Below are 91,957 nucleotides of genomic sequence, written 5' to 3'. Positions count from 1 at the left end.
CGCCATTTGCGATCGACCGGTTTCTCCGCAATGCGGTCCGTGAACGGCAGCGGATACACCCGCCCGCTGCTCCCCTGATACACCCGCTTCTCCAAAAACATCGGGTTCTTGTCCGGCGCAGCGGGGAGATATGTGGGAAGCTCAAGAGCTTCCACTCGCACGCACACCGCGCCCTCGGTGGGAGCAGCGGTCTTGGCGGGCGGAACGTTGCAAACGGCCGGTGACGAACCCTTGGGCACAAATGAATCGGTTACTGCTTCAGTTATTCGCTGATCTCGCATTAGTTCAAGGAGCAATTGCACGATAAAAACGGCCGGCGCCCGACGCCGCGTTCGCATCGATAAATTGGAACGAACCGTCCGCCCTCGCGTTGACGGTTCCCAATTCCATCCAATTTGTCGTAATCAAATCATTGGCGGTCAAAATATGGTGAACGCCTTCCGGAATCCCCTCACCGGCGAGCAAAACACCAGCGGAGCGCGAAGCCGTAATGGAGGCAATTTTAATCTGACTGTTGGACCCGCGCGGCGTTGGCGTGACGGTGACCAAGATCGGCCCGGTTCCATCCACACGGCTGCCGCAACTCAGCCCAGGCGCTTGCGGTGCAAGGTCCACAAGGTCCATCTGCTCGCCAGCGGGCGTGTAAAGGCCGAGGACTGAAGCGTTGGCCAGATCGAAATTCACATGCAGGTCACCGTTGAACGGAAGGTTCTGCGCAGGCTCGTTGTCGGCCCACGCGAGCAGATATCCATGCGACGGGAGCACGTAGCCGGATGGAATTTGAAATTGGAAATGGTTCAACGGATTCCCGCTCAGATACCAGCCCGTCAGGTCCACAGCCTGGGTGCCCGCGTTGAACAATTCAAACCACGACTCGTAATCGCCATCCTTCGGGTCCGCGACGACCGTATTCAGCGTCATCCATTCATTGATGAACACTGACCGCGCAAGCGATGGATCAAGGAAAACCTGGAACTCGTAAATTGAAGGAATGTTTGTCGCGCCGGTGACGTAGAATCGCACCTTGCTGGCGGTCACCGGCGCAAACACGTCTGTGCGCTCGCTGCCGAGCTGCCCGCCGGCGAAGGCGGTCGCCCACGTGCCACCCGTCCAGTATTGGATTTCATAGCTGGTTACGCGGTCGTCAAACTGGTGCAGCGACGTTTTATTAAAGGTTGCCGGCGAACCGAAGTCCAGTTGCAGCCAGCAATTCACGCCATTGGTCGCATGCGCGTTCCAGCGGGTCGCAAGATTATTGTCATTGGCCTGATTGGCGGCATAAGCAGGATCGTTGTTCCAGACACTCGACGCAGAGGCGGTGGCCGCAAGTGCGAGATTCGCCGTCGGCGGCTCATACCAGACGCCGAATTCGTAAATGGACGGAATGTTCGTAGCGGAGGTGATGAGCAACCGCGCCTTGCTTGAAGTCACCGGCGGGAAGAAATCCACGCGTGCTGGCCCCAGGTTGCTGGACGAAACCACAAGATCCTCCCAGCCCGAATCTGTCAGCGATTGAATTTTGAACGCAGCAATGCGGTCACCGAACTGCGAGAGGTAAGTGCGGTTGAACAGCGTCGGCCCGCCAAAGTCCAACTGCAACCATGCGCCGTCCTGATCACCCGCTGCGGCATTCCAGCGGGTTGTCTCGTCGCCGTCGTTGACTTTGTTCGCGGCGTAAGTGCTGTCGTTCTGCCAGACACTGGAGGCTGTGGCAGTGGCGGCAGGAGCCAGGTTTTCCGCCCCACGATGACGTGGTGCCACAAAGAAGTTGTCAAACTTTGCGCCATGTCGGCCACAACCAAGGCCCACCAGCCCGCTTGCGAAGGAGCCGTCCTCAACGTCGGCGACAATGATGCCGTTCAGAGAGGCCTTGATATTGTTGCCTGTGAACGAGAGTTTCAAGCGATGCCAGACGTTGGTGGGGAAGCCAGCGCTGCCTGACGCCAGCGTATTGGTAAAGCTGTGCAACTCCCATGAACCCGAAGAATTCACCTTGAGCCAATAGGCTCGCGGGGTGGGATCGGAGAATCCGGGAATGCCCACAATACGGCCGTAGAGATACGCTGCTCCGTTGGTCTCCAGCAGGACGTCCGTGCTGACTTCGTAGTCGCGCCAGTTGGAGTCACCGAGGATCGTATAGGGCGAAGACTGCGCGGCCCATTCAATGCCGGTTTGGGTGGTGACCTGTCGCAGGCATTGCCCGCCGTTCCCGCCGGGCGCAATCTCAAAGATGCCGGACTGGTCCGAAAAGTAACGCGGCGTCGCGCCTGAGGCGTAGCCATCGAAGTCTTCGCTGTAGGGAAGCGGAAAGGGTTTTGCAGCAGGCGCAACAACCGCCCCCTTCCCCTGCCCGCTCGTTGTGGTCAGTGTGTAGAGGCAGCCCGCGTCGAGCGAAATGGTGAGCGAACCACCCGCCACCGACAGGTTCCCAACGTGAACGAACGGCTGTGACGATGTGGTTTTCCAAATGTGCACCGTGCCGGCCGACAGGCCGTTCGTGAGGTGGAATGTAATGCTCTGGGCCACGGTGGCATCGGCAGTTTCGATGATGATGCTGAAGTCGGAGCCGTTCGTGGACTTGAGCGTGACGTAGCTGCCGCCGCCCGGGAGCAGGCCATTGCCGCCGCCTTCGAGATACTTCCAACCGGGAGCCGCGAACTGGGTTGTGTGCGCCGTGGCCCAGATGGCGGGGGAGACGGTGTAATTCCCCGACCACGGCGAATTGGCGCGCATCAACCCCGAACCCGGCGCAGCCAGCAGGTCGTAATAGGCCGTGACCGGACTCCAAATCTCGCTTTTTGTCATTTTACCGACGATGTAGTTACGATTGTAAAGTTTTGCAAGCGAGAGCGCCTTCGCCCAGGTCGCCCCCCCGATGCCCTCCTCGCTCGCCCAGAGCGGCTGGCTGAACGTCTGCGCGACGGGCGGACTCGTGTAACCGTTGTGGCTGGGGTAATGCGCACCAATGGCGTAAATGGCGTTCGACACCGCAGGGTTGGCGAGCACATCGTTCACGATTTTCCAGGTGCCGCCCCACTCATCGCCCGCGACGATTTTCACATTCGTCAAACCGGCGGCATCAAGCGTGTTGCGCAACGTCACGATCCAGTTCGTGTTGTTGACCACCTCGTTCCGCACGCCGGTGAACTCCATGTCCAGGCCATGCGCCTGCCTGGCGCCCTTGATGAAGTTCACCACGTAATCCGCCATGTCCTGCGACCAGTAATTGCCGTCGCCAATCCAGCCCGGAGCACCCCACGCAAGACAGTCGAGTTGGATGGCTGGGTTGCGCGCCTTGGCCTCCTGCATCAACCACCATTCGTAGCCACGGTTGTAATTCGTATCGTTGCGGCTGTGCTGATGGCTCGGCTCGCAGCCGTCGGTGGAATTCACGTCGCCGCCGATTTCAACTTTGAGATGCTGCAATGCGGCTCCATAGTCCGGCTTGAACAGGTAATCTAAAATCTCGCTGCGTTGCGGCTCGGGATAATCCATCAGCAATCGCGATGACGCACCGGCACTTACCGCCCCCAGTCCGTCGAAGGTGCGTCCGACGTTCGCGCCATCCAATGTCACATCGAGTGCCGACGCACGTTGAAGCGGCAGCAGCAGCGCCGCAAGGAGCATAACAGTCAACAACACAACGTGGCCAGGTCGCGCCCCACGGAGCGCGCCTGATGACTCCTGCAGCACGTGTCCGGATGTGCGGCGGCCGGTCCCGCGGAAACAGCGAGACTCCGGGAAGTCGCACCCGAACGCGCGGATCGGAAAAGACCGCGACGCGCAGGACAAACGGTTTCGATGGCACAGGAACTCCACGATGGGGTCAGCAAGGTTTGTTTACCAATAGTTGCGCTTGGTCAGGTCGGGCGGGCTGTTGTAACTGAGGTCGGATTTTGGCCCCAGCCGTTCATATTCTTTGAAGAGGTATCCTTCGACGTGGTTGTCGCCGTAAAGAATGTTGAACAGGCCCCGGCCCCGGTCGGAATGCCAGGCGGTGCTCACCTGCTCGATGGTCCGGTCCGGCGCGCCCGCCCAATCCATCGTCAATATCTTCCGGGTGGCGTTCCGCGAGATTTCGGAAACCTTCATCGCAGGTTTTTCCTTACCTGGAAAATTGTAACCACCGATGCATTCAATGCCGAGCCATGGGTAGTCCGACGGCACGGCCCAACTGAGGCCCCGCCACGGCATCACGTAGCTGTTGCCCCACGCATCAAAGCATTGCTGCCCGGCCGGCATCGTTCCGGCCAGGACTTTCAGCGAGTCGCCCTTGTCACCGGGACAATGGAAGGTTTCCACGTTCTTGACGTAGGCATGCAGCGGCCGCATCTCCTCCGGAATATTGCCACCTTCCAAGGACGTGCTGCCTTTCTTCCCGCCCCAGGCAGCCCATTGGAGATAAGTCGGAAAATAGTCCGAGTTATCGTCGGCATACATGGTCAACGCGATGCCGATTTGATGCTGGTTGTTGACACACTGGATGCGCTGGGCCTTGACCTTGGCCTTCGACAAGGCCGGCAACAACATCGCCGCGAGAATGGCAATGATGGCGATCACCACGAGCAATTCGATCAAGGTGAACGCGCGGCGACGGGCCCCGGGCGGCTTCCACCGCCCGGGTGCCGGCAACTTCATGGCATTTGAATCATTCATGTGATGTTCTCTTCGCCGTCAGATTTCACGGCTGTAATTGCACGCGATAGAATTTCCGGCTGCCCGTGCGCGAAACCAGGTAGGGCGAGGTCGCGGCACTGTTCGTCGTCCACGGCCCGGTGGCTTCGTCCGCCTCCAGTAACTTTCCGCCCGGCCAGGTCAGCACCAGGTTATTGCCCGACGGTGTAAGTTTGAGCGTTGCGCTGCCCGGCACACCGAGATAGAGCGCGTTCACCTCGCTGGATGAAAGGGCGCGATCAAAGATCATCAACTCGTCAATCATGCCATTCCAGCGGCGCCCGATGTCGCCGCCCGCCGTGTCCCAGCCGACATAATTCGTGGCGGAGAAGGTTTGAGGCGGATGCGACGCGGGATTGTTTGTGCTCTGCAGGCCGGAGCCGTCCTGGAGATACAGGCTCGCGTTGGTTGGTGTGACGGTAAGCGCCACGAGCGCCCATTGATTCGTCGGCAGGATCAGCCCGCTGTCAAAATTGTAATATGTGCCATTCCACGTGTAACGGAGCGCATCGGCCCCCGTCGCCGCATTCGTATTGACGATGAGACCGAAGACATTGCCGCCCCGGTGATAATAGATCGCCGAATTTGGGTCCTGGCTTGTGCTCTTGTAAACCCAGGCCGCGATGGTCGCACTGCTCACCGAAACGCCCAACGGCGGCACCTGCACATCGCCGAACGGCCAGGTTGGCGCCACGGCCAGATTGCCCACTTCGAAGTTGGACATGCTCAATGGTCCGTCGGAGCCAACGCAGTTCTCATACACGCCGTTGTCCGCCATTCCAAGGCTACCCTGGTTGGTCGCGATGCCGAACCCGCTGTTGACATCGCTGAAGCGATAATACAGCAACAGCTTCGTGCCCATCACGGCCGACGGATAGCTGCCCCATGTCGGAACGATCACACTTAAACCAGCCACCGCACTGTTGGTGGAACCGAAGTCGTTGGTAACGACAAGCTGATAGTTTCCCGCGTAGGCCGTGGAAACATCCGTCAATGTCAGCACGGGATTCGTCGCACCGGCAATCGGCGAACCATTGAACGTCCATTGAAAACCGAGAGTGGGCGTGCCTTCGGCCGCCGCAACAAATCGCACAGTTTGATGCTCATACGCCGTGACGGACTCGATGTCCTGCGTGAGGCTCGGCCCTACGTCCGGAATGATCGTCAAACTCGATGGGGCACTTTGCGCGGAGGCACCGGTCACGGTGTTGGTCGCGATCACGTAGTAATCGCCCGAATCATCGAGGCTCACGCCATTCAATGTCAGTGTCGCATTGGTCTGCCCGGTCAACACCGTGCCGGCATCCTTGAACCACTGCAACGTCAATGGCGCCTGTCCTGCGACGGCGGCAGTCAACGACACGTTGAAGCCGACGTATTGCGTGACCGTGGTGGGGCCGACGAATGCCGAGGGCGTGGACAGGGCCAAAACCGCCAGGTTGGGCGCGCTATACATCTGGCCCGCGTAGAACCCGGCCGCGCCCGCGTTCGGCCAGGCCGCTCCCCAGTAAGTTGCGGCGCAACTGGTGGCAAAACTTGGGTTCAGGTCCGATACCGCATAAGTGTCACCCCACGGATCGGTGCCCGCAAAGGTCTCTGCAACCAGCAGGTAGGTGGTGTTGTTGGACAACACCAAAGGCGGATCGAGCGGCGCCCACATGTAGCCGTTAATCACCTCATGCGTGCCGCTGGATACCACAACCGAACCGTGGAGCACGCTGCCGTTCGCACTGAAAATGCCCACGTGATGGTCCATTGTCAGCGTCGCATTGGTCTTGCCGGCATCCGTGAACTGGCCGGCGTAATAACCCAGGTGCGTCACCAGCGTCGGTGTGTTCCCCACTGCGATGGTCCCGCCGACCAGCCCACCAAAGTTGTTCGTTGCCGTGTTGGGCCTCGCTCCGTGCAGGAACTTTTGCGGTGGTGCCAGGTTCGGGATGACCGTCAGCGTGGCGTTGCTGCTGACCTCAGTGTAGGCCGTGCCGCTGGTGTTGTTGGAAGCGACACAGAAATATACGTCCCCGTCGTTCGTAATGCCCGCCATCGAGATGGAATAGTTGGTTTGTGTCGCGCCGGCAATCGGATCACCGTTACGGAACCACTGATACGAAATCGGCGGTGAACCGGTGGCGGAAAGTGAAAACGTGGCGGGATAATCGGCAAACACCGTCAGGCTCGTCGGCTGCTGCGTAATCCCGACCGGAAAGCTGGTTACCGACACGGCAATATTCGCGCTCTGAGCGCCCCCGAGGGCATTGCTGGCGGTGAGGAAGTAGATCCCGCTGTCGTTGGTGGACGTGTTGAGAATCGTCAACGTGGCATTCGTCTGGTCCGTCAACGGCGTGTTCGGCGCCTTGAACCACTGGTAGCTGATGGGCGCCTCGCCACTGGCAAAACCGAGGACGGAAAGCGTTTGCCCCGCGCTGAGCGCAATGTTCGTCTGCTGCACGCCCACCCGGGCCTGATCAATCTCGATATACGCCAGGGAGACATTGCCGTAGGTGTTGTTGTTGCCGTTTTGACTGAACGACGCCGGCGGCCAGGCCGTGGTGCCGCCCGGCCCATACATCGCATGCCGGGTCGTTGTCGCATTGGTGCCAACGAAGAAAGGATTCCATGTCGGCGAAAACGCATCCTGCCAAGTGTCGCCGCTGCTCGTGACCACACTGCCCGCGATGATGTAGGTGGTGTTGCTGACCAGCAGCAGCGGCGGATCCAGCGGCACCCAGCGGAATCCGTTCGTCAGATAAGCGCCGGTGCCGGCGGGCACCACGACGGTTCCCAGCATGGTCGAGCCGCTGGAAGTGAACAGGCCAGCATTATGCGCCAGGTTCAACCCGTCATCATTGACATCAAACACACCGAGGTGCGAAACAACCACGTTGGCGGGGCCGACCCGAAACTGGCAGCCCAGGCCACCGGTGTAGTTGTCCCGTGTCGGGTTGGCCGGAGTCGAATAAAGGATCTGCGCCGTTTGTGCCTGGCCAAAACAGGTGAAGGTGACGGCGCAGACGCCAAGCACGAGTAGTTTTATTTTCATGGTGTGGATCTGAATGAGGTATGGGGTTTGGAGCAAAAGAGCACTGGTGTCACAGCAACCGCCGGCAGTCCCCCGAAACGAACGACGCCCAAGGCGTGCAACTTCCCGCTGTCATGGTTCGCCTCCGCACCAGCAGACGACGCGCTTGGAAACAGCCTTTCATGGGTCACATTAGGAAGATGACCGGTGGCTGGAAATGAAGCAATTGGCAGGCTTGCCAATCCTATTGTCTGATTTTACAAGCGAGACGGTATTGGGTTGGCGTCTGGTGAAATTGACGCCGAAAGAGCCGGCACAGGTGGGCGGCAGTGGCAAAGCCCGCCCCCTCGGCAACGCGGTCCAGGCCAAGATCGGTCTGTTGCAACAACTGAGATGCGCGGTCCATGCGGCGCCGCTGGATTTCACCGCGCACGCTGGTCTTGAGCCACTGGCGAAAGCGAACCTCCAAATCAGTCCGGGAACGCTGAACGTGCCGCAGCACATCCTTGACCGCGATCCCGTCACTAAAATGGTCGCGAATGAAGCGCACGGCCCTGACAGTAACTTCGTCCTCGATGGGCACCACATCGGTGGAGGTGCGTTCAACGATGCGGGCGGGCGGAACCTGCGTAACGCCGGGTTTTGGACGAAAGCCCTTGATCATGCGGTCAAGCAGGGCCGCAGCTTCGTAACCAATGCGTTCGGCGTCTGGCTCGATGCTGGTCAGCGGCGGGTCGCACAGATTGCAGAGCACGTCGTCGTTGTCCAAGCCGATGACGGCAACTTCCTCCGGCACCTTGATGCCGTCTTCGCGACACGCGTTGAGCACTTGCTGGGCACGAATGTCGTTGCAGGCAAACAACGCCAGCGGCCACTTCTGCTTGCGCAGCCACCCTGCAAGCGCTTTTTCCATTTCCAGCCCGCGTTGCTCGACGGCTTGAATGTGCGAATCGGGCGCGCCCGCGGGCAGGCGCGAAAACACCCGGACGCTCTGGCCGCGTCGGGCAAGTTGTGCGGCAAACGCCGCCTCGCGACGATCTGAAAAAGGAATTCCCCGGTAGCCGCAATACCCGAAATGTCGGAAGCCGGCCTGAATGAGGAAGTCCACCGCCATGCGGGCCACCGCCTCGGCATCGGTGTCGAATCCGGGGATCCCCTCGCAGCGCACGCTGCCGAGCACATCCACCACCGGGCAGCCGACCTTCAACAGGGACCGGCCAATCCGCCGGTCCTCAATGCGCGCAATGATGCCGTTGCCTTTCCAATTTCGCAGCCACGCCGGAATCCCGCTGTGCAGTTCGCGTTCCTGTGCGTAAAACGACCAGGGCCCATGCACGTGAGCGTATTGCGCAATGCCGCGCAAAATTCCGCGTCCGTAGTTTCGCGAACTCTCGATCAACAAGGCGACTCTGGGGATACTCACGTTCGGCACAGTTTTAACGGGGTTGTGGCGCGAGGGTAATCGCAACTATCACGCGGGGAAGCAAGCCACTTCTGCGCCGGCTGAGACAGATTCCGGGCCTGGCTCGTTTCCTGGCGTGACAGCCGGTGAATTTCGATGGCATGCTTTCGTCAACTTGCCATCGGCGCAGCAGTGATCCTTTCATGAAACAAGCCCTTCTTCCAGCGCTGACCATCGTCGCGGCCGTCGCCTTGATGCTGGTGAAGCCCGGTGCCGCCCACGCGCAATCTGACCCATCACAGGATGCCAGCATGCGTCCACTCGAAGTTTTGGTGGACCACTTCGTGCGTTCCGTGCTGCCTACGGCGATGCCGGACATCGCACAGGTCCGCACCATCGCGGCGCAATACGAGCAGACCATGAACGGCGACGGCCGCTGGCCGGATCTCGATTATCAGGATCAAAACCGCTCGACCTGGATGGGCGGCACGCATCTCGGACGCGTGTTGACAATGGCGAAAGCCGCCCGGCTCAAGCAGGATGCCGGTCAGCCCGACCCGCATCTGACCGCCCGAACCGTGGCCGCCCTGAAGGCATGGACAGACACGGACGCGCAAAACCCCAACTGGTGGTGGAACCAGATCGGCATCCCCGAGTTGACGGGGGAGATTGCCTGCTTGATGCGCGATCATCTGCCGCCCGCAGAACTGGCGGCTGCCATCAAAGTATTGAAACGCTCCCGCATGGAAGGTGCAACCGGAGCCAATCTGACGTGGGCCGCCCTCAATCAGGTGATCCTGGGCGCCCTGGAAAAGTCACCGCCAACCACACAAGCAGCCTTTGACCGGCTTTATGAGGAAGTGCGTTTTGCCGACGCCGCCAGCCAGCACGAGGGCATCCAGCCTGATTTCAGCTTCCATCAACACGGCCCGCAACTTTACAGCGGCGGCTACGGACTGTTTTACGCCAATGATGTTGGCCGGCTTCTCTACATTTCGTGGGGCACGCCGTTCCACATCTCGGACGCGCGACGCAGGCTGTTCGATCGTTACATGCTTGACGGCCTGCGTTGGATCACCTGGGCGGACATGCTCGATTACAGCAGCATTAGTCGCATCATCACCCGCCCGGGCATCACGGCCGCGCCTCGGGAATGGTCCCGCGGGCCCATCTCCCCGGCCGGCGCCGCCTACAGCCTGGGCAATGTGACCCGCCTGCTCGCAACGCTGCCCGGCCGGCGCCAGCAGGAATACGCTCGCTGGGCCGCCCGCCTCGCCCAGGATCCGACGGCGGAACCATTGACTGGCAACAAACATTTCTGGTGCTCGGACTATATGGTGCATCGCCGGAAGACGTTCATGACCTCGGTAAAAATGTTTTCGGAGCGCACGCTAAACGCCGAGATCGTCAACGGCGAGGGCCGTCTTTCGCATCACCTTTCCGACGGCGCCAATTTCCTTTATCTGACCGGCCATGAGTATCAGGATATTTTTCCGTGCTGGGACTGGCAGAAAATTCCGGGGACCACTGCGGAACAAGCCGCCAACATGAACACAATTGGACCGCGCCCGGTCGGCACGCGGGGCGAGGGTCGGTTTGTGGGTGGCGTCAGCGACGGAACCTACGGGTTGTGCGCAATGGACTTGAGGCGCGGCGCGTTGCAGGCAAGGAAGGCGTGGTTCTTTTTTGACAACGCCTACGTTTGCCTCGGAACGGGCATCACCATCACCAACGGTCACCCGGTTATTACCAGTGTAAACCAAGCCCGCCTCACAGGCCCCGTGTTCGACAATGAATCGGCCGGACCGTTGCCCGCCGGACGTCATGTCGCAGATTCATTAAAGTGGGTTTATCACAACCGCACGGGCTACCTCTTTCCGAAGGGCGAGGCGGTCGTGCTGTCCAACACGAACCAGAGCGGCCGTTGGTCGGACTGCGGAACGGGAGGGGACGGACTGGTGACAGAACCGGTCTTCAATTTGTGGATCGATCACGGTGCCGGCTGCCGCGACGCCAGCTATGAATATCTCGTCCTGCCGGACGTGACCTTGGAGCAAATGCGGGAGTTCGCCGGCCAATTCAGACTCAGCATCCTGTCCAACCGTAAGAATGTTCAAGCTGTCTATTCCCCTTCAAACAAACTGGTCGCCGTCGCCTTCTGGTCGGCCGGTGGCATCGAAACTCCCCTCGGCCCCATCAAGGTGAATCAGCCATGCTTGCTTCTGGCGCAACATCTTAAAAATAATCGCATTCAAATCACCGTCGCCAACCCGCAAAAAACGCCTTTGACGGTCGAGGTGCAGATGGCCGGCAAATCCACCTATCTTGATTTACCGGTTGGCCAGGATGCCGGTTCCAGTGCCTCGCAAGAATTGGACGACTGAAACGCGTCCCGTCAGATCCTTTGACATGGTTTCATGCCACACCGGCGGCCAGCATCATGCTGACCGGTGCCGGCGCGCGAATTGAATTTTAGTTCGCATCATCGGTTGTGAAGGGCGAGGCCGGCAGTCCGGCTCCGTTGTAAAGGTTGCAGTCCGGATTGTCCGCCCACGCATAACGCACCGCCACGGGAACTTTCACGTCCGGGTGCGACACGATCACGCGGTCGCCCGCAATGCGCGCCTGGGCCCAGTGCCATTGCTGATCCGCACCGGCGATGGCGAATCCTTTCAGATCGCCACCCCTGGCCAGCAAGCCGCCATCCGTGTGGGTGAAGGCGAGCATGACTTCATTGCCGCGCATCTCATGACCGGCCAGCAGCGGACCGGCATAGGGAATGTTCTCGCCATAAACCTCTGCCCGCGCCCAAAGCGACAGCCGTTGGCCGACGATTTGTTTGTCCTTGGGATGGATGTTTTTCGGCTCGCCCGCGTCAATGATGACCGCCATGCCGGTATTGGGCAGCGCCAGGGTTTTGCGCATGGCTTCACGCACCACCGCCCAATTGCTCGGAGCGCCAGGGTCTTCGGTGCGCGGTTTGTAGTTCGGCAGTTGCACCCACGCAAACGGAAAATCCCCTTCGCCCCAGCGCGCGCGCCAGTCCCGAATCAGGAGCGGCAACTGCAGGGCATAGAGGCTGCCAAAATCATGATTCGCGTTGTTTTCCCCCTGATACCAAATCGCCCCGCGAATGGCATAGGGAATCAATGGCGCGATCATGCCGTTGAACAAATTGGCCGGATGATTTTTGTCCAGGCGCGGATTCACGGCCATGACCGGCGCCGGCGGCGGTTGATGCCCCGCCGACCGGGCTTTTTGCGCCTGCGCTTTCCAGGCGGCCATCTGGCGTTCGTGCTGCGCCTGGGCGGCCGCCGCGTCGAACGGCACGCGCATTTTCTCCCGCCAGAACGCGAATATCGGATCCAGTTCCGGGTGTTGCTGCTGCACTTTCAGGCTGGTCCATGTTTCAATCGGCGTGGCGCCCCAGGATGCATTGATCAGGCCCACCGGCGTTTTCAAATCCCGTTGCAGGTCGCGCCCAAAGAAATACGCGGTGGCGGAAAAATTGCCCACCGTCTCCGGGCTGCACACCACCCATTGCCCCTGACAATCTTCCTGCGGCTGCGCGGCGGGGTGCCGGGCCACGGTGAACATGCGCAGCCGCGGATAATTGGCTGCGGCCTTTTCCGCGGGCGCATTCGACACGGCATTGACCGGCAGTTGCATGTTCGATTGCCCGGACGCCAGCCAGACTTCGCCCACCAGCACATCATTCACGGTGAGCGTGTTGTCGCCCTTGACCGTCAGCGTGACCGGCCCCGCGGCGTTGAGCGCATCGAGCGTGACGCGCCACCTGCCCTCGGCATTCGCCGGGGCGGTTTGGGTCTGGCCCGCGATGGCCACGGTGACGGATTCGCCCGGCCTGGCCCAGCCCCAGACGGGAACCGCGACGCCGCGCTGCAACACCATGTGATCCGAGAAAAGCGCGGGCAACTTCACCTCAGCCCGCGCGGAACCGGCCACCAGCATCAACGCCAGCAACACAACGGCCCAGCGATTCGTTCCGCGACGGGACGCGGCCTCGTTCCGTTGAGTGAAAGCGTCTGGCCGAAATGTGCCGGTGAGGACCAGGGTGAATCGCCGCTTTCCGGCGCCGATGGATTTGAGGACACAGTATTGCATATCCGTTAAAGTTCATTGCGGTTCGCTCGCACCAAGTTGTCTGCGGCTTGGCGGACGCATGGAACGAGTTCGCCCGTTCGGAGAATTTGCATATCATCATTCCGCTTTGCCGCCGCTCACGCGCTGGATTGTCTGCCGAAACAGTTCAATTTCCTGCGGATCATAAGGTGAATAATCCGGGCGAAACAAATCGTGCTGCCACGGCCCGTCATACGCGGGTCCAGGGCGATGCCCCCACGGCAAATTTGTCTGCGTCTTGCCATTGACCAGTCCCCAACCCAGCGCGCCGACGCCTTCGCGCACGAACACGGGCAAACAGGTCTGCACTGTCGAATGCCTCGGGCGATTCATCCATTCCGTGCAGATGATTGGCCGACCCAGCTTCTTGAGGCGCTCAATTTCCTGCGCCAGATTCTCCGCCGGAGAATAATTGTGAAACGTGATGAGGTCGGATTGTTCCCGGATGAATTGAATGATCGCCGTCGGCGGGCCCCAAATGCCCGACGTGATGGGCTGCGCGGGATTAATCTCGCGCGCCCAGCGAAACACTTCCCGCACCAACGGCAGCGACGCCTCGCCCATGCCGGAATTGCCGGGTTCATTGTAAAGGTCCCAACAAAGAATGCGCCGATCGTCCCGATGCGCGCTCAAAACATCCTTCACGAAGCGCTCCAGCGACGGACGCAGCTTCGGGTCCCGCACGCGTTCGTGACCCGGGCTGGGCGTCCAGCCGTTGGCATACCAGCCCGGCACCACGGCAGGCTGCGGGCCAAAGACCGGATCCTTGATGGGGCCGAAGGCGCAGTCATCGAAAAAAATCGGCATCACTTTGATGCCCCGCCGGGCGCAGATGGAGACAAACCGTTCGAACCGCTGCCGAAATGCCTCCGGCTCGGCTTCCCACACCACATACGACAGCACGACGCGCAGACAGTTGAAACCGACCTTTTGCGCCAGCGCCAGCTCGCGATCAATCCGCGCCGGGTCGAATCCGTAATCCATCCACATTTCCGTGTAACTGATGTCATTGGCGGGAACGTAATTGAAGCCGATCGGCAGCGGCTGGTTGGTGAACCAGTTCCACGCTCGCTCAGCCGACCAGCGGACCGCAATGGCCGCCGTGGGCGCCGCCGAATCTGAATCAGTTGGACGCCCGGACACGAGGTCGGACGAAACAGACGATGGCGAAGCGGTCGCGCTGCCCCCCAGCGCGAGCAGGAGCCCCAATGCCGATGCGGCGAAATTGTGATTCATCATTTTTGTCCTCATTTCAAGTATTCTGGTGCCGCCCTCTTTGCCGAGACAGACAGTCACCGGCTGCCGGCGTGCGCGGAGTTCACGGCCCGGCCGTGACAACAAAAATCTGATTGTCGGACCGCCCCGCCGTGACCAAACGGCGCACAAAGGCAATCTCCTTCGCATCCGGCGAAAAAACACAGGCCTCCGGACGAGGCGCCGTTGCCGCGTCGCTGCGCGGCGTCAAACGCCGGGTTTGTCCCGTTGCCGCATCGGTGACGCAGACACTGTTGTCCATGACGTGCGCAATGGCGCTGCCGTCCGGGCTCCAGGTAAACGCACTCGCGACCGGCCACGCGTTGTGCGTGAGCTGTCGCGCCGCACCGCCATTCGGCGATACCGTCCACAACTGCACCACCCCCGCATCGTCCTTCATGAGAAACGCGATGCGCGTGCCATCGGGTGAACTCCGCAGCCAGTGACGCGGACCTTCAATCCCCGGAAAACGGCGCGCGGTGGTAAACGTCAGCCGCCGTTGAACAACGCCCCGCGGCGGAAACGGCGCGCGGGATTCAGTCCCGGCGAGCGGCCCGGCGCCCGCGTGTGTCAAGTCGTCCGGCAAATCCGCAACAAATACTTCCGGCACGGCGCGGCCGGCCGCCGTCACCACGGTGCCTTGAAAGGCGAGCGCATGCCGCTGCCGGCGCCCGTCGGCGCGCACGTAGCCGTTCGTCCCCACCCAGCCTTCTTCACAGGCGCGCTGGATTTCATCCGAACCGGGCCGCGGCCGGGCGGAGGTCTGCGTAACGAGCACGGTGAAATATTCGCCGTCGTGATTGCGCGGGTGGTCCGGTGCCACCCGCACCGGCCGGCCGGGAACGCTGACGCCCACGTTGCGTTGATTGATGTCGTTGGTGGAACCGGCCGCGCGAAACCGCGCCAGCAACGCATCTTCGTAAGTGAAGCTGACCCACGCACCCGCCGCATCCCAGATATGCACGTGCGTGCCGCCACGCAGGGCGCCGGGCGTGAAGGGCGGTGTCAAGTCCCGGGCATCCAGCCGGCGCACAACGCCCGGCGACGCGACGTTCACGATCACCCCCTGCCGGTGCCACGCGGCATATTGCCAGTCCGGGGTCGGGTTCTCCGGACCAAGGATGAACGCCACTTCGTTGGCGCGCGGGTTGAACGTCCCCACGCCACAGCATGCGCCGTGTTGCGCCCGATACAACTCGCGCACCTCGCCGGTCCGGACGTTGACCCTCTCGATCGTCCGGCCGTCGAAGACATCGCCCGCCGCATCGCTGCGCGTGTCGTAAACGATCCAGGCGCCATCCGGCGACCAGACGCCGGTGTTCGTCAAAATGCGACCGCCGGGTCCGTGCGTGATTTGGCGCTCCGTGCCGAGGCCGGCCTGGTTCACATCGGGCATCACCGGCGAAAGTCTGGCGCAACCCGCCCCGAGGCACAGCAACAAAGCCATCAGGCCACGCGTCTTCATGAGGCCACCACGGCCGGCGGTTCGGCTGTTTCACGGCGTGCCGCGGGCAGTTCCGCCCCGGACAGCAGGCCGAGTTCAACGAGCACCTCGCGAATGACGGCCCGCTCCGGCCCGCCAAAACGCGTCATGGGCTCGGCCATTTCATCGCTGCAAATGCCCAGCAACGACAAGGCGCACTTCATGCCCTTGATGACCGTCGAGGCGTGCTGTCCCACCGTGTAGATTCTTCCGAGCCGCAACAGCCGTTGCTGCAAAGCGGCCACGCGTGCTTCGTCCCCGTTGCGCACGGCATCGAGCAATTCGACCAGCAGGCGCGGCTCAATTTGAGCGCCGCCATTGACGCCGCCATGGCCGCCGGCTCGCAGGCTGTCCACGAGCAGATGCTCCGGGCCCATGAACAGCCGCCAATCCGGCCGCTCCCGCGCGACCTCGACCAACTGACGGAAATAATTCAAATCGCCCGAACTGTCCTTCAATCCGATAATGCCACCCAGTTCCGCAAGCTGGCGGATGGTCTCGGGATGAAACTGGACCTTTGTCATCTGCGGCATGTTGTAGAGATACAGCGGCAGCGGCAGCTCCGGCACCAGCCGGCGCACGAACTCCACCAGTTCCGGCTGTCCGGCGGGAAAGTAATACGGCGCCGAAGTCACCAACGCATCGGCTCCCGCGTCCGCGGCCTGACGGGCCACCCCGACGGCTTCCACGAGACATGTGTCCGTGATGCCGACAAGCACGGGCACCCGCCCGCCCACCTGCCGGCACACCCGCGTAATCACCTCGCGCCGCAACCGGTAACTCAGACTCGGTGCCTCACCGCTGGTTCCCAGAATGAACAGGCCATGCACGCCACCCGCGATGACGTGCTCCACGAGGCGTTCCAAACCGGCAACGTCCAACTGGTCGCGCCCGAGCAAAGGCGTTACGAGTGGTGGAACGATGCCTGCCAGAATATTGCGGGATGGTGTGTTCATGGTTTCTCAAGCGTGGCGGTCTTCAACCCCGGTGCCGCGGCGGCCGCCGTGGTGTCCCGGGGCGAACGAAAATCCTTAAAACGGTGAAATGTCAGGAAATTGGCGTCATGAAAATTGTGCGCCCCACCCTCCCCGTCGTCGAACGCCGTGCGGCACACGGCCACCAGATCATCGCCGTCAAACTGCCAGTCGGCGTATTGGAAACCGTGGCGGCTGCGGTCGGGATGATGCAGGAGCACACGGCGCACCTCCCATTGGTGCAAATCCGCGCTGTGCAGGAGCGCCAACGTGTTGCGGATGCTGCCCGGGACCGCGCGCCGGAGCACCTCGTCGGGCAAGTCGTGCAAGATGGACGCGACCGCCCAGTAACCATCGCCGCGTGGATCGGCGCGAATGGTGAACTTCTTCGCGCCGCCCGGGAAGTTCACAAACCCCGTGTCGGCGGCAAATGACGCCGTGCGCCCATCGGCGCTGAGATTCACCAACGCGGCCCGCTCGGGCGGATGTGGCGTGTCCACCCGCAGGACATCCACAATGTGTCCGGCCGGGGCGACCACGGCGTTGCCCTCCAGCCAGGCATTGAACTGCCCGCCCAACCACGCCGGATCCCGCGGGAGGAAATTGCTGAACGTCCAGTTCGTCGCGTTGAGCAGGTCCGCATCCACCGGCACGGACAACATCCCGGCGCTAAAGCGTTTGCCCCATTCGGTGCCGTTGCTGGCGTCCTCGAAGGCGCGCCACAATCGTCCCGCATGCACCACCACCGGTGTCGGCGCGGTGTGGTATTGTCCCGTCGCCGTCAGCAGGCCCGTCGCGGCCCCGCGTGGTTCTGTCCAGGTAACCCCGCCGTCACGCGACCGCCGAATCACGATGCGCCCGTATTCCCGGTCGGTGCCCAGCAGATACAGGGCGCCACGATGCGCGAACAGGCTGGCCCAAAACAGGCCGTCCAACCGGGCCGTGCGCTGCCAGGAAGCGCCCCGGTCCGTTGAACGAAACACCACGACCTGCGGGCGCTCCCGGTCGCGCCCCTTCGGTCCAAAAAAATCGTGCGACGCCACATAGCTTCCATCCGGCAACAGCACGAGACTCGGCGAACCGATGTAAAGCCCGGACGTCGCCGGCTGATGATCAATCACCACGCCCGGCACCGTTCGTGTTGGCGCGTCACCCTTGGGTGTGGGTGGGAACGACGCCGCAGGGGCATTTTGATTTGTGTCAACCACGCGTGGACTGACGTGGGCGGCCAGCCATTGCTCGCCACGTTTGACCTCTGCGGCAAAGACCGGATCGTCGGCGCGGTTCACCGTTTCGCCGGGATCGTTGACCTGATCATAAAGTTCCCGTGCCACCACGTTGCCCGTCTCCCAGTCGCGCCACTCGGTGTAGCGAAAGCGGTCGGTGCGCTGCGAATAGCCCATCGTCTCAAAGCGCCCCTCGGTGACCGGACGCGGATGCTGGGTCAACGCACCGTCAGTCACCGTCTTGGTCGGGTCATCGAGCACCGGGCGCAGGCTCACGCCATCCGACGGCTGCGGCGGCGTCAAACCGCACAAGTCCGCCAGCGTCGGGTAAAGATCCACCAGCTCGACCAGCGACCGGCTGGTCACGCCCGGCCTGGCCTGGGCGGGCACCGCCATGATCAATGGCACATGCGCGTCGAGTTCAAAGTTCGACAGCTTGCCAAACAGCGTGTGCTCGCCGAGTTCGTAACCGTTGTCGCCCCACAGCACGACGATGGTTTTGTCGGCGAGCCCCAGCCGGTCGAGTTCATCCACCACTTTGCCCACCTGCGCATCGAGAAAGCTGATGGCGGCCAGGTAACCGTGGCGCAGATGCGTGAATTGCGCGGCGGAAAGCGGTCCTTGTTTGGGGACGCCGAAATAGCCCCGCACCTCGGGTGAGTTGTGCTTCGCCACATCGGGCGCGCCGAGCGGCCAGTCGCCGGGCGTGGGTGGCGGCAAATCCGCCGGCTGATAAAGATCCCAATACTTCTTCGGCGCGTTGTAAGGCAGATGCGGCTTCCAGAAACCCACGCCAAGGAAGAACGGTTTGTCCTTCAGCTCGCGCAGGGTCTGCACCGCCGCCGCCGCAATGCGTCCGTCGAGATACGCCTCGTCGGGCACATCATAACACTGGGCCGGCGGCAGCTCGGCAAAGGGCACATTCGTATAGCCGGGTGCCTGCGGCTGGTCCACGCGATGGTTGCCCCAATACATGACTTGCGGCCGGCTCCAGGACAACGGGTCACCGGCGGGCCGGGTGTTGAGATTGTGATACATCTTGCCAATGCCCACGGCCTCATACCCGTTTTCCTTGAACAGCTGCGGCAGCGTGACGATGTCCGGATGCGCCCGCCGAAAGTGGGTGGTCAGGTTGTAAACCCCGGTGTGATCGGGGCGCAGTCCCGTCATGAGCGAAGCGCGGGACGGATTGCACAACGCCTGCTGGCAATAGGCCCGCGCAAACAAACGGCCGCGCGCCGCAAGGCGGTCCAAATTGGGCGTCTTCACCCACGGATTGCCGTAGCAACCGAGATCGCAGCGCAAATCATCGGCGGCAATGAACAGCACGTTCCACTTCGGCGACGCCGGTTCCGCCGCCCGCGACGCCAGCGCGAAAACCAAAAGCAAACCGGTCAGCAGCCAGCGGCGGCAACCAAACTCCACCCCAACCACTCGAAATCGAAACATGAATCTCATAAATTCTTAAAGCTTCGGCGGGTTTACCACGCACGCGGCGACGGCGTCACGACTCGCTGAACCCGTTGCCCAAAATGCGTCCTCAGCGCACTCACCCAAACTGGCCCGGTGAAACATTCACCGCTTCTCCCCCGGATTGGGCTCCGGCAGGCGCGCCTGCACCGAGCGCAAATAATTCATCAACCGCGTGCGCAGCGTCTGCGCTTCTTCCGGATGCACGGCGGCCACGTCGTGTTGCTCGCCCGGGTCCGCAGTCAGATCATAAAGCTCGTCCCGATCGGTTTCGTAATCATGCACGAGCACCCAGCCGCCGTGCCGGATCGCGGAGGCGGGCTTGAACAACGTATCGGGCGGCGGATTGATTCCCACCGGCCGTCGCACGCCGCGCTTCGGCGGTTCGGGCGTGTAATACGGAAAATGCCAGAACATGTCCCGATCCGCGAAATGACCGGCCGGTTCGCCGCGCAGCAATGGCAACAGGCTTTGGCCGTCGAGCGCGATGCCCGGGTCCAGGCTCGCCTGCTCGATCTCGGCGAAGGTCGGGAACAGGTCGGTGCCGATCACCGGCGTGTCGCACCGGCTGCCTGCCCGCACCACGCCCGGCCAGCGCACCATCAGCGGCACGCGCACGCCCGCCTCGTAAAGCGACCACTTGCAGCCGCGCAACGGCGCGAGCGCAGCGTAGCCCGGGGCGCCGCCGTTGTCGGACGTAAACACCACCACGGTGTTGCGGCTCAAATTCAACCGATCGAGCGCGGCCAGCACACGGCCGATGTGGTGATCCAGCGTTTCGACGAACGCGCCGTAAGCCGCATGCTTCGGGTTACCGTCGCCGTATCTTCGCTGATACTTTTCAAACAGCCACCGCGCCGGCGCTTTCACCGGCTCATGCACAAAGAAGTGCGAAATCGTCAGGCAAAACGGCCGCGCGCGATTGGCTTCCAGAAAAGCGATGGCCTTGTCCGTCATGGAATCATCGGGGAACTCGCCCGGCGGCACGTTCGTCGGTCCCTCGACCGGCGCATCGGCCAGCGCGCCATAAGTGTGTCCGCCAAAATCTTCAATCGCTTCTTCAAAACCGAATTGTCGCGGACCGCGCGTGGGACTCCAGCCGAGGTAACGCTGGTAATGTTGCGCCACGTGCCATTTGCCGAAGAACCCGGTGTGAATGCCCGCCCGATCGAGCACCGTGGCGTAAGTGGTTTCGCCGAGCGACAATTCCGTGAACGGCGGCGGCCGCAGCGGCAGTCCGGCCGCCTTCACCGTCACGCCCTTCCCCTTTGTCACAAACTCCAGGTGCAATCGCGCGGGCGACCGGCCCGTGAGCAGCGCCGCGCGGGACGCGGAGCAAATCGGCGCGGGTGCGTAAGCCTCCGTGAAGCGCAGGCTCTGCGCGGCCAGCCGGTCCAAATTGGGCGTGTCCCAAAGCCGGCCGCCCGTGCAGCCGAGATCGTTCCACGCCAGATCGTCGGCGAGAATGAACACGATGTTCGGACGCTCGTTGGTCGCCGCCGACGCGGCCATCCGCGACCCGCCCGCCAGACAGACCAAGCCCAGGGCCAATAGCTTTCTGAAATATGCAGCGTGCAAAATCACTTTCAACGGTTGGTTGATTTCATGGTTGGGCCGGCAAAAAACCGCGTTCGCGCAGCCAGGATTCAGCCAGCGGCGGCCAACTGACCCCGGCGCGGTTGTTCGCGCGCAGGCCAAAGCCGTGTCCGCCCTTTTCAAGGAGGTGCAATTCGGCCGGCACCTGCGCCGCCCGGGCCGCGTTGTAAAAACGCAGGCTGTTGTCCACCTTCACCACCGCGTCGTCCGTGGCGCAAAAGAGGAACACCGGCGGCGTGTTGGTCGTGACCTGCAATTCGTTGGAAAAGCGCTGCACGAGCTCGCTGGGCGGATTCGTCCCGAGCAATTCATGACGCGAACCCGCGTGTGTGATTCCGGCCTCCATGGAAATCACCGGGTAGCCCAGCATCAGAAAATCCGGCCGGCAACTGACGCGCTCCACCGGGTCTGCCGCAGTCGAATCGCCGGCGTCAAAGTGCGTGCCAAGCGTGGACGCCAGATGTCCGCCCGCGCTAAAACCAATCGTGCCAATGCGATCGGGCAGCACCTCCCATTCACGGGCATGACGGCGCACCAAACGCAAGGCGCGCTGGGCGTCGCGCAGCGGAATTTCCGCTCCAAACCGGTGCGCGGTGGTGTTCGGCAGCCGATACTTCAGGACGAAAGCCGTCACGCCAATCGAATTGAACCAGCGCGCGACATCGCGGCCTTCCTTGTCCATGACCACGTAATAATAGCCGCCGCCGGGCATGATCAGCACGCCGGTGCCGTTCGGGTGCGCCGCGTGAAAAATTTCGACGTCCGGCTGCGTGATGTTGCGATACCGGCGGTCGTGGGATTCCGCATTGCCGCGATCATCCATCAGCTCCGCTTCGTGCCAGTCCCGGCCTTCCGCCGGTCCATCCGGCCAAAGCGGAACCACCGTTGGGTTTGCCGTCTGGGCGTGCGCAAGGCCGCCGGCCAGCAGCACGCAGCCGCCGCACAAAATTTGCGCCATGAATATACCGAGCTTTGAAATTCGCATGTTGGAAATCACTTCAAGCCATCACGGTGTTGCCAGCCGGTAAAACCGCTGCGCGGCGCCGGCGGTGTCTGGGTCGGTGAACCGGACTTCGCCCTGCCCATCCGCCGTCAGATTCGTGACGGTGCTCCACGTCACGGGCGGAACGAAGTTGGTGGCCATTTGCAGAAAATAGCTTTTGCCCGGCACACCTTGCGCCTGCAATTCAAACGCGCCGCTCGCCGCCGCGCCACTGGTGAATTTCGGCGCGCCGGTGTTCGGATGAAATTTGAGCACGACCGCGCTGCCCGCGGTTTCCACGGTGAACGCCCCGCCGCCCAAATCGTTGCTGAAGGCACTCGGGTCAACGGTGAACGCGCTCGGATCAAACCCGGTCACGCCGCCGATGACGTTCGCCAGCGTCCACGTGTAGGCCGTTTGATTGTCAAATCCCGCCGCCGGTCCGGGCACGCTGCCGGCGAGTGAAATGACTTTGATGACAAACCGGCTGGCCGGCGTGGCGGTGACATTCAACGAACCGTTCACGGTCAACGTATCGCCGTCGCGACTGGCGTCATTCAGTTCCCAGGCGTAGCGCCCGCCGCCACTCCACGTTTCCGCACCGGTGGTCGAGGCGCCCACCCCATCGCCTGGCGCCAGCGTGCCGTAGACCGTGACCGCGCCACTGGCGCTGCCATTGCCGGCGAACGTTCCTCCGGCTTGAACAAGCACCGCACCCGAGCCGGTGGCGCTGCCCGAGGCATTCGCCAGTTTTAAAGTTCCGCCGGCCACCGTGATGCCACCCGTAAACGTGTTGTTGCCGGTCAGCGTCCAGGTGCCCTCGCCGAGTTTGGTGACGGCGCCGCTGCCACTGAGCGTTCCCGCGTAAGTGGTGCTTTGGCCATTGTTGCCGACGGTCACGACGCCACTGCCGAGCGCCAGGTCGCGCGAGCCTTTCAAACCGCCGAGCACGGCGTTCAAATTATTCAAATCCAGCGCGCCCGCATCGGCGGCATTCAAATCCACGGTCGAATTTTGCAACGCATTCGCATCAGCAAGACTCAGCGTGCCGCCGGCAATTCGCATGTCGCCGGCAAACGTATTGGCCGCGTCCAAACGCAAAATGCCCGCGCCCGTCTTGAACAAACCGCCGGAGCCGGCGAGGCCGCCACCCGAGCTGCTCGTGCCGCCGTCGAGCGCGATGGTCAGCGTGGAATTGCCCAGATTGACCGGACCGGCGAGATTCAACGATGGCGCGCTGCCGTCCACCTTTATGGTTGAATTGCCAGTGAGCGTCACCGCCCCGGACAACCTCACGCTGCCGCCCGCGCTGCCGACCGCGTGCAGTCCGTTCGCGGCGCCGACCAGGGTGAACGGCTCGGACACGTTCAGGCCGGGCGTAGCAAAGCGCACTTCGGCTCCGTTCGCCACAATCGTCGGTTGCGGTGCCGAACCGAGCGCGCTGTCATTGCCCACCACGAGGAAGCCCTGGCTGACGAGCAGGGGTCCGGTGAACGTGTTGGCGCCGGTCAACGTCAATGCGCCGGTGCCCACCTTGGTCAATGGTCCGCCGCCGCTCAACGCCCCGGAAAAGGCGGTATTCGCGTTGTTGTTGCCGATGCTCACCGCGCCCGCCGCCAGCGAGAGATCACGTCCGCCGGTGAGTCCGCCAAGCACGGCATTCTGGTTGTTCAAATTCAGCGTGCCGGTGTCGTTGGTGTTCAGGTCCACGGTGGAATTTTGCAGGGCGTTGGGGTGCTGCAAAATCAGCGTGCCGTCGTTCACGCGCGTGTCGCCGGTGAACGTGTTGGCCGCGCCGAGCGCCAGCGTGCCGGCGCTGCCTTTGGTCAGCGCGCCGGAACCGGCGATGGGCGTGTTGATCGCCAGCGACGTGTTGAAGAACGTCAGCACGGTGCCACCGTTGACGCCCAGCGTGAGTCCGCGATTGGCGGCGTCGAGGACCACGCTGGCCGCGCTGCCGGATTCGCCGCTGCGCAACGCGCCGCCGTTGAGTGTCAGTTTGTCCGCCGTAAAAACACCCGGATTCGGCCCGAGCTCATTTTGGTTGGTGATGACGAGCGTGCCGCCATTGACGAAAATTTTACCGGTGAGCGCATTGGGCGCGGTCAGGCGCACGTTGCCGTAGCCATCCAGCGTGAGGTTGGCCGAACCGCTGACCGCGCCGTTGACAATCAGCGTGCGACCAGAACGCGTCTTCCAGGTTTGCGCGGCGCCGAGGACGAGCGGCAGGTTGAGCGCTGGATCGTTGACGGCGGACACCACGTCAATGCCGCCGCTCCCGACGGTAAGCGGACTGCCCGCGAGCGTCACGCTGCCGGGCGTCTCGAGAAACGCCAGGCTGCCGACGGTGCAACTCTGCGCCAGCGTGGCGGCCCGGTTGTTGGTGGCGAGATAGGAAAACACCACGTCGTCGTCCGGCTGCGGGGCACGGCCCGCCACCCAGTTGGCCGCGTTGGTCCAATCGCCGGAAACCGCGCCCGCCCAATAAACCGTGGTGGTGGGCGCATAAAACCGGACGTAGTCCACGGTCATTTTGGTGGTGCTGGTGGCAAGGTCGCCGTAACCGCCCGCTGGCACATCGCCCGCCCACGAACCATTCTGCACTTCGGAACTCAGGATGACGTATTCGGACCGGTCGGAGTGTCCCTGCGTGGTGCTGTAAAGCTGGGCACCATCAATCAAAACGCGATATTGGGACGCATCCCAGCGCAGGCCATAGGTGTGAAAGCCGCTGCCCAAGCCGCTGCCAATGTTGCCGCTGCCCGCGCTTTTGGCGTCGGCCCCGTAGCCGTCCCAATGAATGTTCGCCTGCACCTGATTGTTGATATTTGCGCCGCCGTTGTCCTGGCGCCGATGTTCGCACACGTCCATCTCCGCGCCGTTGACGGACACGTCGCCGACGGTGGTCATGGTGCCAACCCACATCCAATACGCCGACCACATGCCGGGAGCATCGCTCCACTTGATGCTCGCCTCGGTGTAGCCGTAACGCGGGTTGAACTTGCCGGAAGTTTGAATCAATCCCGTGTAATGTTTGCCGCTGCTGGTGAACGTGGTGATGACAAGATTGCTGCCGTTCATTGAAACGGCGGCCGCCGAGTTGACCGCCTGCCGGCGCGCGCCGGTTTCGATGTTCCACTTGGCGGCGTCCAGCGCCGGACCGTTGAACTCATCGGACCAGACGAGGTAATAGCCTGCCGGCGGCGCGGCCAAGGTCATCAACGGGAGCAAGCCGGCCAGCAGCAAGGCCACGCGCCGCGGCAGCCCGGGCCAAACGGCGTTTGAACTTCCGGCGGCCCGTGGGGCGGTGGTGATTAAACCTCGTTTCACGAGCAGGATGGAACGTCGTTCTGGCGCGGCGGCTGATTCATGAATCGCGAAGTCACTGGTTAGCGCGGACGAGCCGCGGGCGTCTGCCAGTCAACATGCCAGTAGAGCGTCCACAGGTTTTCGAGCTTCACGGATTCGGCGTGCCCATCGAAGAACGAGAAGTTCAGCGCCCCCGGCAGCGGGCTGGCCGTGTTCGCGCCGGTCGGCACGGGACTGGGGCGCTGGTGGCGCGCGATCATGAGACGCCACATGCCGGCCGAGACATTGGCGCCGTTGGGTCCGGCCTGCTGGCCGGTCGCCAGGTTCGGCCACGGACGGTCCGTTTCCATCGGCCACGAGTCCGGCCAGATGCCGTCCCCGAAGAGGGGCGCGAGCGAAGGCTGTTTCACCTGGGACTCCTTCATGAAGACCTTGACGTCCCGGGTCGGATCGCCGGTGGACGACGCATAAAACCAGCCATTGAGCAGATAACTGCCCCAGTGATTGGTGTTGCCGGACTGGCCGCCCCAATACCAGGTCCGGTCCACCGCGCCCGCCGTGGTCAGGGGCGAGGGAATGCGCGTGCTCGGGCAGAGCCGCACCTCGTCCACCTTGCCGTAGCTGTCGGCCAGCACATCCAGCCAGACCTTGCTCGCGCCCGGATAGGCAAAGGGCGCCTGGTTGTCCGTGATGTAGATGGATTCCGCGAGGGCCAGTTGTTTGACGTTGCTGAGGCAGTTGATCGTTTTGGCCTTCTCCTTCGCCTTGGACAACGCGGGCAGCAGCATCGCCGCCAGAATGGCGATGATGGCGATGACGACCAGCAGTTCGATGAGGGTGAATCCCTGAACGGTGTGATTGGTTCGCCTGGTTCGATTTCGGTTCATGAGCCTGTTCATTTCATTCACTTGCAGTGACAAAGGGGCGCCCGCTGCGGCACACAACGTCCGGCAGCGGGCACCGTGAAGACTAATTGCTCAAACGGAAGAACCTCGTGTTGCCGGTCAGCGGAAGCGTGACCTGAATGCTGTTGCCCACCTGCGTGGGCGTGGCCGCGACGTTCTGCCAGTCGGCCAGACCAAGGTCCGCGCAGGACTGAAGCATGTAGGTGCCCGTGCTGTAGGGCCACGATACCACCACGTTGCCGCCACCCACGGTGAGCGAGAGATTCGGCGGGAAGGCGAACTCAATCGCCTGGTGCACGTGGGTGATCCCGCCCGCAACGAGCACCGCGCTCGACGGACCGGTGATGGCATAAATGCCGGACGCCGAATAATCGGCGTAATACACGAAGGGACCGGAACTCAGTGTGCCCACGGCATCCGCGGCGACACCGCCCGCAAGCGTCGTCACCACTCCGTTGGTGCTGATGGCCGCGATGCTCGTCGCCCCGTTCGAAAACAGGAATCGCTGATTGACCTTGTCCCAGCTCAATCCCTGCGGACCGACCAGCCCTGTTGTCAGGTTGCCGAGGTAGAATCCGTTGGTGTCAAACTCGTGCACCGGCCGGTTCGCCGCGTTGAAGCCGCCCCGGTTGGCGACGTAGAGATTGCCATCCGGCCCGAAGGCAATTCCCGTCGGATTCACCAGCGTGTAATTGAAGCCGTCCGTCGTGGGCACAAACTCCGACCACGTGCCCGCGATGGTGTCATACTTCATCACGTTGTTCGTCCCAAACGGCGTGGCCATGTAGATGCTGCCGGCCGCGTCCACCGTCAGCGCGTTGGCCGGACTGGCGAAGTAATCCACGCCGTTGGTGCCCAGCGAACCGAGGTAGTCACCGCTCGCCGCGAACTTCAAAACCCGCCCGCCATTGGCACCATCGGAGACATACACATTGCCCGCCGGATCCTGCACGACGCCGATGGGTTCCGTCATGGGCAGGCCGTCATAGGTGCCGGCGGCGAACACCTTGGTCAGCATCCAGTTCGTGCCCACGCCGCTGTATTGCAGCACGCGATTGCCCGCGCCATCCGTGACCAGGTAGCTCGTTTGCGGCAGCGGCTCGCTGGTGACAGCGTAGGAGGCCGATTGGTCGCCGTAGCTGACCGTGATCGTGGCCGTGCCATAGCCCACCGCCCGCACCACGCCGGAGGCGCTCACCGTAAACACGTTGGTGTCGCTGGAAGTGAAGCTCACGCCGCTGAAGTTGTTCAACGGCACGCCGGACACGTTGGCAAACGTGCCGTAGGCGAGCACCGTCTGCTGGCCTTGTTGCAGCATGTTGGTGTTCAGCGCCAGCGATACGGACTGCAACGCACCGGGATCGCTCACCACGTTGTCCGGCCCGGCCGCGTAGTGGAACGCCACATTGGTTGCGTCCAGCACGCCCGAGTAAACGCGGAACTCATCAATCGACTCGGTGGCCGCAGGGTCCACGTAGAACTGGGAACGGCCGAGGTAGTTGTAGTTGTCCACAATGCCGGCGAGATCCTGGCCGGTGATGTTCGTCTTTTGCGCCGCGAGCACGCCGTTCAAATACAGTTTGATGGTGCCGCCCAGCGGATGCACCACCGCCACAATGTGCACGTTGGTCTTGTTGTCCAGGGTGCCGGGGGCATCGACAGCCACTTCGCCGCCCGCGCCGGTCTTCAGCGCCACGCGCGTGGTGCCCGACGCGCTGTGCGGCGTGAGCGCGACGTAGGCGGTGCCGTTGATGCCGTCGTTGTCACCGAAGTCAAAGAGCCGGGCCCAATTGTAGTTGGTGCCAAAGCTGGCCCACGCCTCGAACGTCAGGGCGTCGTTGCCGCTGATGAGGCTCGGGCCGAAATCGACGTAGGTGTAGTCGTATTGGCTCGTCGGCGCCAGGGCGAGCTGGCCGTTGGCATAGCTGTAGCTGAAGCCGGACACCGTGCCGTTGGCCGTGCCGACCGAATCATTGGCGTCGCTGGTGAAGCTGTAGCGGTGAATCAAGGTCGTCGTCAACGGAACGACGGTGATGTTGGTGGCGGCGTTAAACGCGCCATTCGTGACCGAGAGCGTCGCCGAACCCAGACCGACCGCCGTCAACAATCCCTGCGGGGAGACGGTCAGCACTCCGGGATCGCTCGAACTCCACACCGTGTTCGGGTCGGTGCTCAAGTCCACGCCGGACTGGGCGACGTAATCGCCCGTGAAATGCGCCTGTTGCACGGTCCCGGCCAGCATGTTCGTGCGGGTCACGCTCAACGTCACGCTTTGCAGGCTTCCCAAGCCGAAGCCGACGGCGTAGTTCATGTAAAGCGAACTGCTCAGCGTGGGCGTGGTGCCCGCATCCACTGGCGTCACGGATGTGGTGCTCGTGTTGTTGCACAAATAGATGTGTCCCGGCGAAGAGAAACTGCCGTAGAAGACGTTGGTGCCATCCGCCAGCACCCCGAGAATGTTCTTCTTGGTGGAATCGCCGCTGGGCTGTTGCGCGGTGATCAGGCTCAGCACGCCGTTGGTCGTGCAGGCGCAGACCACCGAGCCGCCGTTGCCCGAGGTGCAGATGAACCGGCTGCCAACCGGATCCCAGCGCAAGCCCATGGGCGTGGTTAGGTAGGTGCCGGAGAAGACCGCGTTGGTGCGCAGGAAAGTGCCGTTCGTATCAAAGACCAGCATGTTGCCATATTGCCGGTTGCAGACGTAAAGATTGTTGTCCGGGCCGAAGTCCAGGCCGCGCGGCGCGTTCAGCCGGACCGCGGCGTTGCTGACCACCAGCTGCGTCCACTGGTTGCTGGCAACAACGTATTTCCAAATCTGGCCCGGCGCCCCGAAGGCGACCGTGCCATAAAGGTTCCCGTCCGGACCGCAAATCATGTCGTCCAGGCCGCTGCCCGGCACATTGAATCCGTTCAGCCCGGTGGTTGCGTCACCCACCAGGTCGAGGAACACGCCGTTGGTGTCGAAACGCAAAACGCGGTTCTGGCCAGCGGTTGTGGTCTGGTCGCTCACGTAGATGCGGCCTTGCGGATCCTGCGCAACCGCCGTGGGCTTCGTGAACGGCGCCGCGTCACCCGTGGGCGTGGAAGTGTCGGCGAAGTTTTTCACGTAAGTCCACGTCTGCCCGTTGACATAGAACAAAACCACCCGCGCGTTGTTCTGGTCGGCCACCAATGCGAACCGGCCGGCGTGCGCCGTCACCGTCGTCAACAGCGCGCCCAAACCGAGCATGGCGAGGAGGATTTTTACGGGTTTCATGAGCAAATTGCCGTTGGATGCAGCTCCGAAACCGGCGATCGGGCCGGCCGCCGGGCCGCCGTTCACCACCGGGGCGGCGTGACTGTTGATGCTAGGGATGGTTCTTTTCATGGTTTGTTACTGGTTGTTGATCGTTGACAGAAATGCAGGAACATTGGCCGGCTTCAGGGCGTCTCGACCACGCGATAGTAACGAACGTTCGCCAACTGGCCGGTGACGGCAAACGTGGCTTCCTCCCCCGTGCCCTCCCACGACTGTCCCGCGTCCTGCCACGTGTGCAGGTCATCGGACCATTCCACGTGATACAGCCGCGCCGGCCGCGTGCCGCAGGCAATCAGGCTCGTGCCCGTGGCCGGCGCGTGGTCAAGCGCCCGAATGCGCACCGCGCCCGGGCCGGCGTTCACGCGAAAATTTTCCACGCGGCGAAACAGGTAATAGTTCGCGTTGTGCCCGATGGCCGGATCGCCGTAATCGTCGCAAAACGCCGTGCGCACCGTGGCCACGAGATCCGCCCCGTCGAACTGCCAGTCCGCGTATTGAAAACCGAACCGCGTTTGATTTCCGTTGAAGGCGGAAGCCACCACCGTGGCGTCGTCGCTGTAAAGCCGCCCGTCCGCCATGACGATGCGTTCGACGGTCCAGTCATTCAGGTTGGGCGAGCTGGCCAGCGCCAGGATGCCGCGGAACCGCTCGGCGTTGTAGGCGGCGTTGCGGAACTTGCGCGGAATGTAATTGCACAGCGTCCAATACCGTTGCGAAACGGGATCAAACCGGATGGTGAAGCGCGTGGTGCCACCGGGAAAATCAATGAATCCGCTGCTGCTCGGATCAGTCGGATCAAAATCACCGCCGCTGAAGGCGGTCGTCGCGGCGCCCGTGCCGGCGTTGTATTGCACCCGGATGACCGCCGCCTTGCCGCCAATCGCGGCGCCGTTCGGGTAACGGTTGTCCACGCGCATCACCAGCACCAACCCGCCGAGCGGATCTTCCACCGTGTTGCCTTCGAGCCAGCCGCGGAACGTGCCGCCCAGCCAGTTGGTGTCCCGCACGACCGTTGAGGACAATGCCCAGTTGGTCGGCGCCAGCAAATCGGAATTCGTCGGCGCAGAAATGGCCGCAATGAAATTGTCGCCAAACGCGCTGCCGTGACTGCGCTCCGCTGCCAGCCAAACCCGGCCATGTTTGAGGACGTAATCATGTCCCGGCCCCCACATTTGGCCGGCGAACAGGCGTCCCGTGTTGTCAGGCCCGTCGCTGACGGACGTCCACGTCGCGCCGTTGTCGGTCGAGCGGCGGATGACCATGTAACCAGTGGCGCTGCTGTTGGCGTTGCCGAGGGAGTAAAGCGCGCCGTTGATTTGCAGGAAATGATTCCAAAACGTGCCGTCGTCGTCCGCGGCGCCGGCAACCATTTCGTTGATCTGGCCCAGCCGCGACCAGTTGGTGCCCCGGTCCGGGGACCGATACAGGAAGGTCTGGCCCAGCGTGGTCTGCGAGGAGCCGCCGCCAAAGTAATCGTGCGAAGCGAGGTAATCTCCGTTCGGCAAAATGACCAGCGCGGGCGAACCCAGGTAGCGGCCCGTGTTGTTGGGGCTGTAATAAATCGGCACGCCCGGCAAATCAGGGCAGCCGTTGGCCTTCACCGGCGAGCGCGGCCCCAGCGTGGCGGCGAGCAAATACGATGGCCCGTTGAGAAACTTCACCACCGGCGTGACCGCGTTGGTGTTCGCCACCAAATCCACCCGTCCCGAACCGTAGCGGGTAAACGCGATGCGTCCCTCCACGCGATTCACGCCCAGAAAACTGTCGGAGCCGGACTGCGTGTAAACCGGCGCCACCACTCCGCCCGGGGTGATGCTCTCCAGCACGCCGGTAAACGTGCGGCTCATTAAAAACCGGTTGCTGACGGCATCCCAGAACAGCGCCTGCGGGCTCGTGGCGGTGACGAGATTGCCGAGAAACGCGCCGGTGGCGCCGCTGAATTTGCGAATCGCGTTGTTCTGCCGGTCCGCCAGGTAAAGATTCCCATCATCGGCAAACGCCAGACCGCGCGGCGTGTTCAACGAATAACCAGCGCCGCTGTTGGGCACGAACACGCTCCACGCGCGGGTGTGAAGATCGCAGCGATACACGCAGTTGCCCGTAGCCGTGCCAAACGCAAGTGACAAATACAGATTGCCGTCCGGCCCGAGGACGAGCGCCTGCGCGTTGCCACCCGCAAACTGCACTCCGTTGGTCCCAAGAGCGCCGAGATAAACGCCATTGGTGTCAAAACACAGCACGCGGCCGTTCGTCACCGCCTCGGCCACATAGAGGTTGCCCGCCGCGTCCTGCGCCAGGCCGGCGGGCGTGGTCAGCGGCGCACCGGCATAATCGCCCGCCGCGAACACACCCGTATAAACCCAGTTCGTATCGGTGACGTGATAGGCGCGCACGGCGTTGTTCAAACCGTCGGAGACCAGCACATCCGTGGTTGCGCGAGCCGCGCCCAGACCAGCCATCAGCACGCCGATGGCGAGGCCGACGAAACAAAGTTGCGGTTGGGAAGAAGTCATCATCAATCAGGCAATGCGGTCCCGGGCGCTGCGAGCAGCCGTGCCCGGCCGGCGGCCGTTTTTGGATGCTGCATCGTTGCACGCATGAACGCAGTTGTCGTTTGAGATCGTCCACCGGACTATTTTGCACACGCCAGCCTTGCCAACCACAGCCGGACCGGCCGGGCGCAATTGCATGACGGGCGAGGTGAACATGATTCCACTTTAACCAGCCTTCGCGCCGGCTTCACCCCCCCAAAGTGATGGTTTCCGCGGCCGCCGGGCCGATGGATGGCGAGCACGTCGCGGGAGAGTTGGGAACGCCGCCAGCCCGGCGGATCGGTGTCGGCATGCAGGATAGGTCGGCGGGACGAAGCCGCTGGTGAAGCAGCGGACGGAAGAAGGGCGCAGCCCCGGCGTTGAACAGCGCGTCAAACCTTTGACTGCGCCCCGACGAATTTCATGGCTGCTTCCGTGCGGCTGCGCACATGAAGCTTTTCATAGATTTGTTTCAGGTGCCACCGCGTCGTGGCAACGCTGATGTTGAGTTGATCGGCGATTTCCTTGTTCGCCAGCCCGCGCGTCAGGCAATCGAGAATCTCGGTTTCGCGCCGCGACAAATGCGGCATCGCCGCCGCCGCGGGTTTGCTGCGGAAGGAGGCGACGACCTTGCGGGCAATGGCGCTGGTCATGGGCGCCCCGCCCTGCCGCAGTTCCTCGAGCGCCTCGATGATTTCATCCGTTCCATTCCGCTTGAGAATGTATCCGGACGCGCCGGCCTGCAGGGCACGGAAGATTTTGTCCTCGTCCTCATACACCGTGAGCATGAGAATTTGGAATTCGGGGAACCGCTGCTTCAAGCTGGCCGCGCATTGGATGCCCGACATGTTCGGCAGATGGATGTCCATCATCACAATGTCCGGGGTGTGCCGGGGAATCTCCCGCAAGGCGTCCTCGGCGCTGTCGCAGGCGCACACGCAGCGGTAGCCGGGCAGTTCATTGACGAGCTTTTCCAGGCTCTCGCGAATGACGCGATTGTCTTCCACGATGGCGATTCGGGGCATGCGCAATTCACCATACACAACTCCGCCCGGACGGGCAGGCGAAAATCCCGATCCCCCGGCCACCGCGTCGTCACTCGAGTTCACGCGGCCAGTGTCCCGCCCGCGCGCCGAAGCGACAGCCCCCCAAGCGGATGGTTTCGCGACATTGCCCGTGCCGGATGCCGGACCCGCCGGCCTCAGTCGGGCAACGGCATGCGGAAGCTCACGCTCGTGCCATGTCCCAGCGTGCTTTGCACCGCGCAGTCTCCGCCAATCTCCCGCAACCGGCGGCGCATGTTCCCGAGGCCATTGCCCGCGTCGGCCACCGCCGCGACCACGAACCCACGGCCGTTGTCCTCCACCACGACTTCCAGGCGGCCTTCGCGCACGTGCACGCGCAGCCAGATTTCGGTGGCGCCGGCGTATTTCATCGCGTTGTTGATGGCCTCGTTCGCGGCGAGCAGCAGATTGTTCCGCACCTCGGCCCGCAGGTTGACTTCGGGCAGGTTGTCCGCCACGTCGAGCCGGCAACGAACCGCCGCCGCCCGCAGGCTTTCCTGAACGCGCGAGCAGAGATAATTGACCGTGGCCGACAACGTGTCGTTGGCCGGATTCACCGCCCAGACAATTTGGTCGAGCGCCTTGGTCAGCCGCGCCGAACGTTGCACAATTGCCCCCAGCCGCTCCCGCAAAGCCTCGGATGACAATGCCTCCGTGCGCGGCAGCGCTCCGAGAAAGCTGATCTCGGTCAGGCTGCTGCCCAGATCATCATGCAAATCCTGGGCGATGCGTGCCCGTTCCTGATGCACGCGCCGTTCCTGTTCCGCCCGCGCCAGGCGCAATTGCAGCCGGCGCAGGGAGACCCGGCGCACACCGGCGGCCACTCCCGCCGCGGCCAGCAGGAACATCGCGATGCGGAACCACCACGTTTGCCAGAAATGCGGCAACACCCGCAACGCGACGGCCACGCCCGGCTCGGTCCACACGCCTTCTCCGTTGCGCGCCCGGAGGCGGAAGTGATAGCTCCCCGGCGGCACGAACCGGTAATTGGCCACGCGTTGCGCGCCGGCGAGCTGCCAGTCTGCGTCCAGCCCCTCGAGCTTGTGCATGAAGCGGAGCTTGCCGGGATTGGCCAGATCCAGCGCCGTGTAATGAAATTCCAGGTTGTTCAACCCGGCGGGAACGGCAAGCGGCGCCACGGACTGTGGAACGGCATCGCTGCGCACCGGTGCGGGCAGCAGGGACTGGTCCCCGGCCTGCACCTCTTCGATGACCAGACACGGAGCGTTGGTCTGGGTCGCGACCTTCGCCGGATCCACCCGCACCACGCCGCTCGCCAGGGAAAACCACAGCGCCCCATCGGCGGCGCGGAGCGACAACGGGGCGTGCTCGGACACGAATTGCGTCGTCGGCAACCCGTCGCTCCGGTCGTAAAGCACGGCGGTGATGCGCGGGCTGCGACCCGCGCAAAAGGCGTCCAAGGACGCCCGGCTGACGCGCGTCAAACCGAGATTGCCGCCCAGCCACAGGTTGCCGGCCGCATCGCTTTGAATTTGGAGAACGGCGTCATCCGGCAGGCCATCGCGACGGGTGATCCGGCCAAAACGCCCGTTGGCCAGCCAGCCCAGACCGGCGGCGCCGCTGCCGATCCAGAGCGTTCCGGCCGCATCCTCGTGCAGCGCCGCGACGTTGTTGCCGGGCGTTCCGTTGGTCGCCCGCAACCAGGTCAGTTGTCCGCCGGCCCAGCACATCAAACCGTCGCCGCCGGTGCCGATCCAGATCGTTCCGTCATGCGTTTCGGCGAAAGCCGTGATGGCCGCATGCCGGCCGGTGTCCACCCGGCGAACGCCCGCAAAGTTGGTGCCATCAAAACGAAACACACCGCCCGGATGGGTGCCCACCCACACGCCCCCAGCCCGGTCCTCAAACAGCGCCGTCAGCCACGTGCTCTCCAGGCCGTGCGAGTTCAAGTATTGTTGCACGCCGGTGGCATCGCGCCGGAACAAGCCCTGATTGAACGTGCCCAGCCACAATGCGCCATCGTGCGTGGCGCACAACGACCAGACAAACGCATCCGGCACGAAACCGGGTTCGCTGTGGAACGGCTCCACTGCACCGGCGGCATAGCGCCAGACGCCGCCCCCGTCAGTGCCGATCCACACTGTGCCATCGGGGCTTTGCGTGAGGGCTGAAGTCACGTGATGCCCGAGTCCGCTTTCGCGGGAGAGGACTTCAAGATGCCGTGGCTTGAGCCGGTTCAGGCCGCCGCCGTTCGAGCCGATCCAGATGTCGCCCTGCGCGTCTTCGCACAAGGCGCGCACGTCATCGTGCGCCAGGCCGTTTTCCGTGGAGAGATGCAACCAGTGCCCGGCGCGCCAGCGGTGCACTCCGCGATTGCGCGTGGCCACCCAGATGTCGCCATTGCGGGCCGCGAGGAAAGCCACGTGATGACCGTCGAGCGAGGCGTCTCCGGCGTCCATGGGCGTCCAGTGGTCGCCCTCGCGCCGCAGCAGCACGTTGTTGCCTCCCACCCACACGGCGCCGTGCTGATCGCGGCCGAGCGTCCAAAGCTCCCGGCCGCCTGTCGCGGTGGCAATCCCGTCGAACCCGCGAAACGTGCCGTCGCGAAATTCATAAAGACTCGCCACCGTCAGCACGAGCAGGGTGCCATCCGGTTGCAGCAGGAGCGAACGAACCGCTTCCGCCGGGCCGCGCGGCGGCGTGAAATGCTCGCGCACCCCGTCGCGCCAGCGGTCAAGGCCCGTGTTCGATCCAAACCAAAAATCACCGGCCGCATCCTCGGCAAACGCGCGCACGTCACCTGGCACCCCGTCCGCCGCCAGCGCGATGCCACGCCAGCCCCCATTTGTCCACCGGGCACAACCGCCGACGACACCGGCCCAAAGTTGCTGCTGGTGATCCACGAACAAGGCGAGCGCGCGGCTGTCCGGCAAACCGGTTTCGCCCGCACGATAGGCCGTGAACTGCACCCCATCAAACCGGGCCACCCCGCCCGCGGTGGCCACCCACAGGTAGCCGTCCGGCCCCACGGCCAGCCCGTTCACTGAATTGTGCGGCAGCCCGTCACTCGTCTGCCAGGTGTCGATCAGGTATTCCGCCAGACCGGGGCGCACGGGTGCCGCCCCGGCGGCGACCGCGCCGGTCAGCAACACGCCGCAGCCGGCCGCACACACGCGGCGCAGCGCGACCGCAAATCCTGAACGCAACGGTGGAAGCACAACGCAATTCAATGAGCACCAAAGCCCGCACCAAAACCAGTGGAAAAGCAACCTGATGCCCCCTCCGTTTGAGGGGGTGCCGCCGGGTGCCCGCGCAGGCCAGCATGGTCTCATGCCTCACCCGGAAAAGCTGCTCGGAAAATCAATCAACCTTGATCTCCTGCAACAGATGGGCGTGATGCAGCGCGACAACGCCAGCCGCGTCCTGTGGCACAAACATGCCGGCTTCGAGATCCTGTTTCTCCTGGAGGGGGCCACCACTTATGAATTCCGTGCGCATGGCGCGGTGGAATTGCGCGGCGGTGAGTTCCTGATTGTGCCGCCGCGCGCCGTGCACCGGGGCCGCCACAACGTGCGTTCGCCCTGCCGGATCTGCGGGCTGGTGCTCAGTTCGCAGCCCGTCCTGCCATGGAGAAATTCACCCTTCACGCGTGCCGACGCGGTTCGTCTGGGCCAGTCGCTCCGCCAGTCGGTGATGACGGTCCATTCATTCAATTCCAGCCTGCGCTGGACGCTCCGTCAGCTGATGGATGAAACCGCGGGTTACTGGCGGCGTCCCCAGGACACCGTGACGCAGGCCAAGCTGCGCAACCTCATCTGTGGTGCCCTGCTGGAAACGGTGCGTCAGATCCTGTCGCCAGCCCGCATGCCCCGGGAGATTGCGGCGGCCGCCGTGAACTTTCTCCGGCAGCATCACGCGGAACCCGTTTCCATGGCGACGCTGGCACGGCACCTCGGCTACAGCCGCTCCCGAACCTTCGAACTCTTCAAGGCCGAAATGGGACTCACACCGAATGATTACCTGCAACGCGTCCGCATGGAAAACGCCTGCCATCTGCTGCGCCGGACGACGTTGTCCGTGACGGACATCGCCCTCTCCGTCGGCTTCAACTCGAGCCAGTATTTCAGCACCGTCTTCCGCCGCTACACCGGGCGCACGCCCGGCGCATTCCGCCAAACCTCCCCCCGGCGCGAATCTAATGGCGTTTCCAACCCGTAGATCGTCGTGCGCCGAATGCCCCCACGGCCAACGCGGACCGGCGGAGTTCGGCATGACACCATGCGATGCGGAGCCGCACGGCTTACCACATTCCCATCGGAATGCCCGCCGGACAAAATTTACAGGCCGAGCACACCACGCATCCGCGCGGGCTGTTTCACAACATCCGCCAGCGTGTAATTGTCCAGAACCTCGAAAAAGGCGGCGGCCGCTTCGTCCAGAACCCCCTTGAGGCGGCAGGCCGGCGACAGCCGGCACGAGCGTCTCGAACCGTCCTTGCAATCAATGACGGTTTCCTGCTCCTCGCCCAGACGGACGACATCGCCCAGGCGAATGTCCGCGGGCGGACGGGCGAGCGTGAAGCCGCCACCGATGCCGCGAAACGTCTGGAGATAATGATGCTGCCCGAGATCATGCACCACCTTGACCAGATGATGGCGTGAAATGCCGAAGGTTTCCGCCACTTGATCAACGGTGACGCGTTCCGGACTGCGCAGGGCGGCCTGCATGAGCACCCGCATGGAATAATCGGAATAAGCGCTGAGTTGCATGATTTGCCGGTGGTCAAAATGAAGCTTGCCATCCAAAGATGGACTTGTAATACATCTTTTGCCAAGGGCATTTTTACGCCCGGGCGTGCCGACCACGGCGACCAAAACGGAAATGCAGATTTGAATTGGCCGACGTCAACCGCCGCAGACCGGACAGCCCCGCTGAAACTGCCGGAGCCCATGTGCCCGCACGCCCACCAGCAGGACAATGTCCCCTGTCGCAGGGTGCCTGGGCGCGCGGTTCGAGCGCATCGGCGGCGGGCACCGTTCTCAATCTCATGAACACCCATCCTCATCGCGGCGGCTTCTCCACCCGGTGCATCCACGCGGGCACGCACCGGGACACTGTCACGGGAGGCGCGTGCAGTCCGGTCTTCACCTCGACGGCCTATGCGTTTCCCAATCCGGCCAATGAAAACATTTATCCGCGTTACTTCAACACGCCCAATCAGGAGGTCATAAACCGCAAGCTGGCCGCCTTGGAGGGCGGCGAGGCGGCGGTGGTGTTCGGCTCGGGCATGGCGGCCATCGCCACGTTGCTGCTGGCCCATCTTCAGCCGGGCGACCACGCAATTTTCCAGAGCGATCTCTACGGCGGCACCATGCAATTCGTCACGCGGGAGTTGCAACGGCTGGGCGTCCAACTTTCCTGGGGTGCGAACGCCGCCGAGTTCGCCGCTTCCGTGCGGCCCGAAACCCGGCTGGTTTATGTCGAATCGCCCTCCAACCCGCTGCTGCATTGCGTGGACCTCGAGGCGATCGGCCGGTTGGGCAGGAGCCGGGGCATTCTGACGGTGGTTGACAACACCTTCGCCACGCCGATCAACCAGAATCCACTCGCCCTCGGCATTGACGTGGTGGTCCACAGCGCCACGAAGTATTTGAACGGGCACAGCGATTTGAACGCCGGCGTGGTGGTGGCCTCGGCTGGAATCGTCCAACGGGTCAAGGCGAGCGCGGTAAACTTCGGCGGGATGCTTGATGCCTTTGCCTGCGCGCAGCTGGAACGCGGCCTGAAAACGCTGGCCGTGCGCGTGCAACGGCACAACGAAAACGCCCTCGCGCTGGCACGTTTTCTCGAAGCCCACCCGGCTGTGGCGCGGGTCAACTATCCCGGCCTGCCCGCGCACCCCGACCACACGCTGGCAGCGCGTCAGATGCGCGGGTTCGGCGGGATGCTGTCCTTTGAATTGCACGATGCCGGTCGGGTGGATGCCCTGCTCGAACGGCTGAAGCTGTTCCTGCCGGCGTTGAGCCTCGGCGGCGTGGAAAGCCTGATCTGCGTTCCTTCGCGCACGTCGCACCGCACCCTTTCCCCGGCCGAACGGAGTCGGGCCGGCATCAGCGACGGGCTGGTGCGGGCTTCCGTCGGAATCGAAGACACCGCCGACCTGATTGCGGATTTTGCCCAAGCGCTGGGAAAAGCATGACGCGCCTTGAAAGCGTCGGCCCCGCAGGCTCCGCGATGATGGCCCGTTCGATTGTGTTTCTCGTGAACCGGAGCCGCGCAACGCCCGACAAGAATGTGGCTGCAAGATCATCGGCCGCCGTTGCCGGAGAAATTACGGCCTCTGGGAATGTGAAGATGCGGAAATGTCACGCAACGACGACAACCCAGCCCTATTGAATCGAAAAGTTTTCATCTTTGCTCGACGCACTTGGCGCAATGACGTAAGACAAACATTAGAACGCCCATGAAAAACGAGGACAAGCAGTCGTTTGCAGGCCACGTGGCGTTGGGGACCGTTTCGTTCACGCTTTGCTTCGCGGTCTGGGGTTTGATCAGCGCTTTCGCGCCCGAGTTTCGGCGCATTTTTAATCTGACTCCGACGCAGAGCGCGGCGCTCGTGGCGGCGCCCGTCATTTTGGGTGCGCTGGCGCGAATTCCCATGGGCATGTTGACGGACCGCTGGGGCGGCCGGGGCGTGTTCTCCGTGCTGATGGTGGTGAGCGCGATTCCAGCCTTCATCGTGCCGTGGGCGGCAAGTTATTCTCAACTTCTGACGGTCGGTTTCTTTCTGGGCCTTGCTGGATCATCGTTCGCGGTCGGCATCGGATACGTTTCGCCTTGGACGCCCGCGGCGAAACAAGGCGGCGCGCTCGGCGTTTATGGCCTGGGCAACATCGGGCAATCGGCGGCGGTATTCCTGGGCCCGGTGATCGCCGCGGCGGTGGGTTGGCAATCGGTGTATCGGGGAACAGCGGTATTGCTGATCGTGTGGGCGATTGTTTTCGCTTTGCTCGCTCGAAACGCACCGGCGACGCGACGCCCGGCCACAGTCCGTGAAATGGTCGGCGTTCTCGTCCGGGAGAAACTTTCCTGGGCGCTGGCAGCGTTTTATTTCCTGACCTTCGGTGGATTCGTTGCCTTCTCGATCTATCTGCCACTGTTGCTGCGCGATGATTTCGGGTTGAGCATCATGGACGCGGGTTTTCGCGCGGCGGGCTTTGTGGTCGTCGCCACCCTGTTGCGACCGGTTGGTGGATGGCTTTCGGACCGCATCGGTGGGGCTCGTGTTCTGGCCGGTGTGTTTCTGGGCATCGCATTGTTTGCGCTGCTGCTTGCCTGGCCCGCAATCGTCCCGTTCACGGTCGGCGCGCTGGGATGCGCCGCGCTGCTGGGGCTCGGGAACGGCGCCGTGTTCAAGCTTGTGCCACAGTTTTTCCCGAAGGAAACCGGAACGGTCGGCGGCTTGGTCGGCGCGCTGGGCGGAATTGGAGGTTTTTTCCCGCCGTTGCTGCTCGGGTTCTTTCGCCAGCAGTTCAACATCATCTGGCCGGGTTTCCTGCTGTTTTCAGCGACCGCAGTTGTCCTGTGGTTGATCAACCGGAAAGTCTTCCTGTCGCGCCAGGAGCAGGTCGAATTGCGTTTGCCGGCGGAGTTCACGCGAACCGCCGACCGCCTGCGCGCCGCCGCCTGGGCCACGATGTGGACCGGCATTCTCGTGGCGGCGATTGTGGTTGGCTCGCGAAATCTCGAAACGTTTGATGCCGCCCTGGTCGTCTATACGTTCGCGTGCATTTTTTCCTGGTGGGGCGTGACCTATCACTATTACGTCTGGTTGCAAAAGCCGCCCACAAAACTCTTCTGGCGGCGTGGCTGGGAGATGTTCCGGAAGGAAGGGATTTTCCGGGCGCTCACACGAACCTCCGTGCTGGCGACGCGGAACATTGCCTGGCAGACATTCATTTACCGCCGTTCGCGGCTGCGCTGGTGGATGCATCAGTTCTTGTTTTGGGGCTGCGTGCTCGCCGCAGCCATCACCTTCCCGCTCGTGTTTGGATGGATTTATTTTGAATCCGCGCCCAACGACCAGATGACCTACATCGGCTATCTTTTTGGCTTTCCGGCGATGTGGTTCAAAATCCGCACCATCGTCTCGTGGGTAATCTTTCACGGACTGGATTTCGCCGCGCTTCTGGTGATCACGGGCATCGCGCTGTCGCTGTGGCGCCGCATGCTGGATCGCGGCGCGCAGGCGGTGCAATCCTTCGCGATGGATTTTCTGCCGATCATTCTCCTGTTCGCGATTTCGATTACCGGTCTGGCATTGACGGTTTCGACGCTTTGGCTGCGCGGCAATTATTACGGCTTCCTTTCAATTCTCCACGCGATCACGGTCATAGCCGCGCTGTTGTTCCTGCCGTTCGGCAAGTTCTTTCACATTTTCCAGCGGCCCGCCCAATTGGGCGTGAAGTTTTACCACGCAGCCGGCGACAAGGATGAAGGAACCCACTGCGCACGCTGTGGTGAGCGCTTTGCCTCGCGAATGCACGTGGATGATTTGCGCATCGTGTTGGGGCAACTCGGTTTCGACTATTCCATGCCCGGACCAGCCGGACACTGGCAGGGACTTTGCCCGGCGTGCAAACGCAAAGCCATCGCATCGGCACAATTGAGAATGAAGGAGCAACACCATGGCTAAACCGCCGCTGCCAGTTGCAGAATTGACGGAGCGCTTCGGCCCGCACCTGAACTACGTGCCGCCCGGTGGCTGGCGCGACGAGTCCCGCAATCCGGCCGAACGTCTCGTGAAAACGCATTGCTGCTTCTGCGGCCAGCAATGCGGCATCCAGCTCAAGATTCGCGGCAATCAGGTCATCGGCTTTGAACCGTGGGAAGAGTTCCCCTTCAACCGCGGCATGCTTTGTCCCAAGGGCGTGAAACGCTACTTGCAGAGCAATCATCCCGATCGACTGCTCGATCCGCTGCTGCGGACCGATAAAGGTTTTCGAACCGCCACGTGGGACGAGGCTCTGGATTTCACCACGCGCCGGATGCGGGAGATTCAGGAGCGTTACGGCAAGGACGCGGTGGCGATTTACGGCGGCGCTTCGTTGACGACCGAGAAGTCCTATCTGCTGGGCAAATTTGCACGCGTCGCGCTGGGCACTCGGCATATTGATTACAACGGCCGGCTCTGCATGGTTTCGGCCGGCGTCGCCTACAAACTCGCGTTCGGTGTGGATCGCGCGCCCAACCCATGGAGTGACATTCCCAAAGCGCAGGTGCTGCTCATCGCCGGTTCCAACGTTGCCGAATGCTCGCCCATCACAACCGACTACGTGTGGCGCTGCCGCGATAACGGTGGAAAACTCATCGTCATTGACCCGCGCATGACGCCGATCACGCGCAATGCGGATTTGTATCTGCCGGTGCGCCCGGGCATGGACGTCATCTTGTTGATGAGCCTGCTGCACGTCATTTTGCGCGACGGGCTGGAGGATCGCGAATTCATTGAACAATACACTTCGGGCTTCGACGCGGTGGCGGACATGGTCAGGCAATACGATCCGAAAAAAGCCGCCGACCTGACCGGAGTGCCGCCGGATGCGATTGAAAAAGCGGCGCACTGGTTTGGCGAGGCCGAACGTGCGATCGCGTTGCACGCGCGCGGCATCGAGCATCAATCGAAGGGCGTGGAAAACTGTTCGGCCATCATCAACCTGTGTCTGGCCACCGGAAATCTGGGCCGCGAAGGCGCCGGCTGCATGATGATCACCGGCCAGGGCAACGGCCAGGGCGGGCGCGAGCACGGACAAAAATGCGACCAACTTCCCGGCCAGCGGATGATCAACGATCCCGAAGGCCGGGCGCACGTGGCGAAAGTCTGGGGCATTTCGCCTGACGAGATTCCGCAGGCAGGTTATTCCGCCCAAGAAATCATGGAAGCCATTCATCGCGGTGAAATCAAAGGGCTGCTTTCGATGTGCTTCAACCCGCTGGTTTCGTTGCCCAATGCCGATTTCACCCGGGAAGCGCTGGAGAAGCTGGAGTTTTTCGGCGTCGTGGACTTCTTTTTGTCAGAAACCGCGCATCATGCCGACGTCGTGCTGGCGGGCAGTTTGCAGGAAGAAGACGAAGGCGTGACGGCAAACGTGGAAGGCCGGGTGATTCACATTCAGCGCGCCGTGGATCCGCCAGGCAACGCGCGGGTGGACTGGGAAATTTACTGCGATCTCGCGCGGCGGCTCGGGAAGGAAAAGTTTTTCCCGTATCAATCGTCGCGGCAGATTTTTGATGAACTGCGCGAAGCCTCCCGCGGCGGCCATGCGGATTATTACGGCATCACCTACGAAAAAATTGACCGGCAGATGGGCGTCTTCTGGCCGTGCCCGACGCTCGACCATCCCGGCACGCCGCGGTTGTTCGAGGACCGGAAATCATTCCACGAAGACGGAAAACTGCGGTTCATGCCGACGCCCTATCGGGAGAGCGGCGATCCAGTGAACGAAGAATTCCCCGTTTACCTCACCACCGGCCGGGTCGTGAGCCAATACCTTTCCGGAACCCAAACCCGCCGGATTGGCGCGCTGGTGGACCAGTATCCCGAACCGCGATTGGAGATTCATCCGCGCCTCGCGGAGCAGCAAGGAATCAAAGACGGCGACTGGGTGGCGATCACCACGCGGCGCGCGGAAATCATCCTGCGCGCGATGGTGGTGCGCACAATTCGGCCGGACACGGTTTTTATTCCTTACCATTGGGCTGGGAAAAAGAGCGCAAACAAATTGACCCATCGCACATTGGATCCGCGCAGCAAAATTCCTGAGTTCAAGGTTTCAGCCTGCCGGATTCGCAAAGCGGAGACTCCTCCGGAATGGGCGGGCAAGCAATCCGACTGAGGAAACTGAGATGTTCGGCTACGAGTTTTACGTTGACCCCTCACGCTGCATCGGCTGTCAGTCGTGCGTGAACGCGTGTGCCGAATGCGAAACGCATCGCGGCACGCCCATGATTCATGTGGATTATCTGGATCGGGCGAACACCATCGCGACCGTCCCGTTTGTCTGCATGCACTGTGACGACCCGACGTGCGCCAAGGTTTGTCCGGCGGACGCAATCAAGAAGACCGAGGACGGCGTGGTGCAGTCCTCGCTCAAGCCGCGGTGCATCGCGTGTTCGAATTGCGTGCTGGCATGCCCCTTCGGCATCCCGAAGATGATGACCGAGCTGGAGCAGATGATGAAATGCGACATGTGCTACGACCGGACCTCGGCCGGCAAGCGCCCCATGTGCGCCACCGTTTGTCCGAGTCAGGCGCTGGCTTTCGTGCCGCGCGAGCAGATCGAACGAAGCCGTCGCGAAAAGCCGACAAACGTTTTTCAATTCGGCAGGCAGCGGGTGACCACCAAGGTCCACATGATGGTGCCGCCGGACGAAAACGCCGTTTCGGTGGACGTCGCCGATTACATCTGGGAGGCAAAACCATGAAACTGTTTCGACAAACGAGCAAAGAACCGCTGTGGCAGGATGAGTTTTCCATTCGCGCTGCGGACGAACGCTATGTCAGCCGTCGCCAGTTCACCAAGTTCCTTGTCCTGACGAGCCTCGGAATGTTCGTGGGCAACGTGTGGATCACCGTCCGCGCCTGGTTATACAAGCAGCCGGTTTATCCTCAAAAAACCGTGGCAGACGTGAATGAAATCCCGGTCGGAGGCGTTCGCCTGTTTCGTTATCCCACGGAAAAAGATCCGTGCATCCTGATTCGTCCCGACGCAGAAACCTTCGTGGCTTACAGCCAGAAATGCACGCACCTGTCGTGCGCAGTCTATTACGCCCCGGAAAGGAAACGCATCGAGTGTCCGTGTCACGAAGGCTACTTTGCGGTCAAAACCGGGAATGTCCTCCAAGGACCGCCGACCCGCCCGCTGCCTCGCGTGGTGTTGAAGCGGGAAGGCGACCACCTGGTCGCCGTCGCGATGGAAACGACAACTGAAAGTTAGGTCATGTCCGAGCGAACCCCGCCGACCCGCAAGCAAGGGTTGACCGCCATTGACGGCGCGCTGGCGCTGATTGCGCTGCTGCTGATCGTCCAGATGTGGCTGCTCACCGCGACGCTCGAAGCGTATCTCGCCGGCCACCGCTCCGTGGCGCTGCCCGCGGCAATCGTCTCCGGCCTGCTTCTGCTGACTTGCACCGGTCTCTACTTGTTCGTCAACCGGGTGGACTCGGAGGCGCGGAACTCGAATGAGGGCCGCCCGCCGGACGAAACGAAACCAATTGCCAATACGCGTCATGATTCGAACCAAGCGAGCCTATGAGCCCCCTGCGAAGGCGGACGGGCGCCGCTTCCTGGTGGACCGTCTTTGGCCGCGTGGCGTCAAAAAAGAGGCGCTCCGCCTGACCGCCTGGATCAAAGACGCAGCGCCCAGCAAGGAATTGCGCCAGTGGTTCAATCACGATCCGGCGAAGTGGAAGGAATTTCAGCGCCGCTACCGCATCGAACTCGACGGGCAGCCTGCCGCGTGGCGGCCGTTGCTGGACGCTGCCAAATCCGGCGACGTGACGCTGTTGTTCGGTGCGCACGACCTCGAACACAACAACGCCGCGGTGTTGAAGATTTACCTGGAAGGGAAATTGAAAACGAGGTTCGGGGAATGACGGTCGCGTCACGGCCAGATTTCCTTGCGATTGTCGTGCCGCTGGTGTTGTTCGGGGCAACGCTGGTCCGTTCCACGTTCGGCTTCGGCGAAGCGCTCGTCAGCGTGCCGGTGCTGGCCTTGATGGTCCCCGTCAAAATTGCCGTCCCCTTGGCGGTTCTCGCGTCCATTACCATCGCGGCGATGGTTGTGGCGCAGGATTGGAAGCACGTGCATGTGTTCAGCGCCGGCAAATTGATCATCTCCAGCCTGCTCGGCATTCCGGTCGGATTGTGGCTGCTCCAAGTGACGCCCGAAGCCGCGGTCAAAGCGCTGCTCGCACTGATGATTCTGGCGTTCTCAATTTACTCGCTGCACGGCGGAACGGCGGGCGAACTGAGCGACGACCGGTTCGCGTGGCTGTTTGGTTTCACGTCGGGAATCCTCGGCGGCGCCTACGGAATGAATGGTCCGCCGCTGGTCGTTTATGGCGCCTTGTGCAAGTGGTCGCCGGTGCGATTTCGCGCGACCCTGCAGGGTTATTTTCTCGTGGCCAGCGCCGTGGTGATGTTCGGCCTCTGGAACGCGGGCCTCTGGACGCGCGACGTAAGCCGGTTTTATGTGTGGTCACTTCCCGGCCTGGTGGTGGCAGTGCTGTTGGGACGCATCGCCAATCAGCGCATGGAAGGCCGGCGATTTTATCGGGTTATTTTTGCCGGGCTGCTCGTGGTTGGCTCGACCCTGCTGATCGAAATTTTCCGGCAGTGACGCCAATGCAGGCAAACGCCCGGGCAATTCACCAGAAGAATGGTGAATCTCACAATTGCCTTCGTGGCCAACAACAAACGGAATCGTCTGACAATTTCGTCCCGAACCCTTCCCGGTTTCTGACACCCTTGATGTGTGGTCACGGCGCATTCACCCGGCGCGGAAAGGCAAACTCGATGCGGAGAAGAAGACTTCGAGCCACGGATCGCACCGATTCAAAGCCAGCGCCTTCGTCGGGTCCGATTCAACTCACCGGGATCAACCGTCCGAAGCGGTTTTCCCCCGCGTTCGTTTGTTGGTCTCCGGCGGCTTCCCACGATACGCCGTCCAAGCTGCTGAACCGCAGGAAGAGCAACCCGGTCAGAAAGTCCAACGAAATGGCCAGCACGTCCAATGCGGAAACGGTTCGCGGCGGGGTAAAATTACCCGATGACTATGAACCATCGAACCACCAGGGGCGGAAACACGGCCCCACCTGTTGGTCGCCTCGCTCGGGCGAAAACCTCCCAACGGCGCCAGAGTTTGGCATCGGCGACCGTGCGGCGACCAGTCGCGGAAGGAGCGCGATGGAGCGTTTCCCAGCAGGATTTGCCGCCTCTCCGCGTTGGTCTGTTTGGCATCGGGCTCGAAGCGTATTGGTCCCAATTCAAGGGCCTGAAACGGCGGCTCGAAGGGTATCTGCGGGTGACGCATGGCCGGTTGGAACGCGACGGAGTGGAAGTGGTCAATCTCGGTCTCATTGACAGCCCACCCAAGGCGCTGGCCGCCGGGCACCGCTTCCGCCAGGAGGACGTGGACCTGATTTTTCTCCAAGCCACGACCTATGCGCTGTCTTCGACCGTGCTGCCCGTTGTGCAACGGGCGAAAGTTCCGGTCATCGTGCTCAATCTTCAGCCGGCGGCTGCGATTGATTATGACCGTTTCAATCGGATGGGAGATCGGACCGCCATGACGGGCGAATGGCTGGCGCATTGCGGAGCCTGTCCAGTGCCGGAGCTGGCCAATGTGTTTCATCGCGCAAGAATCGGTTTTCACCAAATCACCGGCACACTTCTCGATAATGAATCCGCCTGGGAGGAAATCGATGCGTGGATTGACGCGGCGCGCGTGGCCCAGATCATGTTCCACAACCGGCTCGGCCTGATGGGGCATTACTACGGCGGCATGCTCGACATTTACTCGGATGTCACGCTGCAATGCGCCGTTTTTGGCGGCCATGCGGAAATCATCGAAGTGGATGAACTGGCCGCGTTGCGCCGGGAAGTCCGCGCCGACGCCATCAAACGCAAACTGGCGGAGTTTCGGGCGGCCTTCGAGATCCAGCCCGATTGCGCCCCGACGGAACTCGAACGGGCAGCCCGCACTTCGGTCGCGCTGGACCGCCTGGTGGCGTCGCACAAACTGGGTTCCCTGGCGTATTACTACCAGGGCACCGGCCAGCCAGACAACGCCGACACCATCAGCTCCATCATTCTCGGCACCTCGCTGCTCACCGCACGGGGCATCCCCGTGGCCGGCGAATACGAGGTCAAGAACGCCCAAGCGATGAAGATCATGGACAGCTTCGGAGCCGGCGGTTCATTCACCGAATACTACACGATGGACTTCAACCACGATGTCGTGCTGATGGGGCACGACGGGCCGGGCCACATGGCCATTGCCGAAGGCAGGACCAAGGTGCGGCCGTTGCGCGTTTATCATGGCAAGGTCGGCCGCGGCTTGTCCGTGGAAATGTCCGTCAAGCATGGGCCGGTGACCCTGCTCGCCGTGGTGCAAACGGCTGAAGGACGGCTCAAACTGCTCACCGCCGAAGCCGAGTCCGTGCCCGGACCGATTCTCGAAATTGGCAACACCAACAGCCGTTACCGGTTTCCAATTGGAGCCCGACGCTTCGTCACTGAGTGGAATGCCCATGGCCCCGCGCATCACTGTGCGGTGGGCGTCGGCCACATCGCCCACAAGCTGCATAAACTGGCGGCGCTCCTGGGCATCGAGTGCACCCAAGTATGCTGACAACCTTGCTGCACTGAAACCGCAAAAAGCCATTGCGCGTCCGGAAGGGCGTCGTTATAGGTTTTCCACCCCGCACTGGTGATGACTTCGGTTGAATGGCCAGTGCGCGTTCCGGCGCAACGCAGGAGATGGCCCCGCGGCATCCGGCCTTGCAGTTGCGGGGGCAACTATGCCTGTGGACAGCAGCCGAACTTTCTATCGCTATTTCCCCGTTGCGGAGCGCGACCGGGATTGGGGCCTCTTCGTCACCACGGTGGGCGAATCCCACCTTGGTCCCGGCACCGCCTACCCTCCAGCCACCCATCCGAAAAAATATCGCTTTCAAATGCCCGGAGGCCGCGTGCTGCAGGAACACCAGATTGTTTACATCTCCGCCGGCCGGGGCTGGTTCAAGTCTGGCTCCTCCCGGCGTTCAACCATCGAGGCAGGCACCGTTTTCCTGCTCTTCCCCGGCGTATGGCACAGCTACGCCCCCGACCCCGCCACGGGCTGGACGGAGCATTGGATCGGGTTCAACGGCAACCTGGCCCGGCATCTGGTGCGAAACGGATTTTTCACCACCGGCCGACCCGTGCTGCGCTCGGGCACCGAAGCCAAAATGCTGAGCCTGTTCAGCGACATCATGGCGTCCGTCCGCGCCAATGCTCCGGCGCTCCAACAACAGCTCGCCGGCACGACCTTGCAGATCCTGGCACGGCTGTATTCCGTGCAGCAATCCAAGTTCACCGGCGAGGATCCCGGGCAACGAATCATCCATCGCGCGATGGAGCGGCTGCGCGCGTCCTTGGAGCAACCAATTGACATGACCGAACTCGCAGCCGAACTCAACGTCAGCTATCGCTGGTTCCGCCGAGCCTTCACTCACCACACCGGTTTGAGTCCGCATCACTACCTGTTGGACATACGCCTGGCGTGCGCCCGTGACTTGCTGAGTCAAAGCAGCCTCTCCCTGAAGGAAATCGCGCTGCGCATCGGCTTCGAAGATCCCCAATACTTTTCCCGGATTTTCCACAAGAAAGTCGGCCTGACACCCGGCACCTGGCGCGAACGTGCGCAAAGCAAGGCCCGCGCCGGAAGCGTCGAATAGATGCTTACGGAGGGAAGCACCTCGTGGGCGATTTGTGCAAGAGAGGAAAACATCCAAAATCGAAATGTCCAATTGTCAGCCTGGCAAACTCCCTTATATGCCCCCCCCCCGCTGCCGTCGCAACCCAGCCTCCCGAAGTCAAAAGCAACCCGGAACATCTCGCCGCAGGCGACGGCATCACTGCAAGTTTGAATCGTCCTTTTATCCGTCGATGAATGACAGGCGACAGCCGTTGGTGAAAATCTCTGGCACCCGGGCATCAAGAACTGGAGCCAGCTGTCGGATTTGAACCGACGACCGACGGTTTACAAAACCGTTGCTCTACCACTGAGCTAAGCTGGCGTCCGAAGACCCGGCGGAGAAACTAAATTGCCGGAGGACTGAAGTCCGCCCTAAAGCGAACGGCGCCCAGCAAAGCGGCCTATCTGCGGTTCGTCAAGTGAACATTCCCAAGCTTGAAGACAAACAGGCGCATTGCTCGCGGCAAACCCCAACTTGAGCGCAGCGATTGCAAAGCAGAACTTCAATCCTCGAAGCATGAACGCGAGGAATCGCACGTGGCCTTGTGAACGGGCCGGTCATCCACACCCACGACGGTCTGGGTCCGGTTGCACCAAAAATGGCATGGTGACGCGCGTTCCCCTTCCTTGTCCGCAAAGGCGTCCTGCGGCGCAACGCCAACGTAAAGGGATTTGGTGCGGAGATGTTTGCAAAGTGGGCGGTTCATGGCTTCAGCCTTTCAACTTTAGGAGGGTGCGGCGGATGAGCGCATGCGCCAGCGGCACTTTGTAACCATTGAACGCCAGCGGCTGCGCGTCCTTCAGAATCAAATCGGCCGCGTGCGTGACGGTGTCCTCATCCAGGACCTTGCCTTCCAGAAACACATTTGCGGCCTGAACTTGATGCGGAACCGGGGCTATGCAACCCAGTGCCACGCGGGCCTGACTGAGTTTGCCCTGGCTGACCTTCGCCGCGGCGGCGCAACTGACCAGCGCCCAGTCAAACTCGTGCTTGTCGCTCACCTGCAGGTAGGCGCTCTGCGGCCGGGCGGTCGGAATTTCCACCTGCAAAATCAGGTCGCCATGCTGCAACGAGTTGTGGGCGGTGGGATTCTCCCATGCGCGCTCGTAAAGCTCGGCAATGCTCAGGCGCACGGGCTTGCCTTCCCGCTGCACCAGCACCGTTGCGTCGAGCGCGGCCAGCATGGTGGCAAGATTGGAAACGACCGGGCTGATGCAGGTGTTGCCGGAAAACAGACTGTGGTAGCGATTGTCGCCGTGACGGGCGTAACAGAGGTCGCCGTGCTTCTTGAGGCAGACCGTGTCGCGCTGACGATAATACCAGCAGCGTGAATGTTGCGCGAGGTTTCCGCCGACCGTGGCCACGTTGCGAATTTGCTGTGAGGCGATTTCAGCCGCCGCATGTTGCAGGCCCGGAAACGTCCGGCCGAGCTCCGGGTCGTCCTCGAGTTGGGCGATGGTCACGAGCGCGCCAAGAGTCCAATGCGTGCCGCCCTTTTCGATGCGGTTCAGTCCAGGCAGCGACTTGATGTTGACGAGCCGGCCGGCGTCGGTGAGGTAATCCTTCAGCCGCCCCAGCAAATCGTTGCCGCCGGCAAGGTATTCGCCGTGCCCGTCCACCATTTGCTGGGCGGAGTCCGTGGACAGGGCGGTGGCATATTCAAAGGCTTTCATGTTCAGGAACTGGCTTTGGGGACTTTGCCCAGTGCGGCCAGCACCTTGGCGGTCGTGATGGGCAGACTGGGCACGCGCGTGCCGATGGCGTTGGCCACCGCATTCGCAATGGCGCCGGCGGTGGGAATCGTCACGGGCTCACCCAAGCCAATGACACCCCGTTCAGGCATGTTCAAAAGCACCACGTCAATCTCCGGCACATCCGCAATGCCCGGCAACTTGTAGGTTTCGAAGTTGGGATTCAGGAGCACCCCCGAAAGCGCATCCAGCACACGCTCTTCGTAAAGCGCGTATCCCATGCCCATGATAATGCCGCCGTTCACCTGGCTTTCGGCGGTCAGCTTGTCGATGATCAACCCGCAATCCTGCACACACGTGATTTTCTTGACGGTGATCAGGCCGGTTTCCGTATCCACCGCAACTTCGGCAAACTGCACCCCGCCCACGCCACTGGAGGAAAGGCCCTGCTGCCAGCCGCCGTGAACAATCATGGGTTCGACGCCGAGCTTCTTGCAGGTGGCGAACCAGTTGGCGCCGCGCGCATCCGCGACGCCCGTCTGCGTCTGCAACTGTTCCAGCGCCTTCGTGCAGATGTCATGCACCGTGGGCGAAACCGATGCACACGTGGTGCTGCCCCCGCTGCCCGGACCGGGAGGGTAATTGGTGTCGCCGATTTTGACGGTTATCTGGTCGGGCCGCAGGCCCAGCAGCTCGGCGGCAATCACGGCAATCACCGTGCGGGTTCCGGTGCCAATGTCCTGCACCCCCAGGCGCACCTCAATGCTGCCGTCAGGATTGACCTGGGCTTCACCCCGCGTGCTCCGGCTGCCGCCCCCGCCCCACGTGGCCGCGCCACAACCAACGCCGGTTTTGATTGGCCCAGGCGACGTGCCGGGTGGACGGTATTTTTGTTTCCAGCCAAAGCGCTCCGCCCCGAGCTTGTATTCGCGCTGGCGAATTTCGCTGGAGTCATTTTTGATGCGCAGGGCCAGCGGATCGATGCCCAGTTTCACCGCCAGGTCGTCCATCGCGCACTCCATTCCGTAGGATGCCGGCGGGTGGCCCGGCGCGCGGAACGCCCGCGCAGAACCGGCGTTCACCGCGACCACGGTGTGATTCACGCGGGTGTTCGGAATCCGGTAAATGTAGGGCGCCGGAAAATCCACCCCCGAACCACCGCCTTCGGAGGCGCCGCCGCTGCCGATGCCTGCTGTGCCGTAATTGTCGAGTTCGTAGGCGTGCAACGTGCCGTCCGCCTTCGCACCCAGTTTGATCTTCTGAAAGCTCGACGGACGGTTGCCCACGGACAGCCCCTGATCAAAGCGGGTCAGCATCAAACGAACCGGCGCCTTGGCCTCCCGGGACAGGCGCGCCGCAAGCAGCATCTCGACGCCGGCCCCGAACTTCGCGCCAAACCCGCCGCCCATGTGATCGGTGATGACGCGAACACGGCTGTGGTCCAGTTGCAAGCCACCGGCCAGACCGTCGCGCACACTGCTGATGCCCTGGGTGGAAGCCCACGCGGTAACACCTTCATCCGTCCACGAAACGGTGGCGCCGTGCGTTTCCATCGGATGATGAATCTGCACGGGCGTCGTATAAAAACCTTCAATGACGGCCGCGCACTCAGAGAACGCCTTGTCCACTTCCCCCTGTTCGCGAACGCGCGGTTTCGAGGCGTTGGCCGAACCTTCCCAAACGCCCGGTGCATCGGGTTTCATCGCGTCCGGCTCATGCACTACGAACGGCAGCTCCTTCGCCTCGACTTCGATGGCGTGCAACGCATCGAGGCAGGCTTGCTTGGAGGTGCCGGCCACGGCCGCCAGTTCCTCGCCGTAGTAGCGAACGATGCGCTCGCCGTCCTTGACGGTGACTGCGGCCTTGATGCCCGGAACCTTCAACGCCGGGGCCAGATTGAGACTCGTGATTTTTGCCGCCGGCCACTTTGATCGCAGGATCATGCCGTAGAGCCAGCCCTCGGCCTGGATGTCGGACGAGTAACGGGCTTTGCCGGTCAGTTTGACGGGCGCATCGATGCGATGCGTCTCGTGGCCGATGTATTTCGTTTCCTTAGGCCAGCTGGGCATAGTCGATGACCTCCGTTTGGGTGGTGCGAACCGGATTGACGCCCGCCGCCTGCAACGCGGCCTCGATGATGCGCGGCTGAGTGCCGCACCGGCAGAGATTCCCCGCGCAGACGTGCCGCACCTGCTCCGCCGTGGGCCGCGGATGCTTCTTCAACAACGCCGTCACGCTCATGACAAATCCCGGCGTGCAATAACCGCACATGAGCGCGTCCTTCTCCAAAAAGGCCCGCTGCACCGGCGTCAATTCACCATTCTTGGCCAGTCCTTCCACCGTGGTGATGGGCTGGCCCTGCGCTTCGATGGCCAGTTTTTGGCAGGCGTAAACCGGCACCTCGCCCAGCATCACCGTGCACGCGCCGCAGCCCGCGCGATCACAACCTTCCTTGGCGCCGGTCAGGCTCGAATAATTCCGCAAGGCATCCAGCAGCGTGACGCGCGGCTCCAGTTGCAACCGCAGGGTTTCGCCGTTGACCTGCAACGCCACGGGCACCGGTTCGGGCCCCACGATTTTTTCGCCATTGACCTTTTCCAGTTCGGCGGCGACCGCCTGCGCCCGGGCGGCGGCGGTGGCGACGGCCGTGGTGCCGAGGCTTTTGATGAAATTACGGCGGGAGAACGAACCCGGTTGGGCGGAGTCAAAATCGCTCATGAGGTGCGGGAGTAGAGGTTCAATGCCTTCTCGTAATCTTCGGGCCGGTCCAAGTCAAGTCTGAGACCGGCGTCGTCAACGACGCATTCAATCTTTTCACCGATAGTTTCGCTTAAAAAGTCCTTCAGCGTCGCTGTCGCCGTGGTTCGCAAGCCGGCAAAAGCGGTCCGCGGAAGAATCACCGGATGACCCACCCGCTCTCCGAAACGTGGCTGACCAATGGCGGCGGGATGCTTTTCATGCAACGCAACAAGCTGCCGGAGCGTGCCCGTTTGAAGATGGGGCTGGTCACCCAAAACAACGGCCCATCCCGTCAGGGCATCCCGCCAGCCGGGCCAGCGGGCGGCACATTGAACCGAACTGAACATCCCCTGCCCGGCGTTCGGATTGTGAATTCGGTCCGCCCGTGGAAAAGCCAGCCGATCCAGTTCGGCTTGCATCGCTGCATCGCCTGGCCGGCAAACGACAGCAATTTGAGCCGCGCCCGGTTCGTGCCATTGGGCAATCAGGTGACCGATGATGGACGTGCCGCGCCACGGCAGCAGCAACTTGGGGCGGCCCATGCGCACGGAAGCGCCGGCGGCAAGAATCACCACCCCCAGCGCGGGTCCGCTTGCGGGGAGTGATTCCGATGCCATGGGACTCGTGCTCCGGTCGGGTCGCATCTAAAAAAGAACGCCCGACGCACCGCACCAGTCGGAAGACTGAACGAAGTGGCTGCTGGCCGTTTCCGTGACGCCGAAGCGGGCCACGAACACGCTGCGTTTCCCAAAGTCCTCCCAAGTCAGCTTCATCAGCGGCTCCTGAATCGTCGAGCTCTCGTTCAGCGCCACGGTGAAAACGGAAGTCGGCGTGCTGGGCTGATACCAGAGCGATTCGCCGCAAACCCGGTTCTCACAGTTGCCCAACGCAGCCGTTCTGAGCGCGACAAAGGCACCGGCCTGGAACGCGGCGCCGTTGGTAGAACTCGTCAACGAGATGGGCACCACGCGCGTCTGCAGATGCGCGGCCGCAAGTTGTGGATTGCGCGTCTTGACCCAGTCCACGAGCGCCCGTTGCTGGACGTGGCTGGCCTGGTCCGGCAGATAAACAACCGCCTGATCGGCATGCGAGTTTTCCGCCGCCAGATTTTCCCGGCCCGCCGCCAATACCGCAAATCGCAGGCCGGCAAGGTTGACGCCCTGCCAGTCCCCGGCCGTCACATCCCAAATTTGCAGCACGTGGCGACCGCTCAAGGTGACCTGCCCGGACACGGTGCATGCACCCGCGTAAACTTCGCAGGAATGCAGTTCGATGAGTTTTCCCTGCGGTTGTCCCGCGAGCGTGCTAGACGCCGCGAGCCAGCTGAGGCTTAGACACAGGCTGATGAAGAGGTTCTTTGTCGCTGACATGTTCGGCTCGCTTTTGGATGAATTGCGCCAGGATGCTGACCGCGATTTCCGGCGTGCTTCGCGCCCGGATGTCGAGGCCGACCGGACAGGATACTTTATCCAGCTGCTCCACGGTTGCAACCGACTGCCGGAGGAATTGTTCACGAATCAACCGGGCCTTGCGGCGGCTGCCGATCATGCCCAGAAAAACGAACGGCCGGTGAATCCATTCCGACAGGACCAGGGCATCGTGTTGATGGCCGCGGGTGACGATCAAACCATACGTCGGCTGCGCCGGCAACGGCACCTTCAAGAGTTCATGCCAGCCGCCCACCCGGAGTTCGGTCGCCGGCGGAAACCACTGGTGATTCGCCAGCTCAGGCCGGTCATCGAACACCGTCACGGCAAACTCCAGTTGCAGCGCCAACGGAACCACCGCCTGCGCGACGTGCCCCGAGCCGGCAATCCACAAGCGGGGCGGCGCGGCCACGGTTTCCCGATACAACCAGTCGACGCCCGCCTCGTTGCCAACCCAGTCGATGGAATAATCCTTGGTTACGCCCCATTCACGCGGCTCGACGGCTGCCGCCGCCATTCGCCAGATTTCCACGGCGCCCGCCGCCTGGGGAAGGATCAGACCATGCACGCTGCCGCCGCAAATCAATCCATCGTCCCAACCGAAGATGTGATCCAAAACCATTTCAAAGCGCGCTGGCTGCCCGGTCTGCAATGCCTTGCGGGCCCGGGCATGCACTTCCGCTTCGAGACATCCCCCGCCCAGCGTGCCCACCACGCGACCATCAGCGAAGAACAGCGCCTTCGCCCCCTGCCGTTGCGGACTGGAACCTTTGACGCCCGCTATCAACGCCAGCACAAAGGGCGTGCCGGCCGTCGCCGCCCGGACGAGTTCCTCGTAGAAGCGATTCATGGTGGCTGATGTCTGGCGGGCAATTTAGGTGACCGCCGACAATTGGCAATGCGCGAGGCACACGCAACCGCGCACCGCCCCCGGACAAAGTTGAATGGCACAAAGGAGATTGCTTCCCTCCCCCACCGGGGCTATCACTCTCACGAATCCCAGTCGTCCGTCGCACCGGCTCGTCCAACGACGGCTTTGCGCCGGCAACCTTGAGCCATGACAGCCGTGCCCCGAGACACGCTGATTTATCTGGCCATCCGCCAGTCCGAAGACCGTTCCCACATTGAAGACACGCTCGTGCTGGACGGTTTCCGCGTCCGCTCCTTCCCCAGCGCGGAATCACTCTGGCCGGTTTTTCAGCAACACCCCGCCCGCATCGTCATCACCGACCGCCGGTTTCGCGACTCGATGTCGGGTTTGGAACTGGCCCAGAACATCCGTCGGGATTACCTGATGCCGTATTGTTACATCGTGCTGCGCAGCGCGATGAATCACCTTCCCGAAATCGAGGAAGGCCTCGCCAGCGGCGCCGATGACTACCTCATCAAGCCGCACAACCCCGTCGAACTGCGGGCGCGCATCCTCGTGGGACTGCGCTGGCTCACTTACATCGACCAACTGGTGCAGGAGCAAAGCGCGCCGGGTTGAATCCTGACAGACTATTCGCATCATTTTCCCTGCCGGGTTTCGAACGTGGCCTAAGCGATTGGCGCAGACGTCTCCGCGAAGCGCCCACGCGCTATCAGGAGACAACCGATTGTTTCGCGCCGCCCAAAGGGCGAAGGTGCCCCGGGCACGGGAGCAGTCACGGTGACTCTCAAACCTGGAGGTCGGGCGGCACGATCCCGCGATGGCAGTGACAACCTGACCTCACAATCGGAGGCCCATGGACATAATGGAAAGATGAGACAACCGCCGCGGCTCCGCCGGCCATCACGGCCACCGTGGGAACCGCAGGCAAAAACCATCTGAATGGAAAGGACAAACATGACCACACAGGAAGCAAATCAGAGACTCAGCAGTGATCTCAAGGTCGTGATGCGGGACGCGGAAGATCTTCTAAAGGCCACCGCCGGTCAGGCCAGCGATAAGGTGGCCGAAGTGCGCAGCCGTCTGGCCAGCGCGCTGGAATCGGCCAAAAGCACGTGCCTGACGTTGCAGGATAAAACGGTGGAAGCCGCCAAGGCAACGGACAAGGTCATTCGCGCCCATCCGTATGAATCGATCGGGATTTCCTTTGGTGTTGGACTGCTGATTGGCGTGCTGGTTGCGCGCCGCTAAACGATGGCCAACACTCCAGACGATTCTCCGCCAGGAGTAATCGCCTCCGCAGCGAAGTTGCTCCGCACGGTGGCGGCGATTGTGCAAAATCGCGCCGAGTTGCTTGCCCTTGAGCTACAGGAAGAGGGCATGAAGCTGGCGGGGCTGCTTTTGCTGGTCGGTTTGGTGATCGGCTTCGGATTGTTGTCGCTCATCATGCTGACCTTCACGATTCTCTTCGCCGTAGGAGAAGAGCACCGGCTGGCGGCCGCCATCATCATGACGTTGCTGTATTTAGGCGTCACGGGCGCCGCCGTCTGGTATTTGCAGGCCAGGCTGAAAAACTGGACCGCATTTCCAGCCACCCGGGCTGAGCTTCGAAAGGATCGCGAATGGTTGGAGGAAAAGCATTCCGAGAGTTGAGCGAACAGAAAAAGGCGCTCGTTCTTGAAAGCGGGCTGAACCGGATGGTGCTCCGCGCCGAGGCGGAGAACATCCGGAAAGCAACCGTGCAGTTTGACCAGGCCTTGAAAAGCGCACGGCAATTCAGTTCGTGGCTCGTGCCCGCCCTTTCGGTCGCAGGCCTGTTGGCCGGGCGCTCGCTCGGCGGCGAGCGCCGTGGGGCGTTGCGCCTGTTGCGTCCCGTGTTAAGCCTGGCCACAACCGCCTGGATGCTTTGGCGACGGAAAAAGCCCGCTACTGCCGGACCGGACCCGGACGGGATCTGACCCGGCAGCCCGTCCCAAAATTACCGCCTGACGCCGCCTTTAATCTTGCCTAAGCGCGGCGCTTCCCACCATAGTCTGGCCGTTCGCCGCACCTTGTGCGGGTGGTTTTTGTGGGGTCGTAGCTCAGTTGGTAGAGCGTCTCGTTCGCAATGAGAAGGTCGCAGGTTCGATTCCTGTCGGCTCCACCAAACCGCCCGTTGCGTTGCTCAAACTCCTTCTTTCGTCCCAAGCGTTTATCCATGAACCGAGACCGGCTGTCACGACACCTGCTCATCGCCTTCCTCGCCGCCCTGACTTTGTATGTCGTCGGTTACTGGTTCATTGAAAGCCGCCGCACCGTTGACGCGCCGTGGCAGACCGCGTTCACCGTCGATGCCGACCACCGGTTGACGCTGGAAATCAGCGAGCCAAGCCTGAAGCTTGGCCCCGTCGTCATTCAGTTCGCGGCGCCTGTGACCAACGCCCCCCTGTCGCGCACGGAAATGGCCTTTAATCAGCCGCGGCCCGTGCCCTTTGATGTTCCCGTCGGGCAATGCATCTTCCAGGACACAACCTTTCTGCCCGGCACCGTGGTGTTGCACGTGGGCGGCGTGGACATTCAAATGCTGCCGCGCGCGCTGACCATTGTGAGCAACGAATTTCCCTGGCACGGCACGCAGGCAATCGAAGTCCAGGCGGACGGTTCAAGCCGGCGCCTCCGGTAGCATCCCGCCGGCGGGCGCGAATGAAACTTCCCAAATCGAAACCCCGTGCGTTACGCTGCGGGCGGAAAATCGACATCTTCGCATGAGCACCAACTTGCATGGCAAATGGGTTTTGATCACCGGCGCCTCCAGCGGTTTCGGCGCGGCGGCGGCCAAGGTTTTCGCACACGCCGGCGCCCACCTGTTGCTCGGCGCACGCCGGACCGACCGTTTGGAAACAGTCACCCGCATCGCGCGCGAGGCCGGAGCGGCAAGCGCATCGTGCCATCCGCTCGATGTGACAAACACGGCCAGCGTTCAGGAATTCGTGCGTTGGGTGAAGTCCATCACTCCTCAACTGGACGTGTTGATCAACAACGCCGGCGGCGCGCTGGGACTGGATCCGGTTGCCGACGGCAAGGATGAAGACTGGGAAGCCATGCTCCAGACCAACGTGCTGGGCGTGTTGCGCATGACCCGCGCCGCGCTGCCGCTGCTCCGGCACGCGGCAGGCGGTTCCATCATCAACATCGGCTCGACGGCCGGACACGTGGCTTACGAAGGCGGCGCCGTCTATTGCGCCGCAAAAGCCGGCGAACTGCAAATCACGCGCGTGCTGCGGCTGGAACTGAACGGCACCGGCATCCGCGTCACCACCATCGATCCCGGCGCCGCGCACACCGAGTTCGCGAACGTGCGTTTCAAAGGGGACCAGGCCCGCGCCACGAAGATTTATGAAGGCATGAACCCGCTGACGGCCGAAGATGTTGCCGAAGCCATGCTGTGGGTCGCCAGCCGGCCGGCGCATGTGAACATTGACGAAATGATCATCAAGCCGACGGACCAGGCGGCGATGCACAAAATCCACCGCCGGACGGCGGGCTGATTCACCGGCACGCGGCTTCAGGGTTCCTTGAGCAGCTTTTCAATCACCGCTTCGACCTGATCGTTCCGGCAGTCGGCGAGCCGCAAATTTCCTTGGCGGTCGATGATGTAGTAATCCGGAAAACTGTCCACGTGGTAGGCCTTGATGGTGGTCCCGTCCGCGTCGCACGCGGTGGGGTATTTCAAATCCTTCGTCTTCACCGTCTCGGCCATCTTGTCACCACCCCGCGGGTGGCAGACGCCGATGAAGACCACCCCCCGGTCCTTGAACTTGGCGGCCAGCGCGTTGTTGTGCGGAATGCTGGCAATGCAGGGGCCGCACCACGTGGCCCAAAAATCCAACACCACGATTTTCCCACGCAAATCCGCCAGCTTGGTCGCGCTGCCGTTGACCCAGTTGGTGACCTGCAGTGCCGGTGCCACATGCCCCTCCAACGGCGCCAGTTCCGCGCGCCGCGCGGCATCGCCTTCACCGGCGGATGCCAGTTCATCCGCGTGGACATTGCCCGCGCGCAGCAACACCACGAGAACCGCAAGACAGCAGAGAGTTTTCATGTGCTTGGAATGATTTGAGGTTGCTTGAATACAACGCCTCCCGCCCGCGCGGTCAATGCGGAAAAGTTCAGATCCCGCGGTTGGCCCGCCAGAGCAGCACGGCGCCGATGGCCTGGAAAAGAAAGTTTGGCACCCACACGATGATTTGCGGCGCAAACTCCGGGCGGGTGTCCAGCCCGGCGCCGACCAGCAGCAGGCCGTAGTAAACCATGACCAAAATCAGCGCGATGAAGAAGCCCACGTTGGTTTCACGGCGGTGCACGCGAATGCCGAGCGGAATCCCGAGCAACGTAAAACCAAAACAGGCAAAGGACGACGCCAGTTGCCGGTGCAACTGCACGCGAATCGGCGTCGTGAAATCGTCACGGGCCTTCTGGATTTGCGCCTTGAGTTCGCGCAGCTTCTCCCGGGACAGCGACGCGTCCGGCGCCAGATTGAAATGCTGCTCCACATCACGCAACTCGGCCCGCAATTGTTCGAAGGTCATGTTGCTGATGCTGGGCTTTTCCGTCTGTTTGGCCTTGGGCTGAAGATCGATGGGGCCGATCTCCACGTCACCCTGCCCCAAAAGCATGCTCTGAACGTTGCCCCCGTTTAACATGACCGACTGTGCGTCGAACAACTTGATGCGCAGTTGCTGGTTGGTTCCATCGATCAAGACCTGTCCACGGGGGGCATTAATGGTAGTGGTGACATTGGTCTTGTCGGGCAGCAACAGCACTGTGACGTCTTGCAACTGGCCGTTGCGGTTCTTGCCGACATAAAATATGTAGCCGTTTTTCTCAAAGTCCTTGATTGGACGTCCCTCCGGCAGAACCACCGACGACAAATCCACCTTCAGTTGAAGCAGGAGATTCTTGTAAGCGACGCGGCTGCGCGGCGCGATCTCCATGTTGACCAGCGTGCTGACGCCGCACATGGCGAGGCTCAGTAGCAACACCGGCGTCACGAGCGAAATCAAGCTGATGCCGCTGGCGCGGACCGCAGTGAGTTCCTGGTCCGCGCTGAAACGCCCAAAGACCAGCAGCGTGGACGTGAGCATGCCCATGGGCAACGCGAACGCCCAAATCCACGGCACCAGCAGGCCCACGGCCTGGGTAAACACTCCCACCGTCACCTGCCCCGCGATGATGAGATCCAGGATTTGCTTCAGCGCGTTGCCCAACAGCAGCACGAAGGTGAACACCACCACCGTCATAAGCAACGTGGCGATCACCTGCCGGAGAATGTAGAGATGAAGCGTTTTCACACCGGACTTCGGTCTGGCGCCGGGATTAAAGCAAATGTCCGGCGGGAGAGAATAAAAATCATGGCCCCCTCCCGGCCGAAGCGCTACGGCACATCGCCCAGTTGTTGCAACAAGGCGCGCGCCGCGCTGTCGTTGGGAGCCAGTTCCAACGCGCGTTGCGCCGCGCGCCGCGCCTCGGCCAGCCGGCCCAACCGCGCCAGCACCGTGGCCCGGGCGTAGGGAATGCGCGGATCGGAGCCGTCAATCGATTCGGCCCGCACCAGCGCCTCCACGGCGCCCGCGTCATCGCCACGACCGCTGCGGGCAAGGCCGAGATTATACCATGCCCGAACGTGTTGCGGGTCCAGTTTGACGGCCTGCTCCAGCTCGGGCAGGACGCGGCCCACGGCGCCGGCGTCGTTCAACGCCAGCGCCAGCTTGTAGTGAAACTCCGCGTTGCGCGGCTCCAGCTTGACGGCGGTTTCCAGCTCCGCCACGGCGTCGTCCACGCGCCCCAACTGGCTGAGCACGATGGCCAGTTCATGCCGGATGCCGGCTGAATACGGATCCCATTTTGCGGCCTTTTGAAAATGCGCCAGCGCGTTCGTCGGGTTGCCCCGCAACAACTCGAACACGCCGGCCTGCATCTGGCCCAGCGGCTGGTCACTGATGTGATCGAGGAAAAAGAGATATTCGGAGCCCGCGAGGGAATTCGTGTCCAACGTGGTGCCGAGGTGTCGCGCCGCCTCGATGCGCACGTTGCGGGACGGATCCTGCAACTGCGCCTGCACCGTCGCCACCATGTCGGTGCGGCCGGCCTCGGCCAGCGTCCCGAGCGATTGCACGATCATCTGACGGACCAGCGCGTTGGTGTCGTGCAACTGCACCACCAGGGCGCGGGCCACGTCCGGTTGCCCCACCCAGCGTTGCAGGAGGTTCGCCGCCACGGCGCGCCAATACGGATAATCATCGTGCGCCAGCATCGTGAGCAAGGGACCGCGCACCGCGTCGTCCCCGAGCCGGGCCCGGGCCGTGGTTTCCGCCCGCTGTCGGTAGGGACGGTTCATGTTCGTGCCATACCATTTTTCCACCCAGCCCAGGTTCCAATCCGTTCCCTTGTCTGCGTGGCAGCGTTCGCAGGCGTTGGGGATGCCGAATTGCTTGGTGAGCAACGGATCGGGAATCGTGAACCCGTGATCGTGCCGCCAGTGGCGCTGCATGTAAACTGTCTGCGGCATGTGGCAGTTCACGCAAAGGTTTCCCGCGCTGCTGGCCTGGTGAAAGCTGTGTTTCTCCGGCTCGATGTTGGGCGCGTTGGTCATGCCCACGGCGTGACAGCTCAGGCACAACAGGTTCCCCGGCAGCCGCGTCTTCATCGTGTGAAAGTCATGACAATCCACACACCGCACGCCCTTGTTATACATCCGGCTGCCGAGAAACGCGGTGAACTCGTAGTCCTCGTCATGAATCTGCCCGTCCGGATAGAACAAATCCGATTCATCCACGATCGACAACAGGTGATGATCCCAATAACTGTCGCCGGGTTTCGGGTCACCGGTGATTTCCGCCCGCCGCGAATGACAGTCGCCGCAGGTGTCGAACATCTGCTCGCGCGTGATCTTGCGCACGGTCGGATCGGTCATTCCCTTGCCCTTGTTCGCATGCTGCCAGTCGTTGTGGGCCTTCATCGGTCCGTGGCAGGATTCACAACCAACGCCGCTTTCCACCATCGTCGTGTGGTAGGTGTCCGTGGCGGCATCGTAGTTTTTGCGCAAACGCGTGTTGTGACACTCGGCGCACATCGAATTCCAATTCATGCCGCGACCGGTCCAATGGCCCCACTCGCCCGGCTTCCGGTCCTCGTTGCCATAGACGTTGAACCATTGATTGGAACGCGGATCCCAGGCCGCCTCGGTTGCCTGGAACCGCCCGCCCGGAAAGGCCACCAGCATCTGTCGCAGCGGATTCACGCCGATGACGCGTTGCACGGCGAACGTTTCGTTGCTGCCGCGCAATCCCACAGTGGTGAGTTGATACCGGCCGCCCGCGGCCCCCACCGTGGTTTGCTGGGTGCCGTGATGGAAGGTGCGTCCGGGCACGAAGGCCGCGTCATCGAAAGCCGCGAGCGGGGCGCGTTCCGCCAGTCCGTGATGTGAATCTTTCCAGGCGTCGTATTCCTCGGCATGACACTCCTGACAGCTGGCCGAACCGCCGTAGGCGGCATACACGTTCGTGGCATTTTCGAGGTGGAAGGCTGACGCCGAACTTCCGTGCTTCCCGACCGCTTTTGGGCGGGCGCCACGTTGCGACCACCACCAAATCACACCGCCCAGCCCGAGCACGGCAACGAGCAACAGCCCGTTGGACACGGCGCGTGGCAAACGGGCGGCCGCCGGTGTGGATTTGCGAGACACGCCCGATTCTGTCCTGCAACGCGGACCCGGCTCAAGCTGGATTCATCCGCAGCCACCTATTGCCCGCCTCCGCGATGTGCCCACTTGCTCCCATCGTGATTTTTGATGAAACTGCGCGCCCGATGAAAAAGAAATCTGGTTCCGCCAAAACTGCCAACAACATCAACCTCCGGCCCTTTTCCGGCCCGTTGCTGGACGGACCAAACCGCGCTGCCGCCCGCTCCATGCTTTATCCCGTCGGCTTCACGGAGGAAGATTTCAAGAAGCCGCTCATCGGCATCGCCTCGACGTGGGGCAACGTCACGCCGTGCAACATGCACATTGATAAGCTCGCGCTCGAAGCCGAGAAAGGCGCGAACGCCGGCGGCGGCAAGGCGATCATCTTCAACACCATCACCGTTTCCGACGGCATTTCGAACGGCAACGAAGCCATGAAATACTCGCTCGTCTCGCGCGAAGTCATCGCCGACTCCATCGAAACCGTCGTGGGTTGCGGCGGCATGGATGGCTATGTCGCCATCGGCGGTTGCGACAAGAACATGCCCGGCGCACTGATCTGCATGGCCCGCATGAACCGCCCCGCCGTGTTCGTTTATGGCGGCACGATTCTGCCCGGCTGCCTGACCAATCCGCCCGCGGGCTCGCTGGAAAAAGGCAAGGAGCTCGACATCGTCTCCGTCTTTGAAGCGGTCGGTCAACACGCTGCGGGCAAGCTCAGCGACGAAGAACTGCACGCGGTCGAATCCTGCGCGATTCCGGGGCCGGGCTCCTGCGGCGGCATGTATACCGCCAACACCATGGCCAGCGCGATTGAAGCGCTCGGCATGAGCCTGCCCAACAGCTCCGCGCAAAACGCCATTTCCCCCGCGAAGATGGATGATTGCCGCCGCGCCGGTGCCGCCGTCGTGGACATGCTCCGCAAGGGCATTCGTCCCCGCGACATCCTCACGAAGAAGGCGTTTGAGAACGCCATCACCGTTGTCATCGCGCTCGGCGGATCGACCAATGCCGTGCTGCATTTGCTCGCCATCGCAAGCGCGGCGAACGTGAAGCTCACCATCGACGACTTCACGCGCATCGGCAAACGCGTGCCCGTGCTCGCCGACCTCAAGCCCAGCGGCAAATACAGCATGAGCGCGCTCGTCGCCATCGGCGGCATTCGTCCGCTCATGAAGACGCTGCTCGACGCCGGATTGCTCCACGGCGATTGCCTCACCGTCACCGGCGAAACCATGGCCGAAACGCTCGCCAACGTGCAGCCCTATCCGAACGGCCAGCAGATCATCCGCCCGCTCGACAACCCCATCAAGAAGGACAGCCACCTTGTCATCTTCTACGGCAACCTCGCCCCTGAAGGCGCGGTCGGAAAGATCACCGGCAAGGAAGGCACGGGTTTCACGGGCAAAGCCATCGTGTTCGAAGGCGAAGAGAAGGCGCTGAAAGCCATCCTCGACGGCACGGTGAAGGCCGGCCATGTCATCGTCATCCGCGGTGAAGGACCGAAAGGCGGACCGGGCATGCGTGAAATGCTCGCCCCCACCAGCGCCATCATGGGCAAAGGCCTCGGCAAAGACGTCGCCCTCATCACCGACGGACGTTTCAGCGGCGGCAGCCACGGCTTCGTCGTCGGCCACGTGACGCCGGAATCCTACGTCGGCGGCCCGATCGCCCTCGTGAAGAACGGAGACAAAATCATCTTCGACTCCGTGAAACGCACGCTCACCCTCGACGTGTCCGCGAAGGAACTGGCCAAGCGCAAGAAAGCATGGAAGAAACCTGCTCCGCGTTACCCGCGCGGCGTGCTCGCCAAATTCGCCGCCCACGTCACCAGCGCCAGCGAAGGTGCGGTGACGGATAAGGATTTGAAGTTGTAAATTTTTGTGCGCGCTCGCCCTCCATCTCGCACCCCCCTAGATGAATACGCAGACATGGTCTCGAGCAGATCCGTGACAGATGCGAACTTGAAAGCAAGTTTGGATCGGATGCTAAAACATCAATCAAACTCTGCTTCCGAGTCGACTGTCATAATAGCTGGGGCTGGGGCAAGCAAACCTTATGGCTTGCCGCTTGGGCGTGAATTGCGGGATTTGGTATTAAAGATTCGGACAACGGATTCAAATCTGAAACTGCTGAAGCAATTTAATATTTCACAAGAGGACTTTCGGGGATTTCGGGCTGACTTACAAATGTCAGCAATTTCCACCGTGGATTCCTTTCTTGAAAAGCGTCCCACCTGGATGACGGTTGGAAAAATAGCCATGGCCATGGCCTTAGATGGTAAAGAGAACGAAGAAAAACTTTTTCCTCCAAATCATCCCAGAGATCACTGGTATGAGTCTCTCTGGCAGTCTCTAAACTGCAACTCATGGTCGGCACTGAAAAAGAAAAGGGTGAGGGTGGTGACCTTCAATTATGATAGAACTTTTGAGTGCTATTTTTGTGGCGTGATTGCAAACAATCTTCGCGTCAGCAGGTCAAAGGCCGCCGAATGGTTAACCGAGGAGTTTGTTGTCCATCCGCACGGAACGCTCGGAAAGTATAAGGGTGAACACCTACACTGGATGTCGATGGAACGGCCTGACCAATACGAAAGAATAAAGTTGGCGTCAAAAAGTATCGTCGTCATTTCTGAGGCAAACACAAAGACCGCTGCATTCTCTGCAGCCCGCAGTTTGCTCAAAGCATCAGACAATTTTGTGTTTCTTGGGTTTGGTTATCATTCTAAAAACATGGAACGATTGGGGTTTCCAGAAATCTCTGACACGCCTAAAAGAAGCATCTACGCAAGCAGTAAAGGAGTATCTAGATATGACTGGTCACACATTTGCAAAAACGTGTTCAGAAAGCCGTCCATCGAACGAATTCGGTGGTCATCCCTCTCGGCAATTGTGTCAAACGTGATCAGCTAATTTTAGCCCGGTTCTCGCCGCGTGACACACCCCAGCCATTTTGAATCCCAACGGGATTCCATCCTTCAGCCCAGGGTTGCGCGGCACGCGCTACCCTGGGTCAACGCCCCAAACATTACCTCAACCCTGAAGGGGTTGGTTCTGGCGCACGGCCACCAAACAATCCCCAATTTCCCCGCTGCAACCCCATTGGGGTTGTGATTTCCTTTTCACGCCCGCCCAAAGTAGTCGCTCCGCTCCAACCCTGGGCTTAATGACTCAATCCCTTCGGGATAGGCTGCTCGCAAACGGTTGAACCGAGCTGGCCACAGGTTGGCGGCAAAAGCTGGGAGCGTTTCTCCTTCTCCTGGGGGGAGTAGGCCGGGATTCCATCCTTCCGCCCGACAAGGCTCCGTCCGGGCCGACCCGGACATCATTGGGTGAACCGACTGGCCCTTCCCATCCCGTAAATGGATTTTCCCCGTTTTGTCACACCGCCAAGGGTTCAATCGTCTGGATTGCTGACGGTCGAACGTTCAATGCAAACAAGACTATGACAAAGAAACTGAAGATCGTGGTGATTGGCGGCAGCGGACTCATCGGCAGGCAGGTGGTGGCGCGCCTCCAACAGCAGGGACACGAGGCCGTGGCGGCTTCACCCTCCCGGGGCGTCAATGCCATCACCGGTGAAGGTCTGGCCGCCGCCCTGAGCGGTGCGCAGGTGGTCGTGGACGTGGCGAACTCGCCGTCCTTCGCCCCCGCGGCGGTGCGGGAGTTCTTTAAGCATTCCACGCGCAATCTCATCACCACCGGAAAGGCCGCCGGAGTGCAGCATTACGTCGCGCTCTCGATCGTCGGCACGGACCGCCTGCCGGACAACTATTACTTCGCCGCAAAGCTCGTGCAGGAGAACCTGATTCGCGCCAGCGGCCTGCCCTTCACCATCGTCCGCGCCACGCAGTTCTTCGAGTTCACCAAGGGGATTGCCGACGTCGCAACGCAGGGCCAGACGACCACCCTGCCCGCCGCGCTCATGCAGCCCGTCGCCGCCGAAGAGGTCGCCGGGACCGTGGCGGACTTCGCGGTGGGATCACCCGTCAACGGCATCGTCGAGCTCGCCGGACCGGAAGCCATCGCCCAGGACGAACTGGCGCGGCAACTGTTCCAGGCCACCGGCGACACGCGCACGGTCGTCACCGACCCGCAGGCGCCGTATTTCGGTTCGGTCATCAACGACCAGAGTTTGACGCCGACACCCGGTGCGAACCTGCGCCTCGGCAAAATACATTTTCGTGACTGGCTTGAGGGCCTCAAAGCGCAAACATCCGTCCGCGTCACTATGTGACCCGCAGACGAGCTGGAATCCATCGGCCGCAAGCGCGCCTCGTGATAGGAACCTTCAACGAACATCACCCGCTGCTCTTCGGCATCGCCTGCCGGATGCGGGGGCGCGCATCCGAAGCGGAGGACATGGTGGCAGCAGCAGCCCGCAAAGATGCACACCTCAGGCCGGCGCGCCGTCGCCCGCAAAAATCTGCTGCCACAGCGGCTTGAACAACGCCATGCGCACGACGTCCTGGCGTTTGCCGCCGATGTTCAGGTCTTCGAGGAAGACGCCTTCGAGTTCGAAGCCGAACCGTGAATTGAGGTTCAGGTTGCGCAGGTTGATGTCGCGCGAGTGGATGTAAACCTTGTTCACATCGCGAATCATGAAAGCGTAGTAAAGAAAGGCGAAGGTGGCCCGCTTGCCCACGCCCTTCCCTTGCAGGCCGGTTTCGCCGACGAGCTTTTTCATCTCCAGCTTGCCCGCCGCCGGGTCGATGTTTTCCGCGCCCACAATGCCCACCGGACGTTCTTCAAAATAGATGCCGAAATATTCGCGGGTGGGATGGGCGAAATAACGCTGAAGTTCCTCCGCCCTGTCCGGAAAGGCGGGCACAAAGCTTTCGCGCACGCCGGGAGCGTCCAGCCAGGCCGCCACCTGGGGAATGAGTTCGAGCCGGAGCGGCCGGAGCGTGACGTGCTGCACACTGAGCTGCCGTTGCCCGGGCCATTCGTCCCGGACGGTCTTGAGCGTGAAGAGATCGCTGTAATGGTCGGCGCCGTCACCGGGCTTCTGCTGCTGGGCCATGAGGTTGTCGAGCAGGTGGGACGCCACGCGCAGGATTTCGCCCTTCTCGACGCCGTAGTTGACCAGCTCGTTGTAAAATCCCTTGGCCACCAGTTTGAGCATCTGGTCGCGCTGGCGTTGCGAGGCGGTCTTGTCTTTGGATGGGCGCGTCATTATGTGGTGTGGCTATGCCGTGGCGAACTTGATGCAGATTGTCCGGGAGTATCGCGCCGCACTTTGAGGGTGCAAGAGGAATCACCCCGCACAAAAAACGAAGCAGCGGCCCCCGCGAAGAGGCCGCTGTGCGTAATCATCCGCTTGCCGACGGGGACGCCCTTACATGTGGGCGACGATGTTGTCGCCGAACGCCGAGCACTTGATTTCCGTGGCGCCTTCCATCAGGCGGGCAAAATCATAGGTCACCTTCTTTGAGCCAATGGCACCATTCAGGCCCTTGAGAATGAGATCAGCCGCCTCGGTCCAGCCGAGATGGCGCAGCATCATTTCGCCGGAGAGCACCACCGAACCGGGGTTGACGACATCCTTGTTGGCATACTTCGGCGCCGTGCCGTGCGTCGCTTCGAAAATGGCGTGCCCGGTGAGGTAGTTGATGTTGCCGCCGGGCGCGATGCCAATGCCGCCGACTTGCGCCGCGAGCGCGTCGCTCAAGTAGTCCCCGTTCAAATTCAACGTGGCGATCACATCAAAGTCCGTCGGCCGCGTGAGCACCTGCTGGAGCGTGATGTCGGCGATGGCGTCCTTGATGACGATGCCCGCGCCGGGTTTGCCTTCCGGAATCTTGCACCACGGACCGCCGTCGATTTCCACCGCGCCAAACTCGCTCTTGGCGAGCGCGTAACTCCAGTCGCGGAAGGCGCCCTCGGTGTATTTCATGATGTTGCCCTTGTGGACAATCGTCACCGACTTCTTTTTGTTGGCGATGGCGTATTGGATGGCTGAACGCACGAGACGTTCCGTGCCGGGCTTGCTGACGGGCTTGATGCCGACGCCAACGAACTCTGCCGCCTCGTTGCCGAAGCGGATTTTTTTGAATTCCTTCGGGAAGGCGGCCTTGAGGAATTCGAGGGTCTTGGTTGCGGCCTCCTTGCCGGCCTCGAAGTCAATGCCTGCATAAATGTCCTCGGTGTTCTCACGGAAGATGACCATGTCCACTTTTTCGGGATGCTTCACCGGGCTGGGCACCCCCTGGAAATACTGCACGGGGCGTAGGCAGACGTAGAGATCGAGCAGCTGGCGCAACGCGACGTTCAGCGAGCGGATGCCACCGCCGACCGGTGTGGTGAGCGGGCCTTTGATGCCGACCAGAAACTCCTTGAACGCCTCGACGGTGTCGTCGGGCAGCCAGTTGTTGAACTTGGTGAACGCCGCTTCGCCGGCGAACACTTCCATCCAGGAAATCTTGCGCTTCCCGCCGTAGGCCTTCGCGACGGCCGCATCAAACACGCGTTCCGAGGCCGCCCAGATGTCCGGCCCCGTGCCGTCGCCGCGAATGAAGGGAACAATCGGTTGATCAGGGACGTTCAGTTTGCCGTTTTGGATCGAAATTTTGCCGCCCTTGGGGACGGTGCATGTTGTATAGGCCATGAGATTTATGAGTTACGATGTCAGATTTACGATTGCCGCGTCAAAATATGGGTTAAGAAAACCGTTTGCCGCCCGTCCAGACAAGGAAAGAAAACGCCCAAATCGGTTTGCCTGGCCGTCGTTCAACGAGCCGCCCACGGTTTGGGCAGCGGGAACGGGGGCATCGCCCCAGCCGGCCATCACTTTCCAGCTGATTCCTCCAACCGCCCCAACAACCGCAACAAGCCGTCAAGAATCGTCAGCGGATGGGGCGGACAGCCCGGGACAAACAAGTCCACCGGCACCACCGCCGACGCGCCCTCCCGAATTTGGGGATGGCCAACGAACGGTCCGCCTGCAATGGCACACGCGCCGACCGCGATGACAATCTTGGGCTCCGGCACGGCCTCGTAAGCCTTGCGCAGGGCGAGTTCCATGTTGCGGCTCACACACCCGGTAACGAGCAACCCATCCGCGTGCCGGGGTGAGGCAACGAATTGAATGCCGAAACGTCCCAAATCCCAGCCGATGGTGCCCAGCACGTTGGTGTCGGCCTCACAGGCGTTGCAACCGCCCGCACTGACCTGACGCAAGCGCAGCGAACGGCCAAACAGCCTGCGAAGTTTTCCATCCAGCGCCACGGCCAGCCGGACCTGCTCGTCGCCGGGACGGCCGAGCACAAGGTCTTCCCGCCGCCGTCCCGCCATGCGATGGTCGCCGGTTTGCGTGATGGCTCCGGCTGGACACGCCTCGACGCATGCCGCACAAAAAATGCAACGGCCCAGATCCAATGAGACGGCGCGGCCCGCGGGACGCGTGATGGCCTGCGTCGGGCAGACGGGCACGCATTCGCGGCACCCCTCGGCACATTTTGCGGCCTCAACGCGCAGGGCCCCACCGTGGCGGTCCGGCAGCGCCGGAGCCGGGCCGTCAGGATACGCCATCGTCTGGCAACCGTTCCGAAGCCGGTGGGCAAGAGTATTGAGGACGAACATGGGTGGGCAGGGTTAGAGGTCGAAGCCGCAATACGAGAGGTTGAAGCTCTTGTTGCAGATGGGAAAATCCGAGATCGCCTGGCCGCGCAGCGCCAGCACCATGCCCGTCCAGTTGTGGAACGAAGGGTCCACGATCTTGTAGCGGCGGAACCGGCCCCCGGCATCCGTCAAGGCCACGTGGCAGACCTCGCCGCGCCAGCCTTCCGTGAGCGCCACCGCCAGGGTGTCGCCGGCCAGCGGTCCGGGTTCGATGCGCACCCCGCCCTCGGGCGGCACCGCGAGTTGTTCTTCAAGAAATTTTCCCGAGCGTTGAATTTCCAGCCAGCGCACCCGCGCCCGCGCAAAGACGTCGCCATCGGGCCACACCGCCACGGGCATCTGCGCAAAGCGATGCCAGCCCGCCGGATGATCATAACGCACGTCGCGCACCAGCCCGCACGCCCGGGCCGCCAGGCCCACCAGGCCGATTTCGGCGGCCTGTCGGGCAAACACCTTGCCCACATTCTCGAAACGTGCCCGGACCGATGCGGCGTCCCACAACCAGACGGCGGCCTGCTCAGTGTCGGCCAGCACCGGGCGCAGGCGTTCGCGCATTCGCGCGCCGCGATCGGGTTCGAGGTCGAAGCGGCAGCCGCCCGGCCGCACCAAGCCACGGCCGAAGCGGTTGCCGCAAAGCAGCGCGGTGAGATTCAGAAAATCGCCGCGGAGTTTGCCGCACGCCGAGGCCGTGGGCAGAAAGGCGACGTCGTTCGCCAGCGCGCCCAGGTCGCCCGTGTGGTTGGCGAGCCGCTCCAGTTCGAGCGCGACCGCCCGCAGCCATTGGGCGCGCAACGGCGCCTCAGTGCCGGCGAGCGCTTCCATCACCGAGGCGTGCGCAGTCGCGTGCGCCACGGTCGAATCACCGGCGGCCGTTTCCATCTGGCACATCGTGGCCAGATGCGGTCCGCCCACGAGCGCCTCCTCCACGCCACGATGCTGATAGCCCAGCGCGATCTCCAGGTGCAACACTTCCTCGCCGGCGCATTGAAAACGAAAATGCCCCGGTTCGATGACGCCCGCATGCACCGGCCCGACGGCGACCTCGTGAATCTCAGGCCCGTCCACGCGGAAAAAATCGCCGTTCGCCGGCGCCGTGCCGGCACTGCGTCGCACGGGTTTCAGCCAGGGATGGCCTTCCGGCACGAGCGCATGCTGTTCCCAGACTTCGCGCTCGAACAGATGCGCCTGCGCATTCATCACGGTGAGGGACGGGTAGCTGCCCGTCACCGGCGCGCTGCGCCCGACGGCCAGCGTGTTGTCGGCGTCAAAGGCGAGCACGGCCACCAGCCGCACGGCGTCGTGATCGGGCACACCAAACCACGCGCACAGCCGCGCGCCGCGCGCCAGTTCCGCCGCGGTCCGGCGCACGAACTCCGCCACCGTCCACGCGGGCACATCGGCCCACGGCAGACTCGTGGCATTGGCCAGCAGGGCAAAGGGCGAGGTGGTGCTCATGACGCGGGGAAAAGTTGGGCAACAGCCGCCGTCCAGGCGTCGCGCAGCACCGCCGGCGTCGCCAGGCCGAGCCACAGGGAAAAGCCGAGCAACGCCAGCGGCGGCAGGATGACGCCGATGCTTTCACGGAGATGCGCGCCGCCCGTCCGGGCCGGCGTGCGCGGCCGGCCATCCACGATGGCAAACACCAGCCGCGTCAGACCGAAAAAGGCGAACAGGAGTCCGCCCAGGAACACACCCGTCGCGGCCCAGTGGCCGCCTTCGATCGCCGCGCGCAGCACGCGCAGTTCACTGAAGAACGGGCCGAACGGCGGACACGCGGTGACGGCGAACAGACCGGCCACGAAGAGCGCCGCCGACTGGGGCGTGACCACCGCCATGCCGCTCACTTCATCGCAGGTGCGCGCGCCCGCCGCCCGCCGAATGTTGCCCGCGCTCAGAAACAGCGTTCCCTTGGTGAGGCAGTTCGTCCAGACATGGAAGAGCGCCGCCCACACTCCCGCGCGGCCGAGCCCGGCGCCGATGACCAGAATGCCCATGTGCTCGACGCTCGAATACGCGAGCATCCGTTTGAAATCGCGGGTTCCCAGCAGGAACAACGCCGCCACCACCACGGAAAAGAGCCCGATGACGAGCAGCGTGCGGTCGGCGATGGCGCCGGCTCCCGCCGCGTCCACCACGGCGCGCACGCGCAACAAGGCGGTAAACGCCACGGTGGTGACGCCGCCCGCGAGCATGGCGCCCACGATGCCCGGCGCTTCGCCGTAGGCATCGGGCTTCCACGTGTGCATGGGCGCGAGGCCCATCTTGGTTCCGTAGCCAACCAGCAACAGCACCCAGGCGATCAGCACCCAGGGCCGCGACAGGCCGGCGCCCTGGGCCATCATCGCGCCAAACGTCAGGTCGCCCGTCCCGCCCCCATACAGCGAGGCATAACCCAGGCAAAATGAGCCCAGCAGCGACATCGCGATGCCCGTGCCGCCGACGAGCAGGTATTTCCAGGTCGCTTCAAAGGCGCGCGCCGTGCCGTTGAAATGCAGGAGCGGCACCGCGGTCAATGTGAGCGCCTCCGTCGTGATCCACAGCAACCCCAGATGCCGCGACTGATGACCGGCGCTCAGCAACCCCAGCATCGCCAGCAGCGACGCCACGAACACGCGGTTGGACCGCTCCGCCCGGATGCGCAGGTAGGACACGCCATAGGCCGCGCACACGAGGAACAACAACGACACCGCCGGCAACACCGCCCGCGCCAATGGATCGAATGCCAGCCATGCATCCGGCGCGACACGCGGCGGTTCCAGCAGCAGCCAGAACGCCAGCACCGAATGCACCAACCCGACCGCCGGCAACAGCCACGGCCGGGTGCGCTCGCCGGGCCAGAGGGCGGCCAGCGCCGCGCCCGCCAGCGGCACGATGATGAGCAAGAGTTCTTTCATTCTCGGAGCACCGTCAGTTTGCGCGTGTCGAGCGAGTCGAACGCCCGCTGGATGCGGTCCACAATGATGCCGGTCACGAAGATGCCCACCGTGACGTCGAGCAGAATGCCCGACTCGACGAGCAGCGGCGTCGAGTGGATGAGCAGCAGCCCGAACAGGTAGATGCCATTTTCCATGATCAGATAACCGCAGACCTGCGAAATCGCCTTCGCCCGCGCCACGAGCAGGATGAGCCCGGTGAAAATCGAGGCCAGCGCGCCCGGCACCAGCAGCGTGCCGGCATGCTCCGGCAGCAACAGCAGCGCCCGCGCGCCCGCCACCGCCGCAACCGTCCCGGCGGCCCCGAGCAACAGCGACGGCACGAAACCGATGAAGGGTTCGACCTCGCGCTCGATGTTCGCCGCGCGCATCGCCCGCCGCAGCAGCTGCGGAATCACAAACCCCTTCACCGCCACCGTGACCAGCGCGACCGCCACCACCCGCCAGTCGAGTTCGTGTTCCAGCAGCAACGGCAGCAACCCCAGCGCCATCCCCTGCACCGACATGGCGCGAATGATCGAGGGCAGCCGGCTGCTGCCCAGCGCGAGCAGATTCAGCCCCATCGCGAGGCCGATCAAAAGATTCACTGTTGTGTTCATGTCGCGCCGCCTTTCCACGCCAGCAGCAGGGCGAAGAGGCAAAGCAAAAATGCCGTCGTCAGCAGCAGCGGCACGCGGCGGAAGGCGAACCGCGCGAGCAACGATTCCACCAAGCCCACGCCCACGGTCACCACCAGCACGGCTGCCCCCAGCGTGACGGCGGCCAGCAACGGCGGGAGGCCGTTCAACGGCAACACCGCCTGGCTCAACAGCACGGCGAAGAGCAACAGCTTCACCGCCGCCCCGTGCAACACCGCCGCGAGCGGCGGCCCGCTGTGATCGAGCACCATGACTTCGTGGATCATCGTCAGTTCCAGGTGCGTGTTCGGATCGTCAAAGGGCACGCGGCAATTCTCCGCCAGCAGCACGGCGAACAAGCCCGCGGCCAGCAGCACGGCGCCTGCTCCCACCGGTTGTGACAGCATCGCCGCCAGCGTGACGCTGCCCGTCTGCACGCTCAGCGACAAAATCCCCGTGATGAGCGCCGCTTCGGCCAGCACGGCGTAGCTCACCTCGCGCGCCGCGCCCATGCCCTCGAAGGCGGAGCCCGTTTCCAGCGCGGCCCACGCGGTGCAAAACCGCGCCACGGCAAACAGGTAAACCAGCAGCAGCACGTCGCCCCGGAAACTCAGCGCGCTCCCGGCGGGACCGAGCGGCAGCAACAACGCCGCGCCCACCAGCGCCACCCACGCCACCGCCGGACCGGCGATGAACCCCGGCGACGCCAGCGTGCTCAGCACGACACCCTTTTGCCACAGGCGCGCCAGGTCGTAATAGAGTTGCAGCACGGGCGGGCCTTTTCGCCCGGCCACCCAGGCCTTCACCTTGTTGATGATGCCCGGCAGCAGCGGCGCGAGCACGAGCCAGAGCGCCAGGCGCAGAATGATTTCCAGAATTGCGATCATGGTCTTCCCTCCAACCAGACGAGCATCGCGAGCACCGCCACCCCGGCGGCGAGGTAAAGGATGTAGAATTGCAACCGCCCGTGCTGCAACCGGCGCACGGCCGCGGACGCGCGCATCACGACGCGCCCCGCCGGCTCGATGCCGCGTTCCAGCACGGTCTCGGGAACGCGCTCGATCCGGCTCGCGCGCCCGGGGAACGGGCCGCGCGGCCGACGCAGCGCGCGCTCGGGCTGCAGAATCCAGGCAAACCATCCGCCGGCGATGCCCGCGAACGACCCGCCCGTGTATTGCATGCGCGCGGTCGGCCGGGCGTAACCGCAATCCCACGTCAACGCCCGCCGCAGTCCATTGGCGCGCGCCCGCCGCCACAACCACGTTCCGCCAGCGATGAACAGCCCCGCCAGGGCAAACTGCACGGCGCTCAAGGTGAACAGCGGCGCAGGCATTTCGGCCCCGGCCCACGCGGGGTTCCACGCGCCCACCGCCCGCGCCACCGCCGGCCAGAACACGCAGGGTGCCAGGCCGATCCCGACGCAGGCGCCCGCCAGGGCGAGCATCGGCCCGCGCATCCACGGGCCGCATTCGTGGGCGTGCGCTGCCGCTTCGGTGCGCGGCGCGCCGAGGAAAATCATCGCGGATGCCTTGACGAAACTGGCCAGCGCCAGCGCCCCCGCCGTGGCCAGCGCGATCACCGCGGGCATCGCCGCCCAGGCCGTGTGACTCCGGCTCGCCGCCGCGTCGAAGAGGCCGAGATACAGCAGCCATTCACTGACGAAGCCGTTCAGCGGCGGCAGGGCGGAAATCGCGGCCGCCCCCAGCGCAAACAATCCCGCCGTCCAGGGCATCACGCGGGCCAGTCCGCCGAGCCGGCTCAGCTCGCGCGTGCCGGTGGCATGCAACACCGAGCCCGCGCCGAGGAACAGCAGCGCCTTGAACGCGCCGTGGTTCCACACGTGCAGCAATGCGCCCGCCAGCAGCAGCCGGCCCCACGGCGCATCCCCGTGCCGCACGCCGAGCAGCGCCCCACCGAGGCCGATGGCGATGATGCCGACGTTTTCGACCGAACAATACGCGAGCAGCCGTTTGAGATCGTTTTGGGCAAAGGCGAATGCAATGCCAAGCAGGGCCGTGACCGCGCCGATCCCGATGACCACGCCGCCCGCCGCCGGCGGCACCGGCAGCCAGCCGCCAAAACGGATGATCCCGTAGAGCCCCATCTTGATCGCCACGCCCGACATGATGGCCGAGACATGGCTCGGCGCGTTGGCGTGCGCCGAGGGCAGCCAGATGTGCAGCGGAAACAGGCCTGCCTTCACTCCAAATCCGGCGAGTGCCAGCCAAAACAGCGGCGCCAATTCCGCATGCGCACGCAGCGGGCCGAGTTCCCAACTGCCGGTGCGCGCCGCCAGGGCGACAAAAAAGGCAAACAGGCAAAGTGTTCCCGCGTGCGACACCGCCAGATACAGCCAGCCCGCCGTGCGCACCTCGCGCCGCTGGCGTTCCAGCACAATCAGAAAGTAACCGCTGATGGCGAACAGTTCCCACGCGATGAGGAAATGCAGTCCGTTTGATATGAGCAGGACGCCCCCCATGCTCAAACTGATGGCGTTCCAGGCCAGCCGCCCGCGACCGGCCGAATCCGGATGCTGTTGGTCCGCCCAATACTCGCGGGCATAAACCGCGCCCGCGCCGCCCACCACGCTGAGCAGCACGAGGAAAAATGCGCTGAGGCCGTCGAGCCGCAGGTGCAGCGGTTCGCCCGCCACGGCAAACCCGCTGCGCCATTCCCAATCCGTCGCGCCCACGAGCACCCACAGTGCCGCGACCAGCGCCACAATTGCGCCCGCCGACGTCAGCGCCAGCCACAATCGCGGCCGCCAGGGGCCCAGCACGAGCCCGGCGATCACGCCGCACGCCGCAATCAACAACAACACGCCCGGAGTCACAGTTTCACCTCCCGGCCCGCCCCCTCGGCCTTTGTCAGTGCTTGAAAAATCTCCGAATCCGGGGCGCCCCGCATCACCAGTTCCCGCAACGGGCCACTCGCCAGCACGCGATTCAGCCGGCCCAGCAAATCAAGATGCGCGCGCGGCGAGGGCGCGATGAAGAAGATCAAGCGTGTCACCGGCTCGTCGTCGGGCGCCGGTTCCGCCAGTTCCAGCGGTTCGCGCAGGAGCAGCAGCGCCACCACGCCGGAATCACGCCCCAGCGCCACGCGCATGCTCGGATGTGGCAGGGCAAATCCACCCCCCACCGGTGCAAACGTCACGCCGTCCCGGGCGCGCAGACGCCGGGCGAGGAGCTGCCGAATCGGCGGGGTTGCGCCCGGCAGCACGGAGACAATCTTCTCGAACACATCAGTCACGGCGCCCTTCTCAACGTTCCGCCAGATGCCACCGGCGCGCAGCAACGATTCCAGCCGCCAGCCGGCCGTGATGACCGGACTTCCCGGCGCGAGGAACCCCGCCTGCGCCGCGAGACCGCGCGAAGCGGCCCACGTGGCCACTTGCCCGCGGTCGAACAACAGCCGGCCACGATCCGGCGTGGATGGCAGCCCCTCCTTGCGGATCCAGTCTTCGACGACCTTTTCCGAAACACCGAACGACTCGGCAATCTGGATGAGGTTTAGATACATGACGGCGGAAGCAACGTGGTTCGTAAACATGGCCCTGGAAAATCCAACCGGTGGGCAGCCACGGAGGGCCACGGATCGAGAGAAATGCAGACTCTGGTCCGCGCCCCGTTCATCCCGGTTGATCCGCAGCCAGCCGTGGTTGAATGATTCACAGGCCACCTCCGATCATGACCAGGATCGCCAGTGCGGCGAGGCCGGCGACGAGATAAAGCACGTAAGCCTGCACCCGCCCGTGTTGGAGCCGTCGCACGACGGCGGCCACGCGCATCACGAGTCCGGCCCCCGGTGCCACTACTTCCTCAAGCACCGTCTCGGGCGTGTGCTCCGCAAAGCTTGCGCGGGTTGGGAACGTTCCCTCGGGGCACCGTTCGTGGCGATGCGGATGCAGAATCCAGTCAAACCAGCCGGTGATGGTGGCCGCGAACGAACCGGCCGTGTATTGCATGCGCGCCGTCGGAGCCGCGTAACCGCAGTCCCACGTCACCGTGCGGCGCAAGCCATTTGCCCGTGTGCGGCTCCGAAGCAGCCACGCCGCGAGCACCGCGGCCAGCGCCAGGGCCAGGTGAAACGTTCCGAGCGTGTTCAGCGAGACCGGGCGATCGAGGCCGCTCCAGGCGGGATTCCACACGACAACCGCCCGCGCCAGCGCCGGCCAGAACACCACGGGCACCAGACCGGTCACAACACAGCCCGCCGCCAGCGCGAGCATCGGCCCGCGCATCCCGAGCCCGCATTCGTGGGCGTGTTCGGCGTCGGCCGTGCGCGGCGCGCCGAGAAACACGACGCCACAGACCTTGATGAAACAGGCCAGCGCCAGCGCGCCGGTCAGCGCCAGCAGCACCACCGCGAGGACGGCCGGCAACGCGGCATTCGCGTGCGCGTTGACGGCGTCGAACAAGCCGAGATAGACCAGCCATTCGCTGACGAAGCCGTTCAAGGGCGGCAGACCCGCGATGGCCACGGCGCCGAGCGCGAACAACCCGGCCGTCCACGGCAGGTGCCGCCACAGCCCGCCGAGCCGGCTCATTTCGCGCGTGCCGGTGGCGTGCAGCACCGAACCCGCGCCGAGGAACAACAGGGATTTGAACAAGCCGTGGTTCCAGACATGCAACAGTCCGCCCGCCAAGGCTAGTCCACCCCAGGCCAGTTGTCCGTGCTCCACGGCCACAAGGGCAAACCCGAGCCCGATGAGAATGATGCCGATGTTCTCAACGCTGTGATAGGCGAGCAGTCGTTTCAGGTCATGCTGGCCGAGCGCAAACGCAACGCCCAACACCGCACTGGCCAAGCCCAACGCGACCACCACCCAACCGGCGGCCGCCGGCACGGGCAGCCAGCTGCTGAAACGCACGAGTCCGTAGATGCCCAGCTTGATGGTCACGCCGGACATGATGGCCGAAACGTGGCTGGGCGCATTGGCATGCGCCGAAGGCAGCCAGATGTGCAGCGGAAACACGCCGGCCTTCACGCCGAAACCAACCAGCGCCAGCCAGAACAACGGGGCCAGTTCCGCCTGTTCGCGCATCGGACCGAGTTCCCAGCTGCCGGTGCGCGCCGCCAGCGTGACGAAGAAGGCGAACAGGCAGAGGGTCGCCGCATGCGACGCCGCAAGGTAAAGCCAGCCCGCCGCGCGCACCGCGCGCGGCTGACGGTTGAGGGTGATCAGGAAATAACTGCTGACGGTGAACAGCTCCCACGCCATCAGGAAATGCAGCCCGTTCGAGGACAGCAGCACGAGCCCCATGCACAGCAACAGCACACTCCACCATACGCGGCCCGAGCGGGCGGACCGCGGATGCGCCCGATCCGCCCAATACTCGCGGGAATACACGCTGCCGGCGGCGCCCACGACCGCCAACAGCGCGAGGAACAGGGCGCTCAAGGCATCCAGCCGCAGGTGCAGCGGTTCGCCCGCCACGGGAAATGTGCTGCGCCAGTTCCACTCCGCGCCCCCAAGCAGCACAGCCACGGCGGCGAGCAGGCCGGCCCCCAGTCCTCCGAGCGTGGCCGCCAGCCACGCCCGCGGCGCGCGGCGCCCGACGAGAATGGCCGCGAGCAGGCTGAACGCGGCGACGAGGAAGAATGGCCCGGGGATCATGCGCAGGGTTATTTGTCGGGAATGGGCGGACGGTGACAATACCACCGCTGACATGATGCTCCTGCCCCGGCAGCAAGGCGCACAGCTTTATTGCGGCCACGGTCGGCGCGCGAACTACTGTGCCGGCCACTCGTTGGCCCAAGCCGGAAGCAAGCAGTGATGTTCATGCAGCTTGCCCCAAACGCATGGCGCGACGAACAACCGGTGGTTCACGGGGGATCGGTTTTCCCGGAGCACGGCTTGGAAAAGCCCGCCTTTGAGGCAGTTGAGTTCTAGCAAACCAAGGCCGCGACGCCAGCGAAATTACACAGTATAAGCGACAACGCTGCTGCGGGTTACCGGCGATTATGGCGGGAAGCCAATGGCAGGCTTTAGCGCGGAATATTCAGGGTGAATTTTTCCGTCCCGCGTGCGGATGATGAGGTCCGGTTCGACCCAGGTTTGTCCACGAAACCATTCTGGCAAATCCGCCGCGCGCATCAGGCCGAACAACGCCACCAACGGCGGCTCGCCTTCGCGGAACACCACCGGACGACGGCGCACGATCACCAGTCCGGCCGCACGTGCCCCCTGCTCCACCCGCGCGAGTTGCGCTGGTTCGGTGGGAAAAACACAGGCGAAGAAACCACCGAGCGTGAGATGCCTGGCCGCCGTGGTGCAATAATCAGCCACCGTGCCGCGCAGTTCAAAGCGGCACGCGAGCTTTTGCGGGTGCTCGCTTTCCACGCCCGTGCCCGGCGGGAAATACGGTGGACTGCCGGTGATGAGATCAAACTTTTCGTCAGCCTTGATAACATCCGCGTCGCGAAAATCTCCATGCCGGATTTGGTAGCGCTCCGTCAGTCCGTTATACCGCGCCGACTTTTTCGCCAGCGTCACGCTCTCCGTCTGCGCCTCGACCGTCACGAACCGCGCACCCGGCAAACGCCACGCGCAAATCATCCCCACCGTCCCGATGCCGCTGCCGAGATCGAGCGCCGTCCGCGCCGTCGGACACCAGCTCGTGCCATACCACGCCGTGAGGATGTCGTCCGTCGAGAAGCGATGTCCGTTGCGCAGTTGGAACAAGCGAAAATGCCCGCTGACGGCATCAAGCGTTTCGTGCGGCTCCACTTGCACGCCCGAAGCAAGCCCGGGCGGAATTGGTCCCGGCTTGGCCCAGCCTTTGAAAAGGGTGTCGCTCATTCCACGCCATGCATCGTCGGCCAGCAGCCACGCACAGACGGTGCATGCACCCGAAGTTTCGGGTCGTTACCGATCCATCCCGGCCTGCCGCTGACATCCACGAAGGCGACGCCAATGGGCAGATCCGGCTGTTCGTCGGCCACGCGAATCATGTCCGCCTCGGCCGCGTCGCTCATTTCAATCCAGGCCATCTTGAGTTTCACGGGGTCCAAGGCGCGTGCCTTGATTTTGTCGAGATCAGTGGGATTGATCCGCGCGAAACGCTTCATCATTTCGAGCAGCGAGAGCGGAGTGAAACCGGGATCCTTGCCGCAGGCCGCCCAGCAGATTGCCGCCAGCGGAAACGACTTGTTCAGTTCCACGATATCTACGTAGTCGCGCGTTTCGGTGCGAGCGGAAAGAGCGAGCGCTTTGTTGGTCGCGACGTCGAATAAATGAAGCCGCCAGCCCAACACTGGATCGCGTTCGATGGGAAAGAAGCGGAATGCGGAATCCGCCGCCCAGTCAATCTCGACCAAGTCGTTCCCTCGGCTCACTCTTGCCTTCCGGAAAGCGGCGTCCTGCTCCCACTCACCGCGAGGCGAAGCAATCGTCACCTGAAATCCCGCGGCGCGAAGCGCGGCCACGTCCCGATCGCTGGAACGGGCCACTTCCTCCGCGATTTCGTGGAAGATGTCAAAGTCGTGCGAGAAGCGAGGCGAATCATCGGCAGCATTCAAAACAATGCCGCCGGCGAAATGGCTTTCCTCGCTGCGGTTCGCCGCAAGGACGGCTAGAATTTCCTTTTGAAAAGTGGTGAGAGGCATCGTTGCAATTCTTGGGCGTCCTGCCAGGCCCGCCGGTCACCGTGTTTGCGCAATTGCTCAATCACCAGACGCACATCCTCGATCTCGCGCACGTGACGCTCAGGATGCGCCAAGACGTCCGGATGCCAGAACCAAAAACATTCCGGATGCTTGCGAACCACGTCTGCCGCACGTTTGCACAACTCCGCCGGAGCCGGCATGGGTGGTGCCACTTCGCGCAATTCATCGTGCTCCGCAGCCATGGGAACAGCGTAGGCGCGCCCCCTTCACCCGGCAAGCAGTCCTTGCCTTCAGCTCGCCTCCGGCTTCTTCGCCGTCTTCACTTCGAGGTAAAGATCGCGGAGCTGACGCGGCGAAACCTGCGACGGCGAATCGGTCATCAGGCAGACGCCCTTGGCCGTCTTCGGGAACGCGATCACGTCGCGAATGCTTGTGGTGCCGCAGAGGATGGCGCAGAGGCGGTCGAAGCCGAGCGCGATGCCGCCGTGCGGCGGGGCGCCATACTTGAACGCCTCCAGCATGTAGCCGAAGCGCAGTTGCGTCTCGTCCGGCGGGATTTGCAGGATGTCCTCGAAAATCGTTTTCTGCACGTCGGGTTGGTGGATACGAATCGAGCCGCCGCCGAGTTCGACGCCATTTACCACGATGTCGTAGTGCTGGCCGCGGACCTTCTTCGGGTCCTGCTTGAGCAGCGGGATGTCCTCCGCCACCGGCGCGGTGAACGGATGATGGCTCGAATACCACCGGCTCTGTTCCTTGTCGTAGCTCAGGAGCGGGAAATCCACGACCCAGAGGAAGTCGAAGCGGTTCGGGTCAATCGTCAGCTTGCCCTGCGCCTTGAGCACGTCGGCGCAGTAGAGGCGAATCTTGCCGAGGATTTCGCAGGCATTCAGCCACTGGTCGGCAGCAAAGAGAATCAAATCACCTTCCTGGATTTGCAGCTTGGTCGTGAGCGCCTGCTTTTCGGCGTCCGAGAAAAATTTCACGATGGGCGATTTCCATTCGCCGTTCTCGACCTTGATGTAGGCGAGGCCTTTCGCGCCAAAGCTCTTGGCGGTTTCGGTCATCGTCTCGATCTGGCCCTGCGTCGCGCCGGCGAGGCCGCGGGCGTTGATGGCCTTCACCACGCCGCCGTGCTGCACGGCCCCCGCGAACACCTTGAACGCGCTGGCGCGAAACTCTTCGGTGAAGTCCACGAGTTCCATGCCGAAGCGCGTGTCGGGCTTGTCAATGCCCCAACGGTTCAGCGCTTCCTCGAAACTGATGCGCTTGAACGGCGTCGGGATGTCCATGTCGAGTGCCGTTTTCCAGACGCGCTTGAGCAGACCCTCGATGAGCGCGTAGATGTCCTCGCGGTCAATGAAGCTCATCTCGATGTCCACCTGTGTGAACTCAGGCTGGCGGTCGGCGCGCAAATCCTCGTCGCGATAGCAGCGCGCGAGCTGGAAGTAACGCTCCACGCCGCTGACCATGAGGATCTGTTTGAACTGCTGCGGCGACTGCGGCAACGCGTAGAATGTGCCGGGCTCACGGCGGTTCGGGACGAGAAACTCGCGCGCGCCTTCGGGCGTGGACTTGAACAGCGTGGGCGTCTCGACTTCGAGGAAGCCCTGCTCGTCCATGTAACTGCGCGTGGCGATGGCGACCTTTGAGCGGAGCCGCAGGTTGCGCGTCATCTCGGGCCGGCGGAGGTCAAGGTAGCGATACTGGAGGCGCGCCTCTTCGTTCACCTTCGACGCGGCTTCGGGGTCATCAATCTGGAACGGCAGCGGCGCGGCTTCGTTCAGCACCGTGAGGTCTTTCACGAGCACTTCGACCTGACCGGTGGGGATTTTGGAGTTCTCCGTGCCCGCGGGGCGGACGCGCACCTTGCCGGTGATGTGAATCACCGATTCGCTGCGCAGCTTCGTCGCGGCATCGAACGTTTCCTTCGAGAGATCGGCAGGATCGAACACCGTCTGCGTGCGACCTTCGCGGTCGCGGAGGTCAATGAAGAGCACGCCGCCAAGGTCGCGGCGCGAGTGGACCCAGCCGGCGAGCGTGACGGTTTGACCGGCATGAGCCGGGCGGAGTTCGTTGCAATGATGCGTCCGTTTCATGAGCAAAATCGAGCGGCGCATGATGCCGTAAAGATGCGGAAATCAAAGCAATTTTAAGCGCCGAAGCCCGCTCGAAAACCTGCCCGCCGAGCCCTTCCTTTGAACGCTCCGTGCCGCTGAATGTCCTTTACCCCGGCGGGCGGGCGGTTCTACCGTGGCCCGGCCGTTCGATTTTATCATCACATGTCTGACCAACTGCGCCCCGCCGTCCCCACCCACTGGCATAAGTCCCGTTTTGGTTTCGCCGCCGCCATCGCGCTATCGCTGCTCCTCGGCTGGACGGTGCTGCGCATTGTGCTGTTTGCCAAATATGGGCCCCGCGACCTGCCGTATGGTGAGATTGCGCAGATGTTTGCCATCGGCCTGGTGCGGGACGTCTTTATGGCCGTGGCGTTCATTCTGCCACTGCTGGGCTGGCTGCTGGTGTTGCGGGACCGCGCCTTTGGCCGGCCCTGGCATCGCATTTTGTTCATCGCGGTGACCTTGGGCTTCGCCTCGTGGGAAATCTTCCAGCTCGCCGTGGAGTTTTACTTCTTCGACGAGTTTCATTCGCGGTTCAACACGGTGGCGGTGGACTACCTGATTTATCCCTACGAAGTCTTCGTCAACATCGGCGAAAGCTATCCGGTCATCCCGATCGTCAGTGTCTGCCTGCTGCTGGGCGCCGCGTGGACGTGGCTGGCGCTGCGCTGGTTTCGTCCCATGTGGAACGATCCGGCGCCGCCTGGAAAGCGCTTTCTGCACCTCGTTGCGGCCATCGCCGTGCTGGCCGTGCTGGCGATGACGTTCGATTTCCGGGGCACGTCGTTCAGCACGAACCGCACGTTGAATGAAATCGCCAACAACGGCCCCATGTCCTTTCTGGCCGCAGCCTGGACGCGCAACCTGGACTACGCCGCCTTTTACCGCACGCTGCCCAAGGAAGCGGCTTACGCCCGCGCCCGCGAACTCCTGACGGAGCCGCACGCGCAGTTCACGGAAACCGGTGACAGCATCCGCCGGCACATCGACGGCGACATCGCCAGGCCGCGGTTGAACGTGGTGGTTTTTCTCGAAGAAAGCCTCGGCTCGGAGTTTTGGGGATCGTTGGGCCGCCCCGGTGCAACGCTTACGCCGGAGATGGACAAGCTGGCCGAGGACGAAGGCTGGCTCTTCACCAACCTCTACGCGTCGGGCAACCGCACGGTGCGCGGGTTCGAGGGCGTGCTGTCCTCGTTTCCCCCGCTCCCGGGCGACTCCATTGTTAAACGTGACCGCTCGGAAAACGTGGAAACCGTGGCGCGCGTCCTCAAACGGGACGGTTACAACACCATTTTCCTGTATGGCGGCCGGGGGTTGTTTGACGGCATGCGGTCGTTTGCCGTGAAGAACGGCTATGACCGGTTCGTCGAAGAAAAGGACTTTGACCACCCGAGCTTCACCACCGCCTGGGGCGTGGCGGACGAAGATCTCTACAAGCGGGCGCTCACGGAAATGCGCACCCTTTCCCAACAGGGCAAACCGTTCTTCGCCACCATTCTTTCGGTGTCGAACCACAAGCCCTTCACCTATCCAGAAGGGCGCATCCCGGAAGATCCCAAGGTGAAAAAGCGCGAGCACGCCGTGAAATACGCGGACTGGTGCCTGGGACAATTTTTCAAGTCGGTGAAAAACGAGGCATTCTGGACGAACACGATTTTCGCCGTGGTGGCCGACCACGGAGCGCGCGTTTATGGCAGCCAGAGCATTCCCATCAAGTCCTACGAAATTCCCCTCGTAATTCTGGGACCGGCGGTGGTGCATGAACCCAAACGCCTGGATGAACTCGGCTGTTCACTCGATGTCGCCCCCACCCTGCTCGGCCTGCTGGGCCGCCCCTACGACTCGCTGTTTTTCGGGCGCGATTTGTTGCATGGCAATCCCGATCACGAACGCGTGCTCATCAATCACAACCGCGACATCGGCATGTGGGCCAAGGACCGGATGATCGTGCTCGGCCTGCAAAAAACCGTCGAGTATTACGAAGGCGATCCCAAGAAAGTGGAGGTGAGCCCGCTGCAATCTCCCGACGAACGCGAACTGGAACTGGAGAAGGATTGCACCGCGCTGTTCCAGGTCGCGGACGACCTCTACATGAACCGCCGGTATCATCTGGACCCGTAGCGGACGCCTTCATTCAGGACGTAAAACAACGCAAAGCCCGGCCTGAAATCAGGCCGGGCTTGGTCGTATCAAGAACGCGAGGCGCTGCGGCTCAGGGCTTCATTGAGCCGGAACGCTGTTGGTGGACGGAACGGGCACGCTGTTCGTGAGCGGCGGCGCCACGTAGGCCGGCGCGTTGGTTCCCAGGACGGTGGTGCTCTTCAATTTGACGGAGAGGAACCCATCCAGTTTGCCACGCCACCAGCACAGGCCGAGGACGACAATCACCAGCAGCACAAAGTAGAGCTTCCAGGGCTGCTTCTTCTCGGCAAACGGATCCTCCAGGGACCGTTCCGAACCCGCCGGCAGTTCGGGCATGTCCGTGAGCGACCGGCCAAACGGAATGTTCATCCGCGCCCGGTTGTTGATGGCCCAGCCATTGGCGTCGAGAATCGGTCCCAAGTTGCGCTTTCGCAGCTTGAGCCAGGCAATGATCATCGAGGGTCCGGAAATGACCAGCATGACGCCGATCAACGCGAGCGGATACTGCCACCATTTCAGCCCGAGAACGTAGCCCAAGATCAACGTCAACGCGGAGATGGCTCCCGTGATGGCCACGCCCAACGCGGCAACCGTGCCCACGTCCACTTTCTTGGGCTCGGCCGGCTTGGTTTTGTCGGCCGTGCTGACGGCAGCGGCCGCGCCAGCGAGTTTTTTGTCCGCCTCCGCCTCGGCCGCGGCGGCGCGCTTGGCGGCCAGCTCTTCAATCATGCGCACGAGCTTTTTGTAAGGCAGCCAGAACGCCTCCCGGATGCTGATGGGATTGGAAATGATTTTGGCAATCGTCGCATCCCAGTCCTGTCCCTTGCGGTCGTAGAACACGCCATTGCGCCCCACGATCAGATTGTCCGAGTCGCCATCGGTGAAGACGGCCACAATCTGTCGCTTGGCGCTGCCCGGCCGCGTGCAATCGCAGTAGGCGAGATAACACCCCGCCAGACCGGCCAGGGCCGCATGTTTGCCGGGCTCGGTGACATCGATGCACAAATTGCAGGCGCGGGTGTCGAGGAACAACGTGCCCGCCTGGAACACGGCCCAGCGTTTGCCATAGAAATCGGCGAAGTTGACAAAGTTGCACAACAGCCGCCCCAGATCCTTCTGAAAGCGCACCAGCTTTTCCACGCCCGACATCTGGTTGAATTCGCCTTCAAGCGCGGCATCCTGCTTGATCAGCGCGACAATCTTCTCCTTCACTCCGCTCTGGAGCAGCTCCCGCAAACGCGGCAGGCCGAGCTTTTCCACCGTCGTGGCCGGCTTGCTGGCCGTCCATGCGTCATACGCCGCCACCTTGGCCTGCACGGCGGCCCAGTCGGCTTCGGTCAAACTCGATTTGCCGGCTCCGAGCAACGGCACCACGGCCGCCTCGGCCAACGCGGCCAGCGCGCCAGCCCAGGCTGGATTCACCGCTCCCGCGAGCGGCAATGATGCGTTCGCCTCAATTTTCGCCAGCGGGAAACCCGCCACTTCCTGGGCGGTGATGGAAAGATCCTGCGCGGCCAGTGTGAGGTATTCCGTTTCGCTGCGATTGAGCGCCGCCAGCGCCCGTGCATCGAATGCCGCGAGCCGGCACCGCGCGAAGTAGTCATCCACCTTGGCCTTCACGGCCTTGATGGCCGCCGACGCCGCGACCGTTCCCGCGAGCCCCAAAGGCGTGAGCGATTTGTCGGCTTCGCCCTTGGCCGCCCAGTCGGACAAGGTCTGCGCCTCGGCAAAGAACTGGTCGAGTCTGGCCTGGTTGACCCCCGGTTTGCCGCTGCGATCGGTCACCGGGCCAACCGCGGCGATGATGTCTTCGATGGCCTGCTTGACCGCGGCATTGTCGGCGGCTTCGGCAATCACCACGCCATCCCCATTGAACTTGGTCTCGGCCAGAATTTTCACCGTGTCCGAAACGTCGGCCAGCGAGATGGCGGACGCGTCGGCCTTGTTCAAATTGGCCAGAATCCGTTTGGCACCGGCCAGCAGGTTTGCGTCCTTGATCGCCGCGAGCGGGACGGAATCTCCGCCCTTCAAAACGTCGCCCGGATCCTTGAGCGCGCCTTCGAGCCATTTGACGGCGGCGATGACTTCGGGCGGGCGGATGCGTCCGTCCTTGTCCGTGTCGACCAAGTCGGCGGTTTTGGCGTCGAACTCCACGCCGCGCGTCGGCATGGCAAGCGCCATCCAGAGTTTCTGATCCAACTCACCGACGCTCGCGACGTCGGATCCGGAACGAAAAACCACCTGGTCCACGCCGCCAATGCGCACGAATTTCCATGAATGTGAGGTGTTGGTTGCCATAGGTCGTCCTTTGATTTTAGGGTGAAAAGTGGAGCCGTTGTGTTGCCCGGTTTGATGCTCCGAGAGTAGCCCGTCCGCAACCCGTTGTCCACCACCGAGCAGCGCAATGGCTGGTGCGGCGGCGCCGCCATTGACTCGTCCCCAAGCCGCGGCTAACGTCGTTTTTGACGGAAACATCATTCATCACGCATCCACGGATCCCTCTATGAAAAAGTTCATTTTCACCAGCCTGCTGTCCCTGCTGTGCGCCGCGGGCTTGCGCGCCGCCGAGTTGGGCGACGCCGCCCAGCCGCTCGACATCAAGGAATGGGTCAAAGGCGGCCCGGTTGATCTCAGCGCCGGCAAGGGCAAGACCATCTACGTCGTGGAGTTCTGGGCCACCTGGTGCCCGCCCTGCCGCGAAAGCATTCCGCACCTGACCGAACTGCAAAAGAAGTTCAAGGACCAGGGCGTGGTCTTCGTCGGCGTGACCGACGAGAAGCCCGACGTGGTGAAAAAATTCGTCGAGAAGATGGGCGACACAATGGACTACCACGTGGCCATCGACGGCGGGAAAACGTCCACCGCCTACATGGAGGCCTTCGGCGTGAACGGCATCCCGCACGCCTTCGTCGTGGACAAGGAGGGCAAAATCGTCTGGCACGGTCATCCCATGGATCACCTCGAGGAAACGGTGCAGGCGTTGATTGACGGCAAGTATGACATGGCCAAAGCCAGGAAGGCCGGCGAAGCGCAGGAAAAACTCCAGAAATACATCCAGCTCAGCCTGCAGGGCGGCGATGCGGACGAGATCAAGAAACTGGAGGACGAACTCGTCGCGCTCGACCAGGAAGTTGGCGGCATCATGAACGGCAAGAAATTCGATCCGGCCGACATCCGCGCCCGCATCAAATTCAGCCAGCTGCTCCAGAAATATCAACAGGCGGCCATGGGCAACGGCGACACCAATGAACTGGCCGACCTCGAAAAGCAGCTCGAAGCGACGGCACCCAAGGATTTGGATTTTGCCAAGTTCAAGGCCGGCATGCAGCAGGCCATCGAACGGAACAAGGAAATGGGCCAGGTCAAGGAGCTCTTCCGCGACTACATGACGGCCGTCGGCGAAAACGGCGACGCGGCCAAGGCGGCCGAACTCGCCAAGAAAGTGGAAGCGTTGGAACTCAAGAACCCGCAACTGCTCAATGACATTGCCTGGACCATTTTGACGGACGATTCCATCAAGGCCCGCGACACCCAACTGGCCCTGAAGTTCGCCAAGCGCGCCGCCGACGTCACCGAGAGCAAGGAACCCGGCGTGCTGGACACGTATGCCCGGGCGCTGTTTGACAACGGTCAAACCACCGAGGCGATTGCCCAGCAGAAAAAGGCCATCGAACTCGTGGAGGACGAGGACATGAAGGGCGAGATGCAGAAGACGCTCGACAAATACGAAGCCAAAGCCAAGGAAGGCAAGTAACCACTGCTCCGGCAAATCAGCTTCATCAGCACCAGCCCCGCCGAATCGGCGGGGCTGTTTGTTTTGCGCCGCCGACGACGAATGGCCCTCGCCTCATGCCCGTGGATGCGCGGCGTTGTAAGCCTTCTTCAGGCGCTCGGTGGTGACGTGCGTGTAAACCTGGGTCGTCTCCAGGTGGGCGTGCCCGAGCAGTTCCTGCACGCTGCGCAGATCCGCGCCCGCATCCAGCAGGTGCGTGGCGTAGCTGTGCCGGAGTTTGTGCGGCGTGATGGCCGGGTCGAGCCCGGCCAGGGCCAGATAGGTTTTCAACCGCCGCGCCAGCATGACGGCATTCACCGGCGAACGCCGTTTCGTTTCGGACAGAAACACCGGCGCATCCCCCGCAGGCCGCGCGGACAGATGCGTCCAATACTTTTCGATGGCCGCCAGCGCAGTCTGGCCAATCGGCACCAGCCGTTCCTTTTTGCCCTTGCCGCGCACACGGACGAGCTGCTCATTCCAGTCCACGTCGGACACGCGCAAACCCACCAGCTCGCTGATGCGCAGGCCGCAGGAGTAAATCGTCTCCAGCACCGCCACATCGCGATGCGCCGCCGCCACGGACACCGGCCGGCCGCGCTGCTTTTCCTTGGGCACATCCAGCACCCTGAGCGGCGTGTTCAACAAATCCACCATCTGCGGCACGGTCAGATATTTGGGCAGCCGCTTCGGAAGCTTGGGCAGAGCGAGGCTGCGGATGGGCGTCACCTCCACCACGCCGTGGCGCACCAGAAATTTGTAGAACGTCCGCAGTGCGCTGAAACGCAGTTGCGTTGCCGCCCGCCCGAGGTTTTGCCGCCCCAGAAAGCGCAGGTAGGCGCGAAAGTCGTCCCGTTGGAGCTTTGCCCAATCGGGCGCCGAC

The 91,957-nt window shown here is 62.7% G+C and carries 67 protein-coding genes and 2 tRNA genes; 24 read left to right on the top strand and 45 right to left on the bottom strand.

Features of this window, described 5'->3' with window-relative positions:
* Positions 1-285 precede the first annotated feature (285 nt).
* The 4 genes from VFV96_00550 to VFV96_00535 form a co-directional block, all read right to left on the bottom strand.
* On the bottom strand, positions 286-3,642 hold the full coding sequence (locus VFV96_00550) for a discoidin domain-containing protein (protein ID HEU5068885.1): 3,357 nt from the start codon (positions 3,640-3,642) through the stop codon (positions 286-288).
* Between the two features lie 198 nt (positions 3,643-3,840).
* Positions 3,841-4,638, bottom strand: a complete 798-nt coding sequence (locus tag VFV96_00545; protein ID HEU5068884.1) for a prepilin-type N-terminal cleavage/methylation domain-containing protein — start codon at positions 4,636-4,638, stop codon at positions 3,841-3,843.
* Between the two features lie 43 nt (positions 4,639-4,681).
* Positions 4,682-7,714, bottom strand: coding sequence for an immunoglobulin domain-containing protein (locus VFV96_00540; protein HEU5068883.1), 3,033 nt, complete (start codon positions 7,712-7,714; stop codon positions 4,682-4,684).
* Between the two features lie 223 nt (positions 7,715-7,937).
* Positions 7,938-9,116 carry a DNA-binding transcriptional regulator gene (locus VFV96_00535; protein ID HEU5068882.1) on the bottom strand — a complete coding sequence of 393 codons (1,179 nt, stop codon included), beginning with the start codon at positions 9,114-9,116 and terminating at the stop codon, positions 7,938-7,940.
* 182 nt (positions 9,117-9,298) lie between these two features.
* Between VFV96_00535 and VFV96_00530 the strand changes: the two genes are divergently transcribed.
* Complete coding sequence (locus VFV96_00530) at positions 9,299-11,479, top strand: polysaccharide lyase family 8 super-sandwich domain-containing protein (GenBank protein ID HEU5068881.1); 2,181 nt, start codon at positions 9,299-9,301, stop codon at positions 11,477-11,479.
* A gap of 88 nt (positions 11,480-11,567) precedes the next feature.
* Here VFV96_00530 and VFV96_00525 read toward each other — a convergent pair whose 3' ends face one another.
* The 13 genes from VFV96_00525 to VFV96_00465 form a co-directional block, all read right to left on the bottom strand.
* Positions 11,568-13,220 (bottom strand): sialate O-acetylesterase, encoded by a 1,653-nt coding sequence (locus tag VFV96_00525; protein ID HEU5068880.1) that lies wholly within the window; start codon positions 13,218-13,220, stop codon positions 11,568-11,570.
* A 96-nt stretch (positions 13,221-13,316) separates the two neighbouring features.
* Positions 13,317-14,474: a hypothetical protein gene (locus VFV96_00520; protein ID HEU5068879.1), complete on the bottom strand. Its 1,158-nt coding sequence runs from the start codon at positions 14,472-14,474 to the stop codon at positions 13,317-13,319.
* Positions 14,475-14,556: 82 nt separating this feature from the next.
* Positions 14,557-15,888 carry a DUF3748 domain-containing protein gene (locus VFV96_00515; GenBank protein HEU5068878.1) on the bottom strand — a complete coding sequence of 444 codons (1,332 nt, stop codon included), beginning with the start codon at positions 15,886-15,888 and terminating at the stop codon, positions 14,557-14,559.
* Between the two features lie 65 nt (positions 15,889-15,953).
* On the bottom strand, positions 15,954-16,931 hold the full coding sequence (locus VFV96_00510; protein ID HEU5068877.1) for a dihydrodipicolinate synthase family protein: 978 nt from the start codon (positions 16,929-16,931) through the stop codon (positions 15,954-15,956).
* A complete protein-coding gene (locus VFV96_00505) occupies positions 16,928-19,624 on the bottom strand; it encodes a sulfatase-like hydrolase/transferase (protein ID HEU5068876.1) in 2,697 nt (898 codons plus the stop codon). Before VFV96_00505 ends, VFV96_00510 begins: the two co-directional genes overlap by 4 nt.
* A 126-nt stretch (positions 19,625-19,750) precedes the next feature.
* Positions 19,751-21,196, bottom strand: coding sequence for a sulfatase (locus VFV96_00500; protein HEU5068875.1), 1,446 nt, complete (start codon positions 21,194-21,196; stop codon positions 19,751-19,753).
* A gap of 52 nt (positions 21,197-21,248) precedes the next feature.
* A complete protein-coding gene (locus VFV96_00495; GenBank protein ID HEU5068874.1) occupies positions 21,249-22,226 on the bottom strand; it encodes an alpha/beta hydrolase in 978 nt (325 codons plus the stop codon).
* Between the two features lie 21 nt (positions 22,227-22,247).
* Positions 22,248-25,553: an autotransporter-associated beta strand repeat-containing protein gene (locus VFV96_00490; protein ID HEU5068873.1), complete on the bottom strand. Its 3,306-nt coding sequence runs from the start codon at positions 25,551-25,553 to the stop codon at positions 22,248-22,250.
* A gap of 59 nt (positions 25,554-25,612) precedes the next feature.
* Positions 25,613-26,419 (bottom strand): prepilin-type N-terminal cleavage/methylation domain-containing protein, encoded by an 807-nt coding sequence (locus VFV96_00485; protein ID HEU5068872.1) that lies wholly within the window; start codon positions 26,417-26,419, stop codon positions 25,613-25,615.
* An 82-nt stretch (positions 26,420-26,501) separates the two neighbouring features.
* Entirely contained in the window at positions 26,502-29,804 is a 3,303-nt protein-coding gene (locus tag VFV96_00480; GenBank protein HEU5068871.1) for a hypothetical protein, read from the bottom strand.
* Positions 29,805-29,857: 53 nt separating this feature from the next.
* On the bottom strand, positions 29,858-32,251 hold the full coding sequence (locus VFV96_00475) for a hypothetical protein (protein ID HEU5068870.1): 2,394 nt from the start codon (positions 32,249-32,251) through the stop codon (positions 29,858-29,860).
* 407 nt (positions 32,252-32,658) lie between these two features.
* On the bottom strand, positions 32,659-33,291 hold the full coding sequence (locus tag VFV96_00470; GenBank protein HEU5068869.1) for a response regulator transcription factor: 633 nt from the start codon (positions 33,289-33,291) through the stop codon (positions 32,659-32,661).
* Between the two features lie 176 nt (positions 33,292-33,467).
* Positions 33,468-36,509 (bottom strand): two-component regulator propeller domain-containing protein, encoded by a 3,042-nt coding sequence (locus VFV96_00465; GenBank protein HEU5068868.1) that lies wholly within the window; start codon positions 36,507-36,509, stop codon positions 33,468-33,470.
* 112 nt (positions 36,510-36,621) lie between these two features.
* Between VFV96_00465 and VFV96_00460 the strand changes: the two genes are divergently transcribed.
* A complete protein-coding gene (locus VFV96_00460; protein ID HEU5068867.1) occupies positions 36,622-37,509 on the top strand; it encodes an AraC family transcriptional regulator in 888 nt (295 codons plus the stop codon).
* 119 nt (positions 37,510-37,628) lie between these two features.
* Here VFV96_00460 and VFV96_00455 read toward each other — a convergent pair whose 3' ends face one another.
* Entirely contained in the window at positions 37,629-38,060 is a 432-nt protein-coding gene (locus tag VFV96_00455) for an Rrf2 family transcriptional regulator (protein ID HEU5068866.1), read from the bottom strand.
* 278 nt (positions 38,061-38,338) lie between these two features.
* Between VFV96_00455 and VFV96_00450 the strand changes: the two genes are divergently transcribed.
* The 10 genes from VFV96_00450 to VFV96_00405 all read left to right on the top strand — a co-directional run bounded on the left by VFV96_00450 (position 38,339) and on the right by VFV96_00405 (position 49,791).
* A complete protein-coding gene (locus VFV96_00450; GenBank protein HEU5068865.1) occupies positions 38,339-39,490 on the top strand; it encodes an aminotransferase class I/II-fold pyridoxal phosphate-dependent enzyme in 1,152 nt (383 codons plus the stop codon).
* Positions 39,491-39,754: 264 nt separating this feature from the next.
* The gene (locus VFV96_00445) at positions 39,755-41,986 is read left to right on the top strand and encodes an MFS transporter (protein HEU5068864.1); all 2,232 of its coding nucleotides are present in this window, start codon (positions 39,755-39,757) and stop codon (positions 41,984-41,986) included.
* Positions 41,979-44,186: a molybdopterin oxidoreductase family protein gene (locus VFV96_00440; protein HEU5068863.1), complete on the top strand. Its 2,208-nt coding sequence runs from the start codon at positions 41,979-41,981 to the stop codon at positions 44,184-44,186. The genes VFV96_00445 and VFV96_00440 overlap by 8 nt, the downstream gene beginning before the upstream one ends.
* Before the next feature lie 10 nt (positions 44,187-44,196).
* Positions 44,197-44,775, top strand: coding sequence for a 4Fe-4S dicluster domain-containing protein (locus VFV96_00435; protein HEU5068862.1), 579 nt, complete (start codon positions 44,197-44,199; stop codon positions 44,773-44,775).
* Entirely contained in the window at positions 44,772-45,287 is a 516-nt protein-coding gene (locus tag VFV96_00430; protein HEU5068861.1) for a Rieske 2Fe-2S domain-containing protein, read from the top strand. The genes VFV96_00435 and VFV96_00430 overlap by 4 nt, the downstream gene beginning before the upstream one ends.
* Positions 45,288-45,290: 3 nt before the next feature.
* Entirely contained in the window at positions 45,291-45,605 is a 315-nt protein-coding gene (locus VFV96_00425) for a DUF6755 family protein (protein HEU5068860.1), read from the top strand.
* Positions 45,580-45,945 carry a DUF488 domain-containing protein gene (locus tag VFV96_00420; GenBank protein ID HEU5068859.1) on the top strand — a complete coding sequence of 122 codons (366 nt, stop codon included), beginning with the start codon at positions 45,580-45,582 and terminating at the stop codon, positions 45,943-45,945. Before VFV96_00425 ends, VFV96_00420 begins: the two co-directional genes overlap by 26 nt.
* Positions 45,942-46,691 carry a sulfite exporter TauE/SafE family protein gene (locus VFV96_00415; protein HEU5068858.1) on the top strand — a complete coding sequence of 250 codons (750 nt, stop codon included), beginning with the start codon at positions 45,942-45,944 and terminating at the stop codon, positions 46,689-46,691. The genes VFV96_00420 and VFV96_00415 overlap by 4 nt, the downstream gene beginning before the upstream one ends.
* A 588-nt stretch (positions 46,692-47,279) precedes the next feature.
* Entirely contained in the window at positions 47,280-48,704 is a 1,425-nt protein-coding gene (locus tag VFV96_00410) for an arabinose isomerase (protein HEU5068857.1), read from the top strand.
* Positions 48,705-48,873: 169 nt separating this feature from the next.
* The gene (locus VFV96_00405) at positions 48,874-49,791 is read left to right on the top strand and encodes an AraC family transcriptional regulator (protein HEU5068856.1); all 918 of its coding nucleotides are present in this window, start codon (positions 48,874-48,876) and stop codon (positions 49,789-49,791) included.
* A gap of 267 nt (positions 49,792-50,058) precedes the next feature.
* Here the strand turns inward: VFV96_00405 and VFV96_00400 are convergent.
* From VFV96_00400 to VFV96_00365, 8 genes are all read right to left on the bottom strand, one after another.
* A tRNA-Thr gene (locus VFV96_00400) sits at positions 50,059-50,133 on the bottom strand.
* Positions 50,134-50,314: 181 nt separating this feature from the next.
* Positions 50,315-50,518, bottom strand: a complete 204-nt coding sequence (locus tag VFV96_00395; GenBank protein HEU5068855.1) for a hypothetical protein — start codon at positions 50,516-50,518, stop codon at positions 50,315-50,317.
* A gap of 4 nt (positions 50,519-50,522) precedes the next feature.
* Entirely contained in the window at positions 50,523-51,485 is a 963-nt protein-coding gene (locus VFV96_00390) for an FAD binding domain-containing protein (GenBank protein ID HEU5068854.1), read from the bottom strand.
* A 2-nt stretch (positions 51,486-51,487) separates the two neighbouring features.
* Positions 51,488-53,572 carry a xanthine dehydrogenase family protein molybdopterin-binding subunit gene (locus tag VFV96_00385; protein ID HEU5068853.1) on the bottom strand — a complete coding sequence of 695 codons (2,085 nt, stop codon included), beginning with the start codon at positions 53,570-53,572 and terminating at the stop codon, positions 51,488-51,490.
* Positions 53,556-54,221, bottom strand: coding sequence for a (2Fe-2S)-binding protein (locus tag VFV96_00380; protein ID HEU5068852.1), 666 nt, complete (start codon positions 54,219-54,221; stop codon positions 53,556-53,558). The genes VFV96_00385 and VFV96_00380 overlap by 17 nt, the downstream gene beginning before the upstream one ends.
* A complete protein-coding gene (locus VFV96_00375; protein ID HEU5068851.1) occupies positions 54,218-54,859 on the bottom strand; it encodes a nucleotidyltransferase family protein in 642 nt (213 codons plus the stop codon). The genes VFV96_00380 and VFV96_00375 overlap by 4 nt, the downstream gene beginning before the upstream one ends.
* 27 nt (positions 54,860-54,886) lie before the next feature.
* Entirely contained in the window at positions 54,887-55,612 is a 726-nt protein-coding gene (locus tag VFV96_00370; protein HEU5068850.1) for a DUF1326 domain-containing protein, read from the bottom strand.
* A complete protein-coding gene (locus VFV96_00365) occupies positions 55,548-56,519 on the bottom strand; it encodes an XdhC/CoxI family protein (protein HEU5068849.1) in 972 nt (323 codons plus the stop codon). Before VFV96_00365 ends, VFV96_00370 begins: the two co-directional genes overlap by 65 nt.
* A 207-nt stretch (positions 56,520-56,726) precedes the next feature.
* Here VFV96_00365 and VFV96_00360 point away from each other — a divergent pair, with 207 nt between their 5' ends.
* The 7 genes from VFV96_00360 to VFV96_00330 all read left to right on the top strand — a co-directional run bounded on the left by VFV96_00360 (position 56,727) and on the right by VFV96_00330 (position 60,067).
* The gene (locus VFV96_00360) at positions 56,727-57,158 is read left to right on the top strand and encodes a response regulator (protein ID HEU5068848.1); all 432 of its coding nucleotides are present in this window, start codon (positions 56,727-56,729) and stop codon (positions 57,156-57,158) included.
* A 339-nt stretch (positions 57,159-57,497) separates the two neighbouring features.
* Positions 57,498-57,791, top strand: coding sequence for a DUF883 family protein (locus VFV96_00355; protein HEU5068847.1), 294 nt, complete (start codon positions 57,498-57,500; stop codon positions 57,789-57,791).
* 3 nt (positions 57,792-57,794) lie between these two features.
* Positions 57,795-58,193 carry a phage holin family protein gene (locus VFV96_00350; protein ID HEU5068846.1) on the top strand — a complete coding sequence of 133 codons (399 nt, stop codon included), beginning with the start codon at positions 57,795-57,797 and terminating at the stop codon, positions 58,191-58,193.
* On the top strand, positions 58,190-58,498 hold the full coding sequence (locus VFV96_00345; GenBank protein HEU5068845.1) for a hypothetical protein: 309 nt from the start codon (positions 58,190-58,192) through the stop codon (positions 58,496-58,498). The genes VFV96_00350 and VFV96_00345 overlap by 4 nt, the downstream gene beginning before the upstream one ends.
* 112 nt (positions 58,499-58,610) lie before the next feature.
* Positions 58,611-58,686 (top strand) — tRNA-Ala (locus VFV96_00340).
* Between the two features lie 51 nt (positions 58,687-58,737).
* Positions 58,738-59,202 carry a hypothetical protein gene (locus VFV96_00335; GenBank protein ID HEU5068844.1) on the top strand — a complete coding sequence of 155 codons (465 nt, stop codon included), beginning with the start codon at positions 58,738-58,740 and terminating at the stop codon, positions 59,200-59,202.
* An 82-nt stretch (positions 59,203-59,284) separates the two neighbouring features.
* Positions 59,285-60,067 carry an SDR family NAD(P)-dependent oxidoreductase gene (locus tag VFV96_00330; GenBank protein ID HEU5068843.1) on the top strand — a complete coding sequence of 261 codons (783 nt, stop codon included), beginning with the start codon at positions 59,285-59,287 and terminating at the stop codon, positions 60,065-60,067.
* Positions 60,068-60,084: 17 nt separating this feature from the next.
* Here VFV96_00330 and VFV96_00325 read toward each other — a convergent pair whose 3' ends face one another.
* From VFV96_00325 to VFV96_00315, 3 genes are all read right to left on the bottom strand, one after another.
* Entirely contained in the window at positions 60,085-60,621 is a 537-nt protein-coding gene (locus tag VFV96_00325; GenBank protein HEU5068842.1) for a TlpA disulfide reductase family protein, read from the bottom strand.
* A gap of 67 nt (positions 60,622-60,688) precedes the next feature.
* On the bottom strand, positions 60,689-61,870 hold the full coding sequence (locus tag VFV96_00320; GenBank protein HEU5068841.1) for an LptF/LptG family permease: 1,182 nt from the start codon (positions 61,868-61,870) through the stop codon (positions 60,689-60,691).
* 83 nt (positions 61,871-61,953) lie between these two features.
* Positions 61,954-64,263: a tetratricopeptide repeat protein gene (locus VFV96_00315; protein HEU5068840.1), complete on the bottom strand. Its 2,310-nt coding sequence runs from the start codon at positions 64,261-64,263 to the stop codon at positions 61,954-61,956.
* 122 nt (positions 64,264-64,385) lie between these two features.
* Here VFV96_00315 and ilvD point away from each other — a divergent pair, with 122 nt between their 5' ends.
* The 3 genes from ilvD (at position 64,386) to VFV96_00300 (ending at position 68,496) form a co-directional block, all read left to right on the top strand.
* Positions 64,386-66,137, top strand: a complete 1,752-nt coding sequence (gene ilvD, locus VFV96_00310) for a dihydroxy-acid dehydratase (GenBank protein HEU5068839.1) — start codon at positions 64,386-64,388, stop codon at positions 66,135-66,137.
* An 87-nt stretch (positions 66,138-66,224) separates the two neighbouring features.
* Positions 66,225-67,172 carry a hypothetical protein gene (locus VFV96_00305; GenBank protein HEU5068838.1) on the top strand — a complete coding sequence of 316 codons (948 nt, stop codon included), beginning with the start codon at positions 66,225-66,227 and terminating at the stop codon, positions 67,170-67,172.
* Positions 67,173-67,716: 544 nt separating this feature from the next.
* Positions 67,717-68,496, top strand: coding sequence for an NAD(P)H-binding protein (locus tag VFV96_00300; GenBank protein ID HEU5068837.1), 780 nt, complete (start codon positions 67,717-67,719; stop codon positions 68,494-68,496).
* A gap of 159 nt (positions 68,497-68,655) precedes the next feature.
* Here the strand turns inward: VFV96_00300 and VFV96_00295 are convergent, their stop codons facing one another.
* The 14 genes from VFV96_00295 to aspS all read right to left on the bottom strand — a co-directional run bounded on the left by VFV96_00295 (position 68,656) and on the right by aspS (position 85,139).
* A complete protein-coding gene (locus VFV96_00295; protein ID HEU5068836.1) occupies positions 68,656-69,435 on the bottom strand; it encodes a GNAT family protein in 780 nt (259 codons plus the stop codon).
* 162 nt (positions 69,436-69,597) lie between these two features.
* Positions 69,598-70,866 carry an NADP-dependent isocitrate dehydrogenase gene (gene icd, locus VFV96_00290; GenBank protein HEU5068835.1) on the bottom strand — a complete coding sequence of 423 codons (1,269 nt, stop codon included), beginning with the start codon at positions 70,864-70,866 and terminating at the stop codon, positions 69,598-69,600.
* A gap of 179 nt (positions 70,867-71,045) precedes the next feature.
* Positions 71,046-71,840: a 4Fe-4S binding protein gene (locus tag VFV96_00285; protein HEU5068834.1), complete on the bottom strand. Its 795-nt coding sequence runs from the start codon at positions 71,838-71,840 to the stop codon at positions 71,046-71,048.
* Between the two features lie 12 nt (positions 71,841-71,852).
* Entirely contained in the window at positions 71,853-73,334 is a 1,482-nt protein-coding gene (locus tag VFV96_00280; protein HEU5068833.1) for a hydrogenase, read from the bottom strand.
* Positions 73,331-74,773, bottom strand: coding sequence for a proton-conducting transporter membrane subunit (locus VFV96_00275; GenBank protein HEU5068832.1), 1,443 nt, complete (start codon positions 74,771-74,773; stop codon positions 73,331-73,333). Before VFV96_00275 ends, VFV96_00280 begins: the two co-directional genes overlap by 4 nt.
* The gene (locus VFV96_00270; GenBank protein ID HEU5068831.1) at positions 74,770-75,411 is read right to left on the bottom strand and encodes a hydrogenase; all 642 of its coding nucleotides are present in this window, start codon (positions 75,409-75,411) and stop codon (positions 74,770-74,772) included. Before VFV96_00270 ends, VFV96_00275 begins: the two co-directional genes overlap by 4 nt.
* Entirely contained in the window at positions 75,408-76,316 is a 909-nt protein-coding gene (locus VFV96_00265) for an NADH-quinone oxidoreductase subunit H (protein HEU5068830.1), read from the bottom strand. Before VFV96_00265 ends, VFV96_00270 begins: the two co-directional genes overlap by 4 nt.
* Positions 76,313-78,262, bottom strand: a complete 1,950-nt coding sequence (locus VFV96_00260; protein ID HEU5068829.1) for a proton-conducting transporter membrane subunit — start codon at positions 78,260-78,262, stop codon at positions 76,313-76,315. Before VFV96_00260 ends, VFV96_00265 begins: the two co-directional genes overlap by 4 nt.
* Positions 78,259-78,981, bottom strand: a complete 723-nt coding sequence (locus VFV96_00255) for a PTS sugar transporter subunit IIA (protein HEU5068828.1) — start codon at positions 78,979-78,981, stop codon at positions 78,259-78,261. The genes VFV96_00260 and VFV96_00255 overlap by 4 nt, the downstream gene beginning before the upstream one ends.
* A gap of 118 nt (positions 78,982-79,099) precedes the next feature.
* Entirely contained in the window at positions 79,100-81,049 is a 1,950-nt protein-coding gene (locus tag VFV96_00250; GenBank protein HEU5068827.1) for a proton-conducting transporter membrane subunit, read from the bottom strand.
* 345 nt (positions 81,050-81,394) lie between these two features.
* Positions 81,395-82,234, bottom strand: coding sequence for a methyltransferase (locus VFV96_00245; protein HEU5068826.1), 840 nt, complete (start codon positions 82,232-82,234; stop codon positions 81,395-81,397).
* The gene (locus VFV96_00240) at positions 82,231-83,040 is read right to left on the bottom strand and encodes a nucleotidyl transferase AbiEii/AbiGii toxin family protein (protein ID HEU5068825.1); all 810 of its coding nucleotides are present in this window, start codon (positions 83,038-83,040) and stop codon (positions 82,231-82,233) included. Before VFV96_00240 ends, VFV96_00245 begins: the two co-directional genes overlap by 4 nt.
* Positions 83,007-83,282 (bottom strand): hypothetical protein, encoded by a 276-nt coding sequence (locus tag VFV96_00235; GenBank protein ID HEU5068824.1) that lies wholly within the window; start codon positions 83,280-83,282, stop codon positions 83,007-83,009. The genes VFV96_00240 and VFV96_00235 overlap by 34 nt, the downstream gene beginning before the upstream one ends.
* A gap of 48 nt (positions 83,283-83,330) precedes the next feature.
* Complete coding sequence (aspS, locus tag VFV96_00230) at positions 83,331-85,139, bottom strand: aspartate--tRNA ligase (protein ID HEU5068823.1); 1,809 nt, start codon at positions 85,137-85,139, stop codon at positions 83,331-83,333.
* Between the two features lie 183 nt (positions 85,140-85,322).
* Between aspS and VFV96_00225 the strand changes: the two genes are divergently transcribed.
* Complete coding sequence (locus tag VFV96_00225) at positions 85,323-87,281, top strand: LTA synthase family protein (GenBank protein ID HEU5068822.1); 1,959 nt, start codon at positions 85,323-85,325, stop codon at positions 87,279-87,281.
* Positions 87,282-87,380: 99 nt separating this feature from the next.
* Here the strand turns inward: VFV96_00225 and VFV96_00220 are convergent, their stop codons facing one another.
* Positions 87,381-89,600 (bottom strand): hypothetical protein, encoded by a 2,220-nt coding sequence (locus tag VFV96_00220; GenBank protein ID HEU5068821.1) that lies wholly within the window; start codon positions 89,598-89,600, stop codon positions 87,381-87,383.
* A 205-nt stretch (positions 89,601-89,805) separates the two neighbouring features.
* Here VFV96_00220 and VFV96_00215 point away from each other — a divergent pair, with 205 nt between their 5' ends.
* The gene (locus VFV96_00215; protein HEU5068820.1) at positions 89,806-91,056 is read left to right on the top strand and encodes a redoxin family protein; all 1,251 of its coding nucleotides are present in this window, start codon (positions 89,806-89,808) and stop codon (positions 91,054-91,056) included.
* A 93-nt stretch (positions 91,057-91,149) separates the two neighbouring features.
* On the opposite strand, the gene VFV96_00210 is transcribed toward VFV96_00215, so the two are convergent.
* Positions 91,150-91,957: tyrosine recombinase XerC (locus VFV96_00210; GenBank protein ID HEU5068819.1), on the bottom strand; the 808-nt coding region annotated here is incomplete at its 5' end.

The organism is Verrucomicrobiia bacterium, assembly GCA_035765895.1.
Classification (GTDB): domain Bacteria; phylum Verrucomicrobiota; class Verrucomicrobiia; order Limisphaerales; family DSYF01; genus DSYF01.
Note: the sequence above shows the minus strand (reverse complement) of the source record. Positions and strands in the feature narration are given on the sequence as shown.

What these genes read in the sequence shown, in the direction of transcription:
- VFV96_00545 (HEU5068884.1), bottom strand. Translation starts at nt 4,638, where the DNA reads ATGAAGTTGCCGGCACCCGGGCGGTGGAAGCCGCCCGGGGCCCGTCGC.
- VFV96_00540 (HEU5068883.1), bottom strand. Translation starts at nt 7,714, where the DNA reads ATGAAAATAAAACTACTCGTGCTTGGCGTCTGCGCCGTCACCTTCACC.
- VFV96_00530 (HEU5068881.1), top strand. Translation starts at nt 9,299, where the DNA reads ATGAAACAAGCCCTTCTTCCAGCGCTGACCATCGTCGCGGCCGTCGCC.
- VFV96_00525 (HEU5068880.1), bottom strand. Translation starts at nt 13,220, where the DNA reads ATGCAATACTGTGTCCTCAAATCCATCGGCGCCGGAAAGCGGCGATTC.
- VFV96_00520 (HEU5068879.1), bottom strand. Translation starts at nt 14,474, where the DNA reads ATGAATCACAATTTCGCCGCATCGGCATTGGGGCTCCTGCTCGCGCTG.
- VFV96_00515 (HEU5068878.1), bottom strand. Translation starts at nt 15,888, where the DNA reads ATGCCCGATGTGAACCAGGCCGGCCTCGGCACGGAGCGCCAAATCACG.
- VFV96_00510 (HEU5068877.1), bottom strand. Translation starts at nt 16,931, where the DNA reads ATGAACACACCATCCCGCAATATTCTGGCAGGCATCGTTCCACCACTC.
- VFV96_00505 (HEU5068876.1), bottom strand. Translation starts at nt 19,624, where the DNA reads ATGTTTCGATTTCGAGTGGTTGGGGTGGAGTTTGGTTGCCGCCGCTGG.
- VFV96_00495 (HEU5068874.1), bottom strand. Translation starts at nt 22,226, where the DNA reads ATGCGAATTTCAAAGCTCGGTATATTCATGGCGCAAATTTTGTGCGGC.
- VFV96_00485 (HEU5068872.1), bottom strand. Translation starts at nt 26,419, where the DNA reads ATGAACCGAAATCGAACCAGGCGAACCAATCACACCGTTCAGGGATTC.
- VFV96_00480 (HEU5068871.1), bottom strand. Translation starts at nt 29,804, where the DNA reads ATGAAAAGAACCATCCCTAGCATCAACAGTCACGCCGCCCCGGTGGTG.
- VFV96_00475 (HEU5068870.1), bottom strand. Translation starts at nt 32,251, where the DNA reads ATGATGACTTCTTCCCAACCGCAACTTTGTTTCGTCGGCCTCGCCATC.
- VFV96_00470 (HEU5068869.1), bottom strand. Translation starts at nt 33,291, where the DNA reads ATGCCCCGAATCGCCATCGTGGAAGACAATCGCGTCATTCGCGAGAGC.
- VFV96_00460 (HEU5068867.1), top strand. Translation starts at nt 36,622, where the DNA reads ATGCCTCACCCGGAAAAGCTGCTCGGAAAATCAATCAACCTTGATCTC.
- VFV96_00455 (HEU5068866.1), bottom strand. Translation starts at nt 38,060, where the DNA reads ATGCAACTCAGCGCTTATTCCGATTATTCCATGCGGGTGCTCATGCAG.
- VFV96_00450 (HEU5068865.1), top strand. Translation starts at nt 38,339, where the DNA reads ATGAACACCCATCCTCATCGCGGCGGCTTCTCCACCCGGTGCATCCAC.
- VFV96_00445 (HEU5068864.1), top strand. Translation starts at nt 39,755, where the DNA reads ATGAAAAACGAGGACAAGCAGTCGTTTGCAGGCCACGTGGCGTTGGGG.
- VFV96_00440 (HEU5068863.1), top strand. Translation starts at nt 41,979, where the DNA reads ATGGCTAAACCGCCGCTGCCAGTTGCAGAATTGACGGAGCGCTTCGGC.
- VFV96_00435 (HEU5068862.1), top strand. Translation starts at nt 44,197, where the DNA reads ATGTTCGGCTACGAGTTTTACGTTGACCCCTCACGCTGCATCGGCTGT.
- VFV96_00430 (HEU5068861.1), top strand. Translation starts at nt 44,772, where the DNA reads ATGAAACTGTTTCGACAAACGAGCAAAGAACCGCTGTGGCAGGATGAG.
- VFV96_00425 (HEU5068860.1), top strand. Translation starts at nt 45,291, where the DNA reads ATGTCCGAGCGAACCCCGCCGACCCGCAAGCAAGGGTTGACCGCCATT.
- VFV96_00420 (HEU5068859.1), top strand. Translation starts at nt 45,580, where the DNA reads ATGATTCGAACCAAGCGAGCCTATGAGCCCCCTGCGAAGGCGGACGGG.
- VFV96_00415 (HEU5068858.1), top strand. Translation starts at nt 45,942, where the DNA reads ATGACGGTCGCGTCACGGCCAGATTTCCTTGCGATTGTCGTGCCGCTG.
- VFV96_00405 (HEU5068856.1), top strand. Translation starts at nt 48,874, where the DNA reads ATGCCTGTGGACAGCAGCCGAACTTTCTATCGCTATTTCCCCGTTGCG.
- VFV96_00395 (HEU5068855.1), bottom strand. Translation starts at nt 50,518, where the DNA reads ATGAACCGCCCACTTTGCAAACATCTCCGCACCAAATCCCTTTACGTT.
- VFV96_00390 (HEU5068854.1), bottom strand. Translation starts at nt 51,485, where the DNA reads ATGAAAGCCTTTGAATATGCCACCGCCCTGTCCACGGACTCCGCCCAG.
- VFV96_00385 (HEU5068853.1), bottom strand. Translation starts at nt 53,572, where the DNA reads ATGCCCAGCTGGCCTAAGGAAACGAAATACATCGGCCACGAGACGCAT.
- VFV96_00380 (HEU5068852.1), bottom strand. Translation starts at nt 54,221, where the DNA reads ATGAGCGATTTTGACTCCGCCCAACCGGGTTCGTTCTCCCGCCGTAAT.
- VFV96_00375 (HEU5068851.1), bottom strand. Translation starts at nt 54,859, where the DNA reads ATGGCATCGGAATCACTCCCCGCAAGCGGACCCGCGCTGGGGGTGGTG.
- VFV96_00370 (HEU5068850.1), bottom strand. Translation starts at nt 55,612, where the DNA reads ATGTCAGCGACAAAGAACCTCTTCATCAGCCTGTGTCTAAGCCTCAGC.
- VFV96_00365 (HEU5068849.1), bottom strand. Translation starts at nt 56,519, where the DNA reads ATGAATCGCTTCTACGAGGAACTCGTCCGGGCGGCGACGGCCGGCACG.
- VFV96_00360 (HEU5068848.1), top strand. Translation starts at nt 56,727, where the DNA reads ATGACAGCCGTGCCCCGAGACACGCTGATTTATCTGGCCATCCGCCAG.
- VFV96_00355 (HEU5068847.1), top strand. Translation starts at nt 57,498, where the DNA reads ATGACCACACAGGAAGCAAATCAGAGACTCAGCAGTGATCTCAAGGTC.
- VFV96_00350 (HEU5068846.1), top strand. Translation starts at nt 57,795, where the DNA reads ATGGCCAACACTCCAGACGATTCTCCGCCAGGAGTAATCGCCTCCGCA.
- VFV96_00335 (HEU5068844.1), top strand. Translation starts at nt 58,738, where the DNA reads ATGAACCGAGACCGGCTGTCACGACACCTGCTCATCGCCTTCCTCGCC.
- VFV96_00330 (HEU5068843.1), top strand. Translation starts at nt 59,285, where the DNA reads ATGAGCACCAACTTGCATGGCAAATGGGTTTTGATCACCGGCGCCTCC.
- VFV96_00325 (HEU5068842.1), bottom strand. Translation starts at nt 60,621, where the DNA reads ATGAAAACTCTCTGCTGTCTTGCGGTTCTCGTGGTGTTGCTGCGCGCG.
- ilvD (HEU5068839.1), top strand. Translation starts at nt 64,386, where the DNA reads ATGAAAAAGAAATCTGGTTCCGCCAAAACTGCCAACAACATCAACCTC.
- VFV96_00295 (HEU5068836.1), bottom strand. Translation starts at nt 69,435, where the DNA reads ATGACGCGCCCATCCAAAGACAAGACCGCCTCGCAACGCCAGCGCGAC.
- icd (HEU5068835.1), bottom strand. Translation starts at nt 70,866, where the DNA reads ATGGCCTATACAACATGCACCGTCCCCAAGGGCGGCAAAATTTCGATC.
- VFV96_00285 (HEU5068834.1), bottom strand. Translation starts at nt 71,840, where the DNA reads ATGTTCGTCCTCAATACTCTTGCCCACCGGCTTCGGAACGGTTGCCAG.
- VFV96_00280 (HEU5068833.1), bottom strand. Translation starts at nt 73,334, where the DNA reads ATGAGCACCACCTCGCCCTTTGCCCTGCTGGCCAATGCCACGAGTCTG.
- VFV96_00275 (HEU5068832.1), bottom strand. Translation starts at nt 74,773, where the DNA reads ATGAAAGAACTCTTGCTCATCATCGTGCCGCTGGCGGGCGCGGCGCTG.
- VFV96_00270 (HEU5068831.1), bottom strand. Translation starts at nt 75,411, where the DNA reads ATGAACACAACAGTGAATCTTTTGATCGGCCTCGCGATGGGGCTGAAT.
- VFV96_00265 (HEU5068830.1), bottom strand. Translation starts at nt 76,316, where the DNA reads ATGATCGCAATTCTGGAAATCATTCTGCGCCTGGCGCTCTGGCTCGTG.
- VFV96_00255 (HEU5068828.1), bottom strand. Translation starts at nt 78,981, where the DNA reads ATGTTTACGAACCACGTTGCTTCCGCCGTCATGTATCTAAACCTCATC.
- VFV96_00250 (HEU5068827.1), bottom strand. Translation starts at nt 81,049, where the DNA reads ATGATCCCCGGGCCATTCTTCCTCGTCGCCGCGTTCAGCCTGCTCGCG.
- VFV96_00245 (HEU5068826.1), bottom strand. Translation starts at nt 82,234, where the DNA reads ATGAGCGACACCCTTTTCAAAGGCTGGGCCAAGCCGGGACCAATTCCG.
- VFV96_00240 (HEU5068825.1), bottom strand. Translation starts at nt 83,040, where the DNA reads ATGCCTCTCACCACTTTTCAAAAGGAAATTCTAGCCGTCCTTGCGGCG.
- VFV96_00235 (HEU5068824.1), bottom strand. Translation starts at nt 83,282, where the DNA reads ATGGCTGCGGAGCACGATGAATTGCGCGAAGTGGCACCACCCATGCCG.
- aspS (HEU5068823.1), bottom strand. Translation starts at nt 85,139, where the DNA reads ATGAAACGGACGCATCATTGCAACGAACTCCGCCCGGCTCATGCCGGT.
- VFV96_00225 (HEU5068822.1), top strand. Translation starts at nt 85,323, where the DNA reads ATGTCTGACCAACTGCGCCCCGCCGTCCCCACCCACTGGCATAAGTCC.
- VFV96_00220 (HEU5068821.1), bottom strand. Translation starts at nt 89,600, where the DNA reads ATGGCAACCAACACCTCACATTCATGGAAATTCGTGCGCATTGGCGGC.
- VFV96_00215 (HEU5068820.1), top strand. Translation starts at nt 89,806, where the DNA reads ATGAAAAAGTTCATTTTCACCAGCCTGCTGTCCCTGCTGTGCGCCGCG.